This is a genomic window from Halobacillus amylolyticus (assembly GCF_022921115.1).
GTDB lineage: Bacteria > Bacillota > Bacilli > Bacillales > Halobacillaceae > Halobacillus_A > Halobacillus_A amylolyticus.
The window spans coordinates 519,043-634,385 of the sequence record NZ_CP095075.1; the positions used below are offsets into that span (position 1 = coordinate 519,043).

Annotated in this window: 125 protein-coding genes, 1 other RNA gene and 1 pseudogene (2 of these 127 only partly in view); 93 read left to right on the forward strand and 34 right to left on the reverse strand. The window is 39.9% G+C overall.

The window, feature by feature from the left end; genetic code table 11:
• From hepT to MUO15_RS02870, 18 genes are all read left to right on the forward strand, one after another.
• Positions 1-7, forward strand: the end of a protein-coding gene (hepT, locus tag MUO15_RS02780; RefSeq protein ID WP_245033261.1) for a heptaprenyl diphosphate synthase component II. Its footprint begins 965 nt before the window's first position; 7 of the gene's 972 nt are visible here — the last part of the coding sequence; the start codon falls outside the window, past its left edge; its stop codon occupies positions 5-7.
• 93 nt (positions 8-100) lie between these two features.
• Entirely contained in the window at positions 101-547 is a 447-nt protein-coding gene (gene ndk, locus MUO15_RS02785) for a nucleoside-diphosphate kinase (RefSeq protein WP_245033262.1), read from the forward strand.
• A gap of 114 nt (positions 548-661) precedes the next feature.
• On the forward strand, positions 662-1,435 hold the full coding sequence (locus tag MUO15_RS02790) for a CheR family methyltransferase (protein ID WP_245033263.1): 774 nt from the start codon (positions 662-664) through the stop codon (positions 1,433-1,435).
• A 165-nt stretch (positions 1,436-1,600) separates the two neighbouring features.
• Positions 1,601-2,767: a chorismate synthase gene (gene aroC / locus MUO15_RS02795; protein WP_245033264.1), complete on the forward strand. Its 1,167-nt coding sequence runs from the start codon at positions 1,601-1,603 to the stop codon at positions 2,765-2,767.
• Positions 2,768-4,210, forward strand: coding sequence for a 3-dehydroquinate synthase (gene aroB / locus MUO15_RS02800; RefSeq protein ID WP_318036187.1), 1,443 nt, complete (start codon positions 2,768-2,770; stop codon positions 4,208-4,210).
• Positions 4,211-4,223: 13 nt separating this feature from the next.
• A complete protein-coding gene (gene hisC, locus MUO15_RS02810; RefSeq protein ID WP_245033265.1) occupies positions 4,224-5,318 on the forward strand; it encodes a histidinol-phosphate transaminase in 1,095 nt (364 codons plus the stop codon).
• Positions 5,315-6,415: a prephenate dehydrogenase gene (locus MUO15_RS02815; RefSeq protein WP_245033266.1), complete on the forward strand. Its 1,101-nt coding sequence runs from the start codon at positions 5,315-5,317 to the stop codon at positions 6,413-6,415. Before hisC ends, MUO15_RS02815 begins: the two co-directional genes overlap by 4 nt.
• Positions 6,416-6,428: 13 nt before the next feature.
• Positions 6,429-7,718, forward strand: a complete 1,290-nt coding sequence (gene aroA / locus MUO15_RS02820) for a 3-phosphoshikimate 1-carboxyvinyltransferase (RefSeq protein ID WP_245033267.1) — start codon at positions 6,429-6,431, stop codon at positions 7,716-7,718.
• Between the two features lie 59 nt (positions 7,719-7,777).
• The gene (locus MUO15_RS02825; protein WP_245033268.1) at positions 7,778-8,650 is read left to right on the forward strand and encodes a hypothetical protein; all 873 of its coding nucleotides are present in this window, start codon (positions 7,778-7,780) and stop codon (positions 8,648-8,650) included.
• A 36-nt stretch (positions 8,651-8,686) separates the two neighbouring features.
• Entirely contained in the window at positions 8,687-9,940 is a 1,254-nt protein-coding gene (locus MUO15_RS02830; protein ID WP_245033269.1) for a tetratricopeptide repeat protein, read from the forward strand.
• A gap of 30 nt (positions 9,941-9,970) precedes the next feature.
• Complete coding sequence (locus MUO15_RS02835; RefSeq protein WP_245033270.1) at positions 9,971-10,531, forward strand: ReoY family proteolytic degradation factor; 561 nt, start codon at positions 9,971-9,973, stop codon at positions 10,529-10,531.
• An 82-nt stretch (positions 10,532-10,613) separates the two neighbouring features.
• Positions 10,614-11,069, forward strand: coding sequence for a YpiF family protein (locus MUO15_RS02840; RefSeq protein ID WP_245033271.1), 456 nt, complete (start codon positions 10,614-10,616; stop codon positions 11,067-11,069).
• A 132-nt stretch (positions 11,070-11,201) separates the two neighbouring features.
• Positions 11,202-11,708: a QcrA and Rieske domain-containing protein gene (locus MUO15_RS02845; protein ID WP_245033272.1), complete on the forward strand. Its 507-nt coding sequence runs from the start codon at positions 11,202-11,204 to the stop codon at positions 11,706-11,708.
• A 3-nt stretch (positions 11,709-11,711) separates the two neighbouring features.
• Positions 11,712-12,386, forward strand: a complete 675-nt coding sequence (gene qcrB / locus MUO15_RS02850) for a menaquinol-cytochrome c reductase cytochrome b subunit (protein ID WP_245033273.1) — start codon at positions 11,712-11,714, stop codon at positions 12,384-12,386.
• Between the two features lie 29 nt (positions 12,387-12,415).
• Entirely contained in the window at positions 12,416-13,228 is an 813-nt protein-coding gene (locus MUO15_RS02855; protein WP_245033274.1) for a menaquinol-cytochrome c reductase cytochrome b/c subunit, read from the forward strand.
• Positions 13,229-13,303: 75 nt separating this feature from the next.
• Complete coding sequence (locus tag MUO15_RS02860; RefSeq protein ID WP_245033275.1) at positions 13,304-13,894, forward strand: lipoprotein heptaprenylglyceryl N-acetyltransferase LhaT; 591 nt, start codon at positions 13,304-13,306, stop codon at positions 13,892-13,894.
• A gap of 57 nt (positions 13,895-13,951) precedes the next feature.
• A complete protein-coding gene (locus tag MUO15_RS02865) occupies positions 13,952-14,665 on the forward strand; it encodes a sporulation protein YpjB (RefSeq protein WP_245033276.1) in 714 nt (237 codons plus the stop codon).
• Positions 14,666-14,735: 70 nt separating this feature from the next.
• Complete coding sequence (locus MUO15_RS02870) at positions 14,736-15,410, forward strand: zinc metallopeptidase (RefSeq protein ID WP_245035827.1); 675 nt, start codon at positions 14,736-14,738, stop codon at positions 15,408-15,410.
• 93 nt (positions 15,411-15,503) lie between these two features.
• Here the strand turns inward: MUO15_RS02870 and MUO15_RS02875 are convergent, their stop codons facing one another.
• On the reverse strand, positions 15,504-16,379 hold the full coding sequence (locus tag MUO15_RS02875) for a YitT family protein (RefSeq protein ID WP_245033277.1): 876 nt from the start codon (positions 16,377-16,379) through the stop codon (positions 15,504-15,506).
• A gap of 153 nt (positions 16,380-16,532) precedes the next feature.
• Between MUO15_RS02875 and MUO15_RS02880 the strand changes: the two genes are divergently transcribed.
• From MUO15_RS02880 to nth, 16 genes are all read left to right on the forward strand, one after another.
• A complete protein-coding gene (locus MUO15_RS02880; RefSeq protein ID WP_245033278.1) occupies positions 16,533-16,880 on the forward strand; it encodes a nucleotide pyrophosphohydrolase in 348 nt (115 codons plus the stop codon).
• Positions 16,867-17,667 carry a 4-hydroxy-tetrahydrodipicolinate reductase gene (gene dapB / locus MUO15_RS02885; protein WP_245033279.1) on the forward strand — a complete coding sequence of 267 codons (801 nt, stop codon included), beginning with the start codon at positions 16,867-16,869 and terminating at the stop codon, positions 17,665-17,667. Before MUO15_RS02880 ends, dapB begins: the two co-directional genes overlap by 14 nt.
• 15 nt (positions 17,668-17,682) lie before the next feature.
• Positions 17,683-18,099, forward strand: a complete 417-nt coding sequence (gene mgsA, locus MUO15_RS02890; RefSeq protein WP_245033280.1) for a methylglyoxal synthase — start codon at positions 17,683-17,685, stop codon at positions 18,097-18,099.
• Positions 18,100-18,109: 10 nt separating this feature from the next.
• Positions 18,110-19,237 carry an N-acetyl-alpha-D-glucosaminyl L-malate synthase BshA gene (gene bshA, locus MUO15_RS02895; RefSeq protein ID WP_245033281.1) on the forward strand — a complete coding sequence of 376 codons (1,128 nt, stop codon included), beginning with the start codon at positions 18,110-18,112 and terminating at the stop codon, positions 19,235-19,237.
• Positions 19,230-20,432 (forward strand): CCA tRNA nucleotidyltransferase, encoded by a 1,203-nt coding sequence (locus MUO15_RS02900; protein WP_245033282.1) that lies wholly within the window; start codon positions 19,230-19,232, stop codon positions 20,430-20,432. Before bshA ends, MUO15_RS02900 begins: the two co-directional genes overlap by 8 nt.
• Positions 20,408-21,403 carry a biotin--[acetyl-CoA-carboxylase] ligase gene (locus MUO15_RS02905; protein ID WP_245033283.1) on the forward strand — a complete coding sequence of 332 codons (996 nt, stop codon included), beginning with the start codon at positions 20,408-20,410 and terminating at the stop codon, positions 21,401-21,403. The genes MUO15_RS02900 and MUO15_RS02905 overlap by 25 nt, the downstream gene beginning before the upstream one ends.
• Positions 21,393-22,214 (forward strand): 3-methyl-2-oxobutanoate hydroxymethyltransferase, encoded by an 822-nt coding sequence (gene panB / locus MUO15_RS02910; protein WP_245033284.1) that lies wholly within the window; start codon positions 21,393-21,395, stop codon positions 22,212-22,214. Before MUO15_RS02905 ends, panB begins: the two co-directional genes overlap by 11 nt.
• Before the next feature lie 10 nt (positions 22,215-22,224).
• On the forward strand, positions 22,225-23,091 hold the full coding sequence (gene panC / locus MUO15_RS02915) for a pantoate--beta-alanine ligase (RefSeq protein WP_245033285.1): 867 nt from the start codon (positions 22,225-22,227) through the stop codon (positions 23,089-23,091).
• An 18-nt stretch (positions 23,092-23,109) separates the two neighbouring features.
• Complete coding sequence (gene panD / locus MUO15_RS02920) at positions 23,110-23,499, forward strand: aspartate 1-decarboxylase (protein WP_245033286.1); 390 nt, start codon at positions 23,110-23,112, stop codon at positions 23,497-23,499.
• A gap of 91 nt (positions 23,500-23,590) precedes the next feature.
• Positions 23,591-26,380, forward strand: coding sequence for an ATP-dependent DNA helicase DinG (gene dinG, locus MUO15_RS02925; RefSeq protein ID WP_245033287.1), 2,790 nt, complete (start codon positions 23,591-23,593; stop codon positions 26,378-26,380).
• A gap of 96 nt (positions 26,381-26,476) precedes the next feature.
• Complete coding sequence (locus MUO15_RS02930) at positions 26,477-26,647, forward strand: YpmA family protein (protein ID WP_245035829.1); 171 nt, start codon at positions 26,477-26,479, stop codon at positions 26,645-26,647.
• A gap of 67 nt (positions 26,648-26,714) precedes the next feature.
• Complete coding sequence (locus MUO15_RS02935; protein WP_245033288.1) at positions 26,715-27,140, forward strand: cell wall elongation regulator TseB-like domain-containing protein; 426 nt, start codon at positions 26,715-26,717, stop codon at positions 27,138-27,140.
• Between the two features lie 17 nt (positions 27,141-27,157).
• Complete coding sequence (locus tag MUO15_RS02940) at positions 27,158-28,342, forward strand: pyridoxal phosphate-dependent aminotransferase (RefSeq protein WP_245033289.1); 1,185 nt, start codon at positions 27,158-27,160, stop codon at positions 28,340-28,342.
• 22 nt (positions 28,343-28,364) lie between these two features.
• Complete coding sequence (gene asnS / locus MUO15_RS02945) at positions 28,365-29,657, forward strand: asparagine--tRNA ligase (protein ID WP_245033290.1); 1,293 nt, start codon at positions 28,365-28,367, stop codon at positions 29,655-29,657.
• 84 nt (positions 29,658-29,741) lie between these two features.
• Positions 29,742-30,434 carry a DnaD domain-containing protein gene (locus tag MUO15_RS02950; protein ID WP_245033291.1) on the forward strand — a complete coding sequence of 231 codons (693 nt, stop codon included), beginning with the start codon at positions 29,742-29,744 and terminating at the stop codon, positions 30,432-30,434.
• A gap of 11 nt (positions 30,435-30,445) precedes the next feature.
• The gene (gene nth, locus MUO15_RS02955) at positions 30,446-31,099 is read left to right on the forward strand and encodes an endonuclease III (RefSeq protein ID WP_245033292.1); all 654 of its coding nucleotides are present in this window, start codon (positions 30,446-30,448) and stop codon (positions 31,097-31,099) included.
• A gap of 59 nt (positions 31,100-31,158) precedes the next feature.
• Here the strand turns inward: nth and MUO15_RS02960 are convergent, their stop codons facing one another.
• Both MUO15_RS02960 and recU read right to left on the reverse strand, forming a co-directional pair.
• Entirely contained in the window at positions 31,159-33,861 is a 2,703-nt protein-coding gene (locus MUO15_RS02960) for a penicillin-binding protein 1A (protein ID WP_245033293.1), read from the reverse strand.
• Between the two features lie 16 nt (positions 33,862-33,877).
• Positions 33,878-34,468 carry a Holliday junction resolvase RecU gene (gene recU, locus MUO15_RS02965; RefSeq protein WP_245033294.1) on the reverse strand — a complete coding sequence of 197 codons (591 nt, stop codon included), beginning with the start codon at positions 34,466-34,468 and terminating at the stop codon, positions 33,878-33,880.
• Positions 34,469-34,992: 524 nt separating this feature from the next.
• On the opposite strand from recU, the gene MUO15_RS02970 reads away from it, so the two are divergent.
• The 3 genes from MUO15_RS02970 (at position 34,993) to MUO15_RS02980 (ending at position 36,203) form a co-directional block, all read left to right on the forward strand.
• Positions 34,993-35,262 carry a hypothetical protein gene (locus MUO15_RS02970; protein WP_245033295.1) on the forward strand — a complete coding sequence of 90 codons (270 nt, stop codon included), beginning with the start codon at positions 34,993-34,995 and terminating at the stop codon, positions 35,260-35,262.
• Between the two features lie 61 nt (positions 35,263-35,323).
• Complete coding sequence (locus MUO15_RS02975; RefSeq protein WP_245033296.1) at positions 35,324-35,680, forward strand: YppE family protein; 357 nt, start codon at positions 35,324-35,326, stop codon at positions 35,678-35,680.
• Between the two features lie 115 nt (positions 35,681-35,795).
• Positions 35,796-36,203, forward strand: coding sequence for a cytidine deaminase (locus tag MUO15_RS02980; protein WP_245033297.1), 408 nt, complete (start codon positions 35,796-35,798; stop codon positions 36,201-36,203).
• 52 nt (positions 36,204-36,255) lie between these two features.
• On the opposite strand, the gene MUO15_RS02985 is transcribed toward MUO15_RS02980, so the two are convergent.
• On the reverse strand, positions 36,256-37,917 hold the full coding sequence (locus MUO15_RS02985; protein WP_245029576.1) for an IS1182 family transposase: 1,662 nt from the start codon (positions 37,915-37,917) through the stop codon (positions 36,256-36,258).
• 273 nt (positions 37,918-38,190) lie between these two features.
• Between MUO15_RS02985 and MUO15_RS02990 the strand changes: the two genes are divergently transcribed.
• The 6 genes from MUO15_RS02990 to MUO15_RS03015 all read left to right on the forward strand — a co-directional run bounded on the left by MUO15_RS02990 (position 38,191) and on the right by MUO15_RS03015 (position 42,992).
• Complete coding sequence (locus MUO15_RS02990) at positions 38,191-38,535, forward strand: CotD family spore coat protein (protein WP_245033298.1); 345 nt, start codon at positions 38,191-38,193, stop codon at positions 38,533-38,535.
• A 100-nt stretch (positions 38,536-38,635) separates the two neighbouring features.
• Positions 38,636-39,199, forward strand: coding sequence for an SLOG family protein (locus MUO15_RS02995; RefSeq protein ID WP_245033299.1), 564 nt, complete (start codon positions 38,636-38,638; stop codon positions 39,197-39,199).
• A gap of 84 nt (positions 39,200-39,283) precedes the next feature.
• A complete protein-coding gene (gene gpsB / locus MUO15_RS03000) occupies positions 39,284-39,607 on the forward strand; it encodes a cell division regulator GpsB (RefSeq protein WP_245033300.1) in 324 nt (107 codons plus the stop codon).
• A 93-nt stretch (positions 39,608-39,700) separates the two neighbouring features.
• Positions 39,701-40,082, forward strand: an RNA gene (rnpB, locus tag MUO15_RS03005) — RNase P RNA component class B.
• A 264-nt stretch (positions 40,083-40,346) separates the two neighbouring features.
• Positions 40,347-41,486, forward strand: coding sequence for a THUMP domain-containing class I SAM-dependent RNA methyltransferase (locus MUO15_RS03010; RefSeq protein ID WP_245033301.1), 1,140 nt, complete (start codon positions 40,347-40,349; stop codon positions 41,484-41,486).
• A gap of 39 nt (positions 41,487-41,525) precedes the next feature.
• Positions 41,526-42,992 carry a carboxypeptidase M32 gene (locus MUO15_RS03015; protein WP_305853288.1) on the forward strand — a complete coding sequence of 489 codons (1,467 nt, stop codon included), beginning with the start codon at positions 41,526-41,528 and terminating at the stop codon, positions 42,990-42,992.
• A gap of 67 nt (positions 42,993-43,059) precedes the next feature.
• On the opposite strand, the gene MUO15_RS03020 is transcribed toward MUO15_RS03015, so the two are convergent.
• A complete protein-coding gene (locus MUO15_RS03020) occupies positions 43,060-43,605 on the reverse strand; it encodes a hypothetical protein (protein ID WP_245033303.1) in 546 nt (181 codons plus the stop codon).
• Positions 43,606-43,721: 116 nt separating this feature from the next.
• Here MUO15_RS03020 and MUO15_RS03025 point away from each other — a divergent pair, with 116 nt between their 5' ends.
• The 5 genes from MUO15_RS03025 (at position 43,722) to MUO15_RS03045 (ending at position 46,825) form a co-directional block, all read left to right on the forward strand.
• Entirely contained in the window at positions 43,722-44,489 is a 768-nt protein-coding gene (locus MUO15_RS03025) for an SDR family NAD(P)-dependent oxidoreductase (RefSeq protein WP_245033304.1), read from the forward strand.
• A gap of 71 nt (positions 44,490-44,560) precedes the next feature.
• Positions 44,561-45,646 carry a type III polyketide synthase gene (locus MUO15_RS03030; RefSeq protein WP_245033305.1) on the forward strand — a complete coding sequence of 362 codons (1,086 nt, stop codon included), beginning with the start codon at positions 44,561-44,563 and terminating at the stop codon, positions 45,644-45,646.
• Position 45,647: 1 nt separating this feature from the next.
• Positions 45,648-46,148 (forward strand): isoprenylcysteine carboxyl methyltransferase family protein, encoded by a 501-nt coding sequence (locus MUO15_RS03035; protein WP_245033306.1) that lies wholly within the window; start codon positions 45,648-45,650, stop codon positions 46,146-46,148.
• An 88-nt stretch (positions 46,149-46,236) separates the two neighbouring features.
• Entirely contained in the window at positions 46,237-46,380 is a 144-nt protein-coding gene (locus tag MUO15_RS03040; protein ID WP_245033307.1) for a hypothetical protein, read from the forward strand.
• A 133-nt stretch (positions 46,381-46,513) separates the two neighbouring features.
• Positions 46,514-46,825, forward strand: coding sequence for a DUF6123 family protein (locus MUO15_RS03045; protein WP_245033308.1), 312 nt, complete (start codon positions 46,514-46,516; stop codon positions 46,823-46,825).
• Here the strand turns inward: MUO15_RS03045 and MUO15_RS03050 are convergent, their stop codons facing one another.
• Together MUO15_RS03050 and MUO15_RS03055 are read right to left on the reverse strand one after the other, a co-directional pair.
• Positions 46,826-47,221 carry a ribonuclease HI family protein gene (locus tag MUO15_RS03050; protein WP_318036188.1) on the reverse strand — a complete coding sequence of 132 codons (396 nt, stop codon included), beginning with the start codon at positions 47,219-47,221 and terminating at the stop codon, positions 46,826-46,828.
• A 264-nt stretch (positions 47,222-47,485) separates the two neighbouring features.
• Positions 47,486-47,686, reverse strand: coding sequence for a cold-shock protein (locus MUO15_RS03055; protein WP_245033310.1), 201 nt, complete (start codon positions 47,684-47,686; stop codon positions 47,486-47,488).
• 305 nt (positions 47,687-47,991) lie between these two features.
• On the opposite strand from MUO15_RS03055, the gene MUO15_RS03060 reads away from it, so the two are divergent.
• The 21 genes from MUO15_RS03060 to MUO15_RS03160 all read left to right on the forward strand — a co-directional run bounded on the left by MUO15_RS03060 (position 47,992) and on the right by MUO15_RS03160 (position 66,175).
• Positions 47,992-49,662, forward strand: a complete 1,671-nt coding sequence (locus MUO15_RS03060; RefSeq protein ID WP_245033311.1) for a formate--tetrahydrofolate ligase — start codon at positions 47,992-47,994, stop codon at positions 49,660-49,662.
• Between the two features lie 141 nt (positions 49,663-49,803).
• A complete protein-coding gene (locus MUO15_RS03065) occupies positions 49,804-50,658 on the forward strand; it encodes a DUF72 domain-containing protein (protein ID WP_245033312.1) in 855 nt (284 codons plus the stop codon).
• A 15-nt stretch (positions 50,659-50,673) separates the two neighbouring features.
• Complete coding sequence (locus tag MUO15_RS03070) at positions 50,674-51,264, forward strand: HD domain-containing protein (RefSeq protein WP_245033313.1); 591 nt, start codon at positions 50,674-50,676, stop codon at positions 51,262-51,264.
• 31 nt (positions 51,265-51,295) lie between these two features.
• Complete coding sequence (locus tag MUO15_RS03075) at positions 51,296-52,255, forward strand: thymidylate synthase (RefSeq protein ID WP_245033314.1); 960 nt, start codon at positions 51,296-51,298, stop codon at positions 52,253-52,255.
• Positions 52,256-52,416: 161 nt separating this feature from the next.
• Complete coding sequence (locus MUO15_RS03080) at positions 52,417-52,911, forward strand: dihydrofolate reductase (protein WP_245033315.1); 495 nt, start codon at positions 52,417-52,419, stop codon at positions 52,909-52,911.
• Positions 52,911-53,354 (forward strand): molybdenum cofactor guanylyltransferase, encoded by a 444-nt coding sequence (gene mobA / locus MUO15_RS03085; protein ID WP_245033316.1) that lies wholly within the window; start codon positions 52,911-52,913, stop codon positions 53,352-53,354. The genes MUO15_RS03080 and mobA overlap by 1 nt, the downstream gene beginning before the upstream one ends.
• Before the next feature lie 320 nt (positions 53,355-53,674).
• Positions 53,675-53,890 (forward strand): twin-arginine translocase TatA/TatE family subunit, encoded by a 216-nt coding sequence (gene tatA / locus MUO15_RS03090; protein WP_245033317.1) that lies wholly within the window; start codon positions 53,675-53,677, stop codon positions 53,888-53,890.
• Between the two features lie 23 nt (positions 53,891-53,913).
• On the forward strand, positions 53,914-54,096 hold the full coding sequence (gene tatA, locus MUO15_RS03095) for a twin-arginine translocase TatA/TatE family subunit (protein WP_245033318.1): 183 nt from the start codon (positions 53,914-53,916) through the stop codon (positions 54,094-54,096).
• A gap of 78 nt (positions 54,097-54,174) precedes the next feature.
• On the forward strand, positions 54,175-54,924 hold the full coding sequence (gene tatC / locus MUO15_RS03100; RefSeq protein ID WP_245033319.1) for a twin-arginine translocase subunit TatC: 750 nt from the start codon (positions 54,175-54,177) through the stop codon (positions 54,922-54,924).
• Between the two features lie 119 nt (positions 54,925-55,043).
• Positions 55,044-55,265, forward strand: coding sequence for a YozE family protein (locus MUO15_RS03105; protein ID WP_245033320.1), 222 nt, complete (start codon positions 55,044-55,046; stop codon positions 55,263-55,265).
• 112 nt (positions 55,266-55,377) lie between these two features.
• Positions 55,378-56,532: an exonuclease SbcCD subunit D gene (locus tag MUO15_RS03110; RefSeq protein ID WP_245033321.1), complete on the forward strand. Its 1,155-nt coding sequence runs from the start codon at positions 55,378-55,380 to the stop codon at positions 56,530-56,532.
• Positions 56,533-56,534: 2 nt separating this feature from the next.
• Entirely contained in the window at positions 56,535-59,654 is a 3,120-nt protein-coding gene (locus tag MUO15_RS03115; RefSeq protein ID WP_245033322.1) for an AAA family ATPase, read from the forward strand.
• Positions 59,655-59,734: 80 nt separating this feature from the next.
• Positions 59,735-59,983, forward strand: a complete 249-nt coding sequence (locus MUO15_RS03120; protein ID WP_245033323.1) for a DUF2584 family protein — start codon at positions 59,735-59,737, stop codon at positions 59,981-59,983.
• 99 nt (positions 59,984-60,082) lie between these two features.
• The gene (locus tag MUO15_RS03125; RefSeq protein WP_245033324.1) at positions 60,083-60,769 is read left to right on the forward strand and encodes a uracil-DNA glycosylase; all 687 of its coding nucleotides are present in this window, start codon (positions 60,083-60,085) and stop codon (positions 60,767-60,769) included.
• A 62-nt stretch (positions 60,770-60,831) separates the two neighbouring features.
• Entirely contained in the window at positions 60,832-61,326 is a 495-nt protein-coding gene (locus MUO15_RS03130; protein ID WP_245033325.1) for a YqfQ family protein, read from the forward strand.
• 80 nt (positions 61,327-61,406) lie between these two features.
• Complete coding sequence (msrB, locus tag MUO15_RS03135; protein WP_245033326.1) at positions 61,407-62,366, forward strand: peptide-methionine (R)-S-oxide reductase MsrB; 960 nt, start codon at positions 61,407-61,409, stop codon at positions 62,364-62,366.
• Positions 62,367-62,555: 189 nt separating this feature from the next.
• Entirely contained in the window at positions 62,556-63,605 is a 1,050-nt protein-coding gene (locus tag MUO15_RS03140; protein WP_245033328.1) for an AbrB family transcriptional regulator, read from the forward strand.
• Between the two features lie 100 nt (positions 63,606-63,705).
• Positions 63,706-63,927 carry a DUF6501 family protein gene (locus MUO15_RS03145; protein WP_245033329.1) on the forward strand — a complete coding sequence of 74 codons (222 nt, stop codon included), beginning with the start codon at positions 63,706-63,708 and terminating at the stop codon, positions 63,925-63,927.
• A gap of 451 nt (positions 63,928-64,378) precedes the next feature.
• Positions 64,379-64,924, forward strand: coding sequence for a histidine phosphatase family protein (locus tag MUO15_RS03150; protein WP_245033331.1), 546 nt, complete (start codon positions 64,379-64,381; stop codon positions 64,922-64,924).
• A 147-nt stretch (positions 64,925-65,071) separates the two neighbouring features.
• Positions 65,072-65,311, forward strand: coding sequence for a ferredoxin family protein (locus MUO15_RS03155; RefSeq protein ID WP_079530064.1), 240 nt, complete (start codon positions 65,072-65,074; stop codon positions 65,309-65,311).
• 126 nt (positions 65,312-65,437) lie between these two features.
• Positions 65,438-66,175, forward strand: a complete 738-nt coding sequence (locus MUO15_RS03160; protein WP_245033332.1) for an SDR family oxidoreductase — start codon at positions 65,438-65,440, stop codon at positions 66,173-66,175.
• 136 nt (positions 66,176-66,311) lie between these two features.
• Here the strand turns inward: MUO15_RS03160 and MUO15_RS03165 are convergent, their stop codons facing one another.
• The gene (locus MUO15_RS03165) at positions 66,312-66,587 is read right to left on the reverse strand and encodes an acylphosphatase (RefSeq protein ID WP_245033333.1); all 276 of its coding nucleotides are present in this window, start codon (positions 66,585-66,587) and stop codon (positions 66,312-66,314) included.
• Between the two features lie 64 nt (positions 66,588-66,651).
• Between MUO15_RS03165 and MUO15_RS03170 the strand changes: the two genes are divergently transcribed.
• The 4 genes from MUO15_RS03170 to MUO15_RS03175 all read left to right on the forward strand — a co-directional run bounded on the left by MUO15_RS03170 (position 66,652) and on the right by MUO15_RS03175 (position 72,224).
• Positions 66,652-67,638, forward strand: a complete 987-nt coding sequence (locus MUO15_RS03170; protein WP_396266313.1) for a P1 family peptidase — start codon at positions 66,652-66,654, stop codon at positions 67,636-67,638.
• A 2-nt stretch (positions 67,639-67,640) separates the two neighbouring features.
• A complete protein-coding gene (locus tag MUO15_RS22070) occupies positions 67,641-67,784 on the forward strand; it encodes a gamma-glutamylcyclotransferase (RefSeq protein WP_396266315.1) in 144 nt (47 codons plus the stop codon).
• A 428-nt stretch (positions 67,785-68,212) separates the two neighbouring features.
• Positions 68,213-68,389, forward strand: a complete 177-nt coding sequence (locus tag MUO15_RS22075) for a hypothetical protein (RefSeq protein WP_396266316.1) — start codon at positions 68,213-68,215, stop codon at positions 68,387-68,389.
• A 214-nt stretch (positions 68,390-68,603) separates the two neighbouring features.
• Positions 68,604-72,224, forward strand: coding sequence for a dynamin family protein (locus MUO15_RS03175; RefSeq protein ID WP_245033337.1), 3,621 nt, complete (start codon positions 68,604-68,606; stop codon positions 72,222-72,224).
• Between the two features lie 53 nt (positions 72,225-72,277).
• Here the strand turns inward: MUO15_RS03175 and MUO15_RS03180 are convergent, their stop codons facing one another.
• A complete protein-coding gene (locus tag MUO15_RS03180) occupies positions 72,278-72,964 on the reverse strand; it encodes a SurA N-terminal domain-containing protein (RefSeq protein ID WP_245033339.1) in 687 nt (228 codons plus the stop codon).
• Positions 72,965-73,088: 124 nt separating this feature from the next.
• Between MUO15_RS03180 and MUO15_RS03185 the strand changes: the two genes are divergently transcribed.
• The 15 genes from MUO15_RS03185 (at position 73,089) to wrbA (ending at position 86,727) form a co-directional block, all read left to right on the forward strand.
• A complete protein-coding gene (locus MUO15_RS03185) occupies positions 73,089-73,589 on the forward strand; it encodes a superoxide dismutase family protein (RefSeq protein WP_245033341.1) in 501 nt (166 codons plus the stop codon).
• A 243-nt stretch (positions 73,590-73,832) separates the two neighbouring features.
• Positions 73,833-74,033, forward strand: a complete 201-nt coding sequence (locus MUO15_RS03190; RefSeq protein ID WP_244753103.1) for a cold-shock protein — start codon at positions 73,833-73,835, stop codon at positions 74,031-74,033.
• A gap of 76 nt (positions 74,034-74,109) precedes the next feature.
• Positions 74,110-74,316 (forward strand): cold-shock protein, encoded by a 207-nt coding sequence (locus MUO15_RS03195; protein WP_244753101.1) that lies wholly within the window; start codon positions 74,110-74,112, stop codon positions 74,314-74,316.
• Between the two features lie 215 nt (positions 74,317-74,531).
• The gene (locus MUO15_RS03200; RefSeq protein WP_245033343.1) at positions 74,532-76,001 is read left to right on the forward strand and encodes an alkaline phosphatase; all 1,470 of its coding nucleotides are present in this window, start codon (positions 74,532-74,534) and stop codon (positions 75,999-76,001) included.
• Positions 76,002-76,111: 110 nt separating this feature from the next.
• Positions 76,112-77,449, forward strand: a complete 1,338-nt coding sequence (locus MUO15_RS03205) for a DUF2252 family protein (protein ID WP_245033345.1) — start codon at positions 76,112-76,114, stop codon at positions 77,447-77,449.
• Positions 77,450-77,523: 74 nt separating this feature from the next.
• Positions 77,524-79,143: an ABC-F family ATP-binding cassette domain-containing protein gene (locus tag MUO15_RS03210; protein ID WP_245033347.1), complete on the forward strand. Its 1,620-nt coding sequence runs from the start codon at positions 77,524-77,526 to the stop codon at positions 79,141-79,143.
• A 308-nt stretch (positions 79,144-79,451) separates the two neighbouring features.
• Positions 79,452-80,282, forward strand: a complete 831-nt coding sequence (locus MUO15_RS03215; protein WP_245033349.1) for a 3D domain-containing protein — start codon at positions 79,452-79,454, stop codon at positions 80,280-80,282.
• Positions 80,283-80,566: 284 nt separating this feature from the next.
• Positions 80,567-81,082 carry a P-loop NTPase family protein gene (locus MUO15_RS03220; RefSeq protein WP_245033351.1) on the forward strand — a complete coding sequence of 172 codons (516 nt, stop codon included), beginning with the start codon at positions 80,567-80,569 and terminating at the stop codon, positions 81,080-81,082.
• A gap of 126 nt (positions 81,083-81,208) precedes the next feature.
• Positions 81,209-81,589 carry a PadR family transcriptional regulator gene (locus MUO15_RS03225; RefSeq protein WP_245033353.1) on the forward strand — a complete coding sequence of 127 codons (381 nt, stop codon included), beginning with the start codon at positions 81,209-81,211 and terminating at the stop codon, positions 81,587-81,589.
• A gap of 67 nt (positions 81,590-81,656) precedes the next feature.
• Positions 81,657-82,661, forward strand: a complete 1,005-nt coding sequence (locus MUO15_RS03230) for an LLM class flavin-dependent oxidoreductase (protein ID WP_245033355.1) — start codon at positions 81,657-81,659, stop codon at positions 82,659-82,661.
• A gap of 72 nt (positions 82,662-82,733) precedes the next feature.
• A complete protein-coding gene (locus MUO15_RS03235) occupies positions 82,734-83,600 on the forward strand; it encodes a CvfB family protein (RefSeq protein ID WP_245033357.1) in 867 nt (288 codons plus the stop codon).
• Positions 83,601-83,886: 286 nt separating this feature from the next.
• Positions 83,887-84,336 carry a MarR family winged helix-turn-helix transcriptional regulator gene (locus tag MUO15_RS03240; protein ID WP_245033359.1) on the forward strand — a complete coding sequence of 150 codons (450 nt, stop codon included), beginning with the start codon at positions 83,887-83,889 and terminating at the stop codon, positions 84,334-84,336.
• Positions 84,337-84,438: 102 nt separating this feature from the next.
• Positions 84,439-85,365, forward strand: a complete 927-nt coding sequence (locus MUO15_RS03245; RefSeq protein ID WP_245033361.1) for a ring-cleaving dioxygenase — start codon at positions 84,439-84,441, stop codon at positions 85,363-85,365.
• 14 nt (positions 85,366-85,379) lie between these two features.
• Positions 85,380-85,988 (forward strand): alpha/beta hydrolase, encoded by a 609-nt coding sequence (locus MUO15_RS03250; protein ID WP_245033363.1) that lies wholly within the window; start codon positions 85,380-85,382, stop codon positions 85,986-85,988.
• Between the two features lie 124 nt (positions 85,989-86,112).
• The gene (wrbA, locus tag MUO15_RS03255) at positions 86,113-86,727 is read left to right on the forward strand and encodes an NAD(P)H:quinone oxidoreductase (protein WP_245033365.1); all 615 of its coding nucleotides are present in this window, start codon (positions 86,113-86,115) and stop codon (positions 86,725-86,727) included.
• A 158-nt stretch (positions 86,728-86,885) separates the two neighbouring features.
• Here the strand turns inward: wrbA and MUO15_RS03260 are convergent, their stop codons facing one another.
• Positions 86,886-87,431, reverse strand: coding sequence for a CBO0543 family protein (locus tag MUO15_RS03260; RefSeq protein WP_245033367.1), 546 nt, complete (start codon positions 87,429-87,431; stop codon positions 86,886-86,888).
• A gap of 521 nt (positions 87,432-87,952) precedes the next feature.
• Here MUO15_RS03260 and MUO15_RS03265 point away from each other — a divergent pair.
• Positions 87,953-88,546, forward strand: a complete 594-nt coding sequence (locus MUO15_RS03265) for a nitroreductase family protein (RefSeq protein ID WP_245033369.1) — start codon at positions 87,953-87,955, stop codon at positions 88,544-88,546.
• A gap of 68 nt (positions 88,547-88,614) precedes the next feature.
• Here MUO15_RS03265 and MUO15_RS03270 read toward each other — a convergent pair whose 3' ends face one another.
• Positions 88,615-89,604: an ABC transporter substrate-binding protein gene (locus MUO15_RS03270; protein WP_245033371.1), complete on the reverse strand. Its 990-nt coding sequence runs from the start codon at positions 89,602-89,604 to the stop codon at positions 88,615-88,617.
• A gap of 129 nt (positions 89,605-89,733) precedes the next feature.
• Complete coding sequence (locus MUO15_RS03275) at positions 89,734-90,225, reverse strand: ABC transporter substrate-binding protein (protein ID WP_245033373.1); 492 nt, start codon at positions 90,223-90,225, stop codon at positions 89,734-89,736.
• Positions 90,226-90,504: 279 nt separating this feature from the next.
• Here MUO15_RS03275 and MUO15_RS03280 point away from each other — a divergent pair, with 279 nt between their 5' ends.
• Positions 90,505-90,948 (forward strand): hypothetical protein, encoded by a 444-nt coding sequence (locus MUO15_RS03280; RefSeq protein ID WP_245033375.1) that lies wholly within the window; start codon positions 90,505-90,507, stop codon positions 90,946-90,948.
• A gap of 460 nt (positions 90,949-91,408) precedes the next feature.
• On the opposite strand, the gene MUO15_RS03285 is transcribed toward MUO15_RS03280, so the two are convergent.
• From MUO15_RS03285 to MUO15_RS03310, 6 genes are all read right to left on the reverse strand, one after another.
• Positions 91,409-91,825 (reverse strand): citrate/2-methylcitrate synthase, encoded by a 417-nt coding sequence (locus MUO15_RS03285; protein WP_245033377.1) that lies wholly within the window; start codon positions 91,823-91,825, stop codon positions 91,409-91,411.
• A 345-nt stretch (positions 91,826-92,170) separates the two neighbouring features.
• Positions 92,171-93,145, reverse strand: a complete 975-nt coding sequence (locus MUO15_RS03290) for an NAD(P)H-dependent flavin oxidoreductase (protein WP_245033379.1) — start codon at positions 93,143-93,145, stop codon at positions 92,171-92,173.
• A 434-nt stretch (positions 93,146-93,579) separates the two neighbouring features.
• Positions 93,580-94,386, reverse strand: coding sequence for an MBL fold metallo-hydrolase (locus MUO15_RS03295; protein ID WP_245033381.1), 807 nt, complete (start codon positions 94,384-94,386; stop codon positions 93,580-93,582).
• A 496-nt stretch (positions 94,387-94,882) separates the two neighbouring features.
• The gene (locus MUO15_RS03300) at positions 94,883-95,332 is read right to left on the reverse strand and encodes a MarR family winged helix-turn-helix transcriptional regulator (protein WP_245033383.1); all 450 of its coding nucleotides are present in this window, start codon (positions 95,330-95,332) and stop codon (positions 94,883-94,885) included.
• Between the two features lie 957 nt (positions 95,333-96,289).
• Entirely contained in the window at positions 96,290-96,763 is a 474-nt protein-coding gene (locus tag MUO15_RS03305) for a GNAT family N-acetyltransferase (RefSeq protein ID WP_245033385.1), read from the reverse strand.
• An 87-nt stretch (positions 96,764-96,850) separates the two neighbouring features.
• Positions 96,851-97,333, reverse strand: a complete 483-nt coding sequence (locus MUO15_RS03310; protein WP_245033387.1) for a hypothetical protein — start codon at positions 97,331-97,333, stop codon at positions 96,851-96,853.
• A 1,419-nt stretch (positions 97,334-98,752) separates the two neighbouring features.
• Here MUO15_RS03310 and MUO15_RS03315 point away from each other — a divergent pair.
• On the forward strand, positions 98,753-99,220 hold the full coding sequence (locus MUO15_RS03315; protein WP_318036189.1) for a hypothetical protein: 468 nt from the start codon (positions 98,753-98,755) through the stop codon (positions 99,218-99,220).
• 574 nt (positions 99,221-99,794) lie between these two features.
• On the opposite strand, the gene MUO15_RS03320 is transcribed toward MUO15_RS03315, so the two are convergent.
• The 6 genes from MUO15_RS03320 to MUO15_RS03345 form a co-directional block, all read right to left on the reverse strand.
• The gene (locus tag MUO15_RS03320) at positions 99,795-100,637 is read right to left on the reverse strand and encodes a deoxyribonuclease IV (protein ID WP_245033391.1); all 843 of its coding nucleotides are present in this window, start codon (positions 100,635-100,637) and stop codon (positions 99,795-99,797) included.
• A gap of 43 nt (positions 100,638-100,680) precedes the next feature.
• Positions 100,681-101,490, reverse strand: a complete 810-nt coding sequence (gene mutM, locus MUO15_RS03325; RefSeq protein ID WP_245033393.1) for a bifunctional DNA-formamidopyrimidine glycosylase/DNA-(apurinic or apyrimidinic site) lyase — start codon at positions 101,488-101,490, stop codon at positions 100,681-100,683.
• Between the two features lie 119 nt (positions 101,491-101,609).
• Positions 101,610-102,770, reverse strand: a complete 1,161-nt coding sequence (locus MUO15_RS03330) for an MFS transporter (RefSeq protein ID WP_245033395.1) — start codon at positions 102,768-102,770, stop codon at positions 101,610-101,612.
• A 431-nt stretch (positions 102,771-103,201) separates the two neighbouring features.
• Complete coding sequence (locus tag MUO15_RS03335; RefSeq protein WP_245033397.1) at positions 103,202-103,717, reverse strand: RNA polymerase sigma factor; 516 nt, start codon at positions 103,715-103,717, stop codon at positions 103,202-103,204.
• Positions 103,656-104,015 carry an RNA polymerase sigma factor gene (locus MUO15_RS03340; protein WP_245033399.1) on the reverse strand — a complete coding sequence of 120 codons (360 nt, stop codon included), beginning with the start codon at positions 104,013-104,015 and terminating at the stop codon, positions 103,656-103,658. Before MUO15_RS03340 ends, MUO15_RS03335 begins: the two co-directional genes overlap by 62 nt.
• Positions 104,016-104,277: 262 nt before the next feature.
• Positions 104,278-104,619, reverse strand: a complete 342-nt coding sequence (locus tag MUO15_RS03345) for a CHY zinc finger protein (protein WP_245033401.1) — start codon at positions 104,617-104,619, stop codon at positions 104,278-104,280.
• Positions 104,620-104,774: 155 nt separating this feature from the next.
• On the opposite strand from MUO15_RS03345, the gene tlp reads away from it, so the two are divergent.
• The gene (gene tlp / locus MUO15_RS03350) at positions 104,775-105,002 is read left to right on the forward strand and encodes a small acid-soluble spore protein Tlp (RefSeq protein ID WP_245033403.1); all 228 of its coding nucleotides are present in this window, start codon (positions 104,775-104,777) and stop codon (positions 105,000-105,002) included.
• Positions 105,003-105,121: 119 nt separating this feature from the next.
• Here the strand turns inward: tlp and MUO15_RS03355 are convergent, their stop codons facing one another.
• Complete coding sequence (locus MUO15_RS03355) at positions 105,122-106,054, reverse strand: SDR family oxidoreductase (protein WP_245033405.1); 933 nt, start codon at positions 106,052-106,054, stop codon at positions 105,122-105,124.
• Positions 106,055-106,202: 148 nt separating this feature from the next.
• Between MUO15_RS03355 and MUO15_RS03360 the strand changes: the two genes are divergently transcribed.
• Positions 106,203-106,376, forward strand: coding sequence for a hypothetical protein (locus MUO15_RS03360; RefSeq protein ID WP_245033407.1), 174 nt, complete (start codon positions 106,203-106,205; stop codon positions 106,374-106,376).
• Between the two features lie 119 nt (positions 106,377-106,495).
• On the opposite strand, the gene MUO15_RS03365 is transcribed toward MUO15_RS03360, so the two are convergent.
• From MUO15_RS03365 to MUO15_RS03405, 9 genes and pseudogenes are all read right to left on the reverse strand, one after another.
• Positions 106,496-107,143, reverse strand: coding sequence for a DUF3889 domain-containing protein (locus MUO15_RS03365; protein WP_245033409.1), 648 nt, complete (start codon positions 107,141-107,143; stop codon positions 106,496-106,498).
• A gap of 130 nt (positions 107,144-107,273) precedes the next feature.
• On the reverse strand, positions 107,274-108,059 hold the full coding sequence (locus tag MUO15_RS03370; protein WP_245033411.1) for a class I SAM-dependent methyltransferase: 786 nt from the start codon (positions 108,057-108,059) through the stop codon (positions 107,274-107,276).
• A gap of 104 nt (positions 108,060-108,163) precedes the next feature.
• A pseudogene (locus tag MUO15_RS03375) lies at positions 108,164-109,086 on the reverse strand (endonuclease I family protein).
• 218 nt (positions 109,087-109,304) lie between these two features.
• Complete coding sequence (locus MUO15_RS03380; protein ID WP_245033415.1) at positions 109,305-109,556, reverse strand: LysM peptidoglycan-binding domain-containing protein; 252 nt, start codon at positions 109,554-109,556, stop codon at positions 109,305-109,307.
• A 333-nt stretch (positions 109,557-109,889) separates the two neighbouring features.
• Positions 109,890-110,849 (reverse strand): nucleoside hydrolase, encoded by a 960-nt coding sequence (locus tag MUO15_RS03385; RefSeq protein ID WP_245033417.1) that lies wholly within the window; start codon positions 110,847-110,849, stop codon positions 109,890-109,892.
• Between the two features lie 190 nt (positions 110,850-111,039).
• Complete coding sequence (locus MUO15_RS03390; protein WP_245033419.1) at positions 111,040-112,260, reverse strand: cytochrome P450 family protein; 1,221 nt, start codon at positions 112,258-112,260, stop codon at positions 111,040-111,042.
• A 158-nt stretch (positions 112,261-112,418) separates the two neighbouring features.
• Entirely contained in the window at positions 112,419-112,925 is a 507-nt protein-coding gene (locus tag MUO15_RS03395; protein WP_245033421.1) for a GNAT family N-acetyltransferase, read from the reverse strand.
• 112 nt (positions 112,926-113,037) lie between these two features.
• Positions 113,038-114,201, reverse strand: a complete 1,164-nt coding sequence (locus tag MUO15_RS03400) for a glycosyltransferase family 4 protein (protein WP_245033423.1) — start codon at positions 114,199-114,201, stop codon at positions 113,038-113,040.
• A gap of 13 nt (positions 114,202-114,214) precedes the next feature.
• On the reverse strand, positions 114,215-115,343 hold the 3' portion of the coding sequence (locus MUO15_RS03405; protein ID WP_245033425.1) for an NAD-dependent epimerase/dehydratase family protein. 20 nt of this gene lie beyond the right edge of the window; only the last 1,129 of its 1,149 coding nucleotides appear in the window; the start codon falls outside the window, past its right edge — the gene reads right to left on this strand; it ends in the stop codon at positions 114,215-114,217.

Here is a 115,343-nt window from a genome sequence, read left to right on the forward strand (position 1 = left end):
GGCGTAAGAGTTTGCCACAATCCGTATTCTTTGGTAGAATCTTTAATGGCACTTGTTAAAAGCGCTTTCAGACTATACATAAAGCTTGGGGTGGATATTCATGGAAAAAACATTTTTAATGGTTAAGCCTGATGGTGTTCAAAGAAATCTTATTGGAGATATTACTTCGAGGTTCGAAAAGAAAGGTTATAAGCTAGCAGGCGCAAAATTAATGACGATTAAAGAGGCGCTTGCTGAAGAACATTACGGAGAGCATAGTGATAAACCTTTCTTCGGAGAGCTAGTAGGATTCATTACTTCCGGCCCCGTGTTTGCAATGGTGTGGGAAGGTGAAAATGTCATTGCTACGGCACGTCAAATGATGGGCGCAACGAACCCGAAAGATGCTGCAGCTGGTACAATTCGTGGTGATTATGGTGTTACAGTTGGCAAGAATGTTATTCACGGATCTGACTCCAGCGAAAGTGCTGATCGAGAAATCAAACTATTTTTTGATAAAGCAGAACTAATCACATACGAAAAAGATAACCTAGCATGGGTCTATTAAACGAATGTGAAAACCGCCTTTATATAAAGGCGGTTTTTTTATTGGCTAGAAATATTTACACATCCTGCTCCTTGAAGTAATCTTAAAAGATAATGGAACGTCAGGGGTGTTGTTATGAGCCATGATTATGAAGAGTTTGTCGCAAATGTAAAACAGAAATCTGGTATTGATTTATATCTTTATAAAGAAGCGCAGATGAAACGCAGATTGACATCCCTCCGTGATCGAAGAGGATTCGGTAATTTCCGCGATTATTACCAGTCACTACATAGTAATGGGGAATTATTTAGTGAACTGCTAGATAGGATGACGATCAACGTGTCTGAATTTTATCGCAACCGGCAAAGGTGGGACGTGCTCGAAAAGAAAGTTCTCCCTCATTTATTGAAAGAAAGAAGAAAAATTAAAGTGTGGAGTGCAGCTTGTTCTACAGGGGAAGAACCCTATACGCTAGCAATCATTCTTAGTCAATATCTCCCACTGGAACAAATAAAGGTAATTGCGACAGATATTGACGAAAAAGCATTACAACGGGCAAAGCTTGGAATTTATCCTGAACGTTCATTAAGAGAAATGCCTAATGATTTGAAGAATCAGTATTTTACACAGCAAAAAAAATTGTATAAAATAAGCAACAATATAAAACAATGTGTCACATTCAAAAAGCATAATTTACTAGCTGATCGCTATGAAAGCTATTGTGACTTAATCGTATGCAGAAATGTACTTATCTATTTTACAGAAGAAGCCAAATCAGGAATCTATACCAAATTTAGTGAAGCACTAAACAAAGATGGGATCTTTTTTGTAGGGAGTACGGAACAAATTTTCACACCCAGCCAGTACGGCTTCCGTTCATTTGATACATTCTTTTATAAAAAAGAGTGAGAATCATTGCGAGGACATGGGGTTATCAAATAAATGGCAAGGGTGCTTAAACTCTATTAAATCACAAATTCATTGATTTTTTAAAACTTTGCAACGTTAAAGCACACAAATATCGATGTGTATGATATAGTAATATTTAAAATTTACTACAGGGGGTCGTCATCTATGCGTTATTTAACAGCTGGAGAATCACATGGGAAGCAGTTGACAACAATTATCGAAGGGGTACCATCACATCTTCCTCTTGTTGCAGATCAAATTAATGAATCATTGATCCGCCGGCAAGGTGGACATGGACGTGGCCGGAGAATGCAAATTGAAAAAGATTTAGTCGAGATCACGAGCGGGGTCCGACATGGTTATACACTTGGTTCACCAATCTCGCTTGTTGTACATAATGATGACTTTAAACATTGGCGCAATATAATGGGCGATGAGCCACTAGCTGATGATGCCGAGGTGAGACGGACAATTTCCAGACCGAGACCTGGTCATGCTGATCTGAATGGTGGTTTAAAATATGGACACAGGGATATGCGAAATGTGTTAGAACGTTCGTCGGCCCGTGAAACAGCAGCTAGAGTAGGGGCAGGTGCTGTTGCAAAAATTTTGCTACGCGAACTTGGAATAGAGGTTGCGGGCTATGTTCGTGAGATCGCTGGTATTGTCAGTGATGTTGATGAAAGTTTATCACTTAAAGAGCGCGCCGCTATATCAGAAGCCTCTCCAGTGCGTACGTTTGACGAAGAAGCCGCCAATAAAATGATGGAAGCGATCGACCAAGCTAAAAAAGAAGGAGATTCAATTGGTGGGGTTGCTGAAGTATATGTTGAAGGAATGCCGCCGGGATTAGGATCATATGTCCATTATGATCGCAAATTAGATGGCAGAATTGCTGGAAGTGTGATGAGCATCAATGCTTTTAAAGGGGTAGAGTTCGGCATTGGCTTTGAAGCGGCTAGAAAGAATGGCAGCGAAGTCCATGATGAAATCTTATGGAGTGAGGAACGTGGCTATTACCGCGGAACAAACCGTCTAGGCGGTTTTGAAGGTGGAATGACTACGGGGATGCCTATTGTTGTAAAAGGTGTTATGAAGCCGATTCCTACGTTGTATAAACCATTACAAAGTGTCGATATTGAAACAAAAGAACCTTTTCAAGCAAGTATAGAACGCTCTGACTCTTGTGCGGTTCCGGCAGCCTCTGTTGTTATGGAACATATCGTAGCATTCGAGCTGGCTAAAGCGATTACTGAAGAATTTCCTTCTGACTATTTCCCGCGTCTGAAGCGTGCAGTAGATGACTATCGCAAGGAGGTTCACAGCTTTTAAATGACTACATTAACGATTCGATCCTTCTCAAACGACTATCAGGTTAATATAGGGAATGGGTTACGGCATCAACTATCTGATTTATTAAAAAATAACTACTCCAAAGTGTTGGTTATTACAGATTCTACTGTGGCTCCATTATATTTGAAAGATGTTGTTGCGGCATTTGGAAGTGATACAGTGGTTTCTTCGGAAATTATTCCAGCGGGTGAACAGTCAAAAAGTATGACTTGCTACAGTGGATTACTCAATCGTTGTCTCGAAGAGCAGCTCGACCGCAGCTCACTGATTATAGCTCTTGGTGGAGGGGTCATCGGTGATTTAGCAGGATTTGTAGCTGCCACCTATCTAAGAGGTATCGACTTTTTACAAATGCCAACAACGATCTTAGCCCATGACAGCAGTGTAGGCGGTAAAGTGGCAATCAATCATGACAAAGGGAAGAATTTGATCGGAAGCTTTTATAGTCCCGTGCAAGTCATCTACGATACAGAAACAATCATTACTTTATCAAAACAGGAAGTAAGATCCGGGTATGGCGAGGTTGTTAAACATGCATTACTAAGTGATCCGAAATGGTTTCGACAATTAATGGATACCTCTCTTGAATCGATAGAAGAGGATGATTTAATTGATCACCTCACATCAGGCATCCGCGTAAAAGCTCAAATTGTTGAATCCGACGAACGAGAAACAGGTGAGCGAAAACATTTAAATCTAGGACATACTTTAGCCCACGCCCTTGAGGCGGAGTTTGGTTATGGTGAAGTAACACATGGAGAAGCGGTGGCCATCGGAATGTTATTTGCAATGAAGATAAGTCAGGTGAAATTAGCTGCCAAATTACCATACTCCCAATATGAGAAATGGCTTGCCGATAACAATTATCCACTACACTTGCTTGCCCGTATTGATGTAGAAGCCACCTTAAAGAGAATGAAATTGGATAAAAAGACGCTTGAAAATTCAATCCACTACGTCTTACTAAACGAAATAGGATCACCAACTGTCATCAAACTGACTGATCAAGAATTAATGCAGTCACTTAATGATTTTGTTCAAAAAGAAGGGGACGTACCGTTGATCAGAGGTGTTAGAGGAGCTACAACAGTAGATAAAAATGATGGGGAAGAGATTGTTGGAAAAGCGCAAGAGCTCATGCAGGCTGTTATAAAGCAAAATGATATAAAACCAGAAAATGTGACATCGGTATTTTTTACTGTTACAGAGGATATAGATGCAGCGTTCCCAGCAAAATCGTTACGAAGGCTTGAAGGATGGACACATGTACCAGTTATGTGTATGCGAGAAATCCCAGTTCCCAATAGTCTAGCCCGTTGTGTACGTGTGATGGTGACAACTGAAACCTCTCGAAATCAAACACAAATTCAACATGTTTATCACTACAATGCCACACAGTTGAGACCTGACTTAAAAAGCTAAGGAGGATTGTTTCATGAAGTCAAAAGAAATTCTAAAGCAAATGACACCATATAAACCAGGTAAACAAATTGAAGAAGTTAAGCGTGAGTATAATCTTGACCGGATCGTTAAGCTAGCTTCCAATGAAAATCCTTTTGGCTTTTCTCCACAAGTAAAAGAGCAGCTGCCAGAATTAATTACCCAGCTTGAAAAATATCCTGACGGGTATGCAGCAACATTACGCAAAAAAGTGACTGGCTTTTTAAATGTCGACGAAGAACAACTTATCTTTGGGAATGGATCTGACGAAATCGTGCAAATCATTTGTCGTACATTCCTAGAACCTGGAGCAAATACAGTTATGGCAGCACCTACCTTTCCTCAGTATCGGCATAATGCTTTAATTGAGGGGGCTGAAGTGAGAGAGGTTCCATTGAACAATGGCCATCATGACCTTGACAAAATGCTTCAGCAAGTGGATGAACAGACGCGTGTTCTTTGGCTATGTACACCGAATAATCCTACAGGCGTACATATTAAGGAAAATGTTCTTCGTGATTTTATGGAGAACTGTCCTTCTCATGTATTGGTCGTTATTGATGAAGCGTATTATGAATACATGAAAACGGAAGATCATTATGATTCCATCCAAGCGTTACAGAATTATGAGAATTTAATTGTGCTCCGTACATTTTCTAAAGCATATGGGTTAGCAGGTCTTAGAGTGGGGTATGGCGTTGCAGCAAAACCATTAATTCACACACTTGAACCTTCAAGGGAACCCTTTAACACATCGACGATCGCACAAGCAGCAGCGATCATTGCCCTCGATGATCAGTCGTTTATAGAAGAAACGACAAATGAAAATGCAAAGAACAAACAGTCACTCATGTCATTCTTAGATGAAAACCAGATCAGTTATTTCGAATCAGAAGCCAATTTTGTCCTGATTCATTTACCGATTAGCGGTGATGAAATGTTTGAGCACTTGTTAAGTAAAGGGTTTATTGTTCGTTCTGGAGAAGCACTTGGCATCCCTCAGTCCATCAGGTTGACGATCGGCGATAAAGAAGATATGGCGATCGTTCAACAAGAAATACAACAAAAGCTTGCAGGCACTGCTAAATGAGCCAAACGATATTTTTTGTCGGGTTAGGGTTGATTGGTGGGTCGCTTGCGATGAATGTAGCCAAACAGGAAAATGTAAAGATCACGGGAATGGACCCTAACCCTCAAACACTTGCGATCGCAAAGAAACAAGGTGTCATTCATGAACACGTCGAAGAGTTTTCAAAAGGTGTTCAAGAAGCCGATGTGTTAATTCTCGCTACACCAATATCAACGACGATCGAATATATAAAACAGTTGAATGATTTAGGATTAAATAAACCTTTACTCGTAACAGATGTATCATCAGTAAAGAACCAGGTTCTGCAGGCTGCACAAGAGCTTACAAATCCATTGGTTTCATTCGTGGGCGGCCATCCCATGGCTGGTTCTCATAAACAAGGATATACTGCTGCAAAACCACATTTATTTGAAAATGCTATCTTTGTGTTGACACCTGCTAAAGGTGCGAATTCTTCCGACGCTTCTGTACTTCAAGAACTTTTCTCAAAAACAGGAGCCAGATTCTTAACGCTTTCGACAAAAGAGCATGATGAAATGACGGCAGTGATTTCTCACTTCCCGCACCTTATTGCATCATCACTCGTACACCAGGCGAAGGAGTGGCAGAAAACGCATCCAACTCTTGAGCACCTGGCCGCAGGAGGATTTCGTGATATTACTAGAATCGCCTCAAGCAACCCTAAATTATGGCAGGACATATTTTTTCAAAATAAAAAGCTGTTAAGCCATATGCTTGACGATTGGATCGAAGAAATGAAACATATGAAGCGGCTGCTTGATGATGGTGAAGCACAGTCAACCTATCAGTATTTAGTTGAAGCAAAAAGTTATCGTGACGGCTTACCTATCCGTGAAAAGGGGGCTATTCCCGCCTTTTATGATGTCTATGTAGATATTCATGACCAACCAGGCGCGATTCATAAGGTTATTCAATTACTAGCTGAAAAAGAGATTAGTATTAAAAATATACGTATACTTGAAATAAGAGAGGGAATAACAGGTGTGCTTAGAATTAGTTTTCAGACGGGGAAGGAACAACAAGCCAGCTATCAATCACTGCTTAATAAAGGCTATGAAGTGATGATTCAGGATTAAGGAGGCCGCTGTTATGACCACAATTGAATTACAACCAGCTACCAAGGGTTTACATGGCACATTGCAAGTACCAGGCGATAAATCCATCTCACACCGTGCTGTTATTTTTTCTGCTTTGGCAGAAGGAACCTCTCATGTGTATAACTTCCTAACAGGAGAAGACTGTCTACGCACTGTAGAAGCTTTTAGAAAACTAGGAGTCCGAATTGATCAAGAGGCGGATAAGTTAACGATCTATGGTCAGGGGATTAAACATTTAGTAGAACCCGCTGCACCTATATATTTTGGTAATTCAGGGACGACGGCTCGCTTAATGAGTGGTATACTAGCAGCTTTACCATTGTTCACCGTTGCCTATGGTGATGAATCGCTAGCTAAGCGACCGATGGACCGTGTTGTTGTTCCACTTGAGAAAATGGGTGCTCATATATATGGGCGAGAGGAAGCTGCACGGTTACCGCTTGCCTTTAAAGGTAACAAGTTAACAGGTGTAACCATAGAGATGAACGTGAAGAGCGCCCAAGTTAAATCAGCTTTGTTATTAGCTGGGATGCTGGCAGAAGGAGAAACAAAGGTTTATGAAAAAGGAGTCACTCGAAACCATACAGAAATGCTTATGCCGCAGTATGGAATTACAATACACAAAAATAGAAATGTGATTACTATTCCCGGGAATCAACAGCCGGTGGCGTCCAATTTACATATACCTGGAGACATATCTTCAGCAGCCTTTTTTTTGGTTGCTGGACTATTGACTGAGAACAGCGAATTGACCATAAAGAACGTAGGTTTAAATCCCACAAGAGATGGGATTATTACTGTTTTACAAAAGATGGGTGCCAAGCTTGCCGTTACTAATCGAACCTATGTCGGCCATGAACCTGTCGGTGACGTTACAGTGGAATCAGGACCGCTTAAAGCGATGACGATTGAAGGGGATATCATTGCTAATTTAATCGATGAAATTCCTATCCTTGCGTTAGCAGCGACACAAGCAGAAGGTACAACAGTCATTAAAGATGCTAAGGAACTACGTGTGAAAGAGACAGATCGAATTGCTGCTGTTGCAAATAACTTAACAGCAATGGGTGCTAACATTGAACCGACAGAAGATGGTTTAGTCATTCACGGGCCTACACGTTTAACTGGGGCTGTCGTTCATTCTTACGGTGATCATCGTATTGGAATGATGAGTGCTGTTGCCTCATTAATAACAGATTCCGATGTAACTATTAAAGATAAGAATTGCATTAATATCTCTTATCCCAACTTTTTTGAACATTTAACTCACATTATGAAATAAATTTCATAGAACATCAATCGCTCTCATACGATATAAAAACCCTTTTTGGAGGTTATCGTATGGGAGCCTATTGGTTTAATGTTCATACGCTCAAAGGTAATCAAGCTTTTACTCGGCAACTCTCTGTTGACAAGCAATACTTTTCGAAACGAACCTTATGGATTAACGATTTTAAGCAAATGGATGCTACAGGCTTCGTCGCCACCCCTGGACATGTTATGCTTGATTTAGACAAGCCGTTAAACTGCTCGCCTTCACCCATCCTAGACTGTCACCAGTATATTCAAAAGGGATGTACCCTTCTCCTTATTCAATTTCCCATTAAAACGAGTTTTCACTTTAAATCGATGTACCAACAATTTGTAGAACAGTTCAAGCATCTTCCTATTGATTATATGATTGTTCCTACCATTTCCCCTCTGGTAATAACACAAGAGATGATTCGCTACTTTTCCCGTCAATCTTGTCCGTTTATTCTCATTGATGTGGAGGATGAGCGGGAATTAGATGATGCAGCATGGGATTGGCTCGTACAAGCCCAAGCCCTTAAAAGAATCCCGCTTGCACTCCTTGTCAAAAATCGTAGAATTAGAGAGAGGATTCACGATAAGTTATGGGTAAACATCAGTGATCGATATGGTATCATAAGGGTAACTGACCCTCTTACAGAAGCCCCATTATCAAAGTCGAACTTAAAGGATAGTGGAATCTTCCCATACAAAGGTGGATTTATGAATCATAGTTATGCGGATTATAACCTTTACTATGATGAAGAAGGCTTGATGGTTGATGATCATGCTGAATTCAGATATCATGATGCTGTTCCGAATATAACAGTTATGCGTGGTAGGGTTGTACAAGTAAACCAGGAAATACAGTACCTTGAACCGGGAATCCACTATAAAGGTTCAATCTATCAACATTTTGTATAAAATATGTCTGCTATAAATGCTAGAGAGGGAGTCATTATGGAAGAGATTCACAAAGCCATCCATCAAATGGAAGCTAAGCAAACGGAAGAAGCAATAAATACACTACAATCTTACTTATCAGAGGCTGATGAAGAAGAGCGCTTTACAATTGCCGAACTTTATATTCAATGGGGGATGCTTGGAGAAGCGAAATCAATTTTGCAGGAACTTATGCAGCGATACCCTAAAGAACAAGAACTTAAAGTAATGATGGCTGAAATTCATATTGATTTAGAAGAAGACGATGAAGCAATTGAGATTCTCAACCAATTTGGTCCAGAAGATGAGGACTATCTGCAATCCCTTATCCAGCTTGCCGATCTCTATCAATCGCAAGGGCTGTTTGAAGTAGCTGAACAAAAACTTCTCATTGCCAAACAAGCAGAACCAAACGAAGCGGTTATTGATTTCGCGTTAGGTGAACTTTCTTTTTCAAATGGGGAATATAACAAGAGTATCCCTTTCTATGAAAATGCCATTCATCATCAGCCGGTAATCGGTGATATCGAGGTAGCCACCAGATTGGCTGAGGCCTATGCAGCAACAGGTGAATTTGAGCAATCCCTTGATTACTTCCAAAAGGTAGAAGAAGATAATCCTGATGTGATGTTCCGTTATGGATTTGTTGCCTTCCAAGCTCTGAGAAATGATATTGCTATCAATATATGGGAGCGTCTAATTGAGGAAGATCCATACTTTCAATCTGTCTATCCTTTATTAGCCCGAGCCTATGATACAGAAGGAATGGCAAAAGAAGCACTTGAAATGGTCAATAAAGGACTAGCGAAGGATGAGTTCAACAAAGAGCTTTATCACTTGGCAGGCACGCTGTATCACAAGACTGGACAAAAAGAGGAAGGCTATCGCCTAATGAGAGAAGCGGTAGCCCTAGACCCAGGCTATAAAGAAGCCGTGCTTTTCTTAATTGAAAATTATAAAAGTGATGAGGATTACGATGCAGTCATAGACTTAATTAATCAATTAATAACCCTTGGTGAAGAAGATCCTTATTACCTGTTTGAATTGGCCAAAGCTTATGAAGAAGTAGAGGATTATAAGCAAGCGCTCGTTCATTATGAGAATGCTTATCCTTCCCTTAAAGAAGACGATGTATTTCTTAAGGCTTATGGATATTTCCTAGTAGAAGAAGGGAAAATGATTGAAGGACGGAAAGTATTAGAAGAATATTTAGCCGTCGATCCTACTGATACTGAAATAGAAGATTTTGTCAGCCGATTGAAAGAAGAATAATGTGATCAATTAAGCGCAGGAGGGGCGCCGATGCAAACACCTATTTCCGTTAATGAAAAAAAGGACTTTGTTCGTTGGTTTCTAAATAATTACCAATTGAAAAAAAGAGAGAGTGTTTGGATTCTGAATTACTTGATCAATCATGAATCATTGCTTTCCTACGTCCATTTTGTTCAAGAGGTTAAGCTGTGCCCACGGGGAATGGAGATTAGTGCTCAGGGAGTACAGGATCCGCCTTTTCGCTTTTACAAAGGCCAAGTGATGACAAATGATGCGGAGAAATCCTTTCATGACCTAAGAATGAATCAAGATGAGCCTGTTTATATCCAAATGAACTTTGAAGACGCACATAAAAGCTCAATGTATGCCCTCGTGTTAGAAGATAACCCTTATTTACCAAAAGATTATTATGTAAACGATCGTGATAAAGTTGAAGCGGATGAATTGCTTACTTCAAGCATTCTGACTTTTAGAAAGAAAGAACTTGAAAAGCAAATCGATCTCGCACTGATGAACGGAGATCAATCAGAATTCATTACCTTGAGTGACGAATTAATCGAAGTGAAGAAACAACTTCAAAAGAAAAGCTAAGAGGAAGAATTTTCTCTTAGCTTTTCTTTTTTGCATTTTTTTTAGTAAAATAGGGACAAGTAAGAAAGGATAGTGATATAACGTGCAATGGACAAAGCGGGATACAAAGCAATACCTCCCGGAAAAAGAGTATGTAGATACAGTGTTGATACCGATTATTTCCTTTGATCCAGCATCGGATAACAAGATGACAAAAGAGGCGTTTCAAAGGGAGCTCAATCAGGTTTTTGCGACTTTAATTGAGAAGGAATTCAAGGGTCGTATATTCTTATCTCCTGAATACTATTACTTAACGAATCAGCATGAAAGTGAAATCCCCCGTGTGAACCAATGGGTGGAGCATTTTCAGAAGCAGCCTTTTGAACATGTTTTTCTATTTACCTTTGATGCAAAATGGAAGAAGTATGAATCAGATTTAAATGGGCATTTACTATGGATACCGGGCATAGCTGATGGTGACCTGCAATCTACTGAAACGCAATCCTTTGTTAAAGAGCAAGTCAAGCAAGTCAATGAATTAATTCAAGCTTATTGGTAACTAGTAAAAGTTGAGATAACACTAGAGATTTTATTGACCCCGCTTTAAGATTACGCTATCATAGTAATGTCCTAGTAAACTGTATGTAAACGATCCATGTCGCATGGATTACAGCATAGAGGGGGGAAAAGAATGAGCGATAAACAACGAGTATCCCGTCGTCAATTTCTAAACTACACACTGACTGGTGTAGGTGGCTTTATGGCTGCTGGAATGCTTGCGCCAATGGTTCGTTTTGCCATTGATCCGGTATTAACGCCGCAAGCTGCTGGTGAATTTCATTCCGTGGCACCAGTTGAGGAAATTACAAATGAACCACAGCGATTTGAGTGGCAAGTTGAACAAGTGGATGCATGGTATGAATCAAAAGTACAAAAAACTGCATGGGTGTACAGAAATAAAGATGATGAGATTGTAGCACTCTCACCAATTTGTACACACTTAGGATGTACAGTAGGATGGGCCTCGAATCAGGAATACCCGAACCAATTCTACTGCCCATGTCACGGCGGTCGGTATACAAAGGATGGTGTCAATGTTCCGGGAACACCACCAACAGCACCTTTACCGGTGTACAAGACCAAAGTCCAGGAAAACATGCTTTATCTCGGAGAAACACAATCAAGACAGGGGGCGTAATTCATGCTACAAAAGATTTATGACTGGGTCGATGAGCGTGTAGACGTCACTCCGCTTTGGCGCGATATCGCCGACCACGAAGTGCCTGAGCATGTTAATCCAGCCCATCATTTTTCAGCATTTGTTTATTGTTTTGGCGGTTTGACATTCTTTATCACGGTTATTCAAATTTTGTCGGGTATGTTTTTAACGATGTATTACGTGCCTGATATCGAAAATGCCTGGAAGTCCGTTTATTATTTACAAAAAGAAGTAGCTTACGGACAAATCGTACGTGGAATGCACCACTGGGGTGCGAGTCTTGTTATTGTAATGTTATTTCTACATACATTACGGGTATTCTTCCAAGGGGCTTATAAGAAGCCGCGTGAACTTAACTGGATTGTTGGTGTGCTATTATTCTTCGTTATGCTTGGACTAGGGTTTACTGGTTACTTGCTTCCATGGGATAACAAAGCCTATTTTGCAACACAGGTAGGTCTAGAAATTGCCGCAGCTACACCGTTTATCGGAGATCAAATTAGAACATTACTTGCCGGAGATCCAACCATTGTAGGTGCACAAACGTTAACACGTTTCTTTGCAATTCACGTGTTTTTCCTGCCTGCTGCATTATTTGGATTAATGGCTGTTCACTTTATTTTAATCCGTAAGCAAGGTATTTCCGGTCCACTATAAAATGTAAGTGACATAAAGGAGGGAACGCTGTGCATAGGGGAAAAGGGATGAAGTTCGTCGGAGATTCACGAATTCCTGCTGAACAAAAAGCCAATTTACCAAAAGATTACTCAGAATACCCTGGACGTACGGAAGCGTTTTGGCCTAACTTTCTTCTTAAAGAATGGCTGGTTGGAGCAGTCTTCTTAATTGGATTTCTAATTTTGACTGCCGCTCATCCTTCACCGCTTGAGCAACAAGCAGATCCAACCAACGCTGGTTACATTCCGTTGCCTGACTGGTATTTCTTATTTTTATATGAATTCTTAAAGTATCAATACGCAGGCGGAGAATTTATTGTCATCGGTGCGATTGTTATACCTTCACTCGCTTTTGGTGCACTTCTGTTAGCACCATTTCTTGATCGCGGGCCAGGAAGACGTCCATCGAAGCGTCCAATTGCTGTTAGTCTTATGATGCTTGGTTTCATTGCTACGTTCTGGTTAACCTATGAGGCTGTTGAACATGCCGACTACGCTTCACGTTCAGAAAAATATGCGGTAAACGTGGAAGCGGTTGAAGCAGAAGTAAATACAGAAGCTCCGGGATATGCCATATATGAACAAAGCTGTATGAGCTGTCACGGAGATCAGTTACAAGGACAGGGTAACTATCCATCATTACTTGATACGCCTATGTCAGTTGAACAAATAAAAGACATAGCTCGAAATGGTATTGGAGAAATGCCTGCAGGAGTTTTCAATGGAACTGATGAGGAACTTCAACAATTAGCCGAATTTATTAAAGCTCAAGGTGCCGGCGGAGAAGGTTCCGGTGGAGAAGCATCTGGGGCTGGCGAATAATAAATTAATGAAGGTAAAATGAACCGTGCTCATACGAAAGAGCGCGGTTCATTTATTATAGGAGTGCGTAGATACATGAAAGCGATCATTTCATACATATTAACGAATCGAATTTTTCTTATGCTATTATTTCTTGTTAACTTGTTTGGCACAGTTTATGGATATATTTGGTATGAGAGTCAGTTGGCTGTCACCAAACCGATCTTTCTTATTTTTGTTCCAGACAGTCCGACGGCAAGTTTGTTTTTCACCATCTTTTTAGGCTTTTTCCTATTAAATAAAAATGTGCCCTATATTGAAGCTCTAGCTGTCATTACTCTACTGAAATATGGTGTATGGGCTGTTGTGATGAATGGGCTTACTTTCTTAGAATATGGAGCGCTTCCATGGACAAGTTATATGCTCATCATTTCCCACGGGGCTATGGCTATCCAAGGGATCCTTTACGGCCCATATTATAAGATTCGTATGCGTCATATTGTGGTGGCTGCCATTTGGACGCTCCATAACGATGTGATTGACTATGTATTTGGACAAATGCCAGTTTATCCAGCAATAATGGAACATATCAATACGGTTGGTTATTTTACATTTTGGTTAAGTATTTTCTCCATAGCTGTTTGTTACGCTCTCACCCAGAGAAATCGACAGATCAAATCGGTCTAAATACTGAATGTCTCTCATATACATTTGATAAGATAGAATTTGAGGGGGACGAGTGTGATGGGACGGGCTATTCTCATTTGTTTCGTTGTCAGTTTGAGCCTGTGGATTCCAAGCAATGATCATCATAAGTTCATTCATGCTGAACAAAATACATGGAGTTCATTCACTGAACAATACCGTCACTTATTCCATGACGAAAAATACGAACTGGCGAATAGGATGTTGAATAATCGGCAAAAGGAAATGGAACAATATATTAGTACTTTATCTTATCAGCACCAAGAAACGTTTAACAAGCTTCTATATCCAATCATCACCATTCAGTCGGACAAGCAAAAAATGGAAGTAGAGAAGTTTTTATCCTTTATGAATGCTATGGGTAGTGACCACCCTCAAAAATATGCTCGTCAAGAACTTAAGTCCTTACGTAATCAATTAAATCAAACAGATCAAGACAGATCATCCATTGTTAGTAATTGGAATGCTTTAGTCCCAACTTTACAGTTATATTTCGATCAAGGAGAATTATCAGTCGTCACCAATTCTATGATTGTATTTGGGAATAGTGAAACGTTAGCTGCAAAACAAGAAGTAGTTAGACGGTTAGACAAGCTCCTTGAAGATAAACCCTCTGTAATAAGCTATGATGCGTTTATTTGGACTGCTGCTATTATAGGATGTACTATACTTATTACACTCGTATATGTGGCTGCAAGGAAATATGTTGCAGAGAAAAAAGAAAAAAAGGCAGGCGACAAACTTAATAGTTGATTTTTTATTGAAATTTGACTAAAATTGACCTATAGTATAGGATACATCTAAGATGGAGGAGCGAAACATGATGAGTTTTCTAATATATTTTGCGATATTACTAATCGTGCCTATCTGGGCTTCATCACGTGTTAAAAAGACATACAAGAAATATTCAAAAGTCCCAACATCCTCATCAATGACGGGGGCAGAAGTTGCACGTAAAATCCTTGATGATAACGGATTGTTTAATGTTCGTATTGAAGAAGTAAGAGGAATGTTATCCGATCACTATGATCCGCGCTCTAAAGTAATCCGCCTCTCATCAGACAATTATCACGGTCGTTCCATGGCCGCATCTGCCGTTTCTGCTCATGAGGTAGGGCATGCGATTCAGGATGCGGAGGAATATGCTTTTCTTAAATTCCGCAGTGCATTAGTTCCTGTTGCAAGCTTTGGTTCAAATATTTCCATTTTCTTAATTATTGGTGGATTCCTACTTGGCTTCACAGGTTTAGCGTTAGCTGGGATAATCTTCTTCGCTGCAGCCGTGTTGTTCCAGTTCATTACTTTACCAGTTGAATTTGATGCTTCAAATAGAGCCATGGGACAGCTTGTATCCACTGGAATCATAAGGAATGATGAAGAACGCAAAACGAAAAAAGTTCTTAATGCAGCCGCTATGACGTATGTAGCAGGTGCTCTCGTAGCCTTGGCTGAATTACTAAGATTTGTGTTTATGTTTGTAGGGATGAATGAAGAGTAATTTGAACTATACGAAATAATACAAACCCCATTGTTCTTGAAAAAGGACAATGGGGTTTTCTGCATGAGGTGTGGCTAATTCGACACACCTGTCTTAGTCTTGTAGTGGATTTTTGTTTTCATCTAATGTGAACCCTTCGCCTATTACATCATAAACGTGACTAACAGCAACAAAGGCATGTGGGTCAATTTTGTTAATAATCGCTTTCAATCGGACAATTTCATTTTTCCCGATTACGCAATAAAGGACATCTCTTTTCGAGCCGGTAAACGAACCCTTCCCTTCTAATACTGTGACTCCTCGATCCATTTCCTGGTTGATTACTATAGAAATCTGATCACTTTGTTCAGAAATGATCGTTGCCCCCCTTGCAGCATAAGCACCCTCTTGAATAAAGTCGATTACTTTTGCTCCAATGAATACTGCGACTAAGGTGTACATCCCTTTTATAGGATTTAAATAAGTAACAATTGAGGTGAAAATAACGATCGCATCAAACACAAACATAGCACGGCCCATACTCCAACCCAAATATTTATGGATGAGTCTTGCAATAATATCAACCCCGCCTGTTGTCCCTCCATATCGAAAAATAATCCCTAAGCCCACACCGGCGAATACGCCGGCAAATAAGGAAGCTAATGTTAAGTCTGAGGCCAAATCAATCTCAATGAGAAATAGTTGTGATAAATAAATGAATATAGATACAGCGACAATCCCTATTAAAGAATAGAAAAAAGTATTGCGTCCAAGTACCCTCCATCCGATAATAAGAACAGGGATGTTAAGAATGATATTCATCAGTGCTGGATCCCAATTAAATAAATAGAGAAACAATAAGGTGATCCCTGTAAATCCACCTTCACCTAATCCATTTTGAATGTTAAAGTGGACAAGTCCAAATGAAAAGATGGCTGAACCTACTAATATGAACAAAATATTTTTTACTTTTAAACCGAAAAGATTCATATGCTTGACCTCCAAAATAAGTTACACACGACTTATATTATAAAGAAATGATTTCCATGCTACAATGGATTAAAGTTTAATAATTTGTCAAATGCCGCCCTTTTGGCTACCATTTAGTAAGGAGTGCCAGATCAAGTAAAGGAGCGTTTTACTATGACCTATACGACAGAAGAGATTCAAAAGCGTGTAGATAATTACATATCACAATTTAAAGAAGGTTATTTTTCCCCACTCGCTTTGCAAGCTCGGTTGACAGAGGAAGTCGGCGAGATGGCTAGGGAAATTAATCATCGATATGGTGAGAAGAAAAAGAAATCGTCAGAGCAGGACAAGGCTTTAGAAGAAGAACTTGGTGATGTAATATTTGTGCTTACTTGTTTTGCTAATTCTTTAAATATGGATTTATCCAAAGCATTTGAAAGGTCTATGAGTAAAATCGAAACACGTGATAAAGACCGTTGGACACGTAAAGAAGGAGAGACAAACCATGACTCAAATTAAAATGATTGTTGCTGGACCAAGAGGGAAAATGGGACAGGAAGCCCTTAGAATGATTGAAAAGGAAGATAAGTTTAAGCTTGTGGCTTGCATTGATCGGAAACATGGTGGCAGCAAGGTTAAAGATGTTTCAGGGTTGCCCGCCTCAGATGCCGTGATTTATACAGATGCTGAGCAATGTCTCAGTGAAGTAGAGGCTGACGTACTCGTCGATTTAACGACACCTGAATTTGGTTACAAACATACGAAGCTTGCACTCGAAAATGGGGTGCGCCCCGTTGTTGGAACCACAGGTTTTACTGAAGAACAAATGGTGGAACTCACAAATCTGGCCGAAACCAAAAAGCTTGGTGCTGTCATTGCTCCGAACTTTGCAGTAGGTGCCGTCTTAATGATGCAATTTTCTAAATGGGCTGCCAAGCACTTTCAAGATGTAGAAATTATTGAGAAGCATCATGATCAAAAGCTTGATGCTCCTTCAGGTACAGCTGTTAAAACAGCTGAGTTAATAAAAGAAGAACGCGAGTCACACCCTCAAGGTCACACAGATGAAAAAGAGACTTTAGAAGGTGCGAGAGGTGCGGACGTTGACGGAATGAAAATTCATAGTGTAAGACTCCCAGGTCTTGTCGCTCATCAGGAAGTAGTTTTCGGCGGCCTTGGTCAAACGCTTACGATCAAACATGATTCCCATCATCGTGAATCGTTTATGTCTGGAGTCAACCTTGCTGCTACAGAAGTTATGGAGATAGATGTGCTTGTTTACGGGCTTGAACATTTGCTCGACTAAGAGGAGGGGACTCGAATGAATATTGCTTTAATTGCACATGATGAGAAGAAACAAGAGATTATCCATTTTGCGACAGCGTACAAACATATCTTAGAAAAACACGAATTATTTGCTACAGGAACAACTGGCAAAAAGATTTCTGAAGCTTCTGGTTTAGATGTTTTTAGATTTCAGTCTGGACCCGTTGGCGGTGATCAGCAAATAGGTGCAAAAATTGCCCAGGATGAAATGGATATGGTCATCTTCTTTCGCGACCCCTTAACAGCACAGCCACATGAACCAGATGTAAGTGCGTTGCTCCGTATATGTGACGTCCATCGGATTCCTCTTGCTACAAATTTGGCTAGTGCAGAAATATTCATTCGCGGTTTAGAGCGAGGCGATTTCGAATGGCGTGAGATTATCAAGGAAAAGTTAGCGAAGAAAGATTAGGTGTGGTGAAATGTCAAAAATCGGAATAACCTGCTATCCCACAGTGGGAGGATCAGGTGTTATAGCGACTGAACTCGGGAAGATTTTAGCTGAAAAGGGACATGAGATTCATTTTATTACATCACAGGTCCCTTTTCGATTAAATCGTATTTATCCAAATATTTACTATCATGAAGTAGAGGTAAGCAATTATCCGGTATTTCAACACCCTCCTTATGACCTAGCTCTTGCCAATAAGATGGCAGAAGTGATTAATCGGGAAGAGCTCGACATCCTGCATGTCCATTATGCTATGCCTCATGCTGTCTTAGCAATCTTAGCAAAGCAAATGTCCGAGCGGGATGTGAAAATCGTCACTACACTTCATGGTACAGACATAACCGTGCTTGGCATTGACTCAAGTTTAAAGCAAATGATTAAATTTGGTATTGAGAAATCCGATCGAGTTACTGCTGTTTCCCACAGTTTAGTCAAACAAACACAATATATGCTGGAAACGGAAAAGGACATGGATGTCATTTACAATTTTGTTGATGAGCGGGAATATTTTCGCAAACCCAATAACGAGTTAAAACACCAGTACAATATCCAGGATACTGAAAAAGTATTAATTCACATTTCGAATTTCAGGCAAGTTAAGCGCGTTCCAGATATCATTCGGGCCTTTGCAGAGATTCATAGGAGTGTACCTTCAAAACTACTCCTTGTTGGAGACGGACCTGAATATTCGGCTTGCTATCAGCTTGTAGAGGATTTAGGGCTCGGCGATCACGTGCGTTTTCTTGGGAAGCAAGAAAATGTAAGCGAATTGTTTTCCATTTCCGATTTGAAGCTTTTGCTTTCTGAAAAGGAAAGCTTTGGACTCGTGTTACTTGAGGCAATGGCATGCGGTGTGCCTTGTATTGGCACAAATATAGGCGGTATCCCAGAAGTGATCGAGCATGGGGAAACAGGGTTTATTACGGAACTCGGCAATATAAATCAAGTGGTTTATTTTGCAAAACAGCTGTTGACAGATTCCATGATGCATGAAAGTTTTTCAGAACGGGCACAAGAATTTGTCAATCAAAAATTCTCTTCTTCTGAGATCGTCAAGCAATATGAGGAACTTTATTGTCAGGTGTTGGATGATGAATAAACATAAACCATCACTTAAATCTGCATTTCACCTCTTGTCAGATCTTGAAGATGCCGGTTATGAATCTCATATTGTAGGCGGTGCTGTCCGTGATATTGTTTTAGGCCGTCCAATGGGAGATATAGACATTGCCACTTCGGCAACTCCTCAACAGGTCATGAGTATTTTTAACCACGTCATTCCAATTGGTATAGACCACGGCACTGTGATGGTCCGTTATCAATCGCATTCCTTTGAGGTGACTACATATCGAACAGAGGATGGTTATACCGATTTTCGACATCCTGATGAGGTGGCATTTGTTAACTCTATACAAGAAGACCTATCGCGGCGTGACTTTACGATTAATGCGATGGCTATGAAGCAAAGTGGCGACATCATCGACCCTTTCCAAGGAAAAAAGGATCTTTCAAGGCAGATCATTCGGGCGGTGGGTGATGCCCATACGCGGTTTAATGAGGATCCATTACGAATGATGCGTGCGATACGATTTGCTAGTCAGCTTCAATTTGAAGTTACGGATGAAGTGAGACAAGCTATCTATAATCAAGCAAGTCTGCTCACTCATATTGCTGTTGAACGTATTACCGTTGAATTTGAAAAGTTGATGGCGGGAGAAGGTTATCAAAACGGAATACATCTCTGTTATACACTAGGTGTATTTTCATACCTTCCGATTTTTTCAGAGAATAAGTCCTTGCAGATGACGGTGCCTAAACATAATTTATTTGGTTTTGCCCAATTGATCACTTATTATCACGAGCAAACTCCTGCCGTTAGCCTTATAAAATGGGTAAAAGACTGGAAGCTGTCGAATCGAGTGAAAAGGGAAGCGTTTTCTCTCCATTATGCTCTTACAGAATATAAACAGCATGGTCAAGTGACCCTATGGCTTGCCTATCAGCTTCCAGAGCAGCTTAGCGGCGCTTTCATCCAAGTATTAAAAGCGTTAGGGTATCCTGTTAAGAAGGAAGGGTTTACTGAGGTATCAGCTATGCTGCCTATACATTCAAGAGACGAACTATCTTTTCAAGCGAAAGACCTAATTCAATCTTTTCCCAACGTGGCGAAAGGTTCTTGGATTAGTGAAGGGATGAAAAAAATTGAATACGCAGTTGTAACTAAACAACTGAGTAATAAATATGAGCATATAAAGGAGTGGGTCGACAAATGGAATCCACCCGCAAGCAATTAATTGAACTATTAGATAGTCAACAAGGTCATATTTCTGGGCAAGATTTGTCTAAACGTTTAAATATTTCAAGAACTGCCGTGTGGAAGCATATGAAGGAACTTGAGAAAGATGGATATGAAATTGAAGCTGTTCAACGGAAAGGGTACAAGATCATTTCTTCACCAAATAAAGTGAGTGAAAACACACTCCAGTGGGGATTGAATACCGATTGGCTAGGGCATAATCTTCAGCATTTTGAGGAAGTAACATCTACACAGGAAGTCGTTCATCAGTTAGCTAAACAAGGTAAGCCTCATGGTACGGTTGTGATTGCTGACAAGCAGGTACAAGGGAAAGGCCGGATGTCCCGAAATTGGGATTCTCCTAAAGGAAAGGGCATTTGGATGAGTATTTTATTACGTCCTGAACTATTGCCTTATCAGGCCCCACAACTTACCTTACTAGCAGCTACTGTTTTAGCAGAAGTCATTGCTGAACAGTCATCGATCCTGCCGCAAATTAAGTGGCCAAACGATTTGTTAGTGAACCACAAAAAGGTGTCAGGTATTTTAACTGAAATGCAGGCCGAACAAGATCAAATTCAATATGTTGTTCTCGGTATCGGTATTAATGTGAATCAAACTGAATCAGACATTCCCGAAGAGTTGCAGCATAAAGCTTCTTCCCTCCAGATTGAATCACAGCAACAATGGTCGATTCAGGGTACCATTCAACGGATACTGCAACAATTTGAACGTACATATGATCAATTCATGACTAACGGCTTTAAAGATGTAAAGTTAAAATGGGAACAATTCGGCTATAGGATTGGCGAGGAAGTAACGATTTCTACGATGAAAAAGTCGTGGCAGGCAAGGTTAGTGGGCATTGAGCCAGATGGAGCCCTTTTAGCTCGTGATGAAAAGGGTAAAGAAGAAAAGTTATATTCAGCTGAAATCCATTGGGGAGAGGGTGGTTATCATGCTAAATAAAAATAGTATGATCAAGATGAAGCAAACGAACGATAAAATGACGATGATTACTGCATATGATTACCCTTCTGCTAAAATTGCTGAACAAGCAGAAACAGATATGATTTTGGTGGGGGACAGCCTTGGTATGGTTGTGTTAGGTTATGATTCAACCATTCCTGTAACGTTAGAGGATATGATTCATCATGGCAAAGCAGTAAGACGAGGAGCAGGAAGTACATTTGTAGTTGTTGATATGCCGTTTATGTCTTATCATATCTCCTTAGAAGGCACTCTGAAAAATGCCACACAGCTGTTTCAGGAAACGAATGCTCAAGCATTGAAGCTTGAGGGAGCGGGAGAAGTGCTCGAGGCTATCCGACGTTTAACAGGAGGTGGGATCCCTGTTGTTGGACACTTAGGGTTAACCCCTCAGTCAGTTCATGTCCTAGGGGGCTATAAAGTCCAGGGTAAAGATGAGAAGGCGGCTAAAAAGTTGTTAGAAGAAGCAAAAGAAGTAGAGCGGGCAGGTGCAATGGCTTTAGTTTTAGAATGCGTTCCGAGACAGCTGGCTAAATTAATTTCAGAACAGCTGACGATTCCTACGATCGGGATCGGAGCGGGCGCCGACTGTGATGGTCAGGTCCTCGTCTATCATGATCTCTTAAAATATGGTGTTGAACGCTTGCCGAAGTTTGTTAAACCCTATTTAAATAGCAGCGAACAAATGGCGGGAGCAGTTCGTCAATACGTGTCAGAAGTAAAGGATGGCCTGTTTCCACAAGAACAACACACATTCACAATGGATACGGAGTTGCTTCCAAAAGAATAAGGAGATTGTTATGGAAATCATCACTAATATAAAACAATTGCAACAAAAATCAATAAGCTGGATTCGTCAAGGGAAAAGCATTGGTTTTGTGCCTACCATGGGTTACTTACATGAAGGGCATGAAGCCCTAATGAAAGCTGCCCGTCAAGAAAACGATATAGTAATTTTAAGCATTTTTGTGAATCCGTTGCAATTTGGCGAAAGTGAGGATTTGAACTCTTACCCTCGTGATGAAGAACACGATCGAAAAGTAGCTGAAGAAAATGAGATTGATGTCATTTTCTTTCCTTCAGTGGATTCGATGTATCCAAAGCCGCTTTCTTTGGAATTATCTGTTGTTAGAAGAGCTGATGTGTTATGTGGGAAGAGCAGGCCAGGCCATTTTGATGGAGTCGTAACCGTTCTTGCAAAGTTATTTAATATGATCCATCCAACAAGCGTTTATTTTGGTATGAAAGATGCCCAGCAAATTGCTGTGGTAGATGCTTTGATAAAGGATTTTAACTATCCTATTAATCTGACCACGGTACCTACGGTGCGTGAGAAGGACGGATTGGCAAAAAGCAGCCGAAACGTGAACTTATTTGATCAGGAGCGGATCGGTGCACCTTTTATTCAACAGGCATTGCAATATGGCAGGCAGCTTGTAGAAAACGGTGAGAAGAACCAAGCCGAATTGGTCAAAAAAATTCGACAGTTTCTTGAAAATAAATCTCATGGTAATATAGATTATATTGAGTTATTATCTTATCCTGAATTAGAGCCCATTGAGCTTATAGACCAACAAGTTATTCTTGCGGCAGCGGTCTTTTATCAAAAAGCAAGATTAATCGACAATGTTGTCTTTAATGAAAAAGGGGAAAAGACGTTAGGATAAGGAGTAAGGGGGCGCACCATGTTTCGCACAATGATGAAGGCGAAAATTCATCGTGCACAGGTCACAGAGGCCAATTTAAATTACGTGGGCAGTATCACGATTGATCAAAATCTATTGGACAGTGTTGGGATCCTGCCACACGAGAAGGTCCAAATCGTTAATAATAATAACGGCGCACGATTAGAGACATATGTGATTGCTGGAGAAAGAGGCAGCGGTGTCGTTTGTTTAAATGGGGCTGCAGCCAGGTTAGTACAGCCAGATGATATCGTCATTATCGTTTCTTATGCCATGCTGAGTGCGGAAGAATTAGCCGATTTCAAACCTAAAATTGCGATTATGGGTGAAAGAAACGAGGTTGTCGAAATCGTAGAGGAGGAGCCGCCACTAACTGCTCTTCCCCTATAATGTGGAAACAAGAGTTAGACTATGAAAAGGATCTTGGCCACGTGAGATAGGACAAGATCCTTACTTTTATGGCCGCGCTTGGAGGGATTTCATGTCGACCTTTGCTATTGTAGATTTAGAAACAACAGGGAATTCATCATCAAAACAGGATCGTATTATTGAGATAGGCATTGTCATTATCAAGCAAGGCCAAGTGATTAAGGAGTTTTCGAGCCTTGTTTATCCAGAACGGGATATTCCTCCGTTTATTACCGCTTTGACTGGGATACAAGATGAAGATATTATTCACGCCCCACTGTTTTCAGAAATAGCCGAAGACGTATATCAATTAATAGAGGATTGTTATATCGTCGCACATAATATTGAATTCGATCTCGGCTTTCTTAATGAAGAATTTATTAGATGTGGGTACAAAGCTCTACATAATCCTATCATTGATACGGTTGAGCTTGCTCGAATTTTTCTGCCGGGCTCCCCGAGCTATAAATTAGGGCAATTAGCTGATCATCTGAACATCGGACACGATCGTCCGCACAGGGCTCTTTCGGATGCTCAAGTGACTGCAGATTTATTAACCATACTGTTAAATGAGATACATACATTGCCTGAACGTACCTTAACGCATTTGCTAAAAATTGTAGGTAAACTTAAAAGTGATGTAAGACCTTTTATTGAAACCGCAGTTGAAAAGGCACGGTATAACCAACCAAGCCATGATCAATATGAGGTTCATTATGGATTGCCGATAAAGAAGCGACAGGTGGAGCTTTATGATACGAAAGATATGGAGTTGCCGTTTAATCAATGGATCAGTGAAGCATATGAAGGTAAAGAAAGATTAAAAAAGATAGTGAATGATTATGAGATGCGATCAGGTCAGAGGCAAATGTCAGAGGCCGTGTATCAATCCTTAAATGAGGAAAGGCATGCCTTACTTGAAGCTGGTGCAGGCACGGGAAAATCACTAGCTTACTTACTTTCTACCTTATATTATTCTGTCACACATAATGAAAGATTGGTTATTTCAACGCATACAACTGCTTTGCAAAACCAATTGTTAGAAGAGGAAATTCCTAGATTGGAAAAGTTGTTTGGCCGTTCCATAAAAGTGGCTTTATATAAAGGGAAAAGCCATTATATCAGCCTCCTTCACTTTAGTTATGAGTTAGACAGACCATTTCAAGATAACTACGATATCGTTTTAACTAAAGCGATGATCTTAGTTTGGTTGACAAAAACGAGCACAGGAGATATTGATGAAATTCAACTGCCATCAAGTGGACAGCAGTTTTGGCATAAAATTTCCGCTGAGCAATCAGGTGGAGTGATGTCATTTAACAATAAGCATGCTTCGTACTTTCAATGGGCTGAGGAAAGAGCAGAGCATGCAGACCTTCTTATTACAAACCATTCGCTTCTCTGTTTAGATCTAATAAGTAATGAGCAGCGTCTCCCTGCTTATGATAGGGTGCTAATTGATGAAGCTCATCACTTAGAAACCATCGCCAGCCGCTATTTTGGTATTCGTTTGAATTATAAAGAATTACAGCGGCAGTTAACACAGTTCAATGACTTGTTTCACCCAGCTGCGTTCAAACCGGTCAATGTCGGTGTGAAAAAACAAGTTCAACAAGGCAGCCGGCATGTTGAACAAGCAAAAGAAGAACTTAATCAATTATCAAGATACCTATTCCAAAAGGTTAAGGCATCCCGTAAAAGGTCTCAATCAAGAAGCGATATTGGCAGAGTGCAATATTTATTAAAAGAAGAGATAGACAGTGCGTTCGCTGCTACTAGTCATGAAATGGCACAAAGATTTTTATCTAACATTCAAGCTATTAAAAGGGAAACAATAGCTCTGATGGATCTTATTGGACCACTATTATCCACCGCGGATAATGAGGATGTTCGTGTACTATTTTCAAGGCTAGACACCAATGCAAGTGTCTGTGAAACAATTATCGATCAGCTCGGCAATTATTTTGATTTGGATGACAATGTTGTGAGGTGGATTGAAATTGATGCAGATGGGGCTTCCAATTCTGTTTATTTATATAGTGAGCCGTTACATGTAGCTGAGCTGCTACATGAAAGGCTATTTTTGACGAAGAAGAGTGTTGTATTAACGAGTGCGACACTTACCACAAACGGCTCTTTTGACTATATGAAGCGTTTAATAGGAGTAGACAATTGGAAGGATCTTTATGAACTTTCCATCCCATCACCTTATGATTATAAACAGCGGGTCAGGCTGATGGTTCCAAACGATTTTCCAAATATCAAAGAGGATCCAGAGGAGTTTATTTATTCGATTAGTGAAGCAATTTATTCGATTGCCCATGCCACTAAAGGCCGAATGCTCGTTCTGTTCACCTCATATGACATGCTAAAAAAAACATATTATTTATTGAAAGATGTCATTAATCCTGAGGAATTCATGGTCTTTGCTCAAGGGATCTCAACTGGAAGCAGAGATCGTTTGCGAAAGAATTTTCAAACTTTTGACCAATCCATTTTGCTAGGAACAAGTTCTTTTTGGGAAGGGGTAGATATCCCTGGAGATGATCTTTCATGCCTTGTGATTGTTCGACTTCCTTTTCAGCCGCCAGACCAACCTTTACAGATTATGCGAGATCTTAGGCTTAAGCAACAAGGCCAAAGCCCATTTATGAATCAGTCGCTTCCTCACGCTATCATTCGTTTTAAGCAAGGGTTCGGGCGTTTGATTCGGTCAACGACTGATCGAGGTGTGGTGTTTGTTTGTGATCACCGTCTTATAGAAGCGAAGTATGGAGAGCATTTTCTTGCATCTATTCCAGATATTCCACTTACGTATAAATCAACTTCAACACTTGTACAAGAGATGGAAAAATGGTTGTAAAATCCTTGGATGGTATCTAATTAAGTTCATAACCTGTTATACTATTTTACGTATAAACCGATGAAAAAGGATTAAGACGGATGGGGGACAGAAATGATGGAAAATAAAATAGAAACAATGTCAACCGTACGGATTCAAAAATCAGATGACCTTTATAAGGTTGTTGATACACTTAATCGTACGTTGAAAGACCAAAATTTAATGTTTGGACTTGCTTTAGATGAAGATGATAATGAAACAGCAGTCTTCACGATTTACCGTACCTAGCTGGCTGCGGTGGGTTCTCCTCATCATCGGAATAGTAATTGTTATCTCAGGAAGTGCCCTTACCTGGATGTATGTACAAATAGAAGATAAACAGACAGAGGGATTTACAGAGGCCAAAAATTTGGCGGTTTCAGAAACAAAAATGACAGAGGTCACAGATGTTTTAAGCTATAATGGTGAAATACCCATTCATATTGTTCGCGGTCTAAATGGAAATGATGAAGAATTAGTCACCTTTATAAATCTTGAGAAGAAAGAAGTGCTGACGACGATTAAAGCGAGTTCAATGATCCCTTCGAGCGGTTTAAAAACCGGGCTGCAGACTGACTGTTCTGCCTGCTCATTTATTGACGTACAGCTCGCGTATGAAGAAAATAGTCCAGCATGGGAACTTACTTATATAGATGAAAATCAACGATACGTATTAGAGTATGTAAAAGTTACAAATGGCGATCCTATTCAAAGATTTGCATTTCGTCAACCACAATCTTAAGTGAAGGGATGAATAAAATGGAATTAGCTAAACGAGTACAAACACTTACACCATCATCTACATTAGCCATTACGGCTAAAGCTAAAGCGTTAAAAGCAGAAGGGTATGATGTCATCGGTCTTGGAGCTGGTGAGCCCGATTTTAATACACCTTCGCATATAATTGAGGCGGCAGGGAAGGCCATGCAGGAAGGACATACGAAATATACACCTTCTGGGGGCATCCCTGATTTAAAAGATGCGATTTTGTCAAAAATGAAAAGAGACCAAAATTTGACCTACTCACCTAGTGAGGTTATTGTTACGACTGGGGCCAAGCATGCTTTATTTACGTTGTTTCAAGTTTTGCTAAATAAGGGGGATGAAGTCATCGTTCCGGCCCCTTATTGGGTCAGTTATCCCGAACAAATTAAATTGGCTGAAGGTGCCCCTGTCATTGTTAAAGCAAAGGAAGAACATCAATTCAAAATCACACCTGAACAACTCGAAGAGGCAATAACAGAGAAGACGAAGGCTGTTATCATCAATTCTCCAAGTAATCCAACAGGCATGGTGTATTCTGAAGATGAGCTTCGTGCAATTGGAGAAGTTTGCTTAAGACATGACATTCTTATCATCTCAGATGAAATTTATGAAAAACTGATCTATTCCAATGACAAGCATGTGTCCATGGCTCAGCTGTCAGACAAACTTTATAAACAAACCATCATTATTAATGGTGTTTCTAAATCACACTCCATGACTGGTTGGAGAATTGGTTACGCTCTAGGCCGAACAGAGATCATCCAGGCTATGACAAATATGGCTTCACATTCCACATCAAACCCGACTTCAGTAGCTCAGTATGCTGCACTAGCCGCTTATAATGGGTCAGATGATGAGATAAGTGAAATGCGGAAAGCCTTTCACAAAAGGTTAGATACTCTACACAGCTGGCTGCTTGCGATCCCAGGTGTATCGTGTGAGAAGCCTATGGGAGCTTTTTACCTATTTCCTAATGTGATTCGTACGGCTACTATTTGTGGTTTTAAAACCGTGGATGAGTGGGTAACTGCACTGCTTGAAGAAGAGAAGATTGCTCTCGTGCCTGGATCTGGTTTTGGATCACCTGATAATGTCAGACTGTCTTATGCAACATCAATTGACCAATTAGAAGAAGCGGCGAAGCGTATTCAACGTTTTGTAGATAAACACCAATCATAAAGTGAAGCATGGAGGTATACTCATGAAAACAACAATTGCAGAAGTTTCAAGATATGTAGGAGAAGAAGTTACCATTGGTGTCTGGTTGCAGAATAAGCGATCAAGCGGGAAAATAGCTTTTCTTCAGCTTCGTGACGGAACTGGATTTATGCAAGGTATCGTTGTGAAGGCGGATATTGGCGAAGATAAGTTTCAACAGGCAAAAGCACTGACACAGGAAACATCTCTTTACGTCACAGGTGTAGTCGTTGAAGATACACGTTCTTCCTTCGGGTACGAGCTGCAAGTGAACAACTTCGAAATTATTCACGAAGCTGTTGATTATCCGATTACACCGAAAGAACACGGAACAGAGTTCTTGATGGATCATCGCCACTTATGGCTGCGTTCTAAAAAGCAGCATGCAGTCATGAAAGTTAGAAATGAAATTATTCGAGCTACGTATGAATTTTTTAATACCAATGGATACACGAAAATTGACTCACCAATCTTAACCGGGTCTTCAGCAGAAGGTACAACTGAATTATTCCACACAAAATATTTCGATGAAGAAGCCTATTTGTCTCAGAGTGGACAGCTTTACTTAGAAGCAGCAGCAATGGCGTTTGGTAAAGTATTCAGTTTCGGGCCTACTTTCCGAGCAGAAAAATCAAAAACGCGTCGTCATCTCATTGAATTCTGGATGATTGAGCCTGAAATGGCTTTTATGGATCATGATGACAGTCTTGAAGTTCAAGAGCAGTATGTCACACATGTTGTGGAAGCTGTGCTTGAAAATTGTACACTTGAGCTTGAGGCTCTTGGTCGCGATAAAGCTGTCCTTGAGAAGATAAAAGCCCCCTTCCCAAGAATTAGCTATGACGAAGCAATTGATTTATTGAAAGAAAAGGGTTTTGATGATATCGACTGGGGAGAAGATTTCGGTGCTCCACATGAAACGGCAATTGCTGAGAGCTATGATAAACCAGTATTCATTGTAAACTATCCTGCTGAAATTAAAGCCTTCTACATGAAGCCAGATCCAGAACGCCCCGAAGTGGTTTTATGTGCAGATTTAATCGCTCCAGAAGGCTATGGTGAAATTATTGGCGGATCACAGCGGATTGATGACCTTGAACTTATGCAAAAGCGTTATGAGGAGCATGATCTAACAGGAGATGCCTACCAGTGGTACTTGCAGCTTCGTGAATACGGGAGCGTACCGCATTCAGGTTTCGGTTTAGGACTTGAACGCACAGTTGCCTGGATTGCCGGTGTCGAACACGTTCGTGAAACGATTCCATTTCCACGTTTATTGAATCGCTTATATCCTTAATATAGAGGTAGTCACACCGATAGAAGAACGCTTATACTATCGGTGTTTTTTCCTTTTTAATCATCATAGATTGAGGTGGACATCTTGTCGAAGTATCAAAGCTTTCAGGAGATCATGAATCATCAATTGATGATCCCAAAGCAACTATTAACAGAATATCGTCGATTAGGAATGGATGAGCAGGAACTTGCCGTATTGTTACAGATTCATCGTTTTTATTTAGATGGGAATCCTTTTCCAACCCCAGAAGAGCTGGCTGACTATCTTTCTTTCTCAAGCCAGGACTGTTCAAAAGTCTTAAGAAGTCTTATTCAAAAACAGTTGATAACCATTGAACAGAAGCATAGTGAACAACTAGTTAGAAATGAATCTTATTCTCTCGAACCCTTGTGGGAGAAATTATTTGCCCAACATAAACACTCGTATGCTACCGAAGAGGAGCAAGCAGGAAGTTTGTTTTCTTTGTTCGAGCAGGAGTTTGGCCGGCCGCTATCCCCATTTGAGATCGAGAATATCAATATATGGCTAGATCAGGAGGAGCAAGAACCTTCACTTATAAAAGCTGCATTGCGGGAAGCAGTGTTGATGGGGAAACTCAACTTTAAATATATCGATCGTATTTTACGTGAGTGGAAAAGAAAAGGCATTCAAACAGTGGATCAAGCCCGGCAGCATGGTAAGCAGTTTAGACAAGGGCAAGTTAAAAATTCTTCCTCTCAAGCAAAGCCAAAACGTGATGTATCGCTGTATTATAACTGGTTAGAAGAGGACTCATAGGGAGAAACGTTATGCTAAATAAAAAACAAATCAGAGAATGTTTAGACGTATTTGAGGATATGTTTCCTGATGCAGAATGTGAGCTCACTCATAACAATCCATTTGAACTTCTAGTTGCTGTTCTCTTATCGGCTCAAGCTACTGATGCATTAGTAAACAAGGTTACCCCTCATTTATTTAAAAAATATGAGAGACCGGAAGACTATCTTGCTGTCCCGCTTGAGGAACTCCAGGATGATATTAAATCGATTGGGCTATATCGAAACAAAGCAAAAAACATTCAAAAACTCTCACATACGTTAATTGAGAAATTTAATGGAAGAGTTCCTTCAACGAAGCAGGAGCTAGAGAGTTTGGCTGGCGTTGGAAGGAAAACGGCGAATGTCGTTGCCTCCGTGGCCTTTGGCGAACCAGCAATCGCTGTAGATACACATGTTGAGCGTGTCTCTAAACGATTAGCCATTTGTCGCTATAAAGACTCTGTGCTAGAAGTTGAAAAAACGTTGATGCGTAAATTCCCGAAAGAAGAATGGAGTGACACACATCATCGCATGATTTTTTTTGGCCGCTATCACTGTAAAGCACAGCGTCCCAACTGTGAGGAATGTCAATTGCTTCACTTGTGCAGGGAAGGGCAGAAGCGAATGAGGAAAAAGAGAGAGTAAAATAAAGATACACAAATAAAGCACACTGTCATTAGACAGTGTGCTTTACTGTGGGATAATTAGGCAGCGTCTTCTTGTGGTTGTTCTGGTTGTTCAGTACCTGGATTATCAGGCTGGCCAGGGTCGTCGTCGTCACCGCCTTCATCAGGGTCCGTGTCGCCATCACCTTCTGGGGGTGTGTTTGGACCATCATTTTCGTCTCCACCATCACCATTTTCCCCTGGCTCTCCGGATCCATCGTCATTTTGGCCTTCTCCGCCGTCCCCATTACCGTTGTTACCATCTCCATTATTTCCGTTATTTCCATCTTGATTATTATTGTTATCGTTCTGGTTCCCATTTCCATTATTCTGCTCATCTTCAGGATTTTCTTCTTCAGGGTTTCCCTCCTCAGGATTCTCTTCTTCAGGCTCCTGTTCAGGATTTTCCTCTGTTTCTTCCGCTGGTACCTCTACACTAGCAGAGGAAGGATCACTGGCATCTGCATCTTCATTATCACTTACCGCAGTTACTGTAAATTCATAAGAAGAACCTGGTTGAGCATTGGTAATTTCTACAGTTGTATCTTTCGTTCTGGTAAGTTGTCTTGCTTCCCCGCCATCAATAGCGACGGTCACTTCATAAGAAATACCTTCTGGTTCATCATATCCCCATTCAAGATTAATGGCTTGCGCCTCTTGATCGTAGGAAGCTGATAGATCCTGGACTGGATCTAGCTTCTGGAATACTTGAGACACTTGGGATGGGGTATTATCTACGTGGAAAAGTTCAGTTACGATACGGCTTTCCGGTGTATATGGGCTCGGTAGTTTAGCTGGACGTGATCCTTCTTCCACCTCTACCAATTCCACAGAGCCAGGTTTTTGAAAGTCGCTTGTTTCTTTACCTTCTGATATATGACTCATGATTGACTGAAACATCTGCTTAGGGATATCTTGTGCAGCATCTGATAAACCTTGGTTCCCTTTGGAATACCCAGTCCATATCGATATAGAGTAGTTTGTCGTGTACCCGCTGAACCAGGAATCCGGAACAATTTCTGTACCATCATCTAATTCGCGGTTTGTTGTCCCTGTCTTACCTGCTTCAGGAAGCCCAGGGATATTTGCTGCTGTACCCGTACCTTCAGACATAACAGTTTGTAGCATCGATGTAATCATATAAGCTGTATAACTGTTCATTGCTGATTTCGGTTCTGGCTTTAAGTCCACAGTTCCTTCTCCAGGAACTTCAACTTTACGAACAGTATACGGTTCGTTATATACTCCTTCATTACCAAACGCCGCATAAGCACCGCTTAGCTGAAGAGGATTGACAAGTGCATTACCACCGCCAATGGCATCACTCAAATACATCTGATCATCTTGAAAATCAACACCTAAGCCCGTTGCAAACTCCTGGGCTTTTCCAATCCCCACCTCGTTCAATGTCTTAACAGCAGGAATATTTAATGACCGGCTTAATGCATAACGCATGCTCACCCAGCCACGAAATCTATCGTCAAAATTGTTTGGTGAATACCCGTTTATATCAATTGGTTCATCATTAATTTGATGATAGGTGGATAGCTTATTATATTGAATGGCCGGACCATAAGCTGTGATCGGTTTTAGAGTTGATCCTGGCTGCCTTTGGATGTCGGTAGCATAGTTATAGTTACCTGCTTTATAATTGCGCCCGCCGCCGATAGCACGAATGGCCCCGGTTTGAGTGTCGGTGACGGCAATACCTGTTTCAAGCTGCTCATCTGGCCAGGCAATCGGACTATCTTCACCGAGCATTTGCTCAACATATTGTTGTGCTTTGGGATCAAGAGTCGTATATATTTTTAAGCCGTCTTTATAAATATCAGCACCATCCATTTTAGCTTCTACCTCTTCACGAACGTGGTCAATAAAAGCTTTGTAGGGGGAATCTTTTTCTGTTTGCTCTACAAGCATATCCTCAACATTCGTATTTCTAGCTTCCTCAGCTTCTTCTTTAGTGATCTTGCCATGCTGCACCATTAAGCTGAGGACGACACTCATCCGCTGCTGGGCTAGCTCCGGATTTTCAAAAGGATTGTATCCAGAAGGACGTTGAGGCAAGCCTGCAAGCAAGGCTGATTCTGGAAGTGTGAGTTCGCTTAATTCGTTTTTGCCAAAATAGGTCTGAGCCGCTTCAGCTACCCCATAGGCACCCTCGCCATAATAAATTTTATTTAGATACATTTCTAAGATTTTTTCCTTGGAATATTCCTGATCTAGTTTAATGGCTAAATATTGTTCTTGAACTTTACGTTTTAACGTCTTATCACTGGATAAAAAAGACCGCTTAACGACTTGCTGGGTAATGGTACTTGCTCCTTCAGCACCAAAACCTTCTTGGATATTAGCAATAATTGCGGCACCAATTCGTCTAAAGTCAATACCAATATGCTCAAAGAAACGAACATCTTCGGTAGCTAATACCGCATCAATAAGTACGGGAGGGAGGTCATTATAACTAATTTCCGTCCGTCTTTGCTTACCGGCTAAATCCGTTATGAAATCACCGTTTTGATCATAAAGCTTTGATGATACAGGATCAGATAATTGCGCTTCATTTAAATCTGGGGCAGTTACAATATAATAAGTAAATAAACTGCCGACCGCTATCATAAGAACGATACCAATGGTTAAAAGAATCATTACGATTCGTTTGAAAGTTGGTTTTCGGTTTCCCTTTTTCTTTGTCTTCATCTGTTTACGTCTAGCTGTTCTTGATTGGCTTTCGTTGGCCATGTTGCTCTTCCTCCATTCAAAAATAGAGCTTATCTAAAGCAGTTGCATAATCAATTCTTGCTTGATAATGAAAGGGTAGAAGTTCGGCTTCAGCTTTCATATAATCATAAGGAATAGATTTGCGTCCGCCTTTAAATTGATCATTCCAAAATAAAAAAAGTTTGGATGCAGGTAGTAGATACACTTCATCAAAAACGGCAAATTTGACAATAATAAAACATATACCACCGTGTAATTGACAAGCATACATATGATCAATTTGGTGCTGATGGATGTTACTGAGAGGGAAGGAAGTTTTACTTTTAGTTTCCTTCGCTTCAAAATCAATGTAACGCCCTCGATAAACTCCATTAAAATCTGTCGTAGAAGCTTGTTTAAAATAAGCTTCTTTTATTACTGCAGCACTTCTCTTTGGATAGTCCACATTTACAATTTGGACAGGTGTTGGCTTCTTATGAACGATGGCAATGTTGGCATTTCGATAATAGTCATTGGATAATTCAATATCTTCTTCTAATGTCATACCTCTATTACTAAAGGTGGTTTCTGCCTTATTTTGGCTTCTTAATTTTTGGGTACCGCTTTTCCTCCCATTGGGGTAATTCACAATACTTCCCTCCCTAATGCCATGAGGGTATCATACCAAAAAATGATCACCAAGTGTAACAGAAATTTGTCTAACCAATCCATATACTATTAAACGTTTGAAGTGCGGATGAAGTTTCACTTAATTATACGTTTTCCCGCAAATAACAACAAATAATCCGAAATTCTTACACGCCTGTTCCTGGACCAAATATAAATTCGAAAGGAAGAAGAGTTTTATGGGGAGGAGGAAGGATACATTTCTTTCATGTATCCTTCCTATGTTTATTCAAGTAGAGGGACGATCTTCTCCTGATAATTTTGGATTATCAGTTTTAGCTGGTGTTGGCTTTTTCTCTTTTGGTTTCTTTTTCTTTGGCATGGATTGGATGCTCCTTTCTTAAATGTTTCATCTTTTCATTGTCGAATGGATCACATAAGATAGGTTGTTTTGTAGCATTACTTCTAGTCTTGTCATGTGTGAAGGACTTATGCAAAGGAAGCAGAAATATAAACGTAACAGATAAACATGAGGAGGCAATAATTATGGATAAACAGCAGCCAGTTGTTTCAATGGCTATGTATGAAGAACAGCTGCAACTTTTACAGGAAAAGTTTTCATTGATGGAAAAACGAATTTCACTTAAGGCTGATGAGGTCGTTTTTACAATGTCAATTTCCCACCGTAAGGAAATTGACCAATTAAAAGACGAAGTGATTCATTTGCGTGAACAGCTTAGCGAAGTGAAAAAGGAACAACAAGAGATATATGTGAAGAAATTTGCGGGTGCAGCTAGACGAAGATCTGTAGGTTAAGATTTTGCTTCTAGTGGCTTCAGAATGGTATGGTTTAAGAAAAAGGTGTGTTGAGTAGAAGATGGCACTTAGGCAGACGACATTTAAAATAAAACAAATGATTGATGATCTCCATGAACAGTTTCTTACCATGGAAGGCCCTGTAAATAAAAAGGATTTTAATTTCTTTCATAAAGTAAAGGAAGAAACAAGTCCTATGTTCAACTTAAATAATCAATGGTTAGATGAAGCCGAAGAGTTTGTTAAGAATCGGGGCGTATCTGTGCACCCTAATCAAGTTAAATCCACTCATGAAAATATGGAGATGCTAATTTTGCACAGTTACTATCTTGATGTAGAGAAGAAACGTTTTAAAGAACTGCACCAATCTTCCCATTACGTACTCGATATGATCTTAAATGACTTGAACAATGTATAAAAGATCTCACTTTCCCTTGTTGCTTCAATGGAGGTACGGCTCCTGAATGAAACCGCTTTACAAAAATGATGCTTTCTTTTATAATAATCTTCCCAATATGAGGGAGGGAAGCCGAGTGGATAAAGAAAATTTAATTCAAGAAGCCAAAACAATTAGAGAACGAGCTTATGTACCCTATTCTAAATTTAAAGTCGGGGCGGCCTTATTAACAAATGATGGAACATTGTACACGGGTTGCAATATTGAGAATGCAGCTTATCCTGTAACCTGTTGTGCGGAGCGGGTGGCGATTTTTAAAGCTATTGCTGATGGTCACTATAAGTTTAAGGAAATGGTCGTTGTTGCTGATACAGATCGACCTGTTCCACCATGTGGCTCTTGCCGTCAGGTCATGAGTGAGTTTTTCGCACCGGACCTACTCGTCCATACAACGAATCTTCACGGGGTCACGAAGACGATGACGACAGCTGAGTTGCTGCCATTCTCCTTTTCCTCAAATGATTTACCTGAAGAAACAAAATAAACCTAGAAAAGTTAACAACAAATTTCCCATCCAAAAAGGGGCTGGGACATAACTAGCCTGAAATAATAAAAAAGGTTCCGATCATCGGTTTTTGATGATCGGAACCTTTTTTTATTGAATGAGGAAAGTTATTGGCCTTACTCTGCTGCCTTTGAGCGGTGTACTTTCTCAAGTTCACCGCCATGAAGGCAAATCCTAATTCATTCTTCACACTCTCCTGACCCCTTACGGACATTCGAGTGAAACGCAAATTAGCCTTCAGAAATCCAAAAAATGGTTCTACATCGACTTTACGTTTACCATAAAGTTCGCCCATTTTCTCTTCTGAAAGCAGTTCTCTGACCATATGTTTTTGTTCTTCCCATTTTTCATTGTAATAGATCTTGCGATTGTTGCCTTCTTTAGCCTTGGTACATTGACTACGGAGAGGGCAACCGGAACAGTCTTCACACTCGTACACCTTAAACTTCCGGACAAAGCCATAACGATCAGTCTTGTGGGAAAAATACCGGAACGTCAGTTGTTTTCCGTTCGGACAAATGAATGCATCATCTTCTTCGCTGTACTCCCAATTGGCTGAATGAAATGCCTTCTTTTTAAAACTTTTCTTCTTCTCTTTGCGGTACGTATTGTACGTGATCAATGGCGTGCGCTTGCGATTCTCCTGGACTTCTTCATAATTTTCTTCGCTTCCATACCCACTATCGGCGACAAGATGATCGGGTAGTTCAAAGAAGTGTTGTTCGATGTGATCCAGGAAAGGAAGGAACGTGCGCGTATCCGTTGGGTTCGGAAAAACATCATAAGCGAGCGCATATTGGCCTTCGGTCGCCACCTGTATATTATAACCGGCTTTCAGTTGCCCGTTCTTCATATAATCATCTTTCATTCGCATAAACGTGGCGTCATGGTCGGTCTTGGAATAACTGTTTCGTTCTCCAAAGATTTCCGTGTCGCTTTCGTATTTCTGCTTGCGCGCCGCAAAATCCTGAAACTGTTTATGGGATTGCTTTGGCTCTTTGCGCTCGGAACGAAGTTGTTTCCGTTCGCTCACTTCTTCGCTCTCTTCGATTTTCTGGCTCCATTCTTCGACCTTTTCTTCCAACCTTTCAGCTATATCTGTAAGCTCTTTGACCGATAATTCTTCCGGATTTTCCCGTACGATTTCTGGGATGATTTCCTTTTCAACCAATTCATCATACATGCGGTTGGACTTTTCGATCAGATTGGCGTTGTAATTTTCCACAGCCTTACGCCAGACAAATGTAAACTTATTGGCATTGGCTTCAATCTTGGTTCCATCGATGAAAATCGCTTCGTCATCAATCAACTCTTCCTGAACAAGTTGGCAACGGAACTGGACAAAGCACTCACGGAGGAGGGCTTGCACGTCGGGGTGGACACGGAATCGATTAATGGTTCGATAGCTCGGTTCATAACCTTGAGCTAACCACATCATGCGGACACTATCTTGGAGAAGCGCTTCGATTTTCCTTCCGGAGAAAACCGATTGCGTGTAGGCGCATACAATGATTTTCATCATCATTCGGGGATGGTAAGCCGGACAGCCCGTCTTCCGTAAGAAAGCAGCGAAGGCTTCGTTTGGAATCTGTTCGACTAGATCGTGGACGGCATAGGCGATATCATTTTCTTGGAGTTTCATTTCTAAATCCAGGGGCAAAATCACTTGATTCATGTTATACTGTTTAAACATAAGGACACCTCCGATGGTTATTGTGTGGTAACTATAATTTTATCAGAGTGTGTCCTTATTTTGTTTTCAAAATAGAATTTATTTAGATTAAAATAAAAGAGTAGCCCGCCGAACAAAAACTTTGTTCGGCGGGCTACTCTTCGTTTAGGAGACTGGGTTTTGTCCCACCCTCTTTTTGGCGAGAAATAGTTGATATTGGGGTTTTGCCTAGTACAATCTTCGTATTTGTGACATAGGCTGATAAGGAAAAGAAAAAGAGGGAGTGAGTCATTAATGTACGATCATCATCATTGTCCGCCAATGAGACATCGTCCGATCGTTTACCCCGTTCAACATTGCGTGCAGGACAATTATTTTGTTGAAAATATGGATCATATACACCCATCACATCTAACCATTCAAAACCATCATTTGCTAAATAATTATCACTATTTCCCACACACCGTTTCCTACACCAATGATTATAATGTTGAAAATCATTATATGCCGCAAGGAGTCGAACCCCAAGGGTACAACTGGATGGACCAACAAATGAATCAAATGCCTATGGAAATGCCGCAGGGTCAAATGAACCCAATGCAGCAGTTTCCGATGCCATTTAATTGGCAAGATGAATAAATGAACAGCCACTAACCATTTAGTGGCTGTTTTTATCGATATAAAGGGGGGATGTAATGTATGGTCAACTATCATACAATGAAGATGGAGAGTGATGAACATGAAAACAATCGTCGTAACAGGATATAAACCAATGGAAATGGGAATTTTCAAGCATGATGATGCTAAAGTGGAGTTTGTTAAAGAAACGATAAGGAAAAGGTTGATTTCCCTTATTGAAGAAGGTCTTGAATGGATCATTCTTTCTGGGCAAATGGGTGTTGAACTCTGGACAGCAGAAGTCGTGCTAGATCTTAAGAATGACTATCCTATCCAGCTTGGTGTCATTCCTCCCTTTCAAAACCAGCAGTCGAAATGGCCGGATCAATTGAAGCTTGTGTATGAAGAGATAACTGAGCTTGCTGATTTCTATAAACCAATCTATAACAAAGAATATGAAGGACCCTACCAATTCCGAGCGAAGGATCAATTTCTTATCGAACATTCGGATGGTTGTCTGTTGCTGTATGATGAAGATACTCCAGGTACTCCACAATATTTTTTAAAACTGGTTAAAACCTTTCAGGAGCATCACACTTATGATATTTTATACATAACACCCAGTGATTTGGATGAAACCGTTGAGGAAATTCGAATGTCTCACCACGATTTTTGGGAGCAATAATCGTTTTATGGGGAACGGATTAAATTGACAATCGAGCCAGCTTTTGAAAAAATATAGGTAATGTGCTGAACAGAGGTGAGAGTAATGAGCGAAGAGAAATTTCATTTAGATGGGAAGACAATTTTAGAAAAAGATTTTAAAACGTCCATGAGAGGGTATAATCAAGAAGAGGTGGACGAGTTCTTGGATTTAGTCATCCAGGATTATGAAGCATTTAATAAAGAGATCGAAAGACTGGGCAATGAAAATGATCGTTTAAAAAAAGCTCCTTCTCGAGAGGCGGCACCTGCCCAGCGGTCAAGGCAAACTCAGACGGCCAATCATAATCATCAGGTAAATTACGATATTTTAAAAAGAGTTTCTAATTTAGAAAAAGCTGTATTTGGGAAAAAATATGCAGAAGAGTAAGTGTATATATTTACCTGGTGACATGGCACGTTCTTTTTGCTATGATAATAGAACGTGACTATTAAACGAGTTACGCTTAAAATGCACATTTGAATACTCGGGTAATCGCTGTATTGCATCTGTGATACAGAGGAAAGTCCATGCTCGCACAAGCTGAGATGCTTGTAGTGTTCGTGCCTGACGAAACCATAAGTCAGGGTAACTTTTAAGTTAACGGCAGGGAAGATACCTACGTCCCTTAGGGGATAGGGTATTGCTACCTTGAAAGTGCCACAGTGACGGAGCCAGAATAGAAATATTCTGGGTGGAACGAGGTAAACCCCGCGAGCGAGCAACCCAAATTAAGGTAGGGGCACTTTTTGAAGGGAATTCAACCCGATAAGAGGTCGCGTTATGCGGCAGATAGATGGTTACCACCGGAGTACGAGGTTGACCGCCGTTTGTAGTACGATGGAACAGAACATGGCTTACAGAGTATTCAAAGGTCATTGATTCAACATGTTATAACACCCTTCTACTTAAGCCTGATCGCTTTGATGGAAGGGTGTTTTATTTTTATCGATAATAGAGGTTGTTCAAAAAGTCACCCAATGATAAACGGCGAATTTCTTCGTTGCTCGGTTTTTCCGGTCCTCACGTATGAAAGGCATACGGCTTGCGGTCCTCAAAACTTTCGCGCCTCGAACTTCTTGTTTCTAATTTGGAAACTTTTTGAACACTCGGTATTAGGAGGATCATCATGCCACAAAATGTAACCTTGATTGCTACAGCTGCTATGGGATTAGAAGCGATTGTTGCACGAGAAGTTCGTGCATTAGGCTATGAAGATGTGCAAGTAGAAAACGGAAGAGTAGTGTTTACAGCTCCAGTATCAGCGATTCCCCGTACTAATTTATGGCTTCGGACTGCTGACCGAGTAAAATTGGTAGTCGGTAGGTTTAAAGCCTATAGCTTTGATGAACTATTTGAAAAAACAAAAGCATTGCCATGGGAAACGTTTATCACCGAAGAAGGTGAATTCCCTGTGATAGGAAAATCGGTGAAGTCGAAGCTCTATAGCGTACCCGATTGTCAATCAATTGTGAAGAAGGCGATTGTTGAACGTTTGAAACAAAAATACGGCGTCGCGTCTATTTTGAAAGAATCCGGTGATGATTTTTATCGAGTTGAAGTCGCTATACATAAAGATGAGGCATTGCTCACACTCGATACTTCAGGGAGCGGTTTGCACAAAAGAGGCTATCGCGTGGGACAAGGGGAAGCCCCTTTAAAAGAAACCCTTGCTGCAGCTCTTATTCAAGTCACTAACTGGCATCCAGATCAGCCCTTTGTTGATCCTTTTTGTGGATCGGGCACAATTGCCATTGAAGCAGCCTTGATTGGACAAAATATCGCTCCAGGTTTCAATCGTGAATTTGCTTCAGAAAATTGGGGTTTTATAGAGCAAAATCACTGGGATCAAGCTTTCGAAGAGGCGGAGGATTTTGCCCAGTATGATCAACCTTTAACGATTACGGGCTCGGACATCAGCCATGACATGATCAAAATTGCTGAAAACAATGCGGTCGAAGCGGGTCTTGGCGATCTCGTACAGTGGAAGCAGATGCAAGTGAAAGATTTACGGCCAAGGCAGGAGAATGGCTATCTTGTGTCAAATCCTCCCTATGGAGAGCGAATGGGTGAGCGGCCGGAAGTAGAGGAGATGTATCGCGACCTAGGTATGATTATGAGGGATTATCCATCGTGGAGCACGTATATATTAACCTCCCATGAAAAATTCGAATTGCTTTACGGAGAAAAAGCCACCAAAAAACGTAAACTCTTCAATGGTTTCATTAAAACCGATTACTACCAGTATTTCGGAAAACACGTGAAATAGGGGGATGCGAATTTGAGCCAGTCGACAGAACAGAAGTTTATGAATTTATTAAAAGAACAATCATCCTACGAGGAAGCAATCGGCTTAATGGCATGGGATATGAGAACAAAGGCACCAAAAAAAGCGGTCGAAACAAGATCTGAGGTGCTGGGAGTGCTTTCCCAGAAAGTACATGAAATTCAGACGTCTCAGGAAATGAAAACCTATTTAGATGACCTTGAAGGCAAGGCAGCAAACCCGATTGTCCAAAAGGCAGTTGAGGAAGCGAAGGAAACGTATGAGCGAACAGCTAAAATTCCAACATCAGAGTACAAAGCCTATGTAACCCTGCAATCGAAAGCAGAATCAATGTGGGCTGAGGCGAAGGAAAACAATGATTTTAAGAGTTTCCAACCGTACTTAGAGGAGCTCGTTGCTTATAATCGTCGCTTTGCAGAATACTGGGGTTATGACAAACACAAATATGATGCCCTGCTTCACAATTACGAGCCCGGAGTTACGGTTGAAATACTCGATCAAGTGTTTCCAAAAGTCCGTAAATCATTAACGGAACTGTTAGAACAAATCAAACAGGCACCCGTGCAGCCTGATCCTTCTTTGCTGGAAGGACATTTTCCTAAGGACATGCAAGAAGAATTCAGTTATGAAATCTTACAGCGTATGGGCTACGACTTCAATGCAGGGCGGTTGGATGAAACAATTCATCCTTTTGCTATTGGTTTGAATCGAAACGATGTGCGCGTAACGACGAAATATGATGAAAAAGATTTTCGGACAGCTGTTTTTGGGACCATTCATGAAGGTGGTCATGCCCTTTATGAACAAAATATTGATCCTAAATTAGCGTTTACCCCTCTGGCTACAGGCACTTCAATGGGGATTCATGAATCACAGTCATTATTCTGGGAGAATTTTGTTTCCAGAAGCAGACCATTTTGGGAAAACCATTATGAGCTGTTTCAAAGCCATGCACCTGAACGGTTTGAAGCTCTAGCTCTCGATGATTTTTACAAGGCAGTTAATGAAGTGAAACCGTCGATGATTCGTATTGAAGCGGATGAACTAACGTATTGTCTTCATATTATGGTTCGTTATGAGCTTGAAAAAGCTTTAATTGGCGGGGAAATAGAAGTGAAGGATTTACCACAGCTATGGAATGAGAAAATGGAAGACTATCTTGGAGTAACACCTGCGAACGATGCTGAAGGAGTGCTTCAGGATATTCACTGGTCTGGCGGCGATTTTGGTTATTTCCCATCTTACGCGTTAGGATATATGTATGCGGCACAATTCCAACATACGATGGAGCAGGATCTTAATTTTAATGAAGTCATTCAAAAAGGGAACTTCAAGCAAATACAAGGCTGGCTTACTAAACACATTCACCAGTTTGGCAAGATAAAAAAACCCCTTGAAATTTTGAACGATGTTACGGGAGAAGGCTTGAACCCTGATTATTTAGTAACCTATTTAACAAATAAGTATAAAGGTATTTACAAGTTTTAGGGACCTGGCTGGGTGCTGTTTGTAGCATTAAAAAGCCCAGCTGTTAAAAACAGCTGGGCTACATACATTAAGAGAATTCTTTCATTAGGTCTGTTGTAAGAAGACCTGCGTTTTCATATACAGAATCAACTATTGACTGGAACTCTTTAAACTTCTCATTAGCTGCTGAAAAGTCGGCATTTTCTAGATCGGCTTCAAGTGCTTTCCCTGCTTCGTCGTAGTATGCTTGAAGGGAAGGTAATGCTTCCTTATACTTTGTTGTAATATCCTCAGGAAGATCTGCTTTTATTTCATAGTTGGCAGCTTGTTCAGATGCTTTTTCCGCTGCTGTTTTAGCCTTTTCACCTGCGGTTTTAATTGCTTCCGCATCTGGCTCTTCCTCACCTACAGCTGTTTGATACGCAGCTATTTTAGAGTGATTGGGTCTGAACGTACTCGCCATGTTCATTTGTGCGTTAAGTATTTCTTTTTTTACTGCTTTCTCATCAGAGCTTTTTTCTTGGCTGCTTTTCTCTTCCCCATTTGATTTGCTTGCTTCTTCAGATGATGAGCTTCCACAACCAGCTAGTGCAAGAACCGTTGTTAAACCGAATGCTAGTAACCATTTTTTCATCTTATTTCCCCCTTTTGCAAAACTTTACAAAAACTAGTGTAATAGGAACGGTTGAAAATGTAAAGATTTTGAATAAATGTTACAATATAATGAAAATTCAGTCTTAGGAGGCCGCTATGTATTTACCTAATTTCAGATTAGACAGTCAATTAGCCGTAGTCACAGGAGCAACGAAAGGCATAGGGAGGGCGATTGCGTTATCCTATGCACAATCAGGGGCAGATGTCATCATTATTGCCAGGAATAAAGAAGATCTGGAAAGTACAAAAAACGAAATTGAGGCTTACGGTCAACGAGTTTGGTCTGTACAAGCTGACGTAAATCAATACCAACTAATCACAGAGGAAGTAGACAAACTCCGTGCTGGACGACCGATTGATATTTGGGTAAACAATGCGGGGATGAATATCCGGAGTCTGGCGGAAAATGTGACAGAAGAAGAGTGGGAAACAATTGTTTCAACCAATATGAAGAGTGCTTTCTTTTTAGCTCAATATGCAGCTAAAACAATGAAGGAAGTAAAGAGAGGGAAAATTATCAATATCTCTTCCGTGGGTGGTCATACAGCATTACGTACTGGCGTAGTTTATGCCATGACGAAAAGTTCTCTGATTCAGATGACGAAAAACCTAGCATTAGAGTGGGGCCCCTATCAGATTAATGTGAATGCAATTGGACCTTGGTATTTTGAAACGGCGTTAACAGAACAGTTATTAAAAAATGAAGACTACGTAGCGGATATATTAGATCGTACACCATTGAAAAGAATAGGAAAGCTTGAAGAAATTACTGGTGCGGCAGTTTTTTTGGCATCAGAAGCAGGGAACTATATGACAGGCCAAACCTTATTTGTAGATGGAGGAATGACAATTTACGGGTTTTGAGGATAGGAAAGAGACTATCTTATTATAAATACCTGTAGTTATGGGCATACTGTTATAAAAGAGGTGTACCTATGTCTTACATATTATCTACGAGTACCCAGACAGCAGAAAATTGTTATTCTCAGTCAGAAATTCAAAAACTGGTTAATTATGTTTTTCCCCTAAAAGCACATGAGAAAAAGAGATTAATGCCAATTTTTGAGCATGCTCATATTAAAGAACGGCAATTCTCTAGCTCTCTGTCCTGGTATCAACAAACTCACTCACTAAAGGAACGTAATGATTTATATCAAACGTGCGCTGTCGATTACTGTGAGCAGGCGATAAGGAAGTGTTTGAGTAATCCTGAATTTCTCTCAAATTCTATACCGGCTCAATCCGTCGATCATATAATCTTTATTTCTTCCACTGGAATTGCGACTCCTACGCTTGATACCTATCTAATCGATAAATTGGGCTGTAAAGATACGGTCAAGCGTACACCGATCTTTGGACTCGGTTGTGCAGGAGGAACGAGTGGGATAGCTAAGGCACACGAATACCTTAAAGGTGCACCTGAAAGCAATGTTCTTATCGTATGTGTGGAACTTTGCAGTTTAACTTTTCAACTGGATGACGCGAGTATTAGTAATTTTGTAGGAACGGCTTTATTTGGTGATGGGGCTTCCGCTGTCTTGATGGCAGGCGAGAATTCCCACTTACTTAAGCATCAAACTTCAGCCGTTCCTAAAGTAGAACACATAAGTACAAAAACTAAGCCGCATAGTCAATCAGTGATGGGGTGGAAAGTCGTTGATACAGGGTTTGAAGTTGTATTTAACAAGAGCATCCCAAATTTAGTGCGTCATTTTTGGAGTGGTCATATAAAAGATTTTCTTTTGTCTGTTGGCTGGACCGTTGATGAGTTGCCATTTCTTGTTGCACATCCTGGGGGCAAAAAAGTGCTTGAAGCTTATGAAGAAGTGTTGAGTGTACCTGAATCCGCTTTAACCTTTTCAAGAAATATTCTTAGGGATCATGGGAACATGTCATCACCGACCGTTCATTTTGTTCTCGATCAAGCAATGAGAAGTAAACCTAAGCGGAAAACTCGGTCCATTATGGCTTCTTTAGGGCCAGGGTTTACTTCAGAGCTTGTCAGTTTGGAGTGGTCTTAATATGCTTGGTTTGTTATTTGCTCTGATCGTTATGCAAAGATTAGCTGAACTGGTCTTAGCTCGTTCTAATAAGAAATGGATGCTTGCTAATGGCGGAGTAGAATATGAAACAGGTCATTATCCTCTATTTATTATTCTGCACACGTTGTTTTTTTTAGCGATCATCTATGAATGGCAAGTTTCTAATGTTTATATAGAATGGATCTTTCCGGTTGCTTTTATTCTCTTTCTTTGCTTGCAGGTTATCAGGGTGTGGTGCATTGTGAGTTTGGGGAGGCGGTGGAACACTCGGATTATTGTCATTCCAAATGATCCACTCATTTCTAAAGGTCCTTATAAGTATGTAAAGCATCCAAACTACCTCATAGTTTTTTTTGAACTATCCATCATCCCTCTTATGTTTCATGCTTATATAACTGCTGTGGTTTTTCCTATTCTTCATCTCCTCGTTTTGGCTGTCAGAATACCTGCTGAGGAGAGAGCGCTTCACGGAAAGTTCTGAAAATTTCAGCTGATATATTGATTACCTGTTAGCTCTCTGCTATACTCTAATTATTAATGAAAATCATTATCAATTAGGAGACGAGCATATGGTGATTTTGTTCATTTTACTTGTTGTAGCCATCTATACAAGTTTGATGGTATGGGTATTAGCTAAACTTGGGCTAACATCGGCCAAATCGGTGGTAGACGTTCTTAAGCTCCAAACAAAAAAAGACGTGCTTCAAAACTGAACATCATACAAACAATCTATTTCGGTCAGGTGACATGAACCTGGCTTTTTTTGTTATACTAATGATAATCAAAATTTGTCGACGGATGTCGCAGGATATGGCAAGGGAGTAATATAGTAACAAGGAGCGAATCATGAAGCAAAATGAATCATTAGCTTATTACTTAGAAGATTTGTGGTCAAAAGGCTTTAAGCTTTCTGATGAGGATGTACACTTCATCTATGTTGGAAGGAATTCAACGAATGTTGAGGAATGGAAGGTGATGCTTGCCATAAAAGAGACACTGAAGTTTCAGCAGACTTTCGATCCTAGCTTTTACATCAGTGTGCTTGAGCATCTATCATCTTCAGCCATTACAACAAAGAAATCAGCCTATCGCGCTTTAGAAAAACGCGGTTTAGATTCTTCGATTAAAAAAACGAATCCAACTGGAATTCTCGAATAGTTATCTTTTAAGTGCAGAGCGCGCCAGGCGGTCTGCATTTTTATTTGCCTTATCTGGAATCCACTTATAAAAAACGAACGAAAAGGAATCATGAAGGGTGAGAATTTGATTAAGAAGCGGCACAAAGGCAGGATTGTTTGTGTAACTTTTATCAACAGTTGTTACGACGACCTGTGAATCAGACCGTATCGATAGAATTTCACCAGGGAATTTTTGTTTACATATTTCCAGCGCTCGGATCACAGCCAAGAATTCAGCCTCATGATTGGTATGTTCACCAAGGAAGTAACTGTATTCATACTGTTGTTTATTTTGTTTAATATAAATACCGGCAGCACTTGGACCGGGATTCCCTACAGTAGATGCATCAGTATACACTTCGATCAACTCTCTCACCTCCTGGTCAGATTCATTATAACAACCCGTATGTTTGCGATGACAGGGGACATCATGCCGACAAATAAATCAGGCTTTCCAAACAACCTGTAGATCTCTAATAATAAACTAAAATTAATGAGGACATAACCACTCATTACTCACCTTATTTCCTCCATCACGCCTATAAATATATACTTCAATAGCCATAAATTATACGATGAGTCAGCTTCAAATTCAATAAAAAAAGCACCAACCTTCTTAAGATTGGCGCTTTGGTTATATTTATTCTTTTACAACATTTGCAGCTTGAGGTCCACGATCGCCTTCTACAATTTCAAAAGTAACTGTTTGACCCTCCTCAAGAGACTTAAAACCTTCTTCTTGAATGGCAGAGAAGTGAACAAATACATCGTCTCCACCTTCAACTTGAATAAATCCGTAGCCTTTTTCTGCATTAAACCACTTTACTGTACCATTTTCCATAGCTCATTATCCTCCTAAAATCTTGCACGTAAAACGTGGGAATTACAAATAAGATAGACACAAAAAGCCCACAGACCAATGGAATAATAAAATCCAATGTAGGTCTATGGGAGTGTCATGTCCTTTATCATTCCGTTATCTTATTTGCTTATAAAATAATATATCGTATCTATTTTTTTTAGTCAATATGAAACAGTACAATTGAAAGAAAATTTAAACTTTTACTATTTTTAGAATTTTTCACTAAGTGTTCCCGGCTGTAAGTTATACTATAGTTAATTCAGGAATGGGAAGGGGAACTATATATGAAGACAGACATTGAAATTGCTTTAGAAGCAGACATGCTGCCTATTGGTGACATTGCTTCACAACTATCGTTAACAGCCGAAGATTTTGAACCGTATGGCCATTATAAAGCAAAACTCTCGGACAATTTACTTGATAAACTTTCGTCAAGGTCTGAGGGGAAAGTAATTTTGACGACTTCGATCAACCCAACATCAGCTGGGGAAGGAAAATCAACCGTCACCGTTGGTTTAGGCCAAGCTTTGAATCGTTTGAATAAACATGCCATAATCGCTTTAAGAGAACCATCCCTTGGTCCCACAATGGGAATAAAGGGAGGTGCAGCAGGCGGTGGTTACTCACAGGTTGTTCCGATGCAGGAAATCAACCTCCATTTCACTGGCGATATTCACGCGATCACAACGGCTAACAATGCATTATCAGCCTTTATAGACAACCACATCCATCATGGAAATGAACTGCAGATCGACCCGAGAAGAGTGGAATGGAAGCGGGTATTAGATATTAATGATAGAGCACTGAGGCAAGTAAATGTAGGTCTTGGCGGGCCTGCAAAAGGGGTTCCGAGAGAAGATGGTTTTAATATAACAGTAGCTTCTGAAATCATGGCCGTTCTTTGTTTGGCGAACGATCTTCAGGACTTAAAAGCAAGATTAGCAAGGATTGTCATCGGTTATACATATGATAAAGAACCTGTCACGGTACACCAACTCGGGTTTGAAGGTGCATTAACATTGCTGTTGAAAGATGCGTTTAAACCGAATCTCGTTCAGACATTGGAAAATACACCTGCTATTATTCATGGGGGTCCGTTTGCTAATATCGCTCATGGGTGTAATAGTGTTATGGCTACAAAGATTGCGGCCAAATTAGGAGATTATGTAGTTACTGAAGCTGGATTTGGAGCAGATCTTGGCGCTGAAAAGTTTTTAGACATCAAGACAAGAGCCGGATATTTCGAACCCGATACAGTTGTCATCGTTGCTACGATCAGGGCCTTAAAATTGCATGGAGGAGTTAACAGGAATCAGCTGACAAAGGAAGACCTGGACGCATTAAAACAAGGAATGACAAATTTAAAAAAACATATAGAAACAATTGACCAATTTAACTTACCTTATGTTGTTGCGATTAACAAATTCCCGACAGATACAGAGGAAGAGATTAATTTTCTTAAGGACTGGTGTAAACAAGAGGGAGCGGAAGTGGCCCTGGTTGATGTATTCTCACAAGGTGGTGAAGGCGGAATAGAGCTAGCACAGAAAGTGATCGAGAGCTGTGAGAAAAAAACTGGTGCGCTATCTTACACCTATGATCTTGATGATTCAATTGAGGAGAAAATCTATAAGATCGTGACTAAGGTATATGGTGGGGAGCGTGTGGAATTTTCATCTGCCGCTAAAAAACAGTTAAAACAGTTAGAAAGAGAGGGTCATCATAAACTGCCCATATGTATGGCTAAAACGCAATACTCATTATCTGATGATCCTGCGTTATTGGGGCGTCCAGAAGGGTTTACGGTTACTGTTCGTGAATTACGTGCTTCAGTAGGGGCTGGTTTTATTGTAGCATTAACAGGTGATGTCATGACAATGCCCGGACTGCCGAAAAAGCCGGCCGCATTAAATATGGATGTAACAGAAGATGGTGTGATCACAGGATTATTTTAAACCATCTCAAACCCATTGCTCCTCAGAACATTTTGTCGTCAGAGGGGCTTTTTTTTGATACAATTTGTATAGAAAAGTGAAGAGGGGGCGAAAGTTTGCCTTTTGCAGCTAGACAATAGAAAAGAGGGAGGAGGAAAACAGTTGAGCATTCAAATCGGATTGACTGGTTGGGGAGATCATTCTTCTTTGTATTCAGATCATACAAAACCTGAGGATAAGCTGGCAAGCTATGCATCCCACTTCCCGGTTGTTGAAGTTGATACAGCTTTTTACGCGATCCAGCCGGTAAAACATTATCAGAAATGGCTGAGCCAGACACCTGAGCGTTTTTCTTTTGTTATTAAAGCATTCCAACAGTTGACGGGGCATGATCGTGAAACTAGAACAATTCAAGAGGCTAAAGATCTTGTGAAGCGTTATGAAGAATCTATTCAGCCTGTCGCTGAAGCCGGTCAAGTGAATGCCTTACTCTTTCAATTTCCTCCCTGGTTTGATGTCCGTAAAGAGCACATTAAAAAATTACGCTTGCTTAAAGAGTGGCTTGAACCTTATCCGCTTGCATTGGAGTTTAGAAATCGGACGTGGTTTGATCCGCAATATAGAGAGCAAACATTAACTTTTATGCGTGACTATCAGTGGATCCACACGATCTGTGATGAACCTCAGGCCGGCGAAGGGTCCGTTCCATTAGTAGCTGAACCGACTCATCCATCTAAAACACTGATCCGTTTCCACGGTAGAAATATACATGGTTGGAATAAGAATGGCCGGAAAGACTGGAGAAAAGTACGTTTTCTTTATCGCTATAATGAACAGGAATTAACTGAATGGAAAGACAGAATCCTTGCACTTGAAAAGAAAACACCTCATATAACGGCATTATTTAATAACAATTCTGGAGGGGATGCTGCAGATAACGCCAAGCAATTTCAAGAGTTGTTAAATATAAAATATACTGATTTAAATCCAAGACAAATGGATTTATTCCAGTTTTAGAGGTGTTCTATAAGAATGAGTAGTTTGTTAGCATCCATACAAAATTATGTTCACGAGCATTTTGACAATGATCCAACAGGACATGATTATTATCATATGGAAAGAGTAGCGCGCTGGGCACGATTGATTGCTGAAAGGGAGGGGGCTGACCCATTTATATGTGAAGTGGCCGGCTGGTTGCACGATATAGGTGATGCAAAGCTATTTGCTAATCCAAAGGAAGCTAAGGAAAACGTGCTGTGTTTTCTCAGTGAGCAGGGGATAAATGAAGCGTCCTGCAACCAAATTAAAATTGCAATGGAAGACGTATCCTTCTCTAAAGGCACAATACCTAAGACGTTGGAGGGGAAAATTGTCCAAGATGCTGACAGACTTGATGCCGTCGGGGCAATTGGTATTGCAAGAACATTTGCTTACGGTGGAGCTCATGGTCAGCTCATTCATAGAGAACAAATAGAAACAGCCACATCTATTCAACATTTCCACGATAAGCTTTTAAAAATAACTGCCTTGATACATACGTCTAGTGCCAGGAGAGAAGCTGAAAAACGTCATCAATTCATCGTTGAGTATTTGGAGCGTTTTTCATATGAGTGGAACATATAGAATAAGGTTGATCATTATAGGGGGAACGAAAATGAGTCAGAACGAAGCAAATTATTTGGATTTATGTAGATATGTACTAAACAACGGCACGAAAAAAGAAGATCGGACAGGGACAGGAACATATTCCACCTTCGGCTATCAAATGAAATTTAATTTACAGGAGGGGTTTCCTTTACTAACAACAAAAAAGGTCCCTTTCCGCCTGGTAGTCAGTGAATTACTTTGGTTTATTAATGGCGACACAAACATTCGTTATTTATTGCAGTATAACAATAATATTTGGAATGAATGGGCTTTTGAATCATATGTAACAAGTGAGGAATATCAAGGCCCAGACATGACGGATTTCGGAAGACGCAGCCAAGTTGACCCTGAGTTTAAATCATTGTATGACAAAGAGATGAACGCTTTTAAGCAACGGATTCTGGAAGATGATAACTTTAGTGAACGCTTCGGGAATCTAGGGGCCGTATATGGTAAGCAATGGCGTGATTGGAAAACATCAAGAGGGGATACGATTGATCAGTTGGCTGATGTGATTGAAAATATCAAGAAAAATCCCGATTCGAGAAGGCATATGGTCACAGCTTGGAACCCTGAGGATGTGCCATCAAATATGGCGCTGCCTCCATGTCATACGATGTTCCAATTTTACGTAGCAGACGGGCGTCTGTCTTGCCAGCTTTATCAAAGAAGTGCAGATATTTTCCTAGGTGTGCCTTTTAATATTGCAAGCTATGCATTGCTGACCTATTTAATTGCACATGAATGCGATCTTGAGGTGGGAGAGTTTATTCATACCTTGGGGGACGCTCATATTTATAGCAATCATATCGACCAAATTCATAAGCAACTTACGCGTGATCCGCTGCCGTTACCAAAAGTTCACCTTACGAGTGAAAAAACCAGTGTTTTTGACTTTAATATGGAGGATATCCAGCTAGAGGGATATGATCCCCACCCAGGTATAAAAGCTCCTGTAGCTGTGTAATTTTAAAACAGGCAGGAGAGAGTCCATTTAAAACCGGGCATAGAGGGTGTTCGAACTAAGTTCGGAGTAGGGATAGTTTCAACACCCTAGTTAAAATAGAAATTCGACTAGTATCGGCCGGTCCTGTGCTTCCTATCGCCATAAATTTGAGGAGTGGATATATGATTTCTTTTGTGTTTGCAATGGATAAGAATCAATTAATCGGCAAAAATAATGATTTACCTTGGCATATTCCAAACGATTTTAAATTTTTCAAAGAAACAACTTGGGGACATACGATCATTATGGGGAGAAAGACATTTGAATCTTTTGGTAAGCCTCTTCCTGAGAGAAAGCATATCATACTTACGTCGGATGAAGAGTATGAAGTAGAGAGCTGTGAGATTATTCATTCCATTGATGAGATTATTAAGCTTAACCAAACATACCCTGAAAAGGAATGGTTTGTGATAGGTGGTGGTGTTTTGTTTGAAGCTATGCTTCCCTATGCAGATCGGATGTATATGACGTATATTGAGCATGTCTTTGAAGGAGATGCTTATTTTCCCGCCTTCGAGGAAGCGGACTGGCGGCTCGTTGAGGAAACTAAGGGGATTAAAAATGAAAAAAACCCTTACGATTATTATTTTAGAATTTATGATCGTGTGAGAGCATAATGAATGTTATCAAACCAATTTGTGGTGCGATTCTTGCTGGCGGCGGTTCAACAAGAATGGGAACAGACAAAGCTGTCCTTCCTATAGGTGGGCAGACTGTCCTGGAACGTATTATGAATGTCATGGAGCAAGTATGTGATCATGTTGTCGTCAATCGAAATCAACCGCTCACCAAAATCGTACCAAGAGTCGAATATATTCGTGACGAATATTCGGATGCCGGACCACTTGCGGGTTTGCATGCTGTTTTAAAAAATACGAAAGAGCCTGCTGTCTTGCTGTCAGCCTGTGACACTCCTTTTATTCAAGAGGATGTTCTGCGCCTTCTCCTAGATAAGCGATCAAACGAGACGAGTGCCATTGTTCCAGTACATGGGGGAGGATCCAGCCGCTATCAGCGATTTACCACAGAAATCTTCTTCCTATTATTGAACAGCTTCTAAATGAAGAAAAAAGAAGTATGCGCTCGTTGTTGGACCAAATCGATGTGCAGTATGTATCGAGTTTCCATTCTATACCGGTGGAACGATTGAACGACCACTTTTTTAATATGAATACATTGGGTGAGTATGAGCAGGCCAATACTCTTTTTAGAAAATATCAGTAACTGGAAAGACATTTCGTATAGATCATGATATGATAAGAGCAAGCTTGCTAGCTTAACACGTTTATCGTAGGCCGTAGCTTTACTATCCAACCTGTAGATTTCATAGCATAATGTTCATAGAAAAGTTTTACTTATTCAAGAAGGACGGTGAACCTCATGCTCTCAAGTATAGGGATTCCTGGGTTAATACTTATATTACTCGTTGCTCTTGTGGTCTTTGGTCCGAAGAAGCTTCCTGAGATCGGAAAAGCAACCGGACAAACATTAAAAGAGTTTAAAAAATCTGCCAGTGATTTAACCGGAGATGTGAAAGAAGAAGTTTCTGAAGCAAACAATATAATCAATGATAAAGATTCTAAGAAAAATGATTAATCGTTATACTGGGAGTGATATACATGCTATCTAACATTGGTGTGCCAGGTCTCATTTTGATTTTAATTATTGCTCTAGTTATTTTTGGACCATCAAAACTTCCTGAAATCGGGAAGGCTTTTGGCAGCTCACTTAAAGAATTTAAGAAAGCGACCGGGGACATGATGAGTGACGATCAAGAGTCAAAAAAAGAGGATAAAAAGTAAATAAAACAGCAAGATGTAAGGGATTAACACCCTTACATCTTATTTGTGTCAGGCAGTAGACAGCCTGGAGGTGAAGAGATGTCCGATGAATATAATAGTAAAGATATAGAGATGAACGTGACTGACCATTTAAGTGAATTGAGAAAGCGAATTATATGGACATTGGCGACGTTTATCCTCTTCTTTATATTAGGGTTTATTTACGTTAGAGAAATTTATAGTTTTTTTCAAAAAGATATTCCGTTTGAACTTAATATGACAAGTCCCGGCGAAATTATTTGGATCTTTTTTACGATGGCCAGTCTGGTTGCACTTGTCGCCACATTGCCCATGCTAAGTCTTCAACTTTGGTTATTTGTAAAACCCGCCCTTACGCCTAAGGAGCGAAAAGTTTCTTTAGCTTACATACCAGCTGTTTTTTTACTTTTCTTAGCCGGACTAAGTTTTGGCTATACGGTATTTGTACAACTTATCCTGCCATTTCTATTATCGTTAAATGATGGGATGTTTAATGAATTGTTTACAGTCGAGCGCTATTTTAAATTCGTTTTTCGGGTAACGATTCCTTTTGCTCTTCTTTTTGAAATACCTATCATCATAATGTTTCTCACGAGCTTAGGAATCGTCAATCCGGAATGGCTCGTTAAAGTTAGAAAATATGCTTATTTTGTTCTAATTATTATTGGAACGATGATTTCTCCGCCTGACTTTGTGCTGCAGCTGGTCGTTGCTATCCCGTTAATCATTTTGTATGAAGTGAGTATTGTTTTATCCAGGATTGTTTTTCGGAGGAAGATGAAGGCACATCAAGAGTTTATGGATGAATAATACGAGGATACGGGGACTCTCTGTTTAAGGAGAGTCCCTTTTGTTTCAAGATATGTTTTGCTTATATAGGGCGAACGTGATAAAACATAATCAAAGGATTAATGAAAGGAGAGAGGGATATGAGATCATTTTATCATTATATGATGCGTTATCGGGGGAATAAACAGGCAGACGATGAAAAACAGCTGGCCGATTGGATGTTTGAGGATCACAGCTTTCCTAAGCAAGCTACCTCCTATCATGAATTAAGCAGCTATCTGGAATGGAATATCCCCTTTACGAATGCGTTAGCGGTATTTGACCGCTTATACGATGCTTATCAGATAGAAGAAAACGGATAGTTTTTAAAAGGTATCTCGCTCACGGGGTATCTTTTATTTTTTCAAGTTTTTTATCATCTTGTATAATAGTACTTAATAATCTATCAACCTATGAAAGAAAGCAGGGGTACTCGTGAAAATCTTACATACAGCAGATTGGCATTTAGGTAAAATTGTTAATAATGTGTATATGACTGAAGATCAGCAGTATATTCTTGAACAATTCCTAACCATCGTTGAACAACAACAGCCTGACGTGATCATCATTGCGGGTGATTTATATGATCGTGCTATTCCTCCTAAACAGGCCGTCGAATTGTTGAATGATACGTTCACTTCGCTCATTAATGATTTCAATATTCCTGTGCTGGCCATTTCCGGCAACCATGACAGTCCAGATAGGTTGGAATTTGGATCACAGTTATTTAGAAGGCAGGAGCTATATCTTGATACAAAGCTTACGAAAGATTATCAAGCTGTGACCATTCATGATCACTACGGACCAATCCATTTTCATTTGATACCTTATGTTGAACCTGCGGAAGTTGCCTATATGTTTGATGATCATGAGATACGCTCCCATCAACAGGCAGCAGCAAAGCTTATTGCTCACATTAAAGAAAAATACAGCATGGATGAACGCCATATTTGGATTGGCCATGCTTTTTTAGCGGGGGGGATGGAGTCTGAGTCTGAAGAGCGACTGTCGATGATTGGAGGCAGCCCTTATATTGATGCGAAGCTGTTTGAGTCGTTTACGTATGTTGCCTTAGGGCATCTGCATCAATCTCAAAAGGTAGGAAAGGAAAATATTCGCTATAGTGGTTCGATTTTGAAGTATTCTTTTTCTGAAGTGAATCATAACAAATCTGTCACCGTTGTGGATGTCGATGGAGAAGGGGAGACAGAAATCAATAGAGTCCCTCTTTATCCTAAGCGTGATTTCGAACGAATCGAAGGCTATTTTGATGAATTATTGCAGGGAAAATCTGCTGGCAATCAGGAGAGCTATCTCTATGTGCGTTTACTAGATGATGGGCAACTAATAGACCCGATGGGGAAACTAAGAAAGGTGTATCCCAATATATTGCATCTTGAACGTATGCCTTCAGCTAACCCTTCGAAACTCGAAGATGCCGGTAAAATGAAGGAACGTCAGCAATTATCTCCTGATACTTTATTCGCTTCCTTTTATCAAGATATTAAGGATGACACTATTCCTGATCATCGTCAAAAACTTGTTAAAGAAGCCATTGAAACATTGAAACAGAAAGAAAGGGGGCAGTAACGATGAAAGCATTAACGCTAACGATGAATGCGTTTGGCCCCTATAAGAAGAAACAAGTCATTGATTTCACCGAGCTTGGCGAAGAATCTATATTCTTAATTACGGGACCGACTGGGGCGGGGAAAACAACGATCTTTGATGCCATGTGTTTTGCTCTCTACGGTAGGGCCAGTGGAACAGATCGGGATCAGGATACTTTGCGAAGTCACTTCTCTGAACCGAATGAAACAACCTATGTCAATTTCCATTTTCGTCTGCGGGGAAAAGAATACAGGGTTGTTCGTATGCCGAAACAAGTGAGGAAAAAGGAGCGAGGAGAAGGCTTTAAAGATGAGCCAACAAGAGCTGAACTGTTTATGATCCTTCCTAACGGTAACGAACAATTACTAGCTTCGAAAATTAAGGAAGTCAATGACCATATAGAGCAGTTGTTAAGTTTAGATTATGAGCAGTTCCGCAAGATGATCATGATCCCTCAAGGCGAATTTAGAAAGTTAATTTCTGAGAATAGTAAAGAGCGGGAAGAGATCTTACAACGTATCTTCAGGACCCACTTTTTTGCACAGCTAACCGATTATTTTAAGGAATCTTCAAGGTCCCTAGAAAAAGAAATTGAACGGTTTCAATGGAAAATTGATCAGGCCGTGAATCGTATTGATTGGGGAGAAGAGCAAGCTGCTGACTCGAAAAGTGAAGATCCGGATCACATCCTTGAGCGTTTACACACACGACTTAGCACACAGCAAAAGGAAAAGGGAGAGCAATCTACACAGGTACAAGCCCTAGTGAAACAAACTGATCAAGCCCAAGAGCAGTACCATGAGGCGAAAGCCATTGAGGAATTATTTAAAGAACAAGAAGTATTACAAAAGGAGAACAGAGAGCTGAGCAGCCAAAAACAGTCCTTTCAAGCTTTGGAACAAAAAGTGAAAGCTGCTAAACAAGCGCTTGAAGTTCTGCCTTACGAGCGACAAGTAGAGGACCGTCAATCTGAATATAGAAAGCTTACCGAAGACCAGCAAGAAAAAGAGAAAATAAAGGACCAACTACAACAAAGTTTTAAGGAAACGGCCGCTAGTTACCAACATGAGGTGGAGAACGAATCACAGAGAGAGCAGTTGAAGGAACAATGGAAACGGAAGCAAGAGATGAGGGAAAAACTAGATGAGCTTATCAGTTTAGAAAATGAAGTAGATAAATACGATAAGCTAGTGGCTCAAGAGAAAAGTAAACTTGATGAAATAAAAGGGAAGAAGGAAAAATTAGAAAAACAAAAGCAGGAGCTGACAAAGAAGTCAGCTAGTGAAAGAGAAACAACAGCTGACAAATACCGTCATAAAGAGAGAGTTGATGATCTTAAACGTCGAAAGAAGGATGTAATCACCCTTAAGGATGAGTGGAATAAGTTGCACAACTTGCGCTCTCGTTATCAAACTTTAGCAAAAACCTTTACGGAAATAAAAGAAAAGCGAAAGTTTGCAAAGGACAATTACGATACAGCAGTTGATGAATTAAAGCAACATCATGCTTACCATTTAGCTGTTGTATTGAATGATGAAGAGGCTTGCCCTGTATGTGGGGCCCATGAGCATCCATCCTTAGCGACGAAACCACCAGGAGTACAAAGTGCTGAAGCCATCGATCAACTTAAAACGGCTTATGAATCAATGGACCAGACCTTTCAAGAAAAGCAGGAACAACTGTTGACCCTAAAGGCGGAAGGAGAGTCACAAAAGCAACTGGTTGAGACCCTTTTCACATCGTTTGAGCCACAAATGGAAGAGCAGTCAACTCAAGCGATTGACAAAGCGTATGCTTATGTAACTGAACAGCTACAGGACAAAGAACAAAAATTAGCTGAGCTTGATAAGCGGCTTGTTTCTATACAAGAAGCTGCAGAACAACTTGCTTCACTTGAGGAACAAGTCAATCATGTTGTCAAAGAAGAAGAGGAACACAATAAACAGTATAATTTCTTACTGCAAAAGCGAGTTGGTTTTTCATCACAATTTGATCAAATGAAGCAGACCTATACGTTTGATACAGTGGACCGTAACCAAATGGATCGCCTTGTTTCGAAGAGCGAGAATCAATACAAGAAAGCTTTGGAAGAATGGGAAGCGATTCATAGGAATTACCAAAAAATTGAACAAATGCTGCAAGAATCAATTACGGAAGAAAAACAAGTCGAACAATTTGTCCAAAAAGCGCAAAGCTTACTAACTGACAAACAACAACAATTTAATCAAACGCTCGACCAATTTCATTTTCAATCCGTTGACGACTATAAAAATGCACTACTGCCTAAGGAAGAGGTCGATTCTCTCGATCAGAAACTCAATCACTATCATCAGCGACTAGCCATTGTTGAGCAGAGAATGAAGGAAGTAACCAATCGGCTGTCAGACCAGGAAAGGCCACAACTTGATGAGCTTTATCAAACGTGGCAGTATAAAAAGCAACAAGTCCAAGCAAATCAACAAATCTTGAATGAATTGGAAATCACCTACAAGCAAAACAAGGATCTGCACGGGAATATGCAGGTATTGCTTGAGGGTCAACGTGATAGAGCCAAGCAATATTATGATCTAGCTGAACTTGCCAATCTTGCAAAAGGGAATAACCATTTAAGGCTTTCCTTGGAGCGTTATGTACTTGCATCGTATTTAGACGAAATTTTAATACAGGCAAATTTACGTTTAGATCAAATGAGTGACCATCGTTATCAGTTGATAAGGAGTGATGAAATCGCTAAAAAAGGTGCCCAAAGCGGGTTAGATTTGGAGGTGATCGACCATCATACAGGTCAGCGGCGATCTGTTAAAACGTTATCAGGGGGAGAAGGATTTAAAGCCAGTTTAAGTTTAGCGCTAGGGATGGCTGATGTTGTCCAGTCCCATGCAGGCGGGGTACAACTGGATACACTGTTTATTGACGAAGGTTTCGGCACGTTAGATGAACTGTCGCTTGAACAAGCCATCAACTGTCTAAGAGGATTACAAGATGGAAACCGGATACTCGGCATTATTTCCCATGTGCCGCAGTTGAAGGAGGAGATTCCTGCTAAGCTTCATATTCACACAGGAGTTGAAGGTTCAACTGTGCAGTTCAACTTTCAATGAAAAGCACTCAAGACACGTGACAGGTCTGCCACTTCAAGCTAGACTATGAATAAATGAAGAATAGAGGAGGGTACATTTTTATGTCTACACCTTTATCGATGGAATGGTCGTTAATTACGCAAGGAAACGAGCAAAGAGTCTACTCAAATGATAATTTATTTCAAGTTGTTTTTGATGGATATAAGTTATTTCCGATGAATGAAAAACTTGACGTACGGAGGACTAGAAAATCTGATCAAATCGGAACAGGAATGATTGAGGAAATTGTGTTAAAAGACAATACAACTATATGCAAATATCGATTAATTTCACTTTATTCTGTCAATTAGAAGAGCCTGCAGTTACGCACTTTTGTCACTTCCTGCGCTTGCCCGGGAAATAATAATCAACCTACCGTGGAAATATTATTTTATAGAAAGGGGATGGGGATGAGAATTTTTCAGAATGACTGGGAGGCCATCCTCGGGGATGAGCTAAATAAACCTTATTACTTACAATTAAGGGAAAGGTTAAAACAGGAATATCAATCGAACAAGGTGTTTCCTCACATGAATGATATTTATGCAGCCTTTCATGAAACCCCATATCAAGATACAAAGGTTGTCATTATCGGCCAGGATCCCTACCATGGTGAAAATCAGGCTCATGGGTTTAGTTTTTCCGTGAAACAAGGTGTAACCGTCCCGCCTTCCCTACGTAATATTTATAAAGAGTTAGAGAATGATTTGGCTATAACACCGCCCAATCACGGCAATCTTTTATCTTGGGCTAGACAAGGTGTCTTGCTACTAAATAATGTCTTAACGGTTAGAGCACATCAGGCTCATTCTCATAAAGGAATGGGGTGGGAGCCATTTACGGATCGCGTGATTGAAGCATTAAATGAGAGAGAGAAGCCTGTCGTTTTTATTCTATGGGGCAATCCTGCCAAACAGAAGGCGGCGTCTGTTGATCGAGACAAACACGAGATCATCCAATCGGTGCACCCTAGTCCTTTATCTGCCCATCGTGGTTTTTTTGGAAGCCGCCCGTTCTCGAGAGCGAATTCCTTTCTTAAATCAATCGGTGAAACGCCTATTAATTGGGCTATTCCTGACTCAACAAATCAATCATAGCCCACGCAGTATCATATTCTCCCGCATAGGCTATGTTAAAACGAGTGACGGAGGGGTCCAGTATGTTTTATAGAAATCAACCACCATATGGCCCAATGGGGATGGGAAGAGGAATGTACCCTGGCTATCAACAGCAGCCACAAGGAGTGAGGAAGTTCTTAGCTCCTTTTTTGAACCGTGGTAGTGCAGGTGCAAGTGCAAGATCCTTTGGTCCATCATCATTCGGTGCCGGTCCTTTTGCTAACGCGTTTCCTCCCGCTTCTGCAGCCCAAACGGCTGCCAGCGGTGGAGCGAATTGGCTAGGTAACCTTCAAGGGGCACTGAAGGCGGTTCAGTCTGCGGCTCCAATGGTTCAACAATATGGGCCAATGGTCAAAAATATTCCAGCGATGGTCAATATGATGAAGCTAATGAACGAATCAGATGAAGAAACGGAAGAAGAAAAGGATAAGGATGATCAATCATCCAAGAGTGTAAATGGAGAGGTAAGTTCAAACGATAAACCTAAGATTCAAAAAAAACGACAAGGAACTTCTCAGCCTAAGTTATATATATAGGCTGGGCAGGTTTCTTGATTTTTTTTATAAAATTAGAAAGAATAAAAGAGAATCAATGTTTCTATTCAAGGAGGTACATGATGAGTCAACAATTACAAAAAGCTACGTTCGCTGGCGGATGCTTTTGGTGTATGGTTGAACCTTTCGAGGAAAGACCAGGCATTGAATCCGTTACTTCAGGCTATACAGGCGGCCATACAGAAAACCCAACGTACATGAGTGTCGTAACTGAATCTACTGGTCACCGCGAAGCAGTCCAAATCGTATTCAACCCTGAGATTTTTCCATATGAAAGACTAGTTGAAATCTTTTGGCAGCAGATAGACCCGACAGATGAGCGGGGGCAGTTTGCTGATCGCGGACATTCCTACACCACAGCCATTTACTATCATACAGATGAACAGAAACAAATTGCTGAGGCGAGTAAAGAAAAGCTGCAAGCATCAGGCAAATTTAAGAAGCCAGTTGTAACTGAGATTTTACCAGCAAATACCTTTTACCAAGCAGAGGACAAGCATCAAGAATATCATAAGAAGAATGCCTATCATTATAAGCGCTATAAAAAAGGTTCAGGCCGTGCTGATTTTATTAAAGATCACTGGAATTATAAAAAGGATCAAAATGAACTAAAATCACGGCTGACAGATGTTCAATATAAAGTCACCCAGGAAAATGAAACCGAACGCCCTTTTCAGAATGAATACAACGATCATGAGGGTGAGGGAATCTATGTCGATATTGTATCTGGGGAAGCTTTATTCAGTTCAAAGGATAAGTATGATGCTGGTTGTGGATGGCCAAGCTTTACGAAGCCGATTGAGAAACAGCAGGTGAGGGAACATGTGGATCAGACCCACGGCATGATCAGGACAGAGGTTCGCAGTGATAAAGCAGATTCTCACTTGGGTCATGTGTTTGAAGATGGTCCAAAAGCAAAAGGCGGGTTACGCTATTGTATTAATTCTGCAGCCTTGAAGTTTATTCCAGTAGAAGATATGAACAATGAAGGGTATGGATATTTGACTCACTTATTTAAATAGTTAATTTTTGATGCAATTCATATTGATAAGCTTGCTTTAACAACCGCCTTCTCAGGCAGGAGGCGGTTATCCATATTCATTTACCTTACATATTACTTAAAAAGAGCGCAAAAAGAGAATTCTTTATCCTTCATAACCAATATTGGTCGCAAAGGCTAGTATCCGGCTATAGAAAAGGGTGAAATTTATTTGGATAAAGATTACGTCATAACCTACTTCGTTGCTTTTGCCGGAGGGATGGCTTTTAGTTATTTATCCCTGCCGCTTCCATGGATACTAGGACCTGTAACCACGCTTATTCTGTACAAAATGACTGGAGAGCAAAAGACAAGGTCAAGTTCACACTTGCGAGATCTTGGTTTTTGGTTATTGGGTGTACAAATTGGGCTAACTTTTCAGGCGGATACATGGGCAAACATTGGGCCATACTTGCTTCCGTACAGCTTTTTCTCATTCACCATTATTGCGATCAGCTTGTTGTTTGCTTATATTTTATCGAAACAAGTCGATATCGATACAACGACAACAATGATTGGCAGTGTTCCAGGCGGATTATCTGCTATGATCGCTGTTAGTGAATCTTTGCAAGGTAATACAGTATTAGTGACCATTTTTCATACGATTCGTTTATTATCTGTGTTATTTATTATTCCTTTTGCAGCAACACATTGGTTAAACATTAGTGAAGCAAATCAATCTGCACCACCTGTCTCTCATGCAAGTTCAGGCGATAACTGGACGATTTTCATTTACCTGTTTAGTTTGGCCGTGGGCTACTTTCTCCAAAAGAAAATTCCTGCATCACTTATTATCTTACCTATGCTGATCATAGGTGTGTGTCAAACTGTTGGACTTTCACTCTACTCTTTACCTGCCGTCTTTTTTATAGGAGCACAGCTAACGATAGGGGTACATTTAGGAAATAAAATTGTGATGAAAGATGTATTACGTGCCGGTCGTTACTGTGGGTTCTTTTTTGGCCTTGCCTTGTTACTAATTACCTTTTCATTTTTATTTGGACTTTTCTTATCGAAGTGGACAGGTATGGAACTGACCACAGCTATTTTAAGTTTAGCCCCTGGTGGATTAGTAGAGATGGCACTTACTGCCCAGGATGCCGGCGCGGATCCCGCCATTGTAAGCTCACTGCAAACGGTACGGCTGCTGACGATTGTCTTGTTTATGCCACTGCTTTTGAAATGGCTGCTTCAAAGACAGTCTAAACGACCGCTCATATGACTATAGGGTTGATTTTTTCTCAGGGTTTCCATATGGACAAGAATCGATTGAGCCAATCCGCTGAACGTTGTATACTAATGACAGATAAAGGGGGCTAATCATGATCCATAAAAATTGGGAAAACAATGAAATAATAAAGCAAATTGAATGTATCCACAATGATGCTGAGAAATTCGTCGTCAACAATATGTTGACACCTGGTAAAACATATGATGTTAAAAACGAAAGTGAAGAATTTTATTTTATTATTGATAACTCAGGACGAGTAGGCGGTTTCTATAAAGAGTATTTTAAAGAATTAACAAACGAGGCTGGCACATAAGTAAAGCAATGATGTCAAAGGACGAACGATAAAAAATGAATAGTATAAACGCAGATCATTAGCGTAGTCAAAATACGTAGACTCCTGCGGGAACAACGCGAGCCAAAGATCCCGCAGGAAAGCGTCCTTTGCTTTTCGAGGAAGCTGAGGCCGTGCCCGCGGAAAGCGAAGTGTTTTGACGGAGCGATGGTAGAAATCCTTCCTTGGCACACAAATAATCCGAACAGATTTCACTAGAATCGTTCGGATTATTTCATGCCTTATTCAGTTTTGTCCCAGCCTCGTTTTTATGTTCACGCAAATAATCTGAATCCCTAGGTGCAAATACACAACACGGATAGATTATTGGATTTTACAGAAAAAAGAACAAATGATCTACCTTTGCTTGTCAATATCTGTTATATCAGCGATAATGGGGGTAAGATAGGCAATAAAGGGGGATGGTCCATCCATGGACAAATTAATTCTAGTCCGGCACAGTGAAACAGAAGGCCAACATGAAGACTCACCTTTAACAAAGTTAGGAGTACGTCAAGCCCAAGTATTATCTACCTTTCTTGAGCATTCTGGTTATAAAATTGATCGAATCATCTCGAGCCCGTTTTTGCGTGCGATCGAGACGATTAAACCGTTTGCTGAAAATAATAGCATGACGATCGAAAGAGATGAGCGTTTAGAAGAACGCATCTTGAGCCACGATCCTCTTGATGATTGGGAAGAAGTGCTTCATGATACCTTCAGAGACCCTGAGCTTAAAATGTCCGGCGGAGAGTCCTCCACTGAAGCAAAAGAACGTGTGTTATCGCTTATCGAAGAACTTCAAGACGAGCAAGGCAATGTTCTGCTAGTGACCCATGGCAACTTGTTAGCACTACTTCTCCAAAAATTCAATCGTGAAATTGGCTTTGCAGACTGGAAGCGACTCTCACGACCCGATATCTTCTTAATACAAAAACAGGGCGGAGAATATACTGTCGAGCGAATTTGGGAAGACTAGTCGTAAAGTAAAATGTAAGGGAATGTTGTCGGGTAATTGCACTTTTTATCTATAACCGTTATCATAATATGTGGTGTTTATCATTTCCTAAGACTATGTAATAAAATATAAGCACTCGTTCACTTATAAAAGAAGGAGGAGATACCCTTGGCATTTGTTATTACTTCACCTTGTAAAGATGAAAAAGCAGGGGAATGCGTAGATGTCTGCCCAGTCGATTGTATCGAGGAAGGAAAAGATATGTTCTATATCGATCCAGCGATTTGCATTGACTGCGGGGCGTGTGAGGCGGTCTGCCCTGTTGAGGCCATTTACATTGAAGACGAGGTTCCTGAAGAGGAAAATAAATACATCGAATTAAATCGTAAGTTTTTTGAAGAACAGTAAGACACATACGGGAAGTCATCTCTGTAAAAAGGAGATGGCTTCTTTTTCATATTGATTCCTATATCTTATGAATACATTCTAGTTGGATCGGGTACATAAGGGATGTAGTCCTAAGGAGGTTATAAAATGGGGAAACTAACGAATAAAGCAGCTATTATCACTGGTGCAAGTAGCGGAATTGGTAAATCGATCGCTAGACATCTGGCGAACGAAGGTGCCAACGTAGTCTTAGCTGCCCGAAGGTCTGAACGTTTGCAGCAACTAGCGGACGACGTGGAGAAAGAATATGACGTTACAGCAAAAGTTGTCGAAACAGACGTGACAAAGCGTGCAGATGTCGAAAACTTGGTTAAAGAAACAAAAGCCCATTTTGGGAGTGTTGACATTTATATAAATAATGCTGGTGTCATGCTTTTATCTTTCTTGAAAAATGACCATGTTGACGAGTGGGAGCAAATGGTCGATGTCAATATTAAGGGAGTTCTTTACGGTGTTCATGCATCACTTCCAGAAATGATCGCGCAAGAAGAGGGACATGTTGTAAACGTATCTTCCGTTGCCGGGCACGAGGTATTCCCATCTAGTACCGTGTATAGTGCAACGAAATATGCTGTACGTGCTTTATCTATGGGCATGGAAAAAGAACTATCAAGATCTGGAGTACGTGTAACCAACATTTCACCTGGCGCTGTTGATACAGAGTTGACCGAGCATATTACTGACGGAGACGTCCTTGATATGTTTAAGCAACAAGAAATGACTCCGCTTCATTCTGAAGATATCGCAAAAGCAGTTGCCTATGCCGTAACCCAGCCTTCCTACGTCAACGTAAATGAAGTCATCGTAAGACCCATGCACAAGTAAGAAAAGCGGAAGCACCCCGGTAGACACGACTAGCATAAGCGAAGCGGCGCAGTTTGCGTGCCTTTCTCACTTTCTTAAAAGGAAGTACATGAAACATGTTTAATAAAAGACCGCAGAAACCCTTCTGCGGTCCTTCTTAATGGAGAATTTTAAAGTTACTATCCCCCTTTTCGTTTTCCAATACATTTACATCAAGGGATTGGACCTTTGCAAAATTGTTTGGTCCTTCTTTTATCGTTTCTATAAAAGAGGAGAGTTCCTTCTCGTTCCCTTCTGCTTCGATTTGGACGGTTCCATCAGGTTTATTTTTCACCCACCCTGTAAGCCCATGCTGCTTTGCTAACTGTTCGGTGGTCATACGGAAGCCGACTCCTTGAACTCGGCCGTGGACAATTATTTGTTTTCGTGTCATTTCAGTAAACACCCCCATAGATTAAGATTACCTTTTTTACTAAAATAAAAACATAAGAGAAAGGATGAAGCTTGTGAGAGAACTTCCAATCACTTCGATCGCTGGATTTGCTTTTGGCAATGCTGAGAATGAAAAAGCAGGAACGGGCTGTACTACCGTCGTATGTGAACAAGGGGCGCGGGCAGGTGTATCTGTCCAGGGAGGATCACCTGGGACCCGGGAAACGGATGCATTACAGTCAGAAAATCTGATCGATCAAGTACATGGTGTGTTTTTATCAGGGGGAAGTGCATTCGGCTTAGATGCAGGATCAGGGGTCATGCATGAGCTTGAGAAGAGGGAAATAGGCTTTGATGTAGGAGTAACTAAAGTGCCGATTGTGCCTGGTGCTATTTTATTTGACCTGACGGTTGGCGACGCTAATGTTCGTCCTGATCAGCAAATGGGTAAGAAGGCTGCACAGAATGCACTGCAAGGTCTGCCTTTTTTACAAGGGAACGCTGGCGCCGGGATGGGGGCATCTGTCGGCAAATTACTTGGCCCTTCTACTGCCATGAAAGGTGGGTTAGGACATTACGCAATTGAAGTCGACGGATTAAAAATTGGAGCAGTCATTGCGGTGAACAGTTTTGGCGATATCGTCGATCCCACAACTGGTGAACGAATGGCAGGAGTGTATGATAGAGAGGAACAACGCTTCATAGACAGTGAGCGTGTTCTCGTTGAGCATATGAACAGAAATGAAACAAATCGCTTTAGCGAAAATACTACAATTGGTATCATTACATGCAATGCTATGCTGTCGAAACCGCAAGCAAATAAATTGGCCGCTATTGCTCATGACGGTTTTGCCCGGACGATAAAACCCTCACATATGTTTGTAGATGGTGATACACTGTTTGCAATGACTACAAATGAAGTGAAGGTAGACTTAAATGCATTAAGCTATTTGGCTTGTTATGTAGTTGAGCGAGCGGTCCTAGCGGCAGTAAAGTCTGCTGATAGTGCTTATAACTTACTATCCTATTCTGATATAAAAAAGGGTAGATAATCGTGCGTGTTTTTGTTTATGGATCCCTATGTATGGGGGAAAAGAATCATGATCTGTTAGTTGACTCAATTTTACTATCAGAACAGGCATGGTTGAGCGGGACGTTGTTACAGAGCGACTCTTACTATCCTTATCTGAGGCCTTAGGAAACGGACATTACATATGGTGAGATCTATGACGTATCGGATGAGGTGCTTAAAAGTTGGACGTATTAGAGGATATAATGGTGTTAAAACCACATCGTTATTTAACGGCAAATGGTGAGCGTACAAACAGATCAAGGAGCTCTTAGGGCTCTCGTGTATATAGGTACAGAGAAAGTGAAGGGCGAGCAAATTTTGCCGCACGGAAATTGAAAGTTATCCCAATATCTAAAGCAAGCAGAGGCTTACTATTTTGCCTATGGACCGTGCATGGATAATGAACGCTATAAACAATCTAATGTAGAAACTTTTTTCCAAGAGGTACTAGGTGGTGCCATCCTGGATCGGTATCGATTGCGCTTTTCCCACCATGTCCATGAGGGGGGAGGGCGGATGTTGAAGAAGAACCGAATTCTTGTGTAGAAGGTATCTTGTATAAGGTGAGCCAGCCAGCAATTGATTATTTGTATGAACGAGAAGGTGTACACATCGGTGCCTACAGACCTATGATTATCAACGTTTCCTGTCAGGGAATAAACTATAGAGTCTTATCCTTTTCCGTCATCAATAAACAAGAAGACAAAGTCCCCCCCGCTCCACTATGCTAAAGAAATCTATCTTGACGCGGCACCTTATGTTTCAGAAAGCTATAGGAAGCAACTTATTGAAATGTTTACGGCAACACTGCCAGTGGAAGGGATTGAACCGTATATAAGTCAATCAAGCGAGGGGGAATCCTATCATAAAAGATAAATGACTTGAGACTAGCTATCAATGTTGAGTAAACTAGAACTAACTGACAAGTAAAAAGGAGATTTAACGATGTCTGTACCCACCGCAGAAGCGCACACACAAGCGCTCACCCGCCTAGAAAAGCTTTATAGTGAGCTTGCTAAATATAATTACTTACAAGCTAGAAAAGTATTGGAGCTTATCGAGAAGGTGAATAAGCAGGAAGTGATGCTCGGCTTTGCCGGCCATTTCTCAGCAGGAAAATCGACGATGATTAACCATATTGTTGGCCATTCACTTCTTCCTTCTAGTCCAATACCAACGAGTGCAAACATAGTGAAATTATCAAATGGTTCCCAAGCCACAATAGCCTACTTTAGTGAAGATGATCCGGTTAAGTATGAAGGAGCGGTTGATATCGACACCATCCAAGCGATGTGTCGGGAAGGCGAGAAAATTACCGGTTTAGATATCTATAGACCTTTAGATGATCTTCCGTCATACGTGAAGATTTTAGATACGCCAGGTGTGGATTCCACTAGAGATGCTGATCGCCTAATTACTGAATCTTCCCTGCATTTAATGGATTACATGTATTATGTAATGGATTACAACCATGTACAATCTGAAGTTAACCTGGGCTTTCTGCTTGAAATGCAACAACGTAAGATCCCGTTTTCAATTATTATCAACCAAATCGATAAACATAATGAAGATGAGCTAACTTTTGAACAGTTTAAAAGTAGTGTTATTTCCTCTTTAAACGTGTGGGGGATTGTGCCTGAAAACATTTATTATACCTCGTTGAGGGACTTGACTCATCCAGCTAATCAACTAGAGAAAGTTGTGGCAGGTTTCCATAAACAATTTGATACGACATCCATTGATCAAATGGCTTTAGATCATGCACAAGAGATTATAAAGGAAAGCACAAGAGATTATATGTCCGATTTTGAGGAACAAATTGATATCTTAAAGAATCAAATTGAACAGGATGAGCGGACGATTGTGGAACAGGAATCTGAGGATTCACAGTCATTGATCGAAACCCAAAAACAGAGGATCCCTAAGGCAAAAGGCCAATTTGATGAACGGGTCTTAAAGTTTATATCAAATGCCTATTTAATGCCAAGTGAACTGCGTGAGTATGCACGTTCATATTTAGAAGCAATGCAGCCATCATTTAAAGTCGGATTGATTATGGCTAAGAAAAAAACAGAGGAAGAAAGAAATATTCGATTTGAAAGTTTTTATAGCAAGCTTGAGGAAATCATTGAAAAGAATGTTACGTGGCCACTGCGTGAACGGATGCTCCGATTAACGGAAGAGTTTGAAATCACAAATAGCTCCGTCATTCATGAAGTCCAGTCTTTTGAAGTAATATACCCCTCTACACGTTTCCAGGAACTAATTGAATCAGGTGCTTCTGTAACAGGAGAGTATGTGCTCCGTTATACAGACCAACTGTCTAAAGATATCCAACGGCAAATTAGACAACAATTATACGAATGGTGGGAAGAAGTTGAAGCCGCTTTACAAAAGAGAAATGAGCAAGAGTCCCTTACACATGAACAACTATTTGCTGCTTACCATAATAAGGCGGATGCTGAGGAAGAACTTGGGAAGCTGAATGCACAGATACAGCAAGTAAAGCGAAATCTTGAGGGAACTCTTTTTAATAATGATTTGCTTTCTGATGAAACACATCAGCAAGTAATTCAAGCTTTACAAAAACGCAGCTCGCAAATAAAAGTGCAGTCTAGTCAACAGTTATCCCTTGCCGAGGAGCGACCAGTTGGGTATGAAGAAGAACAGGATGAAGGGCGACCGCTTACGGCACAGAGCAGGACAAAAAGCGAACTGATCCATAGAAAAGCTGTTGAGGCTCAGGAAATCCTAAAAAATATAGATGGGTTTGAAAATCTCATTTCACAGCTTTATAACAAGCAGCAGAGACTCGACCACCAACAGTACACGATCGCTTTATTCGGAGCCTTCAGTGCCGGGAAGTCTTCATTTGCCAATGCCTTATTAGGAGAACAAATGCTACCCGTCTCTCCTAATCCGACGACAGCAACGATCAATAAAATTACAGCCCCGACAAAGCAGCACCCTCACCAAACGGTGACAGTTAAAGTAAAAGATGAGCAGCAACTATTGGAAGATATTGCATTGGTCGGAAAAAAAGTGTTCGAGCGCTATGATAGTTTAGCTTCAGCCTACCAAGGTATTGTTTCTCTACCGGAAGACCAACTACAAAAGCTTGATCATAAAAAGCGTTCTTTCCTGCACGCTTTTGTAAACGGATATGAAGAGATGAAACAACATGTTAACAAGGAAATAACGATTACCCTTGACGATTTCGCTTCTTATGTATCTGAGGAGAAAAAATCGTGTTTCATTGAGTGGATGGAACTTTACTATGATTGTGAGTGGACACGTGCGGGCATTACGCTTGTTGATACACCTGGGGCGGACTCTGTCAATGCCAGACATACGAATGTGTCCTTCGATTATATAAAAAATGCAGATGCCATTTTATTTGTCACCTATTATAATCACCCTTTTTCAAAAGCAGATCAATCATTTTTAACTCAGTTGGGACGTGTGAAAGACGCATTCTCGATGGATAAAATGTTCTTTATCATCAATGCGGCAGATTTAGCTGAAAATGATGAAGAGAAGCATCAAGTAGAGCACTATTTAAAGGATCAGCTTTCACAATTCCACATTCGTCATCCGCGCATTTTTTCGTTATCTAGCTTGCAAGGGTTAAAAGAAAAGCAAACAGCGGAGCGAAACGACAGCGGAATACAGATATTTGAAGATCGTTTTGAGCAGTTTCTACAGGAAGAATTGACAGAAGTGCTTCAACATTCTATTGAACACGACCTTTCTGAAGCGGTGACTTCTTTAGAATCGGTGATCGAAAACGCTACGTTAAATGAGCAGGAAAGAGAAGAGAAGCTAAACGCTGTGATTAATGAGCAACGCCAGGCGAAGCAAATTCTAGAGACCATTTCTGAAGCTCGCGGTCAAAAGGCAATTCCCCAGAAGGTAGAGAAACAGCTTCACTTTGTTCATCAACGAATGATGTTGAACTTTAACGACTACTTTAAAAATCATTTCAATCCTGCAGCCATCCATGGTGACAGAGCTGAAGCGAAGGAACAAATATGTGAAGCAGCAGAGGAATTGCTTCAAGAGATAGAATTTGAAATGAATCAGGAACTAAAAGCAGTTACGCTTAGAATTGAAGCCTTCATTAAGGAATTGGTGCAACAGTATAAAAAAGATTATGAAGCGGAGCTCAAGCGTGTCAAACGTACACTTGCGCTTAGTGATTACGAATGGAATAACGTAGCGCCGCCTAGGATTGAGCAGACATTGCCTCTATCTGGGGCTGATGTTTCTGACATTCTGCGGTTATTTAAGGGGACGAAATCGTTTTTTGAACAGAATGCGAAACAAGAAATGAAAGAGCAGCTGAGTGAAAGAGTGGATGTACCGCTCTATGAGCAGATTAATCAAGTAAAAGATGTAATAGCAGATCACTATACAGATAAGTGGAGTCACGCTTTACATCAGGCTGTTGATCGTTGGGTGAAGGAATTAGACGATAGCTTTAACAGAGTAAGATACAGCCTTGAGCATCCAGTCAACGTTTCGGACTTACAAGCACAATATAACAGCCTTAAGAAAATCATCTGAGGTCATAAGAAAAGATCCTGGGAACTTGTCCAGGATCTTTTCTTATTCTTTGCTTATAGTGTTACTTTCACTTCTGCATCTTTACGAAGTTTTTCAACAAGCTGTGTCGTTTTTTGATTTTGCTTTTGTGTCAACAACTGTTGTTTAATTTGTTCTTTAGATTTCTCAAAACTAGGAGCCTCTTTTTGACCTTTCATCATTGTATCATATTGTTTCTTAACTTCTTCATCACTCACCGTGGCTTCTTCAGTGTTTTCTTTAACATACTTTTGAACTTTTAACTGTTCTTTAAGGTCTTTCTTTAGCTTTCCTTCAGTTAGGCCGTTTTTCTCAAACGCTTGTTTTTTTGCGTCTTCAGATGGGAATTGGGCAGTAATTTGTTCATATTGTTTGTCCACTTCCTCATCTGTTACGGTGATTTCTTCTTCAGCTGCCTTTTGAGTCAGCAACTCTAGACCGATCAATTGATTAACGACTCCTTGTTTAAGTTGTTCTTCTTTCCCTTTTATATCCATGCCCATCTGTTGATACTGCTGTTTAGTTACTTCAAATTGTTGTGTAAACTCTTTTCGCGGAATTTCTTTTCCATTGACTGTCGCAACAGGTCCTGTCTTGTTTTCGGTACTTTCAGCTTCCTCTGGTTGGCTTTGGCTCGTTTCTGAATTATCTTCTCCAGAGCACGCAGCTAAACTAAACAAAGCGAGAATGGTCATGATCGCAGTGATCCATGTCTTCTTCATAAGAACTCTCCTTTTACTTGTTGAGACATTAAAAGGAGTGTAGCACATCAAATAATCTGTGTAAATTACAATGGACATGTTTCAGGAGTCAGCAGCATATATTGGTATAAAAGGAGGAGAAGCTATGTATATGAACCAACCTTATCCATACACAAGACCCGCTCATCAGCCTGAACAGGCGAAGGTGAATTTCAAGGGGAGTCCGTTAGCCCCTAATCTTAGAGGAATCACACAGTTTTATCAACGTCCGTACGGGGTAGAAGTGTTTGTTCAATTAGAAGGACTACCAGATTTTCAAGTGAAAGACGGTGTTCAGATTGGGCCGCATGGATTTCATATTCATGAAAAGGGTGTATGCGAAATTGGAGATGGAAAGGATCCATTTCAATCTGCCGGGGGACACTGGAATCCTGATGACCAACCCCACGGTAATCATGCTGGTGACTTTCCAGTGCTGTTTTCTAACCAGGGGCGTTCGCGGATGATCTTTTTCACGGATCGCTTTCAAGTGGAAGATATTATTGGGAAATCCGTGATCATTCATCAAGGCCCAGATGATTACCAATCTCAGCCCAGTGGTGATGCAGGAAAAAGGATTGCGTGTGGGGTAATAGAAAAAGTTTAAAAAGGTAGTATAAAAATTTGATGTGATGGATATAATGTAAAGAGTAGGTGTTACATCCCTTTGCTTGACTTCACCGGTGAATTATTGTATGCTAATATTTGTATATTGATTTGTGCCAACAGATAATGAATCACCTATTATAAAGAGTGATCAATGCTTATTGGTACTTTTTATAATATGTGATTTTTTTCATTATTTATGGAACGCATATTAATTTTAAGGAACATTGGAGGACCCATTTTTATGAAAACTGGTACAGTGAAATGGTTTAACGCTGAAAAAGGTTTTGGATTTATCGAAGTAGAAGGCGAAGACGATGTATTTGTACATTTCAGCGCTATTCAAGAAGAAGGATTCAAATCCCTTGAAGAAGGTCAAACTGTAGAATTTGAGATTACTGAAGGCAACCGCGGACCACAGGCTGCTAATGTAACTAAATTATAAGGTGGAAAGAGACTGACTCAGATGCTAGTCAGTCTCTTTTACATAATTCTCATGTCCAGAGGAGGTTTCGAAACGTATGGCATTCGGTAAAAAGAACCAGGCTGAAATAGTTGAGGAAGAAACAAAAATTTGGGTATGTAAATCTGAAGATTGCAGCTGCTGGATGAGAGATAACTTTAGAACTAATGAGGAAGCGATTTGTCCCATCTGCAAAAATGAAATGGAAGCAAGCACCAAAGTACTTCAAGTTGTTGAAAATAATAGCTTATATTATAAGTCATAAGGAAGAGAGGCTCTCATAATGAGAGTCTTTTTTTGTCTTGATAATAAGGTTAAGGTCCTGAATATATAGTTGGAAAGCTCAAAAACTAGTTAATTAGACTTGGTTAATATTGAGTTAGTTCATTAAATGATTAAGAATTTTCACACTTTCCATTGACCTCATCCAAGAGACCGCTTACATTAATAGAGTCAAACTAAACAGGGGAGGGTAACTTTATGACGATTAAGAAGAAAGTGTTAGGAGCAGTGTTTGCAGGGTTTATCCTATCAGGAGGTACATATGGTTTATTCAATGATAAGGTGGACTCTATTTTGAGTGCCGATTCAGAGAAAGAAAAACAGGAAGTAGTGGATGAGGTCGATAAGCACGCTCCAAAGAATGTAATTGTAATGGTTGGTGATGGTATGGGTGTGGGCCAACTGGAAATTGCTAGACTTATGGAACACGGTAAAGACGGGCAACTCTTTATGGAGTCATTAGAAAATGTAGCACTCATGCACACATACTCAGCCAATAACTTTGCTACGGATTCAGCTGCGGCAGGGACTGCCATTGCAACGGGCGAAAAAACGAATAACGAAAGTATTGGTGTAGACGCAGAAGGAAATGAAGTTGATAGTATCTTAGATTTATACCAGGATGCTGGTAAGAAGGTCGGTGTCATCTCTACGAACACTGTAACTGATGCTACCCCAGCCGCTTTTACAGGGAGCGCAGCAAATCGTTGGAGCGGCCAGGAAGAGATCGCGAGACAAATGTTAACTAATGAATACGATGTTCTCTTAGGTGGTGGTGCTTCTTATTTCGGACCTGGTAAACAGAATGGCAAAGATTTAGTCGAAGCCTTCGAGGATAAGGGATATAGCACTGTGAGTACAGAGGAAGGTTTAGAAAACGTCGAGAATACGGAGAAGCTATTAGGTTTATTTAGCCCTTCTTATATGAGCTATAAAACTGATCGTGACGAATTAAATAGTAAGGAACCCTCCTTACAAGAAATGACCGATAAGGCCATTGAAGTTTTATCAAACGATAAAGATGGATTTTTTCTTATGGTAGAAGGTGCCCGTATTGATCATGCTGCACATGCAGGGGATGCTACAGGTGTATGGAAGGAAACGATTGAATTTGATCAAACCGTTAGACAAGTTGTAACGTGGGCAGAACAACGAAAAGATACATTAGTCGTCGTCCTTGCTGATCATGAAACAATGGGGATGTCGGCAACAGAACCTATGAATATTGAAGCCTTAAAAGATATTGAAGTATCACCGGAATACATGGCTGGAAAACTAATAAAAGATGGAGAAACACAAACGTTTACTACCGAAAGCGTGAAACAAGTATTTAAAGAGTATGCCGATATTGAACTGTCAGACGAAGAAGTACAGGAATTTTTAAGTAACGTTAAAAATAATGATGGGGATGTTTATGCTGCGTATCGTGTTGGCTGGGAAATCGGATCCGTCATTGCCAGTCACTATCACGTAGGTGTTGTCGATACGGACACTCGTGCAGCAAGTAGTACGGGTGGCCATACTGGGAATATGGTTCCTGTTTTTGCTACAGGGGCGGGCAGCGACGACTTTGAAGGAGTACTAGATAATACAGAGATTATGGAGAAAATAGCAAACTCAGCAAAGTTCAAAGCAAAGCTAGCAAAAGAAAACAGCAAAGGTAAGTAATTTTTAAACCTCCGATTAATTTAAATCGGGGGTTTTTATTGCACACTGTTTCTTGCTAATACAACTGGGGAATACTACATACAGCTTATAAAAAAAGGACGTGAGAAACGATGAAAGAGAATATTAGGAATGAGATTATAGAAACGAAGAAGCTTTTGAGAAAACAGGTACTTGCTACAATCCTCCAGCAATTTGATGGCAAGCTTATGGGCTTATCACAAGATAATAGGAAGCAGAAGTATGAGAAGATGAGAGAGAATCCGTACAGCTTTTTCAGAGGAAGTGCGTATTTGTTCTACTATGACGTAACAGATCTTCCGTTTACTTTCCATACACCTGAAGATCAGCCTACATGGTTGCTCGGGGATTTGCATTTTGATAATATTAGTGCTTTCCAAAATGAGCAGCACGATATTGTGTTTGATGTCGACGATTTTGATGAAGGATACTTTGGTTCTTATTTGTATGATGTGATGCGTATGGTCGTAAGTATTCGTTTAATGAGTAGTCAACATGGCTATAATGAAGAGGACTCTGATGCATTTGTCGAACGTTTTTTAGATCATTACATTAAGCAGCTCGAAGACTTTCAATCAGGAACGAATGACCCCGTTCAACTCCAATTTACCAAGACTAACACGAATGAGTCGATTAAGAGTATTCTTGTTGATCTTGAACAACGCCAGGCGGAACTTAATCTTGATTCATCCGTTAACAATTATGATTCGATCCAATTGCTTATGGAAGATGATCATTTGATTTCGCTTTCAACTCAAGAAAAAAATGAATTCACTAGTGTTTGGGAGGATTACATTGATTCCGTCACAGCCTCTAAAAAGAAAAAAAGAAATTACTATTCAGTTAAGGATGTCATGAAAAAAGCAGGAGCGGGGATCGGATCAACAGGGTTAGAAAGATACTATATCTTAATTGAAGGGGAACATGGGGAGAACATCATTTTAGAAGCTAAAGAAGCAAGAGCACCGATACCGGCTTACTTCTTCCCATACGATGAAAAATTCTGGTATGACCATAAGCATCAGGGACGAAGGGTTGTCCATACTCAGCAATCGATGCATCACCAGGCTGATCCTTATTTGGGTTACTTTACGCTTCAGGGACATGACTTTTACGTCAGAGAGCGGTCCTCCTTAACAGGCGAACTGAAAGCTCAGGATTTACAAGACCCCAAGTCTATGCTGGAAACGATCAAAACGATGGCTAGAATTACTGCTAAAATCCATGCTCGTGCAGATGCCGATATCGAAAACGGCCTGATGGATTACCATAGTGAAGAAGCTATTCTAAAGGCGATTCAGCCAAATCAGAAAGAATTCATTCAGCAGCTCAATTTATGGTCGAAGCATTATCAGCGAGTAGTGGAAGAGGATTTTCTTCTGTTTAATGAATGGTTAGATGGAAATAGTGATTTTTACGGTGAAAAGTAAGGGAATACCTATTCGATTCTAACAATGAATGATATAATTTGAATGTTATAGACTCAAATACTGGAGGATTCGTAATGCTAAATGTAACTAACGTTAGTCTTCGTTTCGGCGATCAGAAACTATTCGAGGACGTCAATATAAAATTCACACCCGGAAATTGCTACGGTTTAATCGGTGCAAATGGAGCAGGAAAATCAACATTTTTAAAGATATTGAGCGGGGAATTAGAACCGCAGACCGGGGACGTTTCCTTAAAAAATGACCAGCGGCTGGCAGTACTTAAACAAAACCACTTCGAGTATGACGAATACAAAGTGCTTGAGACAGTTATTATGGGCCATACAAGACTTTATGAAGTCATGCAGGAAAAAGATGCCATCTATATGAAGGGCGATTTTACAGAAGAGGATGGAATGAGAGCAGCTGAACTTGAGGGTGAATTTGCTGAGATGAATGGCTGGGAAGCGGATTCTGAAGCAGCTCGCCTGTTAACGGGGCTCGGAATTAAAGAGAATTTGCACGACAAGCAAATGACGGAATTAGCTGGTTCTGAAAAGGTTAAAGTCTTGCTGGCCCAAGCACTTTTTGGCAACCCAGATGTCCTTCTTCTAGATGAGCCGACAAACCATTTGGATATAAAAGCGATTCAATGGCTTGAAGACTTCTTGATTGATTTTGAAAATACTGTGATCGTTGTTTCCCACGACCGTCACTTCTTAAATAATGTTTGTACCCACATTGCTGACTTAGATTTTGGAAAAATTCAAATCTATGTAGGGAATTATGACTTCTGGTATGAGTCCAGTCAGCTTGCCCAAAAAATGGCCGAAGAGCAGAATAAGAAAAAAGAAGAAAAAATTAAGGATTTAAAAGAATTCGTAGCCCGCTTTAGCGCGAATGCTTCCAAGTCGAAGCAAGCAACCTCGAGGAAGAAACTGCTTGAAAAAATTACTTTAGATGATATCCAACCTTCTTCAAGAAAATATCCTTATATTGCGTTTAAAGCAGACAGAGAGATTGGAAATGATTTGCTGACTGTTGAGAACCTAACAAAAACGATTGACGGTGTTAAAGTATTAAATAATGTAAGTTTTACAATGAATAAAGACGATAAGGTAGCTTTTGTAGGAAGTAATGAGGTGGCCAAAACGACGCTTTTCCAAATCCTTATGGGTGAAGTCGAACCAGACGAAGGAACATTTAAGTGGGGAGTGACGACATCACAGAGCTACTTTCCAAAAGATAACTCTAAATTCTTTGAGCGTTCTGACATAAACTTAGTGGAGTGGCTGCGTCAATATTCACCTGAAGATCAAACGGAAACATTCCTTAGAAGCTTCTTAGGCCGGATGTTATTTTCAGGAGAAGAAGCATTGAAACAATCGAATGTGCTCTCAGGGGGAGAGAAGGTTCGTTGCATGCTTTCTAAAATGATGTTGTCAGGATCCAATGTTCTTTTGCTTGATGAACCAACAAACCACTTGGATCTCGAGTCGATTACATCATTAAACAAAGGACTGATTAACTTTAAGGGATCCATCTTATTTGCTTCCCACGACCATGAGTTCATCCAAACGATTGCCAATCGGATCATTGAGCTTACACCTCAAGGTATTGTTGACAAAGAGATGAGCTATGATGAATATTTACAAGATCCATCTGTTCAAAAACAAGTAGCTGCTTTATCAGAATAATAAGAATCAAAATCATATTAATAAAAACCTGTCCAATTAGGGCAGGTTTTTTGATTTATGAGGCAATAATATTTATTTTTTCCTATTGAAAAACGAAAAAAAGTGCGCATTATTCGACTTTTTGAGACTTTTATATAAAAAAGAAAGCCTTTTATAGAACCATAGACCTAGTTTGTAACCTGGATGAAAAGGAAGTGTCATAGTTGCAAAGAAACTGTTAGCTTTTTGTTCTTAAAAAAATCTATATATCTGTTAGTATCTTAATTGTGGTTAAAACAACTCATCAATTAAGAGGAGGACACAAACTTATGAAAAAAACAGTTTTTTCTCTAGCTGCTACCGCTGCATTGACAGGAGCATTCGCAACATCTGTTAGTGCTGAAGAATATACAGTCAATAAAGGTGATACTCTTTGGGGTATTTCAAACAATAATAATGTAACGGTTGATCAACTAAAAGCTTGGAATAATTTAAATTCAAATTTAATTTACCCTAATCAAAAACTTACTGTAACAGGTGAAGCCTCAGCTTCAGCAGAAACAAGCACGACATACACAGTAAAATCTGGTGACACATTATCTGGTATTTCTCAACAATATAACATATCAGTCGATCAGTTGATGGCTTGGAACAACCTTTCTTCTACACTGATTCACCCTGGCGATGAATTTGCATTGAAAGCTCAAGCGGCTTCTGCACCTGCCAAAGCTCCAGAGAAGGTAGAAAAAGAAGAGGCACCGGCGCCTGCTCCGGCACCTGAACCTGAAAAACAAGAGGCCCCAGCTCCAGAGCCAGTAAGTGCTGAGCCAGAACAATCTAGTGAACAGTCAACTAGTAATGATGTTGTAAAAGAGATCACTGCTGAAGCAACAGCTTACACTGCTAACTGCACAGGATGCAGTGGTGTAACGGCAACAGGTATTGATTTAAATGCAAACCCTAACCAAAAAGTAATTGCAGTAGATCCAGATGTTATCCCATTAGGTTCTAAAGTATATGTTGAAGGTTATGGCGTAGCTATTGCTGGTGATACTGGCGGAGCAATTGACGGAAATCGCGTTGATCTATATATGCCAAACCGTCAGGATGCTTTAAACTTCGGTAGACAAAGTGTTACTGTACAGGTGTTAAGTCAATAATAGATAAATAGATCTAAATAATAAAACTAAATGGAAAAGCGCACTATTGCCCCCACAATGGTGTGCTTTTTTTGTGCAAAATACTTTTTTCATTATTATAGACGAACAAATTATGTCTTAAGTTTCAAAAAAGCGACATTTCTTTAGTTATAAACAAGATATTGGTAAACTATGAAAGATAGCATGTTTATGTGAATGAATCATGATAAAAAGCAAACATTTCGAGGTACCATTCTAAAGAAGTCAGGTAGTTTAACCTGGCTTTTAAATATGGGGGGAACGGTATGAAAAGGGTTGTTGTCATTGGTTCAGCTGGTTCGGGAAAGTCGACATTAGCCAAACAAATAGGACAAGCCTATCAGTACGAAGTTATACATATGGATCGATTATTCTGGAAACCTGGCTGGCAGGAATCCACTCAAGAAGAGTTAGGAGAGAAGCAGGCTCCTTATTTACAAAAAAACGAATGGGTTATCGAGGGAAACTACAGTGGGGTTTGGAAGGAAAGGTTAGAACTGGCCGATACCATTATTTTTCTGGATATAAATCGATATGTTTGTCTGTATAGTGCACTTAAAAGATGGTTGAAAAATATCGGTAAAACAAGAGAAGATATTGGCCCGGGTTGCCCGGAACGAATGGAGTTGGCTTTTCTCAAATACATATGGGATTATCCTAAAACAAAAAGAAACAAGGCAATAACAGCTATTGAGCAGCATTGCCAACACGCACAAATCTTGATTTTCCCTCATCGAAAAGCGGTGAACTCATTTATTAAAAAAGTAAACACTCTCTCTTAAAACTTAGTAGTAACTCCGAAACAATCCCCAAACAATCATTAAGCTGAACGAATGTTCGTATAACTAGACAACGCCACACCCTTTTAATGTAGAATAAACCTATAACAGGTAAGGGGTGAGGTTACTTTGTCTCATAAAAACAATCCAAAAAGATTTGCTTTGAATATGAGTGCCGCACAGTTCACTAAATTTTATATTATGCATTTGTTACAAGTTCGTCAACCAATGATAAGTGAGCATTTCAAGGAAGAGTTCCACAAGCTGACAAACAATTGGATCCCGGCGCCATCTACATTACTGGATACACTGCATGACATGACAGAAGAGGGATTGCTTAATCGTAAAGATGGTTATAAATCATATGAAAAGAAACGACAAAAGGTCTACTGGTATTCTTTAACAGACCAAGGTAAAGAAGAATTTGATGTGCTTAAAAAGAGATACAAAATTTTATTTGAAGAGCAGCTTAATATACTAAATCAAATTATGAAAGACGTGTATCGTTAACATCTAAATACGAGAATAATAAAAGAAGAGCCTCAATAATTAGGAGGTGCCAGAAAGGAAAGTCAAAATGAAGCTTAGCGTGTTAGATCAAAGCCCTATATCAAAAGGACAAACGGCAGAACAAGCATTACAGCAAACGATCGAATTGGCTCAATGGACAGAATCACTGGGCTTTAAACGATATTGGGTAGCTGAGCATCACAATACGAACGGTTTAGCCGGCAGTTCACCAGAAGTATTAATATCGCATATTGCCTCAAGAACTTCAAGAATACGCATTGGTTCAGGCGGTGTACTTCTACCTCAATATAGTCCACTAAAGGTAGCAGAATCGTTCAAAGTCTTACAAGCTCTTTTCCCTGGGCGAATTGATTTAGGCTTGGGACGTTCCCCTGGTGGAGGTAAAAAAACGAGGGCAGCTCTGACAGATGGAACCGATAAACCACTAAGTTCTTTTTCAAGACAAGTGAAAGAGTTACAGGGATTCTTACATGGAACTATTCCAAAGGAGCATGCTTACTATGGAGTGTCTGCCAAGCCCCATACTTCGGATAACCCGGATGTTTGGGTGTTAGGTCTTTCTGAACGCGGGGCAAGACATGCTGCTATCAATGGTACAGGCTTCACCTTTGGCCATTTCATTAATCCCGACCATGCAGCAGAAACATTGAAGACTTATCGTGAAAAGTTTAAGCCAACTGCAGGGTTGAAGAAGCCCGAAGTAAATGCCTGTGTATTCGTTGTTTGTGCTGACACCTCAGAGAGAGCGGAAGAACTTGCCTTAAGTCAGGATATGTGGCTATTGCAAGTAGAGAAAGGTTTAGAAACGAGAGTTCCCTCCATTAGTGAAGTGAAGGGGCATACATTTACAGTGAAGGAGCTAGAGAAAATTAAACGTAATCGCAAAAGAGCGATCGTTGGTACACCCGAAACGGTCTATAGAAAACTAAAGCAATTAAGTGAAGCATACCAAACGGATGAATTTCTTCTCATCACCAATATTTTTGATTTTGAAGCAAAAAAACATTCCTATAAGTTGCTGGCAGATTATATTGCAAACACTTTAAATTAATAAATGCTTTTTCTTTACTTACTGATTAAGCTATAATAGAAGGCATTATGAGTGAAAGAGAGTAGGGATTTCATGAATCAAACTAAAATAGGCACGATTCAGTCAATGGATGTAATAAAAAGAACAGCAGAAGGTTTTCTTTTATCAGATGGACAAGATGAAATTCTTCTCCCACATGAGCAAGTTGATGGTGAGATCGAGGAAATTGGTGAGCATGTCACCGTATTTCTTTATAATGATCGCAAGAAAAATCCAGTAGCGACTATGTTTCTGCCAGAAGTTCGTTTAGATGCTTATGGCTGGGCGGAAGTTGCGGAAGTCGTGAAAAATTTAGGTGTTTTTGTGAATATCGGGGTTGACAAAGCTTTCCTTGTTTCAAAAGATCATCTTCCACTACTTAAAGAGGTCTGGCCGAAAGAAGGTGACTGGTTATTTGTCAGCTTGGAAAAAGATAAAAAAGGAAGAGTGTTTGCAGAGCCGATTTCAGAGGGAGAAGTTTTGGAGGATCTTGAAAAGGCTCCAGAAAACCTGCTGAATGAGACCATTGTCGGGCGAATTTACAGATCTACAAAAGCAGGATCATTTATCTTAACGGAAGAAGGCTACCGTGGCTTTATTCATCCTTATGAACGGAAAACTGAGCCAAGATTAGGTGAAACTATAGAAGGTCGTATTATAGATGTGAAAGAGGATGGCACGCTAAACATCTCACTTCGCCCCTTAAAGCAGCATAGCATGGACCCAGATGCTGACCAGATTTACAATTATTTAGTTGACCATGATGGGGTTATGCCATTTACAGATAAAAGTGATCCAAATGAAATAAGGGATACATTTAAAATTAGTAAATCTGCGTTTAAGCGAGCTATAGGGAAACTTATGAAGGAAGATAAAGTTATACAAAAGCAGAATCAGACAGTAATGAAGCACAATGACTAAGTAAGGGGGATATCTAATAAGTAGGGTCTATCCGTTTATAGTTGGTTAACTGGGTTTTAAATTTCTTTCGGAAGAATGAAAAATTAAGAGGATAATAAAAGGTAAAGAAGCTTAGTTGATTTACAACGAGCTTCTTTTTTACCAAAAATTAAATTTTTGTTTGAGAAAATGCCGACAAGTTAGATCCTGAAAAAAATGATACCGTGCCCGAACCTTGACAATTTGAAAATACACATGATATATTTATCTTGAATTAGAGATAAATGAATTAAGGATATGATATGAAATGGAGCAGCATAATAATACTGATCATGATTCATCATTAAAATCGTTTATCGTGTTATCTCGTGCGTACCACGCTGTTGAAGAGAAGATCAGGGAAGACATTCGAACGTATGGGCTGAATCCGACTGAATTCGCAGTATTGGAACTGCTCTACCATAAAGGTGAGCAACCCATTCAACAAATTGGCAAGAAAATCTTGCTTGCTAGTGGAAGCATTACGTATGTTGTTGATAAATTAGAAGGAAAGAAACTGTTGCAACGGGTGAGATGTCCTAAAGACCGACGGGTGATCTATGCTGATATCACGAATGGAGGGGAGAAATTAATGGATGAGATCTTCCCAAAACATCAGGCAACCATTCAAGATATTTTCGGTGAATTGAGTAAAAATGAACAAAAAACATTGATTATCTTGCTAAAAAGATTGGGTCTTTCGTTAAAGTATTCGTAAATTTTTTTACGCAAATATCCTGAATTAAAGATAATTGAACTTAAAGTGTCTTGTCATGAGAGATTCATTATTTGGTTAAGCTAACCATTAAGGAGAATAACGATGAAAAAAACAACTGCTGGTATCCACCATATTACTGCTATCGTAGGCAATCCACAGGAAAACGTGGATTTTTATGCTGATGTTCTTGGTTTAAGACTAGTTAAGAAAACAGTAAATTTTGACGACCCGGGTACTTACCATTTGTATTTTGGTAACGAAGGAGGTCAGCCGGGAACGATTATCACCTTCTTTCCCTGGGACGGCGCCCAAAAAGGACGTATTGGATCTGGTCAAGTTGGTACTACTACATTCGTTGCTCCAGAGGAATCTCTTAATTTCTGGGAAAAACGACTAGCAAACTTTAGTGTAAAGGTTAGCAAAGAAACCCGTTTTAATGAAGAGTTCATCCAATTTAAAGATCCCCACGGTCTCCACCTGGAAATTGTCGCTCGGAAGGAAGGGGCAAATAGTAAGTGGGATAAAAACAGCATATCCCCAGATAAAGCCATTAAAGGCTTCGGAGGGGCCGTATTAAATACAGCTACACCATATAAGACAGCTAATTTGCTTGAACACGTCATGGGGATGGAAAAGGTTGGCCAAGAAGCTGAATATCTTCGGTTTCAATCCTATGGTAACTTAGGAAATATCCTGGATATAAATTTGGCAGCGAGTCCAAGGGGAATAATGGGAGTAGGCACTGTTCATCACATTGCCTTTCGTGCCAGCGACTTTAACGATCATAAGGAGTGGCAAACGCACCTAGATGAAATTGGATTCTACCCAACGGATGTAAAGGACCGTGATTACTTTGAAGCTATCTACTTCCGTGAACAGGGTGGATTGTTGTTTGAAATTGCCACAGATCCTCCAGGGTTTACTCGCGATGAGTCCTTTACCGAGTTAGGTGAAGAGCTAAAACTTCCCAAATGGCTCGAATCGAAACGATCACAAATTGAAGATCTTCTTACCCCATTCGAAAATTAAGGGAGGACCAATAAATGAAACACATTTTTCATAAGGGAACAGACGAAAGGAAGCCAACATTGCTTCTTTTACATGGTACGGGAGGAACGGAAACAGATTTATTGCCTGTCGCAGGTATGATTGATGAATCTGCGGCTATTCTAGGCGTACGTGGTAATGTAAGCGAAAATGGCATGCCGCGGTTTTTCAAACGTTTGGCTGAAGGGGTTTTTGATGAAGAAGACCTTATCACACAAACGAAAGGTCTGGAAGAATTTCTAGGGAATGCAGCAAAAGATCATGGATTTGACAGTAGTAATATTGTCGCTATTGGGTATTCCAATGGTGCGAATATTGCCGGCAGTCTTTTGTTCCATTATTCAGATGCATTAAAAGGTGCTATCTTACTTCATCCGATGGTTCCACGAAGAGGTATTACACTGCCTGACTTATCCGGTATTCCTGTGTTTATTGGGGCAGGGACAAATGATCCAATCTGTAAGCCGGAGCAAACCGAAGAACTAGCTGAAATGCTTCAGAAAGCTGGAGCAAATGTAGAAGTCCATTGGGAGAATAACGGGCATCAATTGACTCGTGATGAAATTGAAAAAGCCGCACAATGGTATGCGCATACGGTCAAGTAGAATGTCGTTTTCTTTAAACCATAAAGCTTTGATATTACAGGTGAAGAATTGGTCGTGGAATGGTGGTGCTAAGATGGGGATAGTAGATTTGTTTAAAAAAGATACAAAAAGGAGCGATTCATCAATGGAAAACGTTAAATTAGCAGTGATTTATTACAGTTCAACAGGTACAAACTACAAAATGGCAAAATGGGCAGAGGATGGAGCGAAGCAAGCAGGTGCTGAAGTGAAATTGGTTAAAGTCCCAGAGCTTGCCCCACAGGCAGCAATTGAACAAAACCCGGCTTGGAAAGCTCATATTGATGCAACAAAAGATGTACCTGAAGTCGCTTTAGATGATCTTGAGTGGGCAGACGCTTATATTTTCAGCATGCCAACTCGTTTTGGTAACTTGCCGGCACAAATGAAGCAATTTCTTGATACAACCGGAGGGCTTTGGTTTAATGGGAAACTGATTAACAAAGTAGTTAGTGGAATGTCTTCAGCGAATAACCCGCACGGCGGTCAGGAAACAACTATCCAAAATCTCTATACAACGATGATGCACTGGGGTGCGATCATCGCCGCTCCAGGGTATTCAGATCCTGTAACATTCTCTGCAGGCGGTAACCCTTATGGCACAAGTGTTACCGTTGATCAGGAGGGAAATATGCAGGAAGATGTTCAAGAAGCTGTGAAACATCAAGCCAAACGTACTGCCACTGTTGCTTCTTGGGTGAAGCAGGGCCAACAACAATAACATGAGCATCATGCAGGTTAAGCAAGCCACTTCTTCTTTGACTGAAGAAGTGGCTTATCTTATATGGTATAGTCAAATGAAACTAGATACCATGGTTATTAAAAGCATCCAGCTTCTTTAGATAAAAGCTGGATGCTTTCGAGCAATTTATCAAACCCCTAGAAGAACTTCCATTTCTGCGTGTACCTATCAAGTTTATCAACTAACCATTTTACAAATATCCCAATTAACATATATCCAGGGGAAGAGTGCCAGAATTCCCACCAACTTAGGAGTTTATACATACTCAATTTAACAAAAATTGGTTCTGCGACAAAAGCTGCAAATAGGCAAAACAAGGCAAGTACTATTAAATAAGATTTCCACGATCTAAAATACTGATATAAAAGCATGTACGTTACTGGAATAATGGTTATATCAACCGTATTTAATCGGCTTGTAAAGTAGATGACTTTATATGGATAAGTCCAAAGTGCAAGGGAGACGCCGATGTCATCTAGAATAATGGCAAGCTGGCTCGTAATAAATCCCACAATTAATATGCTTTTTAATCGTTTTTTATCTACAAGGACCGCCCATAACACCCAAAGAGTAACGGTTATTGTAATGAGAATCCACCATTGATAAGAAAATAAAATCTCCTCAAAATAATGGTGCTTTTGTAACTGAGCATTCTCTTTTTGGATTTGAATGATCTTTTCCATATAGTTAAGCTCCAACCTAGTCACCAACCTTTGCCATGTCTAGATGAGATCATATGATTTATGTGCAGGGCGCTCTCATTTTGGTTATGATGTTCTTAGCAGACTTTTTGATATTTTAAATGCAAGTTTTGGAAGTTACGCGACCTTATCTATTTGCCCTACTTGATCTTTGAATATTCATTTAAACTGTATTCTGTTTTATCTTTGCGTTAATCCCATTCTTTACATAGGAGGTGCGATGTATACGACATTCAGTTAAGATGCAATCCGTCTGCATTTTAATACAACGATGAAATTACAGTGGGGGAAGGTGAACCTTTCAAAGTTACAGATGAAATATATGGATAATATATAATCAATGAAGTCCTTGAAAATTAATAACAAGCGAACCTGTACATACAGCTAGTTGAAAACACGCATGTATAGTAAGCTATATAATAGATCCAATTCATTTACAGCAAGCTAAATGAAACAAGGATTGTAAGTAAAAGAGATATCACACCATTGGGGAGGCCGTTCAAATGGATGTTTTAGAAGCAATTAAAACTAGAAGAAGTGTGGGACTTGTCTCGGAGAAACCTGTTCCACAAGATTTATTAGAGCAAATACTAGAAGCTGGTACATGGGCCCCTTGTCATCACAGAACCGAGCCTTGGCGCTACTTTGTGTTAACAGGAGATGGGAGAAAACCGCTCGGGGAAGCTCTTGCGAAGATTGCGGAAAAAGACATGGAGGATCCTTCAACGGAAAATAATCAGAAAAAACTTGCGAAGAGATTAAGAAAGCCATTTCGCGCACCTGCTGTGATTGTTGTAGCAGCAGAACCAACCGATGATCCAAAAGTTTTGGCTAAAGAAGAATATGGGGCTGTGTATTCATCGATTCAAAATATGCTTTTAGCAGCACACGCATTAGGTTTAGGTGGGTTTTGGAGAACCGGTAAACCTACCTATGATCCATTAATGCAAGACTTGTTTGGATTATCTAAAGATGGTGAAGTATTGGGTTTTCTTTATATTGGTTTCCCTGAAAAAGATATACCTGCGGGGAATAGAAAGCATATTAATGATGTGACAAAATGGATTTCAACTGCTGATGGATTAAAAAGAAACTAGGCGATCATGACACTATAAACAAAGGAGGAGGCTATTCCTAATGAATAGCCTCCTTTATTAATTTTACCTTACCTTACCTTTCGTGACCAGTGCATTTCTCCAACTTCTGTTTCTGCAAGCTCAAGAGTAGTTCGATATGGTTTGAAATCTACATGTTTATTAACCGCGTAAATCTTTTGCGGGACACACAGAAATAAAGAGAGTGCTTTTTCAAATACATATCGGTCCACTTCTTTTGCTGCCGCGAGTAATTCCTCCCGTTGAACTTGATTTGCCATCTTCTTATATATCTGATCGAATCCGGGAAGCTCCGGACCAGTTCGAAGGGCCCCATCAGAACCAAACATTTCTCGATGGAAAAAAGCAGGGGTTCCCTCATAAAATTGGGTCGTTGTGCTTGCTAATAAAATATCCCAACCAGGATTCAGTTTCTTTTCAGCAACCACCCGTTTCCATTTTACTTCTTGATCCTGTGGGACAACGATGGTCGTAACTTGGGTAGATAAAGTTTTTTGTATTTGAGCTGCCACAACATGCAATAGGCTTTCATGCTTTTTAAAAGCAGCGATTTTCAGAGGTCTATCTTTTGGATAGTTAGACCTCAAAAATAGCTCACGAGATTTTGTGAAATCGTACTTAATGGGTTCTAAACCCTCTGGAAAATCATAGGCCCATGGCGGTGTTAGTGCTGGAGTTAGTGTCGCCATTCCTTTATATACATTTTGGACTATTTCTTCACGCTGAATAGCCATATTTAACGAAGCTCTCAGGTCATAACTATCAAAATCGACCTCAGATTGGAAACGGTTAAACACACCTGTGACAACCTCATTTCCATCTGAGGTTACCAACCTCGCATACTGAGATGATTCAACCTGCCGCGCATCGTTAGGAGTAAGTTCAGTTACGAGATCCACATAGCCTTCTGTTGATGTACAAAGCTTTAACGCCTCTTTTTTTGATAGACCATTCCGAAAAATCACTCTCTTTAACCGTGGCCCTCGTCTGGGTTCACGATAGTTTAAGTTCGCATTTAAGGTGACGAAAGGGGTTCGCAATTCTTTCTCGGTAAGCCAGGTTCCTGCTAAAGGCTCTTTTTTAATAAATGCAAGTAGGTTTTCAATAGATGAATACCCCTCTGATAAAACAAACGGTCCGGTACCCCACGGGCCGGGTGCGTCAAGTACTCACCAATGGCCCTCCGCTGAGCCAAGCTTTCGGTAACCGAAACCAAGATAATTCCAAAAAAGAAAGTTCGCAAAATGGGTGGCTCTCAACTTAGCGACAGCCAATCCATCCGGTTTGGGAAAGTAAAGTTGAACTGTATAGGAATCAATGACTTTCAAGGTTGTTGGCTTAAAATAATTAAGAAAGGATCCAGGAGGATGAGGCACTAACCAACGTAGCAGTTCATGAACACTTTTTTTGACCACCTGTGCCGTAAAAGGCTCGCCATCGTGGAAGGTAACACCTTCTTTTAGTTTAAGTTCTAAAACGGTATCACTTTTCCATTCATAATTAGCAAGAGAAGGGATAATTGCACCTGAATGGTCGGCCCTTACAGATTCTTCCATCGTATTGTAGAGTATATACAACCAATTCAACGGTGATGGATCGACCACATAAATCATGCCTTCCGGTGTTGTAGTTGACACCCCTTCATTCTGCATTTTTTTCATTCATATCACCTCGGCTTTACACTATATATACTCCTTGATTTTGAGCGTTATACCTCTTGTTATTTATTAGCAATGACGTCCTAACAGTTGGGAAAACAGTTCTTTTTCTAACCCTCGAATTGGATTATGACTATTTTTACACGCAAGCATTTTTCTCTACCAAAAATACAATTTCTATCAATAGCTTACTCTTTTAGGCTCATTCGACAAAAAAACATGATCCAATCTGTTTTTTCATACGAAAGCTTAGTGAATCAAATTATAAGGAGGAATTTTTTTATGTTTAAAACTGTCGCAACGACAGGGTTAGCTTTAACTTTAGGACTGGGAATCGTATCATCTGGTACGGTCTTTGCTGCAGAAGGGGACACAGATGTACAAGCCAATACTGCTGTTAATGCCAGCCTGCAGAGTGAAGAAGATTCTTCAAGTATTGACTTCGGCTCAGGACTAGGTCTGGACCTAAACCTTGAGGACGAAGGGGATAACAACACTGGTTTAAATGTTGGCACAGTAGTAGAAGGGTCAGTTGAAAGTGATAATGGATCAGATTCTTCCAGTGTCGATCTAGGAACGGGACTAGGTCTAGACTTAAATCTGGACAGCATTTTTGAGGATGATGAAGACGAGAATAATACTAATGTAGATGTTGAAACAGGCGTAGAAGGATCTGTTCAAAGTGATAATGAATCCGACGATGGTTTGTTAAACGACATTCTATAAGTCAACGTATATTAATAAATATATACCCTAAAAAGCCGGCTGCTTCGTTATGAAGTGGCCGGCTTTTATGTAAATCAAAAGCTTACTAACTATTTTCTGTTAATTTAGATATAAACAAGGATAAAGAACTATTTCTGCAAAGAAAATTTGATAAAGAGACATTGGTCAAAGAAAGGAAGAACACATTCTTAAAAATTTATGAAAGTAATGGTCAAATTAAAGGTGCTTGTGAGGAGATTGAAATACAATTAACAACTTATTATAGATGGTTAAAAATTGATCCTATATTTCGGGATACCATTGAGCAAATAAATAAATCACGTATAGAGAAGAGAGATTTAAAGAATAATTTTTATCAGGTTAACATAATATATATTATAGGCACTCATTAATTGAAAATTAAATCACGTCTCATTATATGAGTAAACTTCTGATAGTGAGACGCGATCGAAATTCTCTATTAGTTTTCCTTGTATTTAGCTCCAGGTCTAAAGATTGTATTATTTCTGGATTGCTCCATAATGTGTGCTGACCACCCGACGATTCGACTAGAACAAAAAATTGGTGTAAATAGATCTGCAGGTATTCCAATAGCTTTCATTAACGCTGCTGCATAGAACTCGACATTTGCATAAAGATTACGACCAGGCTTTAATTCATCAAGCCAACTAACTGTTTCATTTTCAACTTTTAATGTAAAATCGACCCAATCTGGTTTAGGCTTAATTTTCATTAATTGTGCTTTTAATGCTTCAGCTCTAGGATCTTTAGTCTTATAAACGCGATGTCCAAATCCCATTACTTTTTCACGGTTAGTCATTTTTTCTCTAATAACTTCTTCAACTGATTGATGTTTTACATCTTCAATATAATCCAACACTCCCGTCGGCGCACCTCCATGTAACGGTCCTTTTAATGCCCCAATACTCTATATAAATATGACCATTTCTATGAGGAGGAATTTTTAACGTTTGTAAACCAATTTTTGTTTACAAATACGATTTAACTATAGACTTTTCCACATTAAGGGGTCTCGCCAACATTAAAAAAACCCTACGCTAAGCCTCTTTTATCCATTAAAATCCCGGAATTCCTCACGCTAAGGATTTCCGGGATTAATTTTATATATTTAGGTTTCTCAATAGCGTTGTACGGCTTCCTAAGTCAAACGAATACTCACCATGTTAAGGCTAAAATATGAGAATAGGATGATTTTTCAGATTCAGATCTTTTTAACAACACTACGGCTGATTAGATTGTCTCTTGCTTCAAGATATTCTTTATAAAGTTTATCTACAAATTCTGCTGCACTAGTAACCTCTTTAATAGCACCAACACCTTGACCGCTTCCCCAAATATTCTTCCATGGCTTGACAGCCTCTTCACCAAAATTCATCTTGGATGGATCACTTTCAGGAAGATTGTCAGGATCTAATCCTGCTGCTCGAATGGATGGTTTCAGATAATTTCCATGTACACCAGTGAAAAGACTGCTATAAACAATATCATCAGACGTACTGTCAACGATTGCTTGCTTATACTCTTCAGAAGCAAGGGCTTCATGCGTTGCGATGAACGGTGAGCCGATATATGCAAAATCAGCCCCCATTGCTTGGGCAGACAGGATTGCACCTCCCGTAGCAATCGATCCGGACAAAGCAAGTGGACCATCGAACCACTGTCGGATTTCTTGAATGAAAGCAAAAGGGCTCTTCACACCAGCATGACCGCCAGCTCCTGCGGCAACTGCAATTAAGCCATCTGCACCTTTGTCAATTGCCTTGTGTGCGAAAGTGTTGTTGATTACGTCGTGCAGAACAATTCCCCCGTAGCTATGTGCTGTATCAAATATTTCCTCACGGGCACCTAAGGACGAAATAATAATGGGAACTTTGTACTTTACACACAATTCCATGTCGTGTTCTAACCGTTCATTTGACTTGTGAACAATTTGATTAATAGCAAATGGTGCAGCTGGACGATCTGGATTTTTTGCGTTATAAGCTGCGAGCTCCTCCGTGATTTCTGCCAACCATTCATCAAGTAAGGATGCGGGTCTAGCATTCAGTGCAGGCATTGATCCAACGATCCCTGCCTTACATTGCTCGATCACTAGCTTAGGATTACTAATAATAAACATCGGTGATCCAATTACAGGGATACGCAAATTCTGAAGTGTTGACGGAATTCTTGACATTTGCTGTTCCTCCATTCAATTTTTAGGAATGTAATTTGTGCCTCTATTGTTTTTGAAAAACATGTACTCTGAATTTTAGTAAATCTAAACTGTAGAAAGTGTAAAATCACTCATTTTAATTGGTTTCATTCTTAATACTTTTTTTGAAGATCCTTACGATTTGCCCCTTTTGCCATCAGCATTTCCTTTTAGAATCATGCACATACTAGTTGAATGATCAACAAGACTTCCTTTTTTTATCATATACATGACATTCAACTAAACCAGTAGAACTCCCTTTTTTATAATTTTACTTTCAGCGCGGAGTTTACCTTCCCAAATCGGTTTTAAGGAAATTTAACTTAGTTTCCACTGTGGTAAATAGTTCACCCTCATCCAGTGTACTAAACAAGGCAGAACCCGTTAGTTTAAGTTGAACAAACTACTTACTGGTTTTATATAAGCTTCTCATCAGAAATAATGGAAGAGACGATATGCAAAGAGTCCCATTCTCCTCCGGAAACTGCGACAATTGGATACTTTTTCGGGAAAAGCTTTTTATTGATTTCAGCAATTGGGAGTCCTTCCTTATGTAGACTTTTCACCTCATCACAAAGATTCTCAAGATAATTCAGCTTTTGTTTTAACATCCTTTTTCCATCCTGTATGTAGCCAGCATGGGAGCAAAACATTGGTCCGAAATCATAAGAGAGCAGCGTTCTGATTGAATTCATAATTAGCGGGATCGATTCACTATCCATAATGACCTTTGTCTTCGGTGCCACAAATAAATCACCTGAAAATAACCTCCCTGTTTCTTCATGAAAAAGAGAGATATGGTCACCTGCATGACCCGGTGTATAAATCACTTTCCAATCTTGACTTTGAGATTGAATCGTATTTCCAAGCGGTAAGGCTTCAAACTCTTTTCGTACTCCCCAAGAAATCTGGCGATACTTTGGATATGGACATGGCTGCGCACATATATTGATCCCTTTAGGATGAATATATATGGGAGCACTCCGGTTCTCTTGAAACCATGAAGCCGTTCCCGTATGATCCTCATGGCTATGAGTTAATGTGACTAGCTCAATCGAATGATCTTCATAGAAAGGAATTATTTCAGACTCAAGGCATTTGGGTCCGGTATCAATTAACATGCCGTCTACCAAAAATGCATAAATCGTACCTCCTTTGCGACCAGACCTTACAACTCTCCCCTCTACACAGGTAACGTCCTCTTTCTCATACACATCTATCATGGTTTGTTCACACTCCTATCTATTTAGTAATGGTTTTACCTTTTACCAATGACCGCCATCGAGCAATGAGATATACAAATCAGCTTTCCAGCTTCATCAGTCATTTTAATATCCAGACCGTTGTATTTGTAAAAAGGGGGGACGGCTGCCGTGACAACGCGATCAATTTTACCTGAATCTCGAATATGGTTTGCATTGATTTCCATCCAACTGGGTTAAACTTTTTGGGATTTATTTTGGGATTTATATTGATAGCAGTCGCCATGGTCGCTGTCATTTCTGCCAAAGCAATAAGATGCCCCTTCATGTAAAATACCAGCTGGTTGCCTTGTTTTAGATCCTACTGGCATAGTCATTACCACACGGTCTGGCGTGAGTTCCGCATATTCCATTTCAAGTTCTTCAATAAGAGTATGTTTGCTCCTGGACCGTATCTGTTCAGCAAAAGACTCCTCGCCCTATACACCGTATAAATCTAACACTTCTTGGGAAACGATCATTCCAATCCTCTATTCTTGTTTTTTATTCCAATGTCGAAAAGTATTTCCTTAAATTGCTGAAACTCCTCATCATCAAAGTCAGACATCACTTCTTCATTCATTTCATCCATCTTCTCGCATAAAGAATGCTCCATAGATCTCCCTTTTTCAGTCAGAAAAATCAGCCTGTTGCGGCGATCTTTTGGATCAAATTGCCGTTCAATAAACTCGTTTTGTTCCAGTCGGTCAATAATACCTGTTACAGTAGCACTGTCTAGCTGAAGTCTTTCCCCTAATACAGAACTAAATTGCCCATCATCTTCCTTCCACAGAAAGCGAAGCAACGCATATTGAGCAGGTGTTACACCATACGGGGATAATTTGGATTTACTTACTTGGTTTACTTTTTGCAAAGCTGTCCTAAGAAGAAACTGTACACAGATATCGGATTCTTTGATTTCATTCACCCTCACTTGACCAAATATTCAAACTAGTTTGAATATAACACGAGTACAATTGATTTGCACACAATTAATTTGTGCACAAGCGATTTAAATGGATTTTAGAAGTTATCGAAATAACCTCCAATAGTGTAGTAACGCAGGGAATTGTATAGTATTTTATGTTAAAACCTCAAACACGCATCCCCCGTCAAGGACGAGGTTCAAATAAAGGTGTTTAGTTATTGATTAAATCGGATTCCTTTTATTGTAATTTTCTATTTAGTTTCCGGAATCGCAGCTTCGCTGGTATTGCCCATTAGATTGGGAGCACATTAGCCTGCTTGGCGATTATTCATTTGATTTAGAAAATCGTACAACGCCATTGAAAAACCTAAATATAAAATGAAGCTCAGAAATCCTTAGCGTAGGATTTTTTCAAAATGTTGGCGTGACCTCATTAAGCACTAATGTTTAATGAAAATAGCTGGTTACATAATTAAAGTAAACATCACTAGAAGTAAAATAATAAAAGTAAGAACTAAACACCCTATGACAACTTGATTACCGTATTTACTTCTGTAAAATAAATTCAAAAACGTAAAATACATAATCGTTGTGATACAAATGCAAACCACCCCTTTTATAATTTTATCGTAGGGTAGCTGTTAAAATACATTATGAAATAGATGAGCCATGAGCCTAAGGACATATATCCAACTAAGGAGAGAAACTTTTTTTCTTCCATGGAAAACCTCCACCTAATATATACCTAAATAATATACGGCTAAAAGTGGCAAAGGTTTCAGTATGCAGGTAGAAAAGGAATTGGTTAATTAACCAATTCCTTAATAGTCCTTTCCTTGAATTTAAAACAACTGATCCAGGTAAGCCATTTGATAAGTCACTGTCTTTTTAGCTTAAGCAAGTCGATTGATTTAGGATTAGACCTATAAGCAAAAAAAACCCGAGATCTTCCTGTTCCTACATCAAATGTTTAATAAATAGCACCCTATCCTGATCAGGTCCATCGTAATGTGAATGAATTTGTACACTACTTTCTACTTTATCACCTGTTTCAATCTCAAATCCGATTTTTGTATGGTAAGCTATTGAATTTCTATTAACAGGCGAAGTAATACATTTGACAGTTCTTCTATTATTTTGTTTAACTACTGAAAAGAATTCTTGATAAAGTCGCCTGCCAATATTATGCTTCCTATGTCGAGGGTCAACTCCAGCAAAATGTATGTATGCCTCTTCCGAATTAGATTGAGACAGAAAGCCGATTAAAAATCCTACAATCTTTCCATTTTGTTCGGCAATAAAGCTCGTGTCGTTAAAATGTACGAAGAACAACTTAGGTAACATATCCGACATTTGTCTTCCGCCCCACCATTCGTTAATTAGAGGTGAAAGCACATTATAATCTGTATCTATTACTGATCTAATTTTCATATATTAACCTCCCAGGTTAGTTGTTAGTATGGTCTCTCCATAAGGATAAAGAATTCCCATATTGGATTCAATATGGGAATTCTTTATTTAGGCTTGCACCTCTAGTATATCTTTAATCGTTGCCAAGATTCCTTTGATCTCTGCGTCATTCCCGGATTGAACCAAATTAAACCAAGAAATTCCTGGTATAAATAAAACAAAACAAATGATAATCACAAAGATTGTCCATTCAGGGAAAGCCGAAGGATCTTTAATCATAACCCCAAGAACTAACGAAATAACTGCAGTAAAAACACCTATAATAAAAGGTGATGGAAAGTGAATGTTGTTTACATCGTCAAGATAGGTTATTAAAGAATTAACTTTAATTTTTAACAGTCTCTTCTCTTCAGAAGTGAGTTTACCTAATTCCTTATCCATAAATTGTATATCCTTAAAAAGAGGCAAATTTATTTTGGCATTCTGTGTCATCGTAAGGTAATTTTGAAGCTTGAGAAGGAATTTTTCTGTTTCCAATTCTTTTAGAATACTGCTCCATTTCTCACTTGTAACCCCTCTGCTTATCTCCACTTTTACCAACTCCAACATTGTTATTAATCATGCGGAAAAATACCCATCAGGTCATTTATGCATGTCCTAATTTCCGACTCTAGTATATAGATATGTCAGCAGTATTTTTATAATCGTAAAATAACTAAATAACTTCAAAAGTCCTAATTGATTTTTCAACGAGAACGCAAATTAGCCCCAGGCCTGAGGCTAATTGATTTAATTTTACCGAAGTCAAAATCCTCCGTCACAACAGTTTCCCTCCCTATTTTACCTAATATCACAAAACCATTCCTATTATTTTCTTACACCAGTCTTCTCTTTCTTCTAAACCTACTTTCTTACCTCAAGGTGTTTTGCATTTTTAAATCCCTTTCTTCATGCCTTCTTACACATCCCACAATTTGTCCAACCACCGCTCCTTAGAAATAAAATTCAGACTATTTTAATAACAGATTCGTTATGTCTTTCCCAGGCAAATTAAAAGAAATAGCCTAATAAAAAGTGTTTCAATCGAATGTTAAATTATTATACACAAATTCCCAAAACTATAAATATAAACACTAAAGTTTGGAATAATAAAACAAAGCTATTGAAACGTGACAGAATGAAATACGATTAAAATGAGGGAATCTCTTTGCAAAATTATGAGAACACAGATCGGGCCCGATGATATAGAGCCCGTGTTAGTCCTTTAGGCACCACTCAGATCCATTTGAGAAATCCTTATATGATTGCCTGGTGGTCGGCTGCTTTCCAGGATTTGAACATCTCCTTCTGTCTATATATCTTAGAGGATTTCTCCTGTTTATATGGGAAATTATCATTAATGTTAACTCAAAATTAAATGTGGCCATGGTTTATACCTTTGGAGGGCAATTTGATATGGCAAGAGATGTTCTTGAGCCGAGATGGTTGCTGCTTTATATTCCTGTTTACATTTAAGGGATATGGGACAGCTACGTACCTCAGTTAATCTCAATAAAGTTTTTATATTGAGTGAGCGAGAGAATGCAGATTTTATAAATTTTCAAATTACGTCATTAGAAATCAATTATTTAGACAAAAGAAAACCCTGGGGGGTCGTGATGTGGTCCTTTTTCATGCCTGGAACGGGGCAGCTTTTCATAGGATAGTGGCTGCCTTTTTCATTGTCAGCTGGACAGTGGTTATCGTTTATATCCAAACTTTCTCCAAAGGGTCCATTATCTTGTCTTAGGAGATATTCATTACGCGGAGTAGAGTGCTAAATAAGGAATGACTAATGTTTTTTACCCTCCGTTTATTTTTTCTCCATGTATGATGCCTACGTGAATACAATAGTAAATAATAAACTCTTTGATAATGAACAAAGCAATTTTTTAAAAAAGAAATACCAAGATAGAAACTTTCGTTTACCCTTAAATCTTGTAAAAAGAGACAGGTGATTACATGTATGTAATGGCTACCTTTGAACATTCCGTCTTTTTGGAATTAGGCATCTCAGGCTTGGAGCAATTAAAAGTTCCTTCGGAAAATATTTTGGCTGTTCCCCTTAATAAAAGAACGGAAAAAGGCAAGCTCCTTGATTCGATTCATCAGTCAGACGGGATTAGCCTATTTGATCTAGCAGCCGCCCTAGCGACAGCTTGTTCCGTTATTGGCGCAAGTGTAGGCTTTCATTTAGGATGGGGGCCGATTATATGGGGGATTATTGGCGCCATTAGCGGTTTTGTTTTAGCATTTCTAATTAATATATTAACTGCTAAAGTAAAGCATGATCGCCAAAGGAAAGTTAGAGAGAAAACATCGGAGCTTATCCTTATCGTCCATTGTGAAAGCCATCAAGTTGAAAAGGTTGAAAAAATTCTTTGGGACAATCTTGCATTTGGAGTTGCCATTCTAGATAACGAAGATCAAAGCATATAAACTGAACTTTCAATCATGCCTATACTTTAAATTTAATTGTTTAACTTTGGCGGTCGTTTTTGAATTCGGAGCACCAGGAGAAGGATTAACATTTCTAATTACCCTTCTCCTCTAAGAAAGGCAAGGCTATTCTTGAATACCAAATTATTTATTTACTTTTTATTTCAAAAAGTGGGTTGGGGTTGGACTAATAACTAATGTTCCCCGTCTCAGCTATCCGACTGCCCTGTAATCTTTTTCTTCTCTATGATCGACTATTTCCTATGTAGCCCAACATATGGTTCGTTCTTTGCAATCCTATTTGTTGATTCCATCGTGAAAAACCATTTTTTCATCATTTTGGGGGTTTATCCAAGCATCGAACACTCTTTCTGCAGTTGCATCAAATTTGTAGCATCAATCAGAAAACCTGATTGTTAATTGTCCTGCCCCACAGCCTAAGTCAAGAAGCTGCTCCTTTAAATAAATCTCTGCCATATTCATTCAAATAAAACTCCCCCTGTCTATGCCATTTTGTTTAAGATCTTCTACTTCTTTCTAGAAGATTCCTTCTTTTATTATTCAGCATAATACCTTACTCTCTACCTCCCCACTTTTGCTGCAATTGCTGTATCTCTTCTTTATGTGTAATCCTTTCCTTAGGTGTTTCTAGAATAAACGGGATATCCTCTAGTTGCGAAGTTTTGATTAACTCTTCAAACTGTGCTTCTTTTATGTATCCACGGCCAAAAATATTAGCATGGCGATCCTTTCCCGACTCGGTGGCGTATTTTGAGTTGTTAAAATGGATGGCATTAAGATGGTCAAAGTATCCAAGTTCCAATCCTTCTCCCAACACTTCAGCCCAATTTTTACCATTCCACAGTCCACTCGAAAAAGCATGGCATGTGTCTAGACAGAACCCTATTTTTTCAGGGGATTCACACAAGTTGCGGACCTGGACAAGCTCCTCTAATGTAGTTCCGATAGATCCAGGCTTTCCTGCATTGTTTTCAAGGAGGATTTTACATTTCCCTTCCCACTGACCAAGAATCTCATTAAGTATTTCAATCATTAAGCGATAGCTCGCAAGTGGATCCTCATTGCTGATCTGTTTTCCGAAGTGCACGACTACACCAATTGAGCCACACGCCTCGGTGATCTCTAAGTCATTTAACAGGGAGTGTATGACCTGATTTCTCTTGTGATTATCCGTGGCTGTCAATCTTGTCGGGTAAGGGGTATGACTTACGGATTCAAGTTTATTTTCTTCACAAAATTTTTTGCATAGCATGGCATCTTCTTTATTAAAATCTTTTACGGATAAACTCCGGGGATTTTTAGGGAAATATTGAAAGGCAGAGGCGTTCATTGATGCTGCGTGTTTCGCAGCACCTAAGTAGCCCTCCCTTATTGAAACGTGACTACCGAATTTCATAAAAATCCCCTTTCGATCTGTAGTGGAAGTTACAGTATAAATTTTAAGTTTGACATTCTTTACAATAAAACGTTTTTCGAGATGAGAGTTCCTCTTTGATAATTGCTGCACCACAACGCTGGCATTCTTCTCCTTCACGGTCATAGACATACATCTTCTTGTTATAGCTTCCAGTTTTGGTATCGCCCTTAAATAAAGCCATACTCATATAACCACCATATTGGGTAGCTTGCTGAAGGACAAAACGTATTGATTGATACAATTGGACTTTCTGATTATCGTTGAGTTCGTTCATCTTTCGGTCCGGTAGCAGTTGGGAATGCCAGGCAATTTCATCTGAATAACAGTTGCCAATTCCTGATAAGAATTCCTGATTTACGAGGGTTGTTTTGATCCTACCTCTTCTATCTTCAATAAGGCTTAAAAAAGTATCGAGCGAAAAATTTACATCGAGCGGCTCTGGACCTAAATCTGTTAATTCTTGTTCCACTTCTTCCTGTGACAAAAGATGGAGATATCCTAGTCTTAGGCCAATAAAATAGAGATGCTGATCGCCAAAAGACAACTGTATTTGAACAGTACGATCTGGCTTTTCCTCCTCCTTCCCATAAAACATTAGGCCCCCGAGCATGAGATGTAATAGTAAAACATAGCCATTTTCAAGATGGAAAAGCAAATGCTTAGCCCTTCTCTCGATAGCTTTGATTTCCTGATTTTGCACTCTATTTATAAAATCATCAGGCTTTACATTGATTGATTTTTCCCGGTTGATGAGGATACTTGTGATTGGATGTCCATCAATTTTTTGATTAAGTAAGGTCTTATAGGTTTCCATTTCTGGTAGTTCTGGCATCTTCAGTCCTCCATAGAAAAGCTGTTATCTTAATTATCCCCCAATAAACATAAATCATTAAGACATTACTTAATCTCTTAAGAGGTTGTGAAATAGTGTCCCCCTATGATCTGAACATACTATTTTACTTCCTCTAAACGGGATGATATCGATAACTTGTGCGTACTCATGACGAAACTAATAGCAGCCGCACCACTACTGATAAAAGGGAGCAACGAATATCCCCAATTTGCCACCACATAACTTCCAATGATTGAACCAAGTGTAATCCCGATGTAAAGTGCTGTATTATTCCATGCAAATGCAGTCCCACGATGTTCTTGAAAGTCAGCAGCTAATCGTGCCTGATAGGATGTAAACCCTGCATAACCAACCAGTGCCCAAAGAAACAAGATCAAATAGATCCATCCACCTGATGAGAAAAAGACACCTAGAACAATTAAAACGATTGAAAGCAAGGCTAGCGTAACTTTGGATATAACACTCTCTCCGAAACGATCAGTCATTTGCCCACTTGTAAGGCTTCCCATAACGGCTCCAATTCCAAAAAATGTAACAGCTAATGAAACTTCTGAGGTTGTAAATTTGTTTAGTGAGTAGAGTGCTGCTCCGAGGTAAACATAGAGGGCATACATGGAGATAGCCCAGATTGTTGTTACACTGACCGAACCAAGTATTCTAGCCATATTCCCCTTTATAACTTTTCTTCCTGAAGGGATTCTCGGAATTGATTCCCATGTTTTAAAATTGATAACCACTAAAATTGCTCCCATCAAGGCCATTGCTAGAAATACGAATCGCCAGCCAAGCAAATGCTCCAATAATGCCCCTACAGGAGCACCTGCCCACAAAGCCATTAAATGTCCAGATACAACTATGGACAGCCAAGCCCCTCGTCGATCTGAAGGAGCAACATCACCGATAATAGCGTAAATCAAAGGTGTGATCGAAGCGACGGACAAACCAGCCAAGATTCGACTGCCGATTAACCATGAAAATGAAGGAGCAAGACCTGTCAAAATATTGGCAAGCACGAACAGGAACAAGCCTAGTATAATAAAATATCTTCGCCCTTTTTTATCAGAAATCCAACCGAAGAAAGGAGCTGAAACAGCGTAGGTTATCGCAAAGACGGTTACCATCCACCCTGCCTCAGCAGAGGTAATATGATATTCTTGGGAAATAAAGGGTAACAGAGGGGAGACTACAAACAAATCTGTCCCCATCAAAAACAAGGTAATCCAGCCAACTGTCAAACGTATTCTGCTTGAATTATCCATCACCTATCCCCCTGAGAAGCAGTTTTTTATATGTTATTCGCTTGGGGATGGAAATGGTTTCATTATTTGAAAATGAATGTCCGTCGTGCAGATAATTTAATTCGGCTGTTTATAACAATTGAATGTTAGTGAAAATAGAGTATATTTTTTGAGTCTCTTATGCTCATATTTGGCTTATTTCTAAGTTTAATGTATAAAAAGCACTTTTTAGTATTTAGATTTATTGTTTTTAATAAATAGAAATGAGCGCTATCGTATAAATACAATAGTGCTCATTGCCATTGACCGAGTCATTTATTTGTTTCTTTAAAGACTCCCTTTGTTATATCATGATCGATTGTTGTCCATCAGTTTGTCGATGATACCATACTCCCCTAAGTTCGTTTGTTCTATGACATACGGTATGAAATTAGACATGGCCATACTCCTTTCTATATTGCAATTGGTAAATCTCTTCTTAGACCTTCTACCAGTGACAATATGGTCGATAACTCTACCTGATAAAACGGGATAAACAGGGTACTCCCATCTATTGTTGTGATGGAAACTAACACATAGGAAGAGCCTTCTCCTGAAATTGTTTGAAATAATGACTGCTGACCATGCTCTGTTTGAGAACCTTCAGTCGACATTTGAGGCTGTTGTATTTCTTTTTGATAAAGCTGTACGAAAGTGAAAGGATCCTCATTACGTAGTCCCACTACGTAGGGCAAGGTCTCATCTTCTTCCAGGGTGTAAAACCAACGATCAAGTCTTGTGTGTTTTATCTTTTTTCGTGCGCGGTGAAGTGAAGCCTTCACCGAACCTTCCGTTTCACTGATCATATCTGCAGTTTCTCTCGTCGTTAATCCAAATCCCTCAACAAGTAACATCGCCAACCGTTGTTTAGGTGATAGTTCTTCGAGAAGCTTCAATAGCCTGGTAAACCATATCAGATGTTGAATCATCCTGCTGTTTAAATTCTGTTAAATCACTGGTCATATCCTCACTAGGTTTGCGTTTGCGATATCCGTCAATCCGTGTGTTTGAAGCAATCCGAAACAAATAGGCCTTAGTAATAGGTCTTGGCCTGTTGAGCCAACCGATATAGGCGTTCGCTAACGTAACCTGCATTAAGTCTTCTCCATCCCATTTTGACTTGGTAAGGGACAGACAGTACTTCTGTAATTCCTGAATATATGCTTTTATAGCTGCTTCAAACTCTTTTTCCAATTTCACTGGAGTTTTTTTAACAAGCGGCCGCATGTCTTTTTCCCCCTCTATAATGTCTTTCATAGTTATAAACGAAAAAGAAACTTTAAAAGATACGGTCGATTTGAAAAAAATGATTAATTTTATTCAATAAACAGCGTCCGTCTTTAGAGGATTACCTTATGCCCGGGGTAAATTTGAGTAAACGAGACAGGGAAATTTCCCTGCCTCGTTTACGGTGCAAATAAATTAGGTATTTTTAGCTTGGATGATAGCATCAGAGGCACAACTCGTGCCCTTATCTTTACGATTAATGTCAGGAGGATTCATTCGTTACATCAAAATACAGATGGAAATGGTTGCTGCACTTTTCGTTAAAACGACTGTCGCATTGTGGGCAATTGGATGTAGACATGTATTCATTGATCGTTAGTTCGTGTTGACAATTACCGCAAAGAATGGCTTGTTCATTCCATTGATCTTGGGGCCATTTAGATGCAGAGTGACTAGCTGTTTCTTGATGACAGTAGTAGCAAGCGTAATATTCATTGCAGCAAAGGAATTTAATAGCAACGATATCTACTTCGGTATGGTAGTGGCTGCACCGAGTGCGGGAGTCTACGTCTACTCCTTTGACTAAAGGATTACGAGCGCTCATGGGAATCACCTCTTTTTCGTTAAGAATTCAGATGAAAGCCTATATCTTATGTTAATTTTAACGCTATTTATACTTTATTGTCACCTACAATCCTTTTACATACCTTCGTTTGAAAAGAGGTATACTAATCCTCAAGTGTAAAGGAGGTATGAAGTATGTCAAAACCAGACGACCGTTCCAACAATAAGGAAAGAATCGAAAATAATATTGGTCACACCCTGCAAAACATGGATGAAGCCAAAGATTATGCCAAAGCACACTCAGAAGAATTAAGTGAAGAAGAAATGAGCCAGATTAAAGAAAAGAACCAGCGTCGTGAAGAAAGCATTGAGGGGTTGCGCGAAGAAGCCAAAGATGAAGCGCATAATCAAAAAGACGTGTAATTTGGTAAGTAGACAGGCATGGAAAACCGTCCATTTGACGGCAAAATGCCTGTCTTTTTACTTTATATGCCGTTTACAGAGTAAGGGTGACTCTTATTCATTAATGAACGCTCTCCTATTTAAGAAGTTGTGAATTCCCCGCCGTTAACATGAAGTGTTTGTCCAGTTACATAACGTGAATCATCGGAGGCAAGGTAGACAAACGTAGGAGCAAGCTCAAACGGCTGTCCTTGTCGCTCCATAGGATTAGGTGCTTGCGTGACCTGATCTGCGGAGAAACTTGCTGGAATAAGAGGCGTCCATACCCGGCCGGGCGCAACGGCATTAACCCGAATCCCCTTGTCGATAACGTTGTTCGCCAAGGCTCTTGTGAAACCGAGGATAGCTCCTTTCGTTGCGGTGTAATCAATCAACTGTTTATTCCCTACATATGTCACAACCGAAGAAGTATTAATAATGGAACTGCCTGTTTTTAAGTATGGAAGAGCTGCCCGTGTTGTATAGAAGTGAGAGTAGATATTTACTTTAAAGGTATCATCGAATTGCTCGTCGGTAATATCAAGCAGGCTTAATTGCTGAAACTGAATACCGACATGGTTACAAAGAACATCAAGCTGCCCAAAAGTGTCGATCGTTTCTTTTACAATATCGATACATTGCTGCTTTCTTCTAACATCACCAGGCATTAAGATGCAACGTTTTCCGAGCTCTTCAATTCTCGCTTTTGTTCGATTCGCATCCTCATGTTCATCTAAATATGAAATGGCCACATCTGCGCCCTCTTTAGCAAAAGCAATAGCAACTGCCGCACCAATGCCACTGTCACCGCCTGAAATCAATGCCACCTTCCCTGTAAGTTTTCCACTTCCCGTATAATTAGGATTTTCAATGATCGGACGTGGAACCATCCATTTTTCCACACCAGGTTGGCGAAGCTGACGTTGTTCTGGGACAGTCACCGGGACGTCCTGGTAACGAGTTATTTTTCCGTAGTTAGGATACATCGGATAACCTTTAGCATCCGGTTTCTTTTTTTTATGTTGGTCGGACATAGACAAACCTCCTTAAAAAACTTATTTCAGGATAATCTATGTTAAAGGAGCGATCAGAATGTCTTTCATTTTTACAAGACTTCTGGTACACGCTCATCATTGAGGAAAGTTGAATAAGGTAATAGAAATGCTCAAGGAGGTTAATGTTTTGCAATACTATCAATACAATCCAGAAGTGAAATTATTATTGGTCAATCATTCAGATGAAAAAGTACAGATGTTATATAACGATAACCCTTACACTTGGCAAATGCCTAAAATTGGCCCTAGACCGCCCTATTATTATAATCCACGATATGAACCGTATTATCCTAAAATCTAGTACATTCAGTTTATTTAAAAAACAGAGCATGAGTAATGCTTACTCATGCTCTGTAAGAATGCACTTTTTACGTTAGATAGGAATCATTGCATTCTTCCATCAACTACAATAAAGGTGCCTCAAACTTCCTTTATATCGAACGAAATAACTCGATCCGTAGTTGAATTATAGACAACGTTACCTTGAACCTTAATTCTTTCCTGTGGTGATTGTAAAATATATTCATACGTTTCTTTCGTTTGCGTAGGTGATACTTGTGTTTTCCCTATAGTATTATATTCGGTGACGTTATAACCAGGATAGGCCGTCTGGGTAAGTTCTAATAAATATTTCCCCCATTTTTCTTGCTCCAATTCTGGAGAAGGAGTGATCTCAACATTTATAACGCCCTGACCTAGATTTGCACGTAGTGTTTCAAAGGCTTTTCTGTGCAGATTGACTTTATTCGGCGGGTATCCTGGAACTTTATCAACTACGGTCACTAAAACTTCTCTTTGATTTGATAGATTTGTTACCTTAAGTGTCTGACCACACTGGTAAGGAGTATTTTCCCCGATTGCTACTGTCATATATTGATTTTCGGACCACGGGATACCGCACTGTGTAACCTGTCCTCCCTCTGTCCATGTTGCTTGACCTCTAACGGCTTGTTGACGGTTAGGATAATAAGGGTGTGGGATATAACTTCTACTGTAGTTATAGTAAGGATGCTGAACATAAGGACCTTGCTGATTTACATATGGAATATATGAGTAATTGGAATACATACTTTTCCTCCTGTCTTTACATAAACCTCATTGATAACGTATGTTTTCGAAAGGTTGACCTGTGACAGGAATCCATTAACTTAGCAAACTTTTAAGTCTGGAAAATAATCTTTATTAACAAAGTACTTCTTCATCTTGGTCGTGAAACCTTTATTGCTCTAGTCGCGATAAAAGTTTTTATATAGTTATCCAGCAACCTGCTCCCACCAAAGTCATCTTCATACAATCCCGCAATTAAAAATCCGGCATCAATTTGCCCTTGAATTTGATCTTCTAATGTATGTCCGAACTCGAAAGCCTGGATATCCTGTATAGGTTGTTGAAGTTCTTCCTCATTTAGATTAGACATAGATGAAAAAGGAATAGAGTGTTTAACTTCCAGAAATCCCTCGTCTTCTTGCTTATCATCGAAAATGTATAGAAGCGGGTTAGTAAATCCAGATATTAGCACACCACCTTCTTTTAAGACTCTTGATGCTTCCTTCCAGACAGGTGAGATATTTTCAACAAACACATTGGAAACAGGATGGACGATTAGATCAAAAGATTCATCATCAAAAAAATGAAGGTCAGACATACTTCCTTGTATCGTTTTAAGGTGTAAGCCGTCTCGTTCGGCTACAAACTGATCTTGTTCCAGCTGTTTTTTAGAAATATCCACAACTGTCACCTCCGCCCCTGCGGCAGCTAAAATAGGGCCTTGTTGTCCACCTCCAGATGCTAAACAAAGAATTTTTACTCCCTTTAACGACGAGGGAAACCAAGCTCTCGGCACAGCCCTTTCGGTTGTCACTGTTATTTTCCAATCATTAGCTTTAGCCTTTTCAATACTATCCTCATTTACAGGCTTCGTGTAGACGACTCCGTTTTCAACTTTTTTGTTCCAAGCCCTACTGTTATGTTCTACTGTATTCATATTAATTATCTCCCTCGAAATATGCTTGTCTGGTTTATTTGTCATAAGTGCACCAAAAAAAGTTTATACACCCGTCCATCGCTTTTACCCAATAATATCTTAGGTTATAGCATCGCTGCGTCCCGACTCATTCTATCGGGAAAATCAATGAACGGGTTGCGGTTTCCTTGTATTTCATAGATCGCTAAATTGCGATGTTTTTCGTAAAGAGCAGGGGGACCTTCTGATGCCAATCTAGTAACAGCGCCGTGTCGATCTTGTCCTTATATTGCTGTTCGATTGCGTCCGGATACCTCAGTAAAAAGTATAGCATCGCTCTAGCAACCGTTCCTTTTGCATGTTCCGGCTCGAATAAGTTCTCATTCGCCTTCCCACAGGACTCTTCTATTCGGTTAGTCTTGATTTTCCCAGGATTATAATCGGTAAAGTCATGGTACGGATAGTTGCTTCTTATTGAGTTACAAACGGGTTCACAAGTGAATAAGTGATGAAGGTCGCCGCGCATAGGCTCCTGTTCATTAAACCAGGACTGTGGTACGGAATGTTCGCAGTTATATTTGAAGTCATTAGCAATCTGGACCAGTTTACTTTCCACTTGTTTTTGATCAGAGGCCCCAGACTTTTTTATTTCCTCTTTTCGCTTTACAGATGTTGCATGATCTTCTTTAATGACTTCTTCTGCTTGCCTTTGCTGCCCTGAGTAAATACTCTTGAGATTGCCCTCTGGTCGCAAGTCAACCCATGGATACACATACTCACTTGGGTCATAGCGCACCTCATTCGTATGGGTTTTTTGGACAAGTTGTTGTAAAGATTGAATGAATTCTTTATGATTGGTATTTTTAAAATCAACAGTGCTATAGTACTGCTCGATCATTCGCTTATCTTTTTCCTGATTATAATATACTTTGGGGTCTTTCTGTATTTTTTCCTTTGTTTCGGTAAGGTTAGAGAGAATAGTGCTGAGACGTTGACGGTCGGTTGTCACGGGGAGAAGTCTTTCTTCCTGCTGGGAAGTTAACATCATTTTCAAACCTCCAAGAAATTAAAATTCCACATCATTCCTAAATTTTTATGCATTTTGGTACACCAATACCCAATCTTTCTTTTTCTAATTCCATACCCCGATCATGTCATAGTAAACCTGTTACTTCTCACTTCATTTTTCTTACACCTTTTTCAAAAATATGAGTAGCCCTTTATAAAAAAGGACGGCTCCTCTAATTAAGGGAGACGACCTTCTATCTATTCATCATTATTTTTAGGATGATTATCGAAAAAATCCATTTTCGTAACATCCAGGTTTGCTTGCCTGAAATGCGGCAATTTCTCTATTTTACGATAAGGCATATAGGGTGGAATACTTACGTTTACCATGGACAATGGAACTTCTACTTTATCTCCAATATCTGCTCGATAAGGCGGCATCATTTCGTTAGCTTTGATTAAGTCTTTCAAGGACAATCCATTGTTTTCAGCGATATCCTGTAATGTCAATTGCTCCTGAATCGTACACGTTTTACGAAGCTTTTCAACTCGGCAAGAAGATGGTTTAAAAGTCGGTTGCTTGGAAATAGGATCAGTAAAATCAACAGTTAATTCGTTTGCAGACTGGTTATTTTCCCAACTGCCATAGTGAAAAGGAACCCAGTTTACAACGTTATATAAAATTGATATCTGAAAAATATAAGAAATATGACCACCAGCATCTTTTGCTTTTAATTAAATAAGTCTTATAACATTGTTTGCCAGCCTAACGTTTCGGCTACAGTCAATAACGCACCAGATTATGAAGTAAACTCCTGTAATAGATTGCAGGGTAAGTTTATGTTAAAAACTTGAATCAAATAATTCGCCTGTCATTATGCTCATAAATTCATTAAAAAACATCGGATAATCAAATTCAAATGCAATTCGGTGTATTTTCTCGGGTTCATCTTCTTCCATATCAACTGATCTAAAGTCTGCAATACTTTGACCCCTTTGGACTTCTTCCGTAGCTTCAACGATATGAACAGGTAAAGATCGATAAGTGAACATTCCATCATGTAGCGCACCCATTAAAGTAATTACATCATGCAACGGACTGCCCTTAATACCAGGGTTTGTTTCCTTATAAAAATCATAATAGTAATCTAACAAAGGTTTCACAATTTTTGTTTTCCCTTTATAGGCAATGTAATCAACCATTTCAGGTGTTACAATGGCGTAATCAGTCACGTTTAACGGAAAAATAGTAGCATTGTGAGCATACCTTAATACAATTTGTACGGCGACTGGATCTGCATAAAAGTTGGCTTCTGACACGGCTGTAACATTCCCGGGAACCCAGAAAGCTCCCCCCATAATGTAGAAGCCATCCACTTTTTCCATAAGCGTCCGATATAGAATAAACATGGTTGCTAATGATGTAAGTCTGCCTATATTTACAATAATTAAATCATCTTGGTACTTCTCAATTAACTTTATTATTTCAAAGAAGTTTTCGCTGTCACCTACATAATTTTCCGGTGTAATAGGTCCCAGCCCATGCTCTCCATGTACTTCAGGAGCATACCGTGGATACTCTCCTGTCATTGGTACTTCAGCACCACCAATGATCGGAGGACCATTCTCAATATTAAATAAATCATATAAGTAATAAACATTATTGACGGCCGTTTCTCTTGAGACATTCCCGTAGTCGGCTACGATACCCACTAATTCAATATCATCATTTAAAAAGGCATAAATGATTGCAATCGCGTCATCGATGCCGATATCTCCGAACAACAAGACTTTTTTCGCCACCACATCACCCCACAAGGTGTTTGCATTTTATGATCTCTTGTTAAAGCTATGCTTAAAAGGTGATGGTCATTCCTCGCAATAGGTTCAGCGAGTTTATGTGTGTATTTTCCATAAAATAAAAAACCCGTTTTCACCTATTAATTGAAAAAAATGGAAAAGTGAATCAAAACGCATCACTAGTTATTTTCGATCAAAATTGGACAGGCAATTCAATCAACCCACGCATAAGTATACCAGGGCGCCATTCCAATGCTTCTGGATCAGTATTTAATCGGAGCTCAGGCATGCGTCGTAGTAAAGTTGTCACAGCAACTTCTGCTTCCAATCTGGCAAGTGGTGCACCAAGGCAAAAGTGGATTCCTTTTCCAAAAGCGAGATGTTTGCTTTTACCGCGGGTGATATCAAATACGTCTGGATCCTCAAATTGTTCCGGGTCACGATTCGCTGAATCCAGAGCAACGATTACGTGGTCCCCTTTGGCAATGGTTTTCCCGCGTAATTCCACCGTATTAGAAGCCCAACGGTCAGTACTGAATTCAACCGGCCCGTTGTAACGAAGGAATTCCTCAAGGGCGGATTCAATTAAGTTTGGGTCGTTTTTTAGTTGTTCCTTTTGCCCAGGGTTTTCGAGTAATGCAAAGACTCCATTTGTGATTAAATTAACTGTGGTTTCGTGACCAGCGATGATTAGTAAGGAGATTACCCCATAAAGTTCCTGCTCAGAAAGGCTGTCCCCTTCTTCCTCAGACTGGATTAACTTGCTGATCATATCATCCTTAGGATTCTGACGACGTTCGGCACATAACTGCTTGAGGTACATCACAAATTCTGTCATGTGTGTTTGGATTTGCTCTGCGTTTTCTGGATTATTTGAGGCCTCTACAAGCGTATTCGACCACGTTCGAAACTTGTCACGATCTTGACTAGGGACACCCAGCATTTCGCATATAACAATAATCGGTAAAGGGAAGGCAAAATCATCAATCAAATTCATTTGACCCTTTTCTTGTACCCTATCAAGTAATTCGTTAGTAATTTCCTCAACTCTCCCTCGCAAACCTTCAATCATTTTTGGCGTAAAAGCCTTTTGAACCAGTCCCCTCAATCGTTTATGATCAGGAGGGTCGGAAAAGAGCATGTTTCTGACAAAAATACTTGAATTTGCATGCGCCTCCTCCTGCTCTTCTTCGCCGAGGAGATAGGTATAGTCTTTGATAAAGCGAGAATCTTTTAGGACAGCTACAGCATCCTCGTAGCGTGTTATGATCCAGGAGTAATGGCCGTTTGGCATAAGTGTTTGATGAATGGGGTCTTCCTGTCTCAGTTTGCTAAAGTTCGGATAAGGATTCTGATTGAACTCTGATGTAAATAACTTAACGTTCGTTTCATGTGTTCCATTCTCATGTGACATTAACTATTCCCCTCTCTATTTTCAATAGCGTAACTTGCTTTATAACCGCTGAAAACCAATTAATGACTGACTGGTCATTCAATACCTAAAATAACGTATCAACCCGTTTAATACAAACAATAGAACAGTTATTCACAAAGATTTCATTAATGATCGATCTAAATAGGCCGATAATATCTTAATGAAAGATAATTTTCTTCACTGGTGTTACTATAACTTTCTTTCTCATCGCTATACTGAAATCCTCTTGCTTCATAGAATGGGATCCCTTTTTGGTTCCCCTTTGTGACGGAAACCCACTGTTCCTCAGCTCCCCACTCTTTCTGTTGATTAGTGATAGCAGCAAGCAACTTCGTACCTATCCCCTCATTTCTTCTACTCGGATTTAAATACATGACGTAAACTTCCCCTGTTTTCTCACTAATCATCCCACCTCCACCAGCTCCAAGCACCACTCTATCCTCAACAGCAACAAAATATCCTCCCCAGCCTCTATTCGATGTGGTTACTTCCTGCTTAATTCTTTGCTCATTGTAGAATTCCTCAACTATTCGCTCTATGTATTCTTTGGAATGTGAATAGCGATATGTGGACCAATAACCGTCTGTACAAACTTTTGCTATTCCTTTAATATGTTTTTTGTTTGCTTTAATAATTGAAATCATTATTTTATCTTCCACCTTTAATGATTATTGTTTTTTTATATTAATTCGGAGTTGCTACTAAGTTTCAAGAGAGAGTATTAATGAGTTAAGCAGAAAAAAGGTCACAGAGCAATTACTCTGTGACCTTAATCTTTGATTTTTTAGCATCTTTCGCCTGATTTTGTTGATAAACCTCTAATGTTTGATGATAATAATCAAGAATTTGCTCAGCCGGTTTCTGCCAACCATGTTTTTCTGCTTCTTCTCTAGCATTCTTGCTTAACTGCTGATACAACTGCTCATCTTCCAGCCGGTCGACTGCCTCGATCATGCTATCCGTGTTTTCGTTCTCGAATAAAAGACCTGTGCGCCCGTCTTCTACCTGCTCCATTGTCGGTCCGCTCTTCGCTGCAATAACAGGTAATCCTGAAGCCATTGATTCTAGAATCACAAGGCCGAGTGTTTCTGTTACGGAAGGGAATATCAACGCATCAGAAGAAGCGAAGGCTTGAGCTAATTCATCGCCATGTAGTAATCCGGTAAATACTGTCTTCGTACCAGCGAATGTTTTCTCAAGGGCTTCTTTATTTGGCCCATCTCCTACAATTGCCAGGGACAGGTCATCGCGTTTTTCAAGAAGTGGTCTGATCTTCTCAATTTCTTTTTCCGGCGCCAGCCTTCCGACAAAAACAAGAAGCTTATTATTGGGTTCACCACCCGAAAGCCGCCCCCGCATTGCCTCGTTTTTATGATCGGGATGATAATGGTCAACGGCCACACCTCGATCCCACACATGGACATTATGGAATTTTTTATCGAGCAATTCCCCTTGGATCGCTTTTGAAGTACATAAATTCAAGTCAGCGTAGTTGTGTAACTTTCTAAAATACCACCATACTGCTGGTACAAAAGGATACAAACGGTAATAATTTAAATACTTAGGCACATGCGTATGATAAGAAGCAAGTAAAGGGTAACTGAGCTTGTTGGCATAGTAAACCCCCGCCGCTCCTACAAACGCAGGGTTTACAACATGAACTAGATCTGGATCATGCTCCTGAAGCAACTTCTTTACCTTTTTTTGGGGCATAGAAAACTTCTTAGAGCGATAAAAAGGCAGTGTCGTTGTCTTCACTCCTTCGACAATCGCACCCTCATATTCGGTTACACCTAGGTCTGGAGCAATAACAATGACTTCATGATCTTGTTTGCGCAAATACTTGATTGCTTCCTTCAGTCTAGTTACGACTCCATCCGTTGATGGCAAAAACGTTTCTGTTATGATGGCGATTTTCAAAGCAGTTAACCCCTTACTTCCAAGTTATAGATGGTAATACGTTATCTTCAATAATACGGTCTTTATTTTCTATAGCTACCTGTAAAATATCACGAATGACTTCATCAGTTAGCAAGTGCGGTTCAAGACCCAGATCGCGAAGTTTCGTGTTTATTGCATTATAGTAATGGTCTTCTGCTTCGATACGAGGGTTTTCAATCTTCTTCACTTGTGTATCGAGTCCTTCTTCTTTAGCGATTTTCTGAACTCGTTCAGCTAAGTCGTTCACCGAGAACCATTCTGTAAATTGGTTGAATACACGGAATTCACCTTGATCTGCTGGGTTCTCTGCGGCAATTTCTACACAGCGCACTGTATCTTCAATATTTAGGAAAGCACGTGTTTGCCCGCCACTTCCGTAAACAGTAATATCATGACCGATAGCAGCTTGATTGATAAAACGGTTCAAAGCTGTACCATAAACCCCATCATAATCTACTCTATTTGCTAATACTGGATCCATTTTCGTTTCTTCTGTATGTAATCCATACACGACACCCTGATTTAGGTCTGTTGCACGGATACCCCAGATTTTACAAGCAAACATGATATTGTGGCTGTCATGTACTTTTGACAAATGATAGAAAGAACCAGGCTGCTTCGGATATGGAAGTAGGTCTTTACGTCCTTTATGTTCAATTTCAATATAGCCTTCTTCAATATCTATGTTAGGCGTACCATACTCTCCCATTGTTCCCAACTTAATGAGATGACATTCTGGAGCAAATTCTTTAATCGCGTAAAGTACGTTTAAGTTCCCGATCACATTGTTTGATTGTGTGTAAACCGCGTGCTCGCGATCAATCATGGAATATGGTGCTGAACGCTGCTCAGCAAAATGAACGAAAGCATCCGGATTTGTTTGACGGAACACTTCGCGCAGGAAATCATAATGATTCAAATCACCGATAAATGTATGAATCGTATTTCCACTCAACTCTTTCCATTTCGCTACTCGTTCTTCTAAAGCAGCTATAGGTGTAACCGAATTAGAATTTAATTCATCATCAATTTTTCTACGGACTAAATTATCTACAATCGTTACCTCATGTCCTTGTTTTGATAGGTATAAGGCGGTCGGCCAACCGCAAAAACCGTCTCCC

Excerpts from the sequence above, each read along its gene's own strand:
- ndk (WP_245033262.1), top strand. The coding sequence starts at position 101 with ATGGAAAAAACATTTTTAATGGTTAAGCCTGATGGTGTTCAAAGAAAT.
- MUO15_RS02790 (WP_245033263.1), top strand. The coding sequence starts at position 662 with ATGAGCCATGATTATGAAGAGTTTGTCGCAAATGTAAAACAGAAATCT.
- aroC (WP_245033264.1), top strand. The coding sequence starts at position 1,601 with ATGCGTTATTTAACAGCTGGAGAATCACATGGGAAGCAGTTGACAACA.
- aroB (WP_318036187.1), top strand. The coding sequence starts at position 2,768 with ATGACTACATTAACGATTCGATCCTTCTCAAACGACTATCAGGTTAAT.
- hisC (WP_245033265.1), top strand. The coding sequence starts at position 4,224 with ATGAAGTCAAAAGAAATTCTAAAGCAAATGACACCATATAAACCAGGT.
- MUO15_RS02815 (WP_245033266.1), top strand. The coding sequence starts at position 5,315 with ATGAGCCAAACGATATTTTTTGTCGGGTTAGGGTTGATTGGTGGGTCG.
- aroA (WP_245033267.1), top strand. The coding sequence starts at position 6,429 with ATGACCACAATTGAATTACAACCAGCTACCAAGGGTTTACATGGCACA.
- MUO15_RS02825 (WP_245033268.1), top strand. The coding sequence starts at position 7,778 with ATGGGAGCCTATTGGTTTAATGTTCATACGCTCAAAGGTAATCAAGCT.
- MUO15_RS02830 (WP_245033269.1), top strand. The coding sequence starts at position 8,687 with ATGGAAGAGATTCACAAAGCCATCCATCAAATGGAAGCTAAGCAAACG.
- MUO15_RS02835 (WP_245033270.1), top strand. The coding sequence starts at position 9,971 with ATGCAAACACCTATTTCCGTTAATGAAAAAAAGGACTTTGTTCGTTGG.
- MUO15_RS02845 (WP_245033272.1), top strand. The coding sequence starts at position 11,202 with ATGAGCGATAAACAACGAGTATCCCGTCGTCAATTTCTAAACTACACA.
- qcrB (WP_245033273.1), top strand. The coding sequence starts at position 11,712 with ATGCTACAAAAGATTTATGACTGGGTCGATGAGCGTGTAGACGTCACT.
- MUO15_RS02860 (WP_245033275.1), top strand. The coding sequence starts at position 13,304 with ATGAAAGCGATCATTTCATACATATTAACGAATCGAATTTTTCTTATG.
- MUO15_RS02865 (WP_245033276.1), top strand. The coding sequence starts at position 13,952 with ATGGGACGGGCTATTCTCATTTGTTTCGTTGTCAGTTTGAGCCTGTGG.
- MUO15_RS02870 (WP_245035827.1), top strand. The coding sequence starts at position 14,736 with ATGAGTTTTCTAATATATTTTGCGATATTACTAATCGTGCCTATCTGG.
- MUO15_RS02875 (WP_245033277.1), bottom strand. The coding sequence starts at position 16,379 with ATGAATCTTTTCGGTTTAAAAGTAAAAAATATTTTGTTCATATTAGTA.
- MUO15_RS02880 (WP_245033278.1), top strand. The coding sequence starts at position 16,533 with ATGACCTATACGACAGAAGAGATTCAAAAGCGTGTAGATAATTACATA.
- dapB (WP_245033279.1), top strand. The coding sequence starts at position 16,867 with ATGACTCAAATTAAAATGATTGTTGCTGGACCAAGAGGGAAAATGGGA.
- mgsA (WP_245033280.1), top strand. The coding sequence starts at position 17,683 with ATGAATATTGCTTTAATTGCACATGATGAGAAGAAACAAGAGATTATC.
- bshA (WP_245033281.1), top strand. The coding sequence starts at position 18,110 with ATGTCAAAAATCGGAATAACCTGCTATCCCACAGTGGGAGGATCAGGT.
- MUO15_RS02900 (WP_245033282.1), top strand. The coding sequence starts at position 19,230 with ATGAATAAACATAAACCATCACTTAAATCTGCATTTCACCTCTTGTCA.
- MUO15_RS02905 (WP_245033283.1), top strand. The coding sequence starts at position 20,408 with ATGGAATCCACCCGCAAGCAATTAATTGAACTATTAGATAGTCAACAA.
- panB (WP_245033284.1), top strand. The coding sequence starts at position 21,393 with ATGCTAAATAAAAATAGTATGATCAAGATGAAGCAAACGAACGATAAA.
- panC (WP_245033285.1), top strand. The coding sequence starts at position 22,225 with ATGGAAATCATCACTAATATAAAACAATTGCAACAAAAATCAATAAGC.
- panD (WP_245033286.1), top strand. The coding sequence starts at position 23,110 with ATGTTTCGCACAATGATGAAGGCGAAAATTCATCGTGCACAGGTCACA.
- dinG (WP_245033287.1), top strand. The coding sequence starts at position 23,591 with ATGTCGACCTTTGCTATTGTAGATTTAGAAACAACAGGGAATTCATCA.
- MUO15_RS02930 (WP_245035829.1), top strand. The coding sequence starts at position 26,477 with ATGGAAAATAAAATAGAAACAATGTCAACCGTACGGATTCAAAAATCA.
- MUO15_RS02935 (WP_245033288.1), top strand. The coding sequence starts at position 26,715 with ATGTATGTACAAATAGAAGATAAACAGACAGAGGGATTTACAGAGGCC.
- MUO15_RS02940 (WP_245033289.1), top strand. The coding sequence starts at position 27,158 with ATGGAATTAGCTAAACGAGTACAAACACTTACACCATCATCTACATTA.
- asnS (WP_245033290.1), top strand. The coding sequence starts at position 28,365 with ATGAAAACAACAATTGCAGAAGTTTCAAGATATGTAGGAGAAGAAGTT.
- nth (WP_245033292.1), top strand. The coding sequence starts at position 30,446 with ATGCTAAATAAAAAACAAATCAGAGAATGTTTAGACGTATTTGAGGAT.
- MUO15_RS02960 (WP_245033293.1), bottom strand. The coding sequence starts at position 33,861 with ATGGCCAACGAAAGCCAATCAAGAACAGCTAGACGTAAACAGATGAAG.
- MUO15_RS02970 (WP_245033295.1), top strand. The coding sequence starts at position 34,993 with ATGGATAAACAGCAGCCAGTTGTTTCAATGGCTATGTATGAAGAACAG.
- MUO15_RS02975 (WP_245033296.1), top strand. The coding sequence starts at position 35,324 with ATGGCACTTAGGCAGACGACATTTAAAATAAAACAAATGATTGATGAT.
- MUO15_RS02985 (WP_245029576.1), bottom strand. The coding sequence starts at position 37,917 with ATGTTTAAACAGTATAACATGAATCAAGTGATTTTGCCCCTGGATTTA.
- MUO15_RS02990 (WP_245033298.1), top strand. The coding sequence starts at position 38,191 with ATGTACGATCATCATCATTGTCCGCCAATGAGACATCGTCCGATCGTT.
- MUO15_RS02995 (WP_245033299.1), top strand. The coding sequence starts at position 38,636 with ATGAAAACAATCGTCGTAACAGGATATAAACCAATGGAAATGGGAATT.
- gpsB (WP_245033300.1), top strand. The coding sequence starts at position 39,284 with ATGAGCGAAGAGAAATTTCATTTAGATGGGAAGACAATTTTAGAAAAA.
- MUO15_RS03010 (WP_245033301.1), top strand. The coding sequence starts at position 40,347 with ATGCCACAAAATGTAACCTTGATTGCTACAGCTGCTATGGGATTAGAA.
- MUO15_RS03015 (WP_305853288.1), top strand. The coding sequence starts at position 41,526 with ATGAATTTATTAAAAGAACAATCATCCTACGAGGAAGCAATCGGCTTA.
- MUO15_RS03020 (WP_245033303.1), bottom strand. The coding sequence starts at position 43,605 with ATGAAAAAATGGTTACTAGCATTCGGTTTAACAACGGTTCTTGCACTA.
- MUO15_RS03025 (WP_245033304.1), top strand. The coding sequence starts at position 43,722 with ATGTATTTACCTAATTTCAGATTAGACAGTCAATTAGCCGTAGTCACA.
- MUO15_RS03030 (WP_245033305.1), top strand. The coding sequence starts at position 44,561 with ATGTCTTACATATTATCTACGAGTACCCAGACAGCAGAAAATTGTTAT.
- MUO15_RS03035 (WP_245033306.1), top strand. The coding sequence starts at position 45,648 with ATGCTTGGTTTGTTATTTGCTCTGATCGTTATGCAAAGATTAGCTGAA.
- MUO15_RS03040 (WP_245033307.1), top strand. The coding sequence starts at position 46,237 with ATGGTGATTTTGTTCATTTTACTTGTTGTAGCCATCTATACAAGTTTG.
- MUO15_RS03045 (WP_245033308.1), top strand. The coding sequence starts at position 46,514 with ATGAAGCAAAATGAATCATTAGCTTATTACTTAGAAGATTTGTGGTCA.
- MUO15_RS03055 (WP_245033310.1), bottom strand. The coding sequence starts at position 47,686 with ATGGAAAATGGTACAGTAAAGTGGTTTAATGCAGAAAAAGGCTACGGA.
- MUO15_RS03060 (WP_245033311.1), top strand. The coding sequence starts at position 47,992 with ATGAAGACAGACATTGAAATTGCTTTAGAAGCAGACATGCTGCCTATT.
- MUO15_RS03070 (WP_245033313.1), top strand. The coding sequence starts at position 50,674 with ATGAGTAGTTTGTTAGCATCCATACAAAATTATGTTCACGAGCATTTT.
- MUO15_RS03075 (WP_245033314.1), top strand. The coding sequence starts at position 51,296 with ATGAGTCAGAACGAAGCAAATTATTTGGATTTATGTAGATATGTACTA.
- MUO15_RS03080 (WP_245033315.1), top strand. The coding sequence starts at position 52,417 with ATGATTTCTTTTGTGTTTGCAATGGATAAGAATCAATTAATCGGCAAA.
- mobA (WP_245033316.1), top strand. The coding sequence starts at position 52,911 with ATGAATGTTATCAAACCAATTTGTGGTGCGATTCTTGCTGGCGGCGGT.
- tatA (WP_245033317.1), top strand. The coding sequence starts at position 53,675 with ATGCTCTCAAGTATAGGGATTCCTGGGTTAATACTTATATTACTCGTT.
- tatA (WP_245033318.1), top strand. The coding sequence starts at position 53,914 with ATGCTATCTAACATTGGTGTGCCAGGTCTCATTTTGATTTTAATTATT.
- tatC (WP_245033319.1), top strand. The coding sequence starts at position 54,175 with ATGTCCGATGAATATAATAGTAAAGATATAGAGATGAACGTGACTGAC.
- MUO15_RS03105 (WP_245033320.1), top strand. The coding sequence starts at position 55,044 with ATGAGATCATTTTATCATTATATGATGCGTTATCGGGGGAATAAACAG.
- MUO15_RS03115 (WP_245033322.1), top strand. The coding sequence starts at position 56,535 with ATGAAAGCATTAACGCTAACGATGAATGCGTTTGGCCCCTATAAGAAG.
- MUO15_RS03120 (WP_245033323.1), top strand. The coding sequence starts at position 59,735 with ATGTCTACACCTTTATCGATGGAATGGTCGTTAATTACGCAAGGAAAC.
- MUO15_RS03125 (WP_245033324.1), top strand. The coding sequence starts at position 60,083 with ATGAGAATTTTTCAGAATGACTGGGAGGCCATCCTCGGGGATGAGCTA.
- MUO15_RS03130 (WP_245033325.1), top strand. The coding sequence starts at position 60,832 with ATGTTTTATAGAAATCAACCACCATATGGCCCAATGGGGATGGGAAGA.
- msrB (WP_245033326.1), top strand. The coding sequence starts at position 61,407 with ATGAGTCAACAATTACAAAAAGCTACGTTCGCTGGCGGATGCTTTTGG.
- MUO15_RS03145 (WP_245033329.1), top strand. The coding sequence starts at position 63,706 with ATGATCCATAAAAATTGGGAAAACAATGAAATAATAAAGCAAATTGAA.
- MUO15_RS03150 (WP_245033331.1), top strand. The coding sequence starts at position 64,379 with ATGGACAAATTAATTCTAGTCCGGCACAGTGAAACAGAAGGCCAACAT.
- MUO15_RS03160 (WP_245033332.1), top strand. The coding sequence starts at position 65,438 with ATGGGGAAACTAACGAATAAAGCAGCTATTATCACTGGTGCAAGTAGC.
- MUO15_RS03165 (WP_245033333.1), bottom strand. The coding sequence starts at position 66,587 with ATGACACGAAAACAAATAATTGTCCACGGCCGAGTTCAAGGAGTCGGC.
- MUO15_RS03170 (WP_396266313.1), top strand. The coding sequence starts at position 66,652 with ATGAAGCTTGTGAGAGAACTTCCAATCACTTCGATCGCTGGATTTGCT.
- MUO15_RS03175 (WP_245033337.1), top strand. The coding sequence starts at position 68,604 with ATGTCTGTACCCACCGCAGAAGCGCACACACAAGCGCTCACCCGCCTA.
- MUO15_RS03180 (WP_245033339.1), bottom strand. The coding sequence starts at position 72,964 with ATGAAGAAGACATGGATCACTGCGATCATGACCATTCTCGCTTTGTTT.
- MUO15_RS03185 (WP_245033341.1), top strand. The coding sequence starts at position 73,089 with ATGTATATGAACCAACCTTATCCATACACAAGACCCGCTCATCAGCCT.
- MUO15_RS03190 (WP_244753103.1), top strand. The coding sequence starts at position 73,833 with ATGAAAACTGGTACAGTGAAATGGTTTAACGCTGAAAAAGGTTTTGGA.
- MUO15_RS03195 (WP_244753101.1), top strand. The coding sequence starts at position 74,110 with ATGGCATTCGGTAAAAAGAACCAGGCTGAAATAGTTGAGGAAGAAACA.
- MUO15_RS03200 (WP_245033343.1), top strand. The coding sequence starts at position 74,532 with ATGACGATTAAGAAGAAAGTGTTAGGAGCAGTGTTTGCAGGGTTTATC.
- MUO15_RS03205 (WP_245033345.1), top strand. The coding sequence starts at position 76,112 with ATGAAAGAGAATATTAGGAATGAGATTATAGAAACGAAGAAGCTTTTG.
- MUO15_RS03210 (WP_245033347.1), top strand. The coding sequence starts at position 77,524 with ATGCTAAATGTAACTAACGTTAGTCTTCGTTTCGGCGATCAGAAACTA.
- MUO15_RS03215 (WP_245033349.1), top strand. The coding sequence starts at position 79,452 with ATGAAAAAAACAGTTTTTTCTCTAGCTGCTACCGCTGCATTGACAGGA.
- MUO15_RS03220 (WP_245033351.1), top strand. The coding sequence starts at position 80,567 with ATGAAAAGGGTTGTTGTCATTGGTTCAGCTGGTTCGGGAAAGTCGACA.
- MUO15_RS03230 (WP_245033355.1), top strand. The coding sequence starts at position 81,657 with ATGAAGCTTAGCGTGTTAGATCAAAGCCCTATATCAAAAGGACAAACG.
- MUO15_RS03235 (WP_245033357.1), top strand. The coding sequence starts at position 82,734 with ATGAATCAAACTAAAATAGGCACGATTCAGTCAATGGATGTAATAAAA.
- MUO15_RS03240 (WP_245033359.1), top strand. The coding sequence starts at position 83,887 with ATGGAGCAGCATAATAATACTGATCATGATTCATCATTAAAATCGTTT.
- MUO15_RS03245 (WP_245033361.1), top strand. The coding sequence starts at position 84,439 with ATGAAAAAAACAACTGCTGGTATCCACCATATTACTGCTATCGTAGGC.
- MUO15_RS03250 (WP_245033363.1), top strand. The coding sequence starts at position 85,380 with ATGAAACACATTTTTCATAAGGGAACAGACGAAAGGAAGCCAACATTG.
- wrbA (WP_245033365.1), top strand. The coding sequence starts at position 86,113 with ATGGAAAACGTTAAATTAGCAGTGATTTATTACAGTTCAACAGGTACA.
- MUO15_RS03260 (WP_245033367.1), bottom strand. The coding sequence starts at position 87,431 with ATGGAAAAGATCATTCAAATCCAAAAAGAGAATGCTCAGTTACAAAAG.
- MUO15_RS03265 (WP_245033369.1), top strand. The coding sequence starts at position 87,953 with ATGGATGTTTTAGAAGCAATTAAAACTAGAAGAAGTGTGGGACTTGTC.
- MUO15_RS03275 (WP_245033373.1), bottom strand. The coding sequence starts at position 90,225 with ATGAAAAAAATGCAGAATGAAGGGGTGTCAACTACAACACCGGAAGGC.
- MUO15_RS03280 (WP_245033375.1), top strand. The coding sequence starts at position 90,505 with ATGTTTAAAACTGTCGCAACGACAGGGTTAGCTTTAACTTTAGGACTG.
- MUO15_RS03290 (WP_245033379.1), bottom strand. The coding sequence starts at position 93,145 with ATGTCAAGAATTCCGTCAACACTTCAGAATTTGCGTATCCCTGTAATT.
- MUO15_RS03295 (WP_245033381.1), bottom strand. The coding sequence starts at position 94,386 with ATGATAGATGTGTATGAGAAAGAGGACGTTACCTGTGTAGAGGGGAGA.
- MUO15_RS03305 (WP_245033385.1), bottom strand. The coding sequence starts at position 96,763 with ATGAAAATTAGATCAGTAATAGATACAGATTATAATGTGCTTTCACCT.
- MUO15_RS03315 (WP_318036189.1), top strand. The coding sequence starts at position 98,753 with ATGGCTACCTTTGAACATTCCGTCTTTTTGGAATTAGGCATCTCAGGC.
- MUO15_RS03320 (WP_245033391.1), bottom strand. The coding sequence starts at position 100,637 with ATGAAATTCGGTAGTCACGTTTCAATAAGGGAGGGCTACTTAGGTGCT.
- mutM (WP_245033393.1), bottom strand. The coding sequence starts at position 101,490 with ATGCCAGAACTACCAGAAATGGAAACCTATAAGACCTTACTTAATCAA.
- MUO15_RS03330 (WP_245033395.1), bottom strand. The coding sequence starts at position 102,770 with ATGGATAATTCAAGCAGAATACGTTTGACAGTTGGCTGGATTACCTTG.
- MUO15_RS03335 (WP_245033397.1), bottom strand. The coding sequence starts at position 103,717 with ATGATTCAACATCTGATATGGTTTACCAGGCTATTGAAGCTTCTCGAA.
- MUO15_RS03340 (WP_245033399.1), bottom strand. The coding sequence starts at position 104,015 with ATGCGGCCGCTTGTTAAAAAAACTCCAGTGAAATTGGAAAAAGAGTTT.
- MUO15_RS03345 (WP_245033401.1), bottom strand. The coding sequence starts at position 104,619 with ATGAGCGCTCGTAATCCTTTAGTCAAAGGAGTAGACGTAGACTCCCGC.
- tlp (WP_245033403.1), top strand. The coding sequence starts at position 104,775 with ATGTCAAAACCAGACGACCGTTCCAACAATAAGGAAAGAATCGAAAAT.
- MUO15_RS03355 (WP_245033405.1), bottom strand. The coding sequence starts at position 106,054 with ATGTCCGACCAACATAAAAAAAAGAAACCGGATGCTAAAGGTTATCCG.
- MUO15_RS03365 (WP_245033409.1), bottom strand. The coding sequence starts at position 107,143 with ATGTATTCCAATTACTCATATATTCCATATGTAAATCAGCAAGGTCCT.
- MUO15_RS03370 (WP_245033411.1), bottom strand. The coding sequence starts at position 108,059 with ATGAATACAGTAGAACATAACAGTAGGGCTTGGAACAAAAAAGTTGAA.
- MUO15_RS03390 (WP_245033419.1), bottom strand. The coding sequence starts at position 112,260 with ATGTCACATGAGAATGGAACACATGAAACGAACGTTAAGTTATTTACA.
- MUO15_RS03395 (WP_245033421.1), bottom strand. The coding sequence starts at position 112,925 with ATGATTTCAATTATTAAAGCAAACAAAAAACATATTAAAGGAATAGCA.